The 115,343-nt window shown below is 32.0% G+C and carries 97 protein-coding genes and 2 tRNA genes (1 of these 99 cut by a window edge); 32 read left to right on the top strand and 67 right to left on the bottom strand.

Features of this window, described 5'->3' with window-relative positions; genetic code table 11:
- Nucleotides 1-584: the 5' portion of a LacI family DNA-binding transcriptional regulator gene (locus HSX10_RS00980; protein ID WP_173586331.1), read on the bottom strand. Its footprint begins 463 nt before the window's first position; only the first 584 of its 1,047 coding nucleotides appear in the window; its start codon is at nt 582-584; the stop codon falls past the left edge of the window.
- 270 nt (nt 585-854) lie between these two features.
- On the opposite strand from HSX10_RS00980, the gene HSX10_RS00975 reads away from it, so the two are divergent.
- The 4 genes from HSX10_RS00975 to HSX10_RS00960 all read left to right on the top strand — a co-directional run bounded on the left by HSX10_RS00975 (nt 855) and on the right by HSX10_RS00960 (nt 9,790).
- Nucleotides 855-3,785, top strand: a complete 2,931-nt coding sequence (locus HSX10_RS00975) for a SusC/RagA family TonB-linked outer membrane protein (RefSeq protein ID WP_173586330.1) — start codon at nt 855-857, stop codon at nt 3,783-3,785.
- A 13-nt stretch (nt 3,786-3,798) separates the two neighbouring features.
- On the top strand, nt 3,799-5,691 hold the full coding sequence (locus HSX10_RS00970) for a RagB/SusD family nutrient uptake outer membrane protein (protein WP_173586329.1): 1,893 nt from the start codon (nt 3,799-3,801) through the stop codon (nt 5,689-5,691).
- A 24-nt stretch (nt 5,692-5,715) separates the two neighbouring features.
- Nucleotides 5,716-6,843: a SusE domain-containing protein gene (locus HSX10_RS00965; protein ID WP_173586328.1), complete on the top strand. Its 1,128-nt coding sequence runs from the start codon at nt 5,716-5,718 to the stop codon at nt 6,841-6,843.
- A gap of 64 nt (nt 6,844-6,907) precedes the next feature.
- Nucleotides 6,908-9,790 carry an alpha-amylase family glycosyl hydrolase gene (locus HSX10_RS00960; RefSeq protein ID WP_173586327.1) on the top strand — a complete coding sequence of 961 codons (2,883 nt, stop codon included), beginning with the start codon at nt 6,908-6,910 and terminating at the stop codon, nt 9,788-9,790.
- A 232-nt stretch (nt 9,791-10,022) separates the two neighbouring features.
- Here the strand turns inward: HSX10_RS00960 and fbp are convergent, their stop codons facing one another.
- From fbp to rhaD, 6 genes are all read right to left on the bottom strand, one after another.
- The gene (gene fbp, locus HSX10_RS00955; RefSeq protein ID WP_173586326.1) at nt 10,023-11,027 is read right to left on the bottom strand and encodes a class 1 fructose-bisphosphatase; all 1,005 of its coding nucleotides are present in this window, start codon (nt 11,025-11,027) and stop codon (nt 10,023-10,025) included.
- 81 nt (nt 11,028-11,108) lie between these two features.
- Nucleotides 11,109-12,263 (bottom strand): iron-containing alcohol dehydrogenase, encoded by a 1,155-nt coding sequence (locus HSX10_RS00950; RefSeq protein ID WP_173586325.1) that lies wholly within the window; start codon nt 12,261-12,263, stop codon nt 11,109-11,111.
- A 6-nt stretch (nt 12,264-12,269) separates the two neighbouring features.
- Nucleotides 12,270-12,581: a hypothetical protein gene (locus HSX10_RS00945; RefSeq protein ID WP_173586324.1), complete on the bottom strand. Its 312-nt coding sequence runs from the start codon at nt 12,579-12,581 to the stop codon at nt 12,270-12,272.
- A gap of 25 nt (nt 12,582-12,606) precedes the next feature.
- A complete protein-coding gene (locus tag HSX10_RS00940) occupies nt 12,607-13,587 on the bottom strand; it encodes an FGGY family carbohydrate kinase (protein ID WP_173586323.1) in 981 nt (326 codons plus the stop codon).
- A 254-nt stretch (nt 13,588-13,841) separates the two neighbouring features.
- A complete protein-coding gene (locus HSX10_RS00935) occupies nt 13,842-15,629 on the bottom strand; it encodes an L-fucose isomerase (RefSeq protein ID WP_217363214.1) in 1,788 nt (595 codons plus the stop codon).
- A gap of 21 nt (nt 15,630-15,650) precedes the next feature.
- Entirely contained in the window at nt 15,651-16,445 is a 795-nt protein-coding gene (gene rhaD / locus HSX10_RS00930) for a rhamnulose-1-phosphate aldolase (protein WP_173586322.1), read from the bottom strand.
- A 101-nt stretch (nt 16,446-16,546) separates the two neighbouring features.
- Here rhaD and HSX10_RS00925 point away from each other — a divergent pair, with 101 nt between their 5' ends.
- Nucleotides 16,547-17,446, top strand: coding sequence for an AraC family transcriptional regulator (locus HSX10_RS00925; protein WP_173586321.1), 900 nt, complete (start codon nt 16,547-16,549; stop codon nt 17,444-17,446).
- Between the two features lie 217 nt (nt 17,447-17,663).
- On the opposite strand, the gene HSX10_RS00920 is transcribed toward HSX10_RS00925, so the two are convergent.
- From HSX10_RS00920 to HSX10_RS00910, 3 genes are all read right to left on the bottom strand, one after another.
- Nucleotides 17,664-18,845, bottom strand: a complete 1,182-nt coding sequence (locus tag HSX10_RS00920) for an MFS transporter (RefSeq protein ID WP_173586320.1) — start codon at nt 18,843-18,845, stop codon at nt 17,664-17,666.
- 143 nt (nt 18,846-18,988) lie between these two features.
- Complete coding sequence (locus tag HSX10_RS00915) at nt 18,989-19,306, bottom strand: hypothetical protein (protein WP_173586319.1); 318 nt, start codon at nt 19,304-19,306, stop codon at nt 18,989-18,991.
- Between the two features lie 348 nt (nt 19,307-19,654).
- Nucleotides 19,655-19,736: transfer RNA gene (locus tag HSX10_RS00910), tRNA-Leu, on the bottom strand.
- 244 nt (nt 19,737-19,980) lie between these two features.
- Between HSX10_RS00910 and HSX10_RS00905 the strand changes: the two genes are divergently transcribed.
- The 5 genes from HSX10_RS00905 to HSX10_RS00885 all read left to right on the top strand — a co-directional run bounded on the left by HSX10_RS00905 (nt 19,981) and on the right by HSX10_RS00885 (nt 26,325).
- Nucleotides 19,981-21,369, top strand: coding sequence for a dipeptidase (locus HSX10_RS00905; RefSeq protein WP_173586318.1), 1,389 nt, complete (start codon nt 19,981-19,983; stop codon nt 21,367-21,369).
- A gap of 165 nt (nt 21,370-21,534) precedes the next feature.
- Nucleotides 21,535-21,900 (top strand): BlaI/MecI/CopY family transcriptional regulator, encoded by a 366-nt coding sequence (locus tag HSX10_RS00900; protein WP_173586317.1) that lies wholly within the window; start codon nt 21,535-21,537, stop codon nt 21,898-21,900.
- A 1-nt stretch (nt 21,901) separates the two neighbouring features.
- Entirely contained in the window at nt 21,902-24,574 is a 2,673-nt protein-coding gene (locus tag HSX10_RS00895) for a M56 family metallopeptidase (RefSeq protein WP_173586316.1), read from the top strand.
- 138 nt (nt 24,575-24,712) lie between these two features.
- Nucleotides 24,713-25,813, top strand: a complete 1,101-nt coding sequence (locus HSX10_RS00890) for a DUF4407 domain-containing protein (protein ID WP_173586315.1) — start codon at nt 24,713-24,715, stop codon at nt 25,811-25,813.
- A 44-nt stretch (nt 25,814-25,857) separates the two neighbouring features.
- Nucleotides 25,858-26,325 carry a YybH family protein gene (locus tag HSX10_RS00885; RefSeq protein WP_173586314.1) on the top strand — a complete coding sequence of 156 codons (468 nt, stop codon included), beginning with the start codon at nt 25,858-25,860 and terminating at the stop codon, nt 26,323-26,325.
- Between the two features lie 333 nt (nt 26,326-26,658).
- Here HSX10_RS00885 and HSX10_RS00880 read toward each other — a convergent pair whose 3' ends face one another.
- The 4 genes from HSX10_RS00880 to HSX10_RS00865 all read right to left on the bottom strand — a co-directional run bounded on the left by HSX10_RS00880 (nt 26,659) and on the right by HSX10_RS00865 (nt 29,972).
- Complete coding sequence (locus HSX10_RS00880) at nt 26,659-27,234, bottom strand: PhnA domain-containing protein (protein WP_173586313.1); 576 nt, start codon at nt 27,232-27,234, stop codon at nt 26,659-26,661.
- 72 nt (nt 27,235-27,306) lie between these two features.
- Entirely contained in the window at nt 27,307-28,275 is a 969-nt protein-coding gene (locus HSX10_RS00875) for a type I phosphomannose isomerase catalytic subunit (RefSeq protein ID WP_173586312.1), read from the bottom strand.
- Nucleotides 28,276-28,294: 19 nt separating this feature from the next.
- Nucleotides 28,295-28,777, bottom strand: a complete 483-nt coding sequence (locus tag HSX10_RS00870) for a glycosyltransferase (RefSeq protein ID WP_173586311.1) — start codon at nt 28,775-28,777, stop codon at nt 28,295-28,297.
- Nucleotides 28,778-28,796: 19 nt separating this feature from the next.
- On the bottom strand, nt 28,797-29,972 hold the full coding sequence (locus HSX10_RS00865; RefSeq protein ID WP_173586310.1) for a response regulator: 1,176 nt from the start codon (nt 29,970-29,972) through the stop codon (nt 28,797-28,799).
- A gap of 181 nt (nt 29,973-30,153) precedes the next feature.
- On the opposite strand from HSX10_RS00865, the gene HSX10_RS00860 reads away from it, so the two are divergent.
- The 3 genes from HSX10_RS00860 to HSX10_RS00850 are packed head-to-tail and all read left to right on the top strand — an operon-like array spanning nt 30,154 to nt 35,965.
- Complete coding sequence (locus tag HSX10_RS00860; RefSeq protein ID WP_173586309.1) at nt 30,154-33,243, top strand: putative glycosyltransferase family protein; 3,090 nt, start codon at nt 30,154-30,156, stop codon at nt 33,241-33,243.
- Nucleotides 33,243-34,457, top strand: a complete 1,215-nt coding sequence (locus HSX10_RS00855; protein WP_173586308.1) for a hypothetical protein — start codon at nt 33,243-33,245, stop codon at nt 34,455-34,457. Before HSX10_RS00860 ends, HSX10_RS00855 begins: the two co-directional genes overlap by 1 nt.
- Nucleotides 34,451-35,965 carry a glycoside hydrolase family 2 TIM barrel-domain containing protein gene (locus HSX10_RS00850; RefSeq protein WP_173586307.1) on the top strand — a complete coding sequence of 505 codons (1,515 nt, stop codon included), beginning with the start codon at nt 34,451-34,453 and terminating at the stop codon, nt 35,963-35,965. Before HSX10_RS00855 ends, HSX10_RS00850 begins: the two co-directional genes overlap by 7 nt.
- A 45-nt stretch (nt 35,966-36,010) precedes the next feature.
- Here the strand turns inward: HSX10_RS00850 and HSX10_RS00845 are convergent, their stop codons facing one another.
- Nucleotides 36,011-37,228 (bottom strand): glycosyltransferase, encoded by a 1,218-nt coding sequence (locus HSX10_RS00845; protein ID WP_173586306.1) that lies wholly within the window; start codon nt 37,226-37,228, stop codon nt 36,011-36,013.
- Nucleotides 37,229-37,337: 109 nt separating this feature from the next.
- Nucleotides 37,338-38,603: an oligosaccharide flippase family protein gene (locus tag HSX10_RS00840; protein WP_173586305.1), complete on the bottom strand. Its 1,266-nt coding sequence runs from the start codon at nt 38,601-38,603 to the stop codon at nt 37,338-37,340.
- A 145-nt stretch (nt 38,604-38,748) separates the two neighbouring features.
- On the opposite strand from HSX10_RS00840, the gene HSX10_RS00835 reads away from it, so the two are divergent.
- The gene (locus HSX10_RS00835) at nt 38,749-40,812 is read left to right on the top strand and encodes a tetratricopeptide repeat protein (RefSeq protein WP_173586304.1); all 2,064 of its coding nucleotides are present in this window, start codon (nt 38,749-38,751) and stop codon (nt 40,810-40,812) included.
- A gap of 107 nt (nt 40,813-40,919) precedes the next feature.
- On the opposite strand, the gene HSX10_RS18855 is transcribed toward HSX10_RS00835, so the two are convergent.
- The 16 genes from HSX10_RS18855 to HSX10_RS00760 form a co-directional block, all read right to left on the bottom strand.
- Entirely contained in the window at nt 40,920-41,228 is a 309-nt protein-coding gene (locus tag HSX10_RS18855; protein WP_306456225.1) for a DapH/DapD/GlmU-related protein, read from the bottom strand.
- Between the two features lie 78 nt (nt 41,229-41,306).
- Complete coding sequence (locus HSX10_RS18850) at nt 41,307-41,474, bottom strand: maltose acetyltransferase domain-containing protein (protein WP_306456224.1); 168 nt, start codon at nt 41,472-41,474, stop codon at nt 41,307-41,309.
- A 250-nt stretch (nt 41,475-41,724) separates the two neighbouring features.
- Nucleotides 41,725-44,325, bottom strand: coding sequence for a DUF6923 family protein (locus HSX10_RS00825; protein ID WP_173586303.1), 2,601 nt, complete (start codon nt 44,323-44,325; stop codon nt 41,725-41,727).
- Between the two features lie 389 nt (nt 44,326-44,714).
- Complete coding sequence (locus tag HSX10_RS00820; RefSeq protein ID WP_173586302.1) at nt 44,715-45,431, bottom strand: LytR/AlgR family response regulator transcription factor; 717 nt, start codon at nt 45,429-45,431, stop codon at nt 44,715-44,717.
- Nucleotides 45,432-45,442: 11 nt separating this feature from the next.
- Entirely contained in the window at nt 45,443-45,760 is a 318-nt protein-coding gene (locus tag HSX10_RS00815; protein ID WP_173586301.1) for an Hpt domain-containing protein, read from the bottom strand.
- 1 nt (nt 45,761) lies between these two features.
- Nucleotides 45,762-46,811 carry a sensor histidine kinase gene (locus HSX10_RS00810; protein ID WP_173586300.1) on the bottom strand — a complete coding sequence of 350 codons (1,050 nt, stop codon included), beginning with the start codon at nt 46,809-46,811 and terminating at the stop codon, nt 45,762-45,764.
- Entirely contained in the window at nt 46,811-47,944 is a 1,134-nt protein-coding gene (locus HSX10_RS00805; RefSeq protein WP_173586299.1) for an FIST signal transduction protein, read from the bottom strand. Before HSX10_RS00805 ends, HSX10_RS00810 begins: the two co-directional genes overlap by 1 nt.
- A 2-nt stretch (nt 47,945-47,946) precedes the next feature.
- On the bottom strand, nt 47,947-50,289 hold the full coding sequence (locus HSX10_RS00800) for a PAS domain-containing sensor histidine kinase (RefSeq protein WP_173586298.1): 2,343 nt from the start codon (nt 50,287-50,289) through the stop codon (nt 47,947-47,949).
- Nucleotides 50,286-50,828 (bottom strand): heme NO-binding domain-containing protein, encoded by a 543-nt coding sequence (locus HSX10_RS00795; protein ID WP_173586297.1) that lies wholly within the window; start codon nt 50,826-50,828, stop codon nt 50,286-50,288. Before HSX10_RS00795 ends, HSX10_RS00800 begins: the two co-directional genes overlap by 4 nt.
- Entirely contained in the window at nt 50,828-51,238 is a 411-nt protein-coding gene (locus HSX10_RS00790) for a response regulator (protein ID WP_173586294.1), read from the bottom strand. The genes HSX10_RS00795 and HSX10_RS00790 overlap by 1 nt, the downstream gene beginning before the upstream one ends.
- 204 nt (nt 51,239-51,442) lie before the next feature.
- Entirely contained in the window at nt 51,443-51,805 is a 363-nt protein-coding gene (locus HSX10_RS00785) for an MmcQ/YjbR family DNA-binding protein (RefSeq protein ID WP_173586293.1), read from the bottom strand.
- Nucleotides 51,806-51,817: 12 nt separating this feature from the next.
- Entirely contained in the window at nt 51,818-52,426 is a 609-nt protein-coding gene (locus HSX10_RS00780; RefSeq protein WP_173586292.1) for a DUF4230 domain-containing protein, read from the bottom strand.
- Nucleotides 52,427-52,474: 48 nt separating this feature from the next.
- A complete protein-coding gene (locus tag HSX10_RS00775; protein WP_173586291.1) occupies nt 52,475-53,224 on the bottom strand; it encodes a cyclase family protein in 750 nt (249 codons plus the stop codon).
- Between the two features lie 104 nt (nt 53,225-53,328).
- Nucleotides 53,329-54,456, bottom strand: coding sequence for a radical SAM family heme chaperone HemW (hemW, locus tag HSX10_RS00770; protein ID WP_173586290.1), 1,128 nt, complete (start codon nt 54,454-54,456; stop codon nt 53,329-53,331).
- 107 nt (nt 54,457-54,563) lie between these two features.
- The gene (gene ruvC, locus HSX10_RS00765) at nt 54,564-55,118 is read right to left on the bottom strand and encodes a crossover junction endodeoxyribonuclease RuvC (protein WP_173586289.1); all 555 of its coding nucleotides are present in this window, start codon (nt 55,116-55,118) and stop codon (nt 54,564-54,566) included.
- A gap of 3 nt (nt 55,119-55,121) precedes the next feature.
- Nucleotides 55,122-55,760, bottom strand: a complete 639-nt coding sequence (locus tag HSX10_RS00760) for a cell envelope biogenesis protein OmpA (protein ID WP_173586288.1) — start codon at nt 55,758-55,760, stop codon at nt 55,122-55,124.
- 27 nt (nt 55,761-55,787) lie between these two features.
- Here HSX10_RS00760 and HSX10_RS00755 point away from each other — a divergent pair, with 27 nt between their 5' ends.
- Together HSX10_RS00755 and HSX10_RS00750 are read left to right on the top strand one after the other, a co-directional pair.
- Nucleotides 55,788-56,756, top strand: a complete 969-nt coding sequence (locus tag HSX10_RS00755) for a lysylphosphatidylglycerol synthase domain-containing protein (protein ID WP_173586287.1) — start codon at nt 55,788-55,790, stop codon at nt 56,754-56,756.
- Nucleotides 56,756-57,889, top strand: a complete 1,134-nt coding sequence (locus HSX10_RS00750; RefSeq protein WP_173586286.1) for a glycosyltransferase family 2 protein — start codon at nt 56,756-56,758, stop codon at nt 57,887-57,889. The genes HSX10_RS00755 and HSX10_RS00750 overlap by 1 nt, the downstream gene beginning before the upstream one ends.
- Before the next feature lie 2 nt (nt 57,890-57,891).
- Here HSX10_RS00750 and HSX10_RS00745 read toward each other — a convergent pair whose 3' ends face one another.
- The 4 genes from HSX10_RS00745 to HSX10_RS00730 all read right to left on the bottom strand — a co-directional run bounded on the left by HSX10_RS00745 (nt 57,892) and on the right by HSX10_RS00730 (nt 61,804).
- On the bottom strand, nt 57,892-58,371 hold the full coding sequence (locus HSX10_RS00745) for a hypothetical protein (protein WP_173586285.1): 480 nt from the start codon (nt 58,369-58,371) through the stop codon (nt 57,892-57,894).
- A 110-nt stretch (nt 58,372-58,481) separates the two neighbouring features.
- Nucleotides 58,482-59,612 carry a tetratricopeptide repeat protein gene (locus HSX10_RS00740; protein ID WP_173586284.1) on the bottom strand — a complete coding sequence of 377 codons (1,131 nt, stop codon included), beginning with the start codon at nt 59,610-59,612 and terminating at the stop codon, nt 58,482-58,484.
- 9 nt (nt 59,613-59,621) lie between these two features.
- Nucleotides 59,622-61,442 carry a M56 family metallopeptidase gene (locus HSX10_RS00735; RefSeq protein ID WP_173586283.1) on the bottom strand — a complete coding sequence of 607 codons (1,821 nt, stop codon included), beginning with the start codon at nt 61,440-61,442 and terminating at the stop codon, nt 59,622-59,624.
- A gap of 2 nt (nt 61,443-61,444) precedes the next feature.
- The gene (locus HSX10_RS00730; protein WP_173586282.1) at nt 61,445-61,804 is read right to left on the bottom strand and encodes a BlaI/MecI/CopY family transcriptional regulator; all 360 of its coding nucleotides are present in this window, start codon (nt 61,802-61,804) and stop codon (nt 61,445-61,447) included.
- A 127-nt stretch (nt 61,805-61,931) separates the two neighbouring features.
- Here HSX10_RS00730 and HSX10_RS00725 point away from each other — a divergent pair, with 127 nt between their 5' ends.
- Complete coding sequence (locus HSX10_RS00725) at nt 61,932-62,429, top strand: DUF456 domain-containing protein (protein ID WP_173586281.1); 498 nt, start codon at nt 61,932-61,934, stop codon at nt 62,427-62,429.
- Between the two features lie 223 nt (nt 62,430-62,652).
- On the opposite strand, the gene HSX10_RS00720 is transcribed toward HSX10_RS00725, so the two are convergent.
- From HSX10_RS00720 to HSX10_RS00660, 13 genes are all read right to left on the bottom strand, one after another.
- Nucleotides 62,653-63,321 carry a response regulator gene (locus HSX10_RS00720; protein WP_173586280.1) on the bottom strand — a complete coding sequence of 223 codons (669 nt, stop codon included), beginning with the start codon at nt 63,319-63,321 and terminating at the stop codon, nt 62,653-62,655.
- Nucleotides 63,322-63,327: 6 nt separating this feature from the next.
- Nucleotides 63,328-65,349 (bottom strand): tetratricopeptide repeat-containing sensor histidine kinase, encoded by a 2,022-nt coding sequence (locus HSX10_RS00715; protein WP_173586279.1) that lies wholly within the window; start codon nt 65,347-65,349, stop codon nt 63,328-63,330.
- Nucleotides 65,350-65,461: 112 nt separating this feature from the next.
- Nucleotides 65,462-65,635 (bottom strand): hypothetical protein, encoded by a 174-nt coding sequence (locus HSX10_RS00710; RefSeq protein WP_173586278.1) that lies wholly within the window; start codon nt 65,633-65,635, stop codon nt 65,462-65,464.
- Nucleotides 65,636-66,629: 994 nt separating this feature from the next.
- Nucleotides 66,630-66,703: transfer RNA gene (locus tag HSX10_RS00705), tRNA-Asp, on the bottom strand.
- A gap of 66 nt (nt 66,704-66,769) precedes the next feature.
- The gene (locus HSX10_RS00700) at nt 66,770-67,699 is read right to left on the bottom strand and encodes a DUF58 domain-containing protein (RefSeq protein WP_173586277.1); all 930 of its coding nucleotides are present in this window, start codon (nt 67,697-67,699) and stop codon (nt 66,770-66,772) included.
- A 157-nt stretch (nt 67,700-67,856) separates the two neighbouring features.
- On the bottom strand, nt 67,857-68,174 hold the full coding sequence (gene trxA / locus HSX10_RS00695) for a thioredoxin (RefSeq protein WP_173586276.1): 318 nt from the start codon (nt 68,172-68,174) through the stop codon (nt 67,857-67,859).
- A gap of 291 nt (nt 68,175-68,465) precedes the next feature.
- Entirely contained in the window at nt 68,466-69,431 is a 966-nt protein-coding gene (locus HSX10_RS00690) for an alpha/beta fold hydrolase (RefSeq protein ID WP_173586275.1), read from the bottom strand.
- Between the two features lie 9 nt (nt 69,432-69,440).
- On the bottom strand, nt 69,441-70,421 hold the full coding sequence (locus HSX10_RS00685; protein WP_173586274.1) for an alpha/beta fold hydrolase: 981 nt from the start codon (nt 70,419-70,421) through the stop codon (nt 69,441-69,443).
- Between the two features lie 90 nt (nt 70,422-70,511).
- Complete coding sequence (locus tag HSX10_RS00680) at nt 70,512-71,258, bottom strand: SDR family NAD(P)-dependent oxidoreductase (protein WP_173586273.1); 747 nt, start codon at nt 71,256-71,258, stop codon at nt 70,512-70,514.
- Between the two features lie 23 nt (nt 71,259-71,281).
- A complete protein-coding gene (locus tag HSX10_RS00675; RefSeq protein ID WP_173586272.1) occupies nt 71,282-71,725 on the bottom strand; it encodes a cupin domain-containing protein in 444 nt (147 codons plus the stop codon).
- A gap of 53 nt (nt 71,726-71,778) precedes the next feature.
- Nucleotides 71,779-72,342: a TetR/AcrR family transcriptional regulator gene (locus HSX10_RS00670; RefSeq protein ID WP_173586271.1), complete on the bottom strand. Its 564-nt coding sequence runs from the start codon at nt 72,340-72,342 to the stop codon at nt 71,779-71,781.
- 128 nt (nt 72,343-72,470) lie between these two features.
- Complete coding sequence (gene dnaE / locus HSX10_RS00665; protein ID WP_173586270.1) at nt 72,471-76,856, bottom strand: DNA polymerase III subunit alpha; 4,386 nt, start codon at nt 76,854-76,856, stop codon at nt 72,471-72,473.
- Nucleotides 76,857-77,189: 333 nt separating this feature from the next.
- The gene (locus tag HSX10_RS00660; protein ID WP_173586269.1) at nt 77,190-78,425 is read right to left on the bottom strand and encodes a DUF6252 domain-containing protein; all 1,236 of its coding nucleotides are present in this window, start codon (nt 78,423-78,425) and stop codon (nt 77,190-77,192) included.
- Nucleotides 78,426-78,622: 197 nt separating this feature from the next.
- Between HSX10_RS00660 and HSX10_RS00655 the strand changes: the two genes are divergently transcribed.
- From HSX10_RS00655 to HSX10_RS00630, 6 genes are all read left to right on the top strand, one after another.
- Nucleotides 78,623-79,123 carry a 30S ribosomal protein S16 gene (locus HSX10_RS00655; protein ID WP_173586268.1) on the top strand — a complete coding sequence of 167 codons (501 nt, stop codon included), beginning with the start codon at nt 78,623-78,625 and terminating at the stop codon, nt 79,121-79,123.
- 177 nt (nt 79,124-79,300) lie between these two features.
- Nucleotides 79,301-79,831 carry a ribosome maturation factor RimM gene (rimM, locus tag HSX10_RS00650; RefSeq protein WP_173586267.1) on the top strand — a complete coding sequence of 177 codons (531 nt, stop codon included), beginning with the start codon at nt 79,301-79,303 and terminating at the stop codon, nt 79,829-79,831.
- A 56-nt stretch (nt 79,832-79,887) separates the two neighbouring features.
- Nucleotides 79,888-80,547, top strand: coding sequence for a tRNA1(Val) (adenine(37)-N6)-methyltransferase (locus HSX10_RS00645; protein WP_254453181.1), 660 nt, complete (start codon nt 79,888-79,890; stop codon nt 80,545-80,547).
- Between the two features lie 118 nt (nt 80,548-80,665).
- The gene (locus tag HSX10_RS00640) at nt 80,666-81,844 is read left to right on the top strand and encodes an acyl-CoA dehydrogenase family protein (protein ID WP_173586265.1); all 1,179 of its coding nucleotides are present in this window, start codon (nt 80,666-80,668) and stop codon (nt 81,842-81,844) included.
- A gap of 143 nt (nt 81,845-81,987) precedes the next feature.
- Nucleotides 81,988-85,434 carry a PPi-type phosphoenolpyruvate carboxykinase family protein gene (locus tag HSX10_RS00635; protein ID WP_173586264.1) on the top strand — a complete coding sequence of 1,149 codons (3,447 nt, stop codon included), beginning with the start codon at nt 81,988-81,990 and terminating at the stop codon, nt 85,432-85,434.
- 74 nt (nt 85,435-85,508) lie between these two features.
- Nucleotides 85,509-86,405, top strand: coding sequence for a metallophosphoesterase family protein (locus HSX10_RS00630; protein WP_173586263.1), 897 nt, complete (start codon nt 85,509-85,511; stop codon nt 86,403-86,405).
- A 98-nt stretch (nt 86,406-86,503) separates the two neighbouring features.
- On the opposite strand, the gene HSX10_RS00625 is transcribed toward HSX10_RS00630, so the two are convergent.
- From HSX10_RS00625 to trmB, 7 genes are all read right to left on the bottom strand, one after another.
- Complete coding sequence (locus HSX10_RS00625) at nt 86,504-86,836, bottom strand: 2Fe-2S iron-sulfur cluster-binding family protein (protein WP_173586262.1); 333 nt, start codon at nt 86,834-86,836, stop codon at nt 86,504-86,506.
- 205 nt (nt 86,837-87,041) lie between these two features.
- Entirely contained in the window at nt 87,042-88,097 is a 1,056-nt protein-coding gene (locus HSX10_RS00620) for an NAD(P)/FAD-dependent oxidoreductase (protein WP_173586261.1), read from the bottom strand.
- A 150-nt stretch (nt 88,098-88,247) separates the two neighbouring features.
- Nucleotides 88,248-88,490: a NifU family protein gene (locus HSX10_RS00615; protein ID WP_173586260.1), complete on the bottom strand. Its 243-nt coding sequence runs from the start codon at nt 88,488-88,490 to the stop codon at nt 88,248-88,250.
- Nucleotides 88,491-88,545: 55 nt separating this feature from the next.
- Nucleotides 88,546-89,682, bottom strand: a complete 1,137-nt coding sequence (locus HSX10_RS00610) for an Mrp/NBP35 family ATP-binding protein (RefSeq protein ID WP_173586259.1) — start codon at nt 89,680-89,682, stop codon at nt 88,546-88,548.
- Nucleotides 89,683-89,922: 240 nt separating this feature from the next.
- Complete coding sequence (locus HSX10_RS00605; RefSeq protein ID WP_173586258.1) at nt 89,923-90,252, bottom strand: MGMT family protein; 330 nt, start codon at nt 90,250-90,252, stop codon at nt 89,923-89,925.
- Between the two features lie 57 nt (nt 90,253-90,309).
- Nucleotides 90,310-90,939 (bottom strand): LysE family transporter, encoded by a 630-nt coding sequence (locus tag HSX10_RS00600; protein ID WP_173586257.1) that lies wholly within the window; start codon nt 90,937-90,939, stop codon nt 90,310-90,312.
- Between the two features lie 2 nt (nt 90,940-90,941).
- Nucleotides 90,942-91,616 carry a tRNA (guanosine(46)-N7)-methyltransferase TrmB gene (gene trmB / locus HSX10_RS00595; protein ID WP_173586256.1) on the bottom strand — a complete coding sequence of 225 codons (675 nt, stop codon included), beginning with the start codon at nt 91,614-91,616 and terminating at the stop codon, nt 90,942-90,944.
- Nucleotides 91,617-91,719: 103 nt separating this feature from the next.
- On the opposite strand from trmB, the gene HSX10_RS00590 reads away from it, so the two are divergent.
- Entirely contained in the window at nt 91,720-92,787 is a 1,068-nt protein-coding gene (locus HSX10_RS00590) for a glycosyltransferase (RefSeq protein ID WP_217363213.1), read from the top strand.
- On the opposite strand, the gene HSX10_RS00585 is transcribed toward HSX10_RS00590, so the two are convergent.
- Both HSX10_RS00585 and HSX10_RS00580 read right to left on the bottom strand, forming a co-directional pair.
- Nucleotides 92,756-93,808 (bottom strand): sensor histidine kinase, encoded by a 1,053-nt coding sequence (locus tag HSX10_RS00585; RefSeq protein ID WP_173586255.1) that lies wholly within the window; start codon nt 93,806-93,808, stop codon nt 92,756-92,758. The genes HSX10_RS00590 and HSX10_RS00585 overlap by 32 nt on opposite strands.
- Nucleotides 93,808-94,494: a response regulator transcription factor gene (locus HSX10_RS00580; protein ID WP_173586254.1), complete on the bottom strand. Its 687-nt coding sequence runs from the start codon at nt 94,492-94,494 to the stop codon at nt 93,808-93,810. Before HSX10_RS00580 ends, HSX10_RS00585 begins: the two co-directional genes overlap by 1 nt.
- Before the next feature lie 230 nt (nt 94,495-94,724).
- Here HSX10_RS00580 and HSX10_RS00575 point away from each other — a divergent pair, with 230 nt between their 5' ends.
- Together HSX10_RS00575 and HSX10_RS00570 are read left to right on the top strand one after the other, a co-directional pair.
- A complete protein-coding gene (locus HSX10_RS00575; protein ID WP_173586253.1) occupies nt 94,725-96,515 on the top strand; it encodes a T9SS type A sorting domain-containing protein in 1,791 nt (596 codons plus the stop codon).
- 80 nt (nt 96,516-96,595) lie between these two features.
- A complete protein-coding gene (locus HSX10_RS00570) occupies nt 96,596-97,576 on the top strand; it encodes a LuxE/PaaK family acyltransferase (protein ID WP_173586252.1) in 981 nt (326 codons plus the stop codon).
- 173 nt (nt 97,577-97,749) lie between these two features.
- On the opposite strand, the gene tyrS is transcribed toward HSX10_RS00570, so the two are convergent.
- The gene (tyrS, locus tag HSX10_RS00565) at nt 97,750-99,060 is read right to left on the bottom strand and encodes a tyrosine--tRNA ligase (RefSeq protein WP_173586251.1); all 1,311 of its coding nucleotides are present in this window, start codon (nt 99,058-99,060) and stop codon (nt 97,750-97,752) included.
- Nucleotides 99,061-99,222: 162 nt separating this feature from the next.
- On the opposite strand from tyrS, the gene HSX10_RS00560 reads away from it, so the two are divergent.
- Nucleotides 99,223-100,245, top strand: a complete 1,023-nt coding sequence (locus HSX10_RS00560; protein ID WP_173586250.1) for an NAD-dependent epimerase/dehydratase family protein — start codon at nt 99,223-99,225, stop codon at nt 100,243-100,245.
- Here HSX10_RS00560 and HSX10_RS00555 read toward each other — a convergent pair.
- From HSX10_RS00555 to HSX10_RS00545, 3 genes are read right to left on the bottom strand one after another with little or no spacing between them, the layout of a single operon-like run.
- Entirely contained in the window at nt 100,242-100,760 is a 519-nt protein-coding gene (locus HSX10_RS00555; protein WP_173586249.1) for a DUF4296 domain-containing protein, read from the bottom strand. The genes HSX10_RS00560 and HSX10_RS00555 overlap by 4 nt on opposite strands.
- An 8-nt stretch (nt 100,761-100,768) precedes the next feature.
- A complete protein-coding gene (locus HSX10_RS00550) occupies nt 100,769-102,109 on the bottom strand; it encodes a dihydroorotase (RefSeq protein ID WP_437344037.1) in 1,341 nt (446 codons plus the stop codon).
- 9 nt (nt 102,110-102,118) lie between these two features.
- The gene (locus HSX10_RS00545; protein WP_173586247.1) at nt 102,119-102,841 is read right to left on the bottom strand and encodes a polyprenol monophosphomannose synthase; all 723 of its coding nucleotides are present in this window, start codon (nt 102,839-102,841) and stop codon (nt 102,119-102,121) included.
- Between the two features lie 146 nt (nt 102,842-102,987).
- Between HSX10_RS00545 and HSX10_RS00540 the strand changes: the two genes are divergently transcribed.
- Both HSX10_RS00540 and HSX10_RS00535 read left to right on the top strand, forming a co-directional pair.
- Complete coding sequence (locus HSX10_RS00540) at nt 102,988-103,638, top strand: DUF4271 domain-containing protein (protein WP_173586246.1); 651 nt, start codon at nt 102,988-102,990, stop codon at nt 103,636-103,638.
- Nucleotides 103,639-103,654: 16 nt separating this feature from the next.
- Nucleotides 103,655-104,404, top strand: a complete 750-nt coding sequence (locus HSX10_RS00535) for a uroporphyrinogen-III synthase (RefSeq protein WP_173586245.1) — start codon at nt 103,655-103,657, stop codon at nt 104,402-104,404.
- Nucleotides 104,405-104,477: 73 nt separating this feature from the next.
- Here HSX10_RS00535 and pckA read toward each other — a convergent pair whose 3' ends face one another.
- The gene (gene pckA / locus HSX10_RS00530; RefSeq protein ID WP_173586244.1) at nt 104,478-106,094 is read right to left on the bottom strand and encodes a phosphoenolpyruvate carboxykinase (ATP); all 1,617 of its coding nucleotides are present in this window, start codon (nt 106,092-106,094) and stop codon (nt 104,478-104,480) included.
- Nucleotides 106,095-106,159: 65 nt separating this feature from the next.
- Complete coding sequence (locus tag HSX10_RS00525) at nt 106,160-106,549, bottom strand: DUF423 domain-containing protein (protein WP_173586243.1); 390 nt, start codon at nt 106,547-106,549, stop codon at nt 106,160-106,162.
- 68 nt (nt 106,550-106,617) lie between these two features.
- Here HSX10_RS00525 and HSX10_RS00520 point away from each other — a divergent pair, with 68 nt between their 5' ends.
- Nucleotides 106,618-107,982: a saccharopine dehydrogenase family protein gene (locus HSX10_RS00520; RefSeq protein ID WP_173586242.1), complete on the top strand. Its 1,365-nt coding sequence runs from the start codon at nt 106,618-106,620 to the stop codon at nt 107,980-107,982.
- 90 nt (nt 107,983-108,072) lie between these two features.
- Nucleotides 108,073-108,543, top strand: a complete 471-nt coding sequence (locus HSX10_RS00515) for an Lrp/AsnC ligand binding domain-containing protein (RefSeq protein ID WP_173586241.1) — start codon at nt 108,073-108,075, stop codon at nt 108,541-108,543.
- 50 nt (nt 108,544-108,593) lie between these two features.
- On the opposite strand, the gene HSX10_RS00510 is transcribed toward HSX10_RS00515, so the two are convergent.
- From HSX10_RS00510 to HSX10_RS00500, 3 genes are all read right to left on the bottom strand, one after another.
- Nucleotides 108,594-109,631 carry an aldo/keto reductase gene (locus tag HSX10_RS00510; protein ID WP_173586240.1) on the bottom strand — a complete coding sequence of 346 codons (1,038 nt, stop codon included), beginning with the start codon at nt 109,629-109,631 and terminating at the stop codon, nt 108,594-108,596.
- Nucleotides 109,632-109,876: 245 nt separating this feature from the next.
- Nucleotides 109,877-110,836: an OmpA/MotB family protein gene (locus HSX10_RS00505; RefSeq protein WP_173586239.1), complete on the bottom strand. Its 960-nt coding sequence runs from the start codon at nt 110,834-110,836 to the stop codon at nt 109,877-109,879.
- A 55-nt stretch (nt 110,837-110,891) separates the two neighbouring features.
- Entirely contained in the window at nt 110,892-111,653 is a 762-nt protein-coding gene (locus HSX10_RS00500) for an exodeoxyribonuclease III (protein WP_173586238.1), read from the bottom strand.
- 202 nt (nt 111,654-111,855) lie between these two features.
- Here HSX10_RS00500 and HSX10_RS00495 point away from each other — a divergent pair, with 202 nt between their 5' ends.
- On the top strand, nt 111,856-115,299 hold the full coding sequence (locus HSX10_RS00495) for a DUF8818 domain-containing protein (protein WP_173586237.1): 3,444 nt from the start codon (nt 111,856-111,858) through the stop codon (nt 115,297-115,299).
- The last annotated feature ends 44 nt before the right edge of the window (nt 115,300-115,343 follow it).

Below are 115,343 nucleotides of genomic sequence, written 5' to 3'. Positions count from 1 at the left end.
TAATCTTTTGTTGTAATAAGAGCTATATGCTCACAATTATTAGATATCAATTTTTGCACTGCATTTTTCGCACCATTAAAATCATCAACTATAACTTTATCACATTTAATTTCAGATACTACTCTATCAAACATAACAATAGGCATTCCTTGATTCATGGTTTCATTGTAATGGTGATAATCTTGTTGCAGCAACGTTTCCTTAGACATTGAAAGGATAAACCCATCGATACTGCCATTAGCAAGCATTTCCATATTTATAACTTCCTTAGAAAAGGATTCATTAGATAAACCAATGATTACATTATAACCTCTTTTGTTAGCCACCAACTCCACACCTCTAATCACTTTAGAGAAAAAGTGATGTACAATTTCTGGAATAATAATTCCGATAGTATTAGTTTTTCTATTTTTAAGACTTAAGGCAATATTATTTGGTCTGTAATTATACAATTTAGCAAAAGCTTGCACTTTTTGAATCGTATCTGCACTAATTTCTTTACTATTTTTTAGAGCTTTCGATACTGTAGAGATTGAAACATCTAATTCTCTTGCTATTTGTTTTAAGGTGATTTTTTTTCTCATTTCTCACTATAAATTTGTCATTAATTCAGTTAAAAACCAAATTCAGAATATTATTAATATCCCAATATTAGTACTAAAAAGTAAAAATCCTTTATTTTTTACATAATATTCTTAATAATATCATTTTATTTTAAAAGTTTTTAACACGCAAACGTTTTCGTGACTTCTATCATCTTTTTTAATAGCCAATTCACGTTAAATTTACATAGTTTTAACCCGAGAAGTGAAAATATAAACTAATTAACTAAGCAATTAACTTAAACATATTGTATGAAAACAATCTTAAATGCTTTACTATTCTGTCTGATATTATTACCAGCAACCTTGATGGCACAATCTACTGCCACTGGTACAGTTACAGATAAAGCAAACGCCATGCCTCTACCTGGTGTTAATGTCATTATCAAAGGTACGTCCCGAGGAACATCGACAGATTTCGACGGTAACTACATGATAGAAATAAGTCAAGGTGAAACTTTAGTAATTTCTTATGTTGGTTACACCACACAAGAAGTTGTGTTTAACGGTCAATCTCCAATAGACATTATCTTATCTGAAGATGCAGCTCAATTAGACGAGGTGCTTCTTATAGGTTATGGTTCTGTAAAAAAGGATGATTTAACCGGTGCCGCAGATCTATTAAAGGCTGATGATTTTAATCAAGGCCCTCTAGTTTCTGCACAACAATTAATTTCAGGAAAAGTAGCGGGTGTCTCTGTAACTTCTGCAAGTGGTTCTCCTGGAGATGGTCAAAACATTGTAATAAGAGGTAATGGATCTTTAAGCCTATCTAGTAATCCTCTTATTGTATTAGACGGTATTCCTTTAGATCAAGGAGGTATTGGTGGATCTAGAAATCCTCTAAACCTTATTAACCCGAATGATATTGAAAGCATGACGGTATTAAAAGATGCCTCTGCAACATCAATTTATGGATCTAGAGCAGCGAATGGAGTTATTATGATTACCACTAAAAAAGGTAAAGACTCTGAGTTTAGATTTAGCGCATCAAGTTCTACAACAATTCATACTTCTGTAGATAGAGTTGATGTTTTAAACGCTGATCAATTTAGAAGTATTGTTAACAGCCATCCTAACGCAAATGCAGCTACTCTCGCACTTTTAGGCAACTCTAACACCGATTGGCAAGATGAAATTTACCAAACAGCTTTTGGACAAGATCATTCATTTAGTGCATTAGGTAGTTTATTTGGTGTACCAATGAGGGTTTCTTTAGGACATTCTGATCACGATGGGAATCTAAAACGCGATAATTTTCAAAGAACAACAGCGTCTTTAAATTTATCACCAAAATTATTTGATGACCATTTAAAACTTGATATTTCAGCAAGAGGAAACTATACAGAAAATTTCTTTGCAGATCGAGGCGCTATTGGTAGTGCTAATAATTTTGATCCAACACAATCTATATATGATTCTAGCTCACCTTACGCAGGTTATTTCTCATGGATTGATGCTTCAACAGGTAATCAACCTACATTAGCAGGCACAAATCCTGTTGCATTACAAAATTTAAAAGATGATAGTTCTGAAGTAAGACGTTTTGTATTAAATGCAAAAGCAGATTACAAACTACACTTCTTTCCTGATATAACAGCAACAATAAGTACTGGTATTGACCAATCTAACAGTCATGGCAGAACGCTTGTCTCTGAGTTAATTCCGACATCAGACCTTACTTGGAATGGATCGAGAAGCACTTACACTAATGAGTCTACAAATAAATTATTTGACGCGTATTTTACCTACAAAAAATCATTTCAAGATGTTCACAATATTACAGCAGTTGCTGGGTATTCTTACCAATCTTTTGAGTATGATAACTTTAGTTATGATAGTGAAGCAGAAGAAGATGGAAATGATTTTGAATTTATAGACAAATCTAAAAATGTATTGCTATCTTATTTTGGTCGTTTAAATTATGATTATGATAGTAAATATTTATTAACGGCTACTTTAAGAGCCGATGCATCTTCAAAATTAAACCCAGATGATCGTTGGGGTTACTTCCCTTCTGTTGCATTAGCTTGGAATTTACACAATGAAGATTTCTTAAACGATAGCAATAACGTAAATGAACTTAAATTACGTGTTGGTTATGGTGAAGTTGGTAACGTAAATGGTTTAGGTGACTATTTATTTTTAACACGATATACAGGAAGTCAATCTACGGCTAATTATCAATTTGGAAATTCTTTTTACCAAACCTACAGACCAGAACCTTTAAATGAAGATTTAAGATGGGAAATAGGTAACACTTTTAATGTCGGTTTAGACTATAGTTTCTTTGATAGAAGAGTTTCTGGTTCGGTCAACTTATACCAAAAAGAAACTAAAGACTTAATTGCTTTTGCTTCTGTAGATCCGTTTACAAATTTCGGTTCTAAAATTCAGAAAAACATTGGTGATATGCAAAACCGTGGTGTTGAGTTTGCCGTAAATTTAATACCTGTAAGAACTGATGATTTTGAATGGTCTGTTAATTACAATATTTCATTCAATGATAATGAGATCACAAATTTACCTTTTGATCAAGACGCAGGAGGAATTAGTGCAGGAACAGGTAACAACGTTCAGATACATACTGAAGGTGCAGCACCATACAGTTTTAATGTATACCAACAAGTTTATGATACTAATGGAAAACCAATAGAAGGTGCCTTTGTAGACAGAAACGGAGATAATGTAATAAATGATGAGGATAAATACTTATACAAAGATCCTTATGCAGATATTATTATGGGATTAAACACGAACCTAAGCTATAAAAAATGGGATTTAGCTGTTGTAACCAGAGCAAATATTGGAAATTATGCATACAATGATGTATCTGCAAGTAACTCTTACTTAGATGGTGTAATACCAACAACAAATAATTTCTTAACAAACTTACACTCAAGTTATTTAGAAAATGGATTTATAAATCAATCTAATGAAAACACTTTTTTAAGCAGCCATTATGTTCAAGATGCTTCATTCTTTAAAATTGATAACATTACTTTAGGTTACACCTTAGATAATGCAATTAAGAATATGACTTTAAGACTTTATGGCTCAGTTCAAAATGTGGCAACAATAACGGATTACAACGGTTTAGATCCAGAAATCTCTGGTGGTATAGATAGTAACTTCTACCCTAGACCTAGATCTTACGTTTTTGGAGTAAATGTAGATTTTTAAAAAAGTTTGAATTATGAAAAATAGAATGAAACAAATTATATTTATAGTAACTATCTCACTTTTTATGACTGCATGTCATGATGATTTAGATCAAAATCCTATTGATCCAGATAGTTTTACAGAACAAGATGTTTTTGCAAACACAGCAGAAGCAAAAGGAGCCCTTGCTAAGCTTTATGCAAGTTTAGCCTTAACAGGTCAACAAGGTCCTTCTGGACAAGCTGATATTGCAGATATTGACGAAGGATTTTCTCAATATACACGTATGTTATTCAACTTAAATGAATTAACAACAGATCACGCTGTAGTGGGTTGGGGAGACGCAGGTTTACCAGATTTACATGGTTTATATTGGTCTGCTGGAAACGATTTTACAGGAGCGATGTACGTGCGTTTAGCACAAGAAGTTTCTTTTACTAATGCGTTTATTAAAAATGCATCTGAATTACCAGAAGGAGAATCTCAAACATTTATTGCTGAAGCTCGCTTTTTAAGAGCATTTGCGTACTATAATCTTATAGATTTTTATGCTAATGTTCCTTTAGTAACACAAATTACTACAGACTTACCTTCTCAAAGCTCTAGAACTGAACTTTTTGATTTTGTTGAATCTGAATTATTAGAAATTCAAGATTTGTTATTAGATTCAAATGAATACGGTAGAGTTGATAAAGTAGCTGCATGGGCATTACTTTCTAAGTTATATTTAAATGCAGAAGTATGGACAGGAACACCTAGATATACCGATTGTATTACATATTCTGAAAACGTACTGAACTCTTCTTACACTATTAACACAACTGATGCCAACGGAAACGGGAATGCTTATGATGAATTATTCTTAGCAGATAACAACACTAACGGAGCTCAAAATGAATTTATTTTTGTAGCCAACTTTGATGGTATTCAATCTCAAACCTTTGGTGGCTCTACATTTTTAGTTCACGCTGCAACAGGTGGAAGTATGGATCCTTTAAGCTTAGGTATCAACGGTGGTTGGGGAGGCTTAAGAACAACCAAAGCTTTAGTTGAAAAATTTGAATCAGGGGGCATTAATATCCCTCAATTAAATAGTCAACTTAGCGGTACACTTTCTAACTGGGGACTTGTAGGTGATTTAAATGAATGGGGAGATGAAGATGTAAAATTATACGAAACTTCTACAGACTTATACAAATTATATGTTGAATTACCTGATGGAGAATTAAAATTCAGATTTGATGAAAACTGGGGTAATAATTATGGTGACACTGGCGCTGATGGTATATTAGAATTTGGTGGTGATAACATCGCAGTAACAGCAGGCACATACTTAGTGACTTTTAATTTAGCTAATCTAACTTATAGTTTTGATCCTGTTATTTCAGAAGGTGATAAAAGAGGTATGTTTTATACTGATGGACAGAGTTTAGAAATAGGAAGTATTCCTCCTTTTGCAGAAGGTTATGCTGTAACTAAATTTAAAAACATTGATTCTAACGGTGCCCAAGGAAGCGATACAAGTGGTGATTTTGTTGATACAGATTTACCTCTTATACGTTTAGCTGAAATTTATTTAAACTACGCGGAAGCTCATTTAAGAGGTGGAGGAGGAAGCTTAAGCACAGCTGTTGAAAAAATAAACGAATTAAGAACAAGAGGTTATGCTAGCGAAAGTGGAAATATTACTTCGGGAGATTTAAATTTAGATTTTGTACTAGACGAACGCTCTAGAGAGTTGTATTGGGAAGGCCAAAGACGTACCGATTTAATTCGTTACAACTATTTTACAACAAACTCTTACTTATGGCCATTTAAAGGAAACCAAGCTAATGGATCTTCTGTAGGTGCATTTAGAAACATATTTCCTATCCCTACAAATACAATTTCAACAAATCCTAACTTAATTCAAAACAACGGGTATTAATAAACTAATATAAACAACAACACTATGAAAACAATTAAATATCTAGCGCTACTGCTTATCACCGTAATCAGCTTCAATGCTTGTGAAAGTGACGATAGCATAACATATATAGCACAACCTACGGGAGAATTAACATTTACGAATGCTTTCTTAGAAGAATACATTCTCATACCTTCTGCTTCTAGCAACATAGGAGAGCGTTTTACTTGGAGTGATGCTGATTTTGATATACAGACAAATATTAATTATGAATTACAAAAATCTATAATTGGTGATTTTACAGATACAGAAGTTATTGGCACAACTACAGACAACTCTTACGCAGTAACAATCGGTGACTTATTAAGCTATGCAGAAGAAGCTGGTTTAGATAGTGATGATGCTACAGAAATGTCAGATACTGGTAATGTTTATTTTAGAGTGAGAGCCATTTTAGGAACGGATGCGACTTTAGAAATAATTTCTGAAACTCAAGCCTTAAACCTAAAACTTATCAATGGAGGAGAAACAGTAGAAGAAACTTTTAAAAATCTGTTTTTTGTTGGAGATGCTACAGCACCAGGTTGGAACGAAAACAATAATAACCCCGCTTTAATTAGACATTCTGATAACGAAAACTTATTTAGCTACAAAGGCTACTTTGTTAGTGGAGGAGAAGGTTTTAAATTATTAGAACAACTAGGACAATGGCAACCACAATGGGGTGCTGGTGCAGGTGAAAATGAAGCAGCAGTTAACGATGGTTCGGGAGAAGATCCAAGTGCTTTCACTATAGCTGCAGATGGGTATTATGAATTTACTATTAACACTGAAGAAATGACTTATGCTCTAGTAGATTACGATGCTTCTGCTGCATCAACTTATACTACTATAGGTATCCTTGGAGATGCTACCGCAGGTGGTTGGGATGCAGATGCAGACATGACTCAATCTACTTTTGATCAACATATATGGAACATAAACGGTGTAGAATTAGCTGATGGTGAACTAAAATTTAGAGCTGACGATGCATGGGATGTAAGTTGGGGTAGTGCAAATGCGCTTAGTGGTTTTGGTGAATTAGGAGGAGCTAATATTCCTGTAACTGCAGGAACTTACAACATCTGGTTTAATGACTTAGATGGTGGGTATATTCTTATCCCTGTAGAATAATATAATTTTAACAATGAAAAAGGCTATGAAAACTCATAGCCTTTTTTTAGATATCAAAAATATTATGAAAAAAATATTACTTAATATATTATTGCTATTACCCTTAATTGCAATAGCACAAGTAACAACAAATCCTAGTCCAATATTAATTGATGAGTCTGTAACTATAACTGTAGATATTAATAGTAGTGATACAAATTGTAACAGCATTAGTAACCCTTCAAAAGTATATGCTCATTTAGGGGTTGGTAATGATAGTGATGAATATGGCATTGGCGTTGTTGGAAACTGGGGAGAAGATGATGGTATTGGAGAAATGACCAACAATAATGATGGTACATGGAGCATTACTTTTACACCTAACACTTATTTTAGTCTAACAAGTGAAGAAGAAAGCCTTGTTACCAAAATGGGAATGGTTTTTAGAAGTCCTAATGGAGACCAAGAACTAAAGGCTACTGACTGTTCAAATTTCATATTTAATATTGGTGCTTTCCAAGTTAATATGATTAACCCTTCTTCTAGCTCAAACGGTATTATAGTTGTAGATAATGGCGCTAGCACTCAGATTTTAGCACAAAACACAGGAGGTAATGCTGATTATGAACTCTTTGTTGATGGCGTTAGCGTCCACACACAAAATAGTACAACCTTTTATAATGGGTATATCTTTACAAATTTAACTGAAAATAAATCTTGTGAATTAGTTATTACTCAAGATGGTGTAAACATCATAAAACCATTTTCAATTATTGTAAACAATACTATATCTGAAACATTACCAACAGGATTAAAAGATGGTATTAATTACAATTCTACTGACAATTCAAAGGCAACTTTAGTATTAACAGCACCAAATAAAGATTTTGTATATGTCTTAGGAAGCTTTAATAATTGGGAAGCGTCTAATGAATATGCTATGAAAAAAGATAACGCTACAGATCAGTTTTGGCTTGAGTTAACAGGTTTAACTTCTCAACAAGTTGAAACTTATCAATATTGGGTTGGAGACGCAAGTCCTATATCTGGTTCACCAGCATTGGTAAAAGTAGCAGATCCTTATTCTCCGCTAGTATTATCTCCTTTTGATGATCAATACATCCCAGAAACTTCATATCCTAATATGCCAATATATCCGGCAGGTCAAGAGTTTGAAGTAACTGTTTTACAAACCGGCCAAACATCATACGATTGGCAAGTCTCAGATTTCGATAAACCATCTAAGGAAGATTTAGTGATTTATGAAGTTTTAATTAGAGATTTTGACACGGATAGAAACTTTCAAGACCTAATAGATCGCATCGATTATTTTAAAAATCTAAACATCAATGCCATTGAGTTGATGCCAATTATGGAATTTGAAGGCAATGAAAGTTGGGGTTATAACACAGCATTTCATATGGCTATTGATAAATTTTATGGTAGTCAAGAAAAATTTAAAGAACTCGTAGACATTTGCCACCAAAACGGTATTGCAGTGATTTTAGATATTGCATTTAACCATGCTTACGGTAGAAATCCGATGGTTAGAATGTGGATGGATGATCCTGATGGTGATGGTTGGGGAGGACCTTCAACAGAAAACCCATACTTTAATGTTTTACCTACACACTCATATAGTGTTGGTAATGATTTTAACCACAGTTCTACATACACTAAAAACTATGTAAAACAAGTTGTAGATTTTTGGATTGAGGAGTATAATATTGATGGATTCCGTTGGGATTTAACCAAAGGATTTACTCAAAATTGTGGTAATGGTAGTGATGGTGGAGACGAAGGCTGTACGGGTAGTTACCAACAAGATCGTGTTGATGTTTTAAAAGAGTATGCAGATCATTCTTGGGATACAGACCCTGATCACTACGTTATTTTTGAACATTTAGGTTCTGATAACGAAGAAAAAGAATGGGCAAATTATCGTCTAGATGAAGGTAAAGGAATTATGATGTGGGGCATAATGAATTCACCCTACAGTGAGCTAACAATGGCAGAAACTGGTAATAAAAACATTAGCCGAATGGGATATAATGCCCATACTGGTTTTAATGGACCACGCGTCGTTGGTTATGCTGAAAGCCATGATGAAGAGCGCTTAATGTATAAAAACATTGCTTATGGTAACACTAGCAATTCATCTCATAATGTGCAAGATCTTAATACGGCTTTATCTAGAATGTCTGCTTTAGGTGCGGTTTCTGTAATGATTCCTGGTCCAAAAATGATTTGGCATTTTGGAGAACTTGGAATGGAGAATTCAATTTTTACTTGTAGCGATGGAAGTTACAGTAACGATGGTTGTAAACTTTCTACTAAACCACAACCACAATGGACAAACAATTGGATCACTGATGCTTTAAGAAGTGAAATTTATAACGATTGGTCTAAGTTACATAGGTTAAAAATTGAAGAACCTGTATTTGAAGGCGATTACACCATTACTTCTGGTGATTTAACACCTAGAATTGATGTATATGATAATTCTATACCGACTTCTCAGCTTAGAAACGTTATTATTTTAGCGAATTTTGATGTCGTTTCTCAAACGGTAAACACTAATTTTCCTAGTGAAGTAACAACAACATGGTTTGATTTAATGGATGCTACAGGCGGTACAACTATAAGTAATTCTACAAGTACAATAACAATACCTGCTGGGCAATTTAGAATCTTAGGAAATATAGCTTCAGTAGCATTAAGTGTTGATGATGAAGCATTATCTAGTTTTAGTATTTATCCTAATCCAACGCAAACATCTTTTAGTATTAATGCTAATGTTTCTAATCTTGAAGTATATGATTTAACAGGAAAATTAGTAAAATCATTTAAAGGTGAATTTACCAATACAGATAGCTTTGATATTTCATCTTTAAATTCAGGAATGTATATTGTTAGAATTGAAAATGAAACAAATCAAACATTAACAACAAAGTTAGTAAAACTCTAATTACTAACTCAATAAACAACATCCCTATATACTGTAAAGGTGCTCAATTGAGCACCTTTACTTATTTAAAATTAAATATGATTTGTTCTAAATGTCGAGAATTAAGATAAGATCTTAATAAGCTAATATTTTACTTAATTTATATTTAAAACAAAAAAAAGCTCATCAACTAATCAATTTAAAAAATTTAAATCGTCATAGCAGATAATCTTTTACTCAAAAAAAATAATTTTTATTTATCCAATAAAAAACTCTCTAATTTTTCAACCATAGCTGTATTACCACAATAAAATGGCACACGCTCATGTATCTCTTTAGGTTTTAACTCTAAAATTCTTTGATAACCATTACTTGCTTTGGCACCTGCTTGCTCAGCTATAAAAGCAACAGGATTACATTCGTATAGCAACCTTAATTTACCATCTTGATGTATAGTACTGTTTGGATAAATATAAATACCACCTTTAATCATATTTCTATGAAAATCGGATACTAAAGATCCAATATACCTTGAAGTATATGGACGATCTCCTTCATCCATCTGGCAGTATTTTATATATTTTTTAACCCCTATAGGAAAATGGGTATAATTACCTTCGTTAACCGAGTAGATGCTTCCTGTTTCAGGAAATTTCATATCAGGATGCGACAAGTAAAATGACCCTATGGCCGGATTTAATGTAAAACCATTTACACCATCTCCTGTAGTAAAAACAATCATTGTAGATGTACCGTAAATCACATAACCTGCAGCCACCTGATTGATACCTGGTTGTAGAAAATCTTCCATTTCTACAGGACTACCAATTGGTGTAATTCTTCTATAAATAGAAAAAACAGTTCCAACAGATACGTTAACATCTATATTTGAAGATCCATCTAAAGGATCCATTAAAACAACATATTTACTGCTATTGTTGTTATCAATACAATCTACTTTTATAAAATCGTCATCTTCTTCAGAAACTATTCCGCAGACAATATTTCTATTTTTTAAAGCTTGAATAAAGGTTGTATTAGCAAAAACATCTAACTTCTGTTGTTGTTCTCCTTGTACATTTACATCTCCAGAACTCCCAAATAAATCAACCAAACCAGCTTTATTAACCTCATGATTAACAACTTTAGCAGCAAGCCGAATTGCATTTAACAAACGGGACAATTCCCCACTTGAGTATGAAAACGAAGCTTGATTTTCAATTATAAATTCACCTAATGTTGGTTTTCTAGTATTCATGTATTTTGACTTTTAACAGAAATAATTATACTTAAAAAATGAAAGACCAACAAGGTAAAACATTTTTGCTTCTTTTATAAATTACATCGCAGCTTTATAAATCGCCATAGCATCTTCTACAGTTACCGTTCTAGGGTTACCACCTGTACACACATCATTAAGCGCATGTTCTGCCATAATTTTAAAATCATCTTCTTTAACACCTAATTCTTTAAGCCCTGAAGGAATCCCTACAGCTTTAGATAATTTTTCAATAGCTTTTATTGCTGCATTAGCACCTTCTAAATCATTTTTATCATTTACCTCTACACCCATTGCTCTCGCTACTTTTTTAAGTTTATGCGTACAATTTGGTAAATTAAAACGTTCTACATGTGGTAATAAAATAGCATTTGCTACTCCGTGTGGCATATCATACATACCACCTAATTGATGGGCAAGTGAGTGAACAAAACCTAAACCTGCATTAGAAAATGATTGTCCAGCGATAAACTGCCCCCAAGCCATTTTACTACGGGCTTCTAAGTTTCCACCATTATTTACAGCTTCTTCTAAACTAGACGCTATTAATTTAATCGCTTCTAAAGCTAAAGCATCAGACCAATGAAAAGCACCTGTACACACATAAGATTCAATGGCATGTGTTAGAGCATCCATTCCTGTTGCTGCTGTTAGAGATGCTGGTTTACCCAACATTAATTCAGGATCATTTACAGCAATAGAGACTAAACAGTTTTTATCTACCATCACCATTTTAATATGGCGTTCTACATCTGTTATCACATAATTTATTGTGACTTCACTTGCAGTTCCTGCAGTTGTGTTGATTGCTATGATTGGTAAAGAAACTTTTTTAGATTTATTAATACCATCATAATCATTAATTTCACCACCATTTGTGGCTAAAATACCGATGGCTTTACCACAATCTTGAGGCGAACCACCACCGAGTGTAATTATAACATCGCAATCATTTTCTTTTAATAACTTTAATCCGTTATTTACATTCTTAACTGTTGGATTAGGCTGCACATTATCAAAAACAACCATTTCTAAATCCGATTCACTAAAAGCATCCATTACTTTTTGCGCAATACCTATATCTACAAGTACTTTATCTGTTACAAAAAGTGCCTTTTTGTAAGGTAATTCCTTTAACTCTTCACCTAAATCTTTTAAAGACCCAGGCCCAATTAAACTTAATGGCGGTAAATAAATTCGTCTACTTTGTAACATACTTTTTTATTTTAGATAATCTTTCATTAGTAATGCTGCACCTAAGGCACTTTCATTTTTACAATCGGAAATTTTAATGGTAATGTTATCTTTCAAGCATTTTAAAAACTGAATAAAGACTTCATTTTTATTAAATCCTCCAGAGATATAAACATCTTTTATGTTTGAGTTTTCATCTGAAATTAAATCAATTCCAGAGATAACCTTTTTACTTATTTCATAAATTAATTGATAATAAGCGGTTTCATAAGACAAGAATTTTTGAAGATATTCTGAATGAGCTTCAAAATCAGTATCTATTCCTTCGGCTAGAAACACACGAGAATTCTGATCAATTAATTCTTTACAAAGTGTGGTATTTAAAACGAGATAGATCCATATGCGTATTAATATCTACTTTAAAATATTCGCTTAAAGCTTTTATGTAAACTTCATGGATACGCCCTAAAAACTGCATTGAAGATTTAACCTGCTGTTTTTCGGGGGTCATAAAACACAAACAATTATTTTTTAATTGGTGTTGTGTTAGGTTTTCTTTACTGAATGGATTCATGGTTATAATCCAAGTCCCAGTAGATAAAAGCACAAAATCCTTTCCTTCTTCATTTTCTAAAATAGGAATAATAGATGAAGAACTATCGTGTAAACCACGACCTACAGCAATGTTTTCGCCGTTAACATCTGTAATTACGGCTTCATTTCCTTTACAAGGTTTTGGTAGTGTTATATTTTCATCTTTAAGCCAATTGTGGTATTGCATGGTATCAAAATCCCACGTGGCCGTATGTGCACCAACCGATGTAAAATCGGCTGTAATTTTTTTAGTAAATAGATAACTTAAATATTGTGGATAATGTAAAATAGCATTGACTTGCTTCCACATTTCTGGCTTACTTTTCTTAACCCATAACATCTGAAGCCCCGTATTTAACATCCCGTAAGCTGGTGATGCTGTTTTTCTAGAAAACTCTTCTACACCTCCTTGTGACTCATAAAAATCACTAAAATCGTTAACATCTAATGGTTTTAAATAATTATACAAAGGAGCAATACGTTTCCCCTCTTTATTTAAATATATTAACGAAGCACCATGAGTTGAAAAATTAATGGCTTTTATTTGATAAGTTCCTAAATCTTGAATATTTTTTATTTCACTCTGAATCCAATTTTCTATGGCTTCAATATTATCGCAACAGAATCCATCCTCATCTTTTATCTCTTTAAACTGAATGGCATTTTGAAATACGACTTTAAAAGTTTTGTCAAATAAAAATATTTTTTTATTGGTTTTACCTATATCTATAACTGCTATAACTTTTTTCATGTGTGAAAGATTTGCTGTACCCACTTCTAATAGTAATAGAAACAAGTATTATTTAACATGAAGCTTCTTGATTTAGTGTCAAGAATAACTTATGAATCGTGATTTGATTTGGAAAATTAAAAATGATAACGAAGCTTCCCTTTTTAATAGTTCTCTTCTATTACAAGGGTAAGCTTCATTATCTAAATAGGGAAGGCTAAACAACTAATAACAAACTAAACGCATCCTTCCTATTTCTTTTTATGCTTGAATTTTTAATGCTTAAAACCGTATAAAGGTCCGTAATTATCACATGCTCTATAATCTGCACCTTCTAAGTTTTCACCGAAAGCAGACCATGCGCTTGGTCTAAATACATCATCTTCAGAAACATTGTGCATGTTTACAGGGATACGTAACATAGACGCTAATGAAATTAAATCTGCACCAATATGTCCGTGAGAAATAGCACCATGGTTTGCTCCCCATTTCGCCATTACTGTATACACATCTTTAAAGAATCCTGTACCAGTTGTTCTAGGTACAAACCAAGTTGTTGGCCAAGTTGGATCGGTTCTTTCATTTAGTACGGTATGTACGTCGTCTGGTAACACTACACTCCACCCTTCTGCAATCTGTAAAACTGGCCCAATTCCTTTAATTAGGTTAATTCTACACATTGTTAAAGGCATTTCTCCTTTTGTTAAGAATTGAGAAGAGAATCCTCCACCTCTAAAATATTCTGTAGTTGCTGGTGGCCAATTTGTGTTTTCTAAACATCTTGTAACATCCTCTTCTGTAATATCCCAGAAAGGTTTCATAGTTGGATTTCCGTCTGCATCTAATTGTTGTGCAGTAGCATCTAAAGTTGTAGAACCAGAATTGATTAAGTGAATAATTCCGTTTTCTGCTAAACCTGTTAATTTTTTACCTGTAACACGTTCTACAGATTCTGGGCTCCAATAGGTACGTACATCTGAGAACAACTGTGCTTTATTTGTCAATAAGTGACCAAATAGCATAGATATTGCATTTAAACAATCGTTTTCTGTTGCAAATGTATATGCCTGACGAATTCCGTTCCAGTCGAAAGAAGAGTTTAAGATAGACTCTGTAAAATCTGCGTTTGGTTGGTAATCTGTCCACTGACGTTGTCCTTGGAAGCCACCCATAATAGCATTTCTTCCCTTAGATTCTTCACCAAATCCCATCTCTTTCAATTTAGGATTTCCGTTCATTAAATCTTTACAGATTAAAGTCATTTTCACAACTTTTTCCCACTCAGCATCTTTTTGCTCACGCGTTTTTTGTGCTTCAGGATTGTTTCTATCTTCTCCTTCTTTACAGTTTTCTTTTGTCCAAGCTAATGCTTTTGCATATTCTTCTTGATCAAAAATACCTTCATCTATACGTCTTAACAACTCAACAGATTCTACAAATTCTGCTCTTACGCCTAAATAGTCTTGTAAAAAGTTTACATCAACCATAGAACCAGCAATACCCATAGAACTATATCCAATAGATAAATAAGATTTTCCTTTCATTTGAGCCACTGCTAAAGCACCTTTTGCAAAACGTATAATTTTTTCAGAAACATCTTGAGGAATGGTTTGATCTCCACCATCCTGAACTTCTTTACCATAGATACCAAAAGCTGGTAATCCTTTTTGAGAATATCCTGCTAAGGCAGCAGCTAAATATACCGCTCCTGGTCTTTCTGTTCCGTTAAATCCCCAAACTGCTTTAGGCAATAATGGGTCTGTATCCATAACTTCTGTTCCATAACACCAACAAGGAGTTACTGTTAATGAGACCTCAACCCCCTCTCTTTTAAATTTATCTGCACAAGCTGCTGCATCAGCAACACCACCAATTGTAGTATCTGCAATAACACATTCTACTTTTTCTCCACTAGGGAAACGTAATGTTTCTTCAATTAATTTTGCAGCCGCTTTGGCCATATCCATCGTTTGAACCTCTAAAGATTCTCTTACTCCTAATTCACGTCCGTCTATAACAGGGCGAATTCCTATTTTTGGTAATCTACCTATAAGTCTACTCATTATATATAAATTTTTTAAGTCCTATGTAAATTGTTCTAATTCTGTTAATTGCTCATTAGATAAACCAGCTGGTTTAAATCCTGCAGCCCAACACATCATTAACATTTTAGCACCTTTATTTGCTACGTCTAAAAAGTCCCACGCTTTCATTACATCTGGTGCTGTAGAAGTTGCTCCGTGCTTTTCCCAAAGAGAAACATTTCTTGTTTTAAAAGCTTCCATAGTTACTTCTGCCAAAGCAGCTGTACTAGATAAAGCATAAGGAGTACAGTGAATTCCTTTAGGTACAAATACTTTTACCTCAGGACACATCATCCAGATTTGTCTGTTTAATTCTTCTTCATTATCAAACAATTCATGATGACTCATACAGATTAACTCAAGTGGATGTGTATGCACAACCGCTAAGTTTTCTGGGTGATGAATAGAATTAAATAAATGGATACTTGCATGAGAAATTAATTCACAAGTTGGTCCAAAATTAGGTCTTTTTCCACCCCAAATAATAGAATAAGCTGTTGCAGTTTCGTTAATGTAAAGAATACAAGAAACTTCTTCTAACATGTCTACTAAATCTCTTAAATAACAACCAGTACCAGTAATATAAAGTACAAAACCAGCTGATTCTTTAGGAAAATCGAAAGGAACTTCTGTACCAATTCCTTCTACTTCTTCTTTTTTAAAGAATGAAGTTAAGTTCATTGATATGTTTCCTGCATTTCTTTCTGCCCATTCACGTTGCCATAAATAACCGGCAACGGTTGACACACTCTTTAGTTCTGTTTCTACCTCTAATGGAAGTTTTATTGTTTTCATATCTATTCAAATAAATTGTTGTAACAAAAATACCTACCTAATAGGCTTCATTAAATATTCAAAATCTGTATTTTTGTATCCAATTCAAACATTACAGATTTATGAAATTTGTAAAAGACATTCAATTAGGAGATCCTTCACAGAATCATCAAAATTTTATTGATGTTAAATTAAAACTATTATGTTGTAGATATTGGCTCCTCGATTTATGGGATTGCCATGAGATGGTCTTTCCTTTTTGGAGGATTTATTGGAATAAAAATGCTGGTGGACAATTAATTCATCAAGACAATATTTTTGATATGGATCCGGATTACATCTATATCATTCCGCCTTTTACTTCATTTTCTACACATTACACTAAACACAAAATCTATAACGAAGGCATCCATGTCTCCGGAAAACATTTAAACACCAATCATAATGAAATAGATTATGAAGATAAATTCCTCATTCATTTCTTTGCTCATTTTAATTTAGGTGTTCCTTTTGATAATGTTTACCCAGGAATTATAAAAATTGAACTCACCGATTATTTAAGAGATCGATTAGCATATTTAACTATGCGGTTAAAAATTGAAAATAGCGATTTTAAACTTACCTTCAATTTAAAACTACAAGCTTTTATTAAAGAAGCGCTTACTAATATAGGTCCAGAATTATGGAAAGCTATTAACATAGACGAGCGTGTTTTAAAAGTTATCCGCTACATCGAAGTTAATATTGCTAATAAATTAAGCAATACAGAAATGTCATCTCTTATAAATATGGCGCCTAATTCTTTTGCTCGTTTATTTAAAGATGAAATGAATACAACTCTTCACAAGTTTATTCAAAACAGAAAGATTGCTAAGTCTTGTGAATTATTTGAACACACCAATCAATCTATTGAAGATATCTCCTTTAATTTAGGTTTTTCTGACCGCTATCACTTCTCTCGAGTGTTTAAATCTGCTACAGGCTTAACTCCAGCAGCCTATAAATCTGGCAAATACACTTAATAGAGATTTTACTATTCACAATACCTATAATAAGATTTCACAGTCGTAATTTGATTATGATATTTTTATAATAGACACTTCAAAAACCTAAGACATAGAACAATCTTTAGTGATTGGTGCTCATGGTGCTTTAAGTTTAACTATTTTCTTAAAAGCATAAATCAGGTAAAAGCATTTTAAAAACAATTTTCGACTATAGATTAGAACAACTAATTGTCTATTTTTTTTTCTTAATTTTTTGTTGTCGATAAAGCAATATTGTAATTGCAATTACAGCACCAGAAAACGCAAGGGAAGAACCAACCAATGAAGATGACGTAACACTATAACCATAAGCAATTGGTAATCCAGCTAAATACGCACCCATAGCATTACCCATATTAAAGGCACTCTGATTCATTGAAGAACCTAACATTTCTGCACCTTTAGCTGTATTTATAATAACCATTTGTATAGGAGTCGATATACTAAAAGAAATTAATCCAATTAAAAACGTAAATATTAGAGCCATAACAGAACTTGAAGCAAAAAATGAGTTGGCTATTAAAACAACAGCCATTGCCAAAAGACTAATCATAACAGAGCGTAAAGGCGTAAACGCTTCAGCCATTTTTGCTCCTAAAAAATTACCAAAAAACATCCCTAATCCTGCAAGAATCATCACATAACTAACTACATTCTCAGAAAAATGAGCCACATCAGTTAATAAAGGAGCTATATAACTGTACCACGCAAAAAATCCACCTGTACCAATAGTCGTAAGTGCAATTACACCCCATAATTCAGGATTTTTAAGTCCTTTATGATCTTCATCTTTAGGCTGATTTCCTTCTTTTTCAAAATGTGGCATCCAATAAAATATACTTCCTAGAGTAATAACACCAACAACACCTACCATTAAAAAAGAAGCACTCCAATGGTATTGATTCCCTAAATAAGTCCCAATAGGAACACCTATAACATTAGCAACTGTTAGTCCAGAAAACATAATAGCAATAGCCTGACCTGACTTCCCTTTTTTGGCTAGTTTGCCTGCAATTACAGCTCCAACACCAAAGAACGCTCCATGAGGGAGACCGGATAGAAAACGCATTATAAGTAACATGTTATAGCTTGTAGAAAAAGCAGAAAGCGTATTAAAAACAGTAAACCAAACCATAAGAAATAAAAGCATACGATTGGCAGGAAACTTATAACTAAAACTAGTTAGTAAAGGAGCCCCTACAACAACTCCTAGAGCATAAGCCGAAATAAAATGACCCGCTTCTGGAATCGTAATTCCTAATGAATTTGCCACATTGGGTAAAATCCCCATAATTACAAACTCTGTAAGACCTATTCCAAAACCACCAATTGCCAAAGACAACAAAGCTTTTTTATTAGAAAATCCCTCTTTCATAATACGTTCTTTACTTTCTAAATTTAGAATGCAAATTTCCGTACAAAAATTTGATATAATTACTTATTACATATATACTTTAATTAAATATAATATTCTGTAAAAATTAGGAGCTTTTTTTAAAGAAAATCATTTATTTTAATTTAATATGACTCAATTTTATTAATCTGATAGTCCGCCATAAGTTTAGATAATTCAATAATTTTTAATTGAATTTCTTTTTTTAATTTCAAATACTCCTGTAATCGCTCTATACAACTATCGTTAGAAGCGACCTTCATAAAAGACTCTTCAATTCCTGTGATAAGATCTAAGTGATTTAAATTCCTTTTAAGTTCTTTACTTGCCTCTTTTATTTTATTATCTATATAAAGAGTATCTTTCTGAGAACTAACCCTTATTGGATTACTAGTCTTAACGACTACATCACTATGATTAGAAATAACATGATACAAATTCATAAAATAATATAAATAATTAGCATATTTATATTCTAATAAAGAAAGAATACAACTTATTAAAAGTATTGAGAAAAATATTAAAATTAACATAACGCTACATTTAGATTACAGAATAAATTCACTTATCAGGAATTCTCTTGCTACAAATGTAGTTGGAAGACAAAGGAAGAAAGTTAGAAAATCGATGGACCAAAGCACTCTGTAGACGAATGGTATTTTTGGTAAGCTAAGTCGATTATTAAAACTAAAAAACACTATTAACCTCTTATAATGATCAGCATAACAACCTAATAAGATTTATTAACACAAAAAAAAGCTAACTCGTTAAAGTTAGCTTTTCTTACTCTGTACAGGCGGGGAGACTCGAACTCCCACACCTCGCGGCACTAGATCCTAAGTCTAGCGTGTCTACCAATTCCACCACGCCTGCAGGATCTCCAATTATTATTGGGATGCAAATATAAACAATAGTTTTAATATACAAATATTAAATATTCAAGTTTTAACAATGAATTTGATTTTTTTCACATATAAAAGATAAACAATTGATTACCAGAACTATTTTACACAATAAAAACTTAAATAAATTCCATTTAAATAAAACTTAAAATTGAGAGCAGTCACCCTTATCCATCTTATAATTCTTACTTTTGTTACAAACCGAATTCTTAATTATGCAAACCATTCAATCTTATATCGAAGAGAATAAAGATCGTTTTCTAAGCGAACTTATCGATTTATTAAAAATACCGTCAATCAGTGCTGACTCTGCTTATAAAGGAGATGTTTTAAAAACTGCAGATGTAGTAAAAGCTAGTCTTGAAAAAGCAGGTTGCGACCATGTTGAAATCTGTGAAACAGAAGGCTACCCTATTGTTTACGGTGAAAAAATTATAGACAAAAATTTACCAACTATTTTGGTTTATGGTCACTACGATGTGCAACCACCAGATCCTTTAGATTTATGGAATTCACCACCATTTGAACCTGTAATTAAGGCTACAGAATTACATCCAGAAGGTGCGATTTTTGCTCGTGGTGCTTGTGATGATAAAGGACAAATGTATATGCATGTGAAAGCCATGGAATACATGACTACGAATAACGAATTACCTTGTAACGTGAAATTTATGATTGAAGGTGAAGAGGAAGTTGGCAGCGTTAATCTTGCAAAATTTGTTGCCGAAAACAGAGAGAAGTTAACCAATGATGTGATTCTTATTTCTGATACCGGAATGATTTCTAAAGAAGTGCCTTCTATTACTACAGGACTTAGAGGTTTAAGTTATGTAGAAGTTGAAGTTACGGGACCAAACAGAGATTTACATTCAGGGTTATATGGAGGTGCAGTTGCAAACCCTATAAATGTATTAACAAAGATGATTGCTTCACTTCATGATGAAAATAATCATATTACTGTTCCTGGATTTTATGATAAGGTTGAAAACTTATCGGATGCAGAACGTGCTGAAATGGCAAAAGCGCCATTTTCTCTTGATGCTTACAAAAAATCATTAGATATTGATGCTGTTTACGGGGAAGAAGGGTACACTACTAACGAGCGTAATTCTATCCGTCCAACACTAGATGTTAATGGAATTTGGGGAGGTTATACAGGTGAAGGTGCAAAAACAGTAATCGCAAGTAAAGCTTATGCTAAAATTTCTATGCGTTTAGTGCCTAACCAAGAATGGGAAGAGATTACAGAATTGTTTAAAACACATTTTGAAAATATAGCTCCAAAAGGTGTAACCGTAAAAGTGACGCCTCATCATGGTGGACAAGGTTATGTGACTCCTATTGACAGTTTAGGTTATAAAGCAGCTTCAAAAGCTTATGAAGAAACTTTTGGAAAAACACCAATTCCACAACGTAGCGGAGGAAGTATTCCTATTGTTTCGCTTTTTGAAAAAGAATTAAATAGTAAAACAATTTTAATGGGATTTGGTTTAGATAGCGATGCGATTCACTCACCAAACGAACATTTTGGAGTATGGAATTACCTCAAAGGAATTCAAACTATTCCTTGGTTTTACAAATATTTCACCGAATTATCAAAATAAATAAGTGACTTAAAAACAGCTTATCCAATTTAAAAAAGCCCTGTGATTATTACTAATCATGGGGCTTTTTCATTTTAAAACATCCAATACTAATCACTTAATAAAACTATTCACACACTTAATTCCAACTCTACACTTGTAGAGTTAATTCTAAAAACGTAGAGCATGCAACTATCAAAAACCGAAGAACAACTAATGCAACACCTCTGGAAGCTCGATAAAGCTTTTATGAAAGATTTGCTAGAGAGTTACCCGGAACCAAAACCTGCCACTACAACCGTTGCCACTTTACTAAAACGAATGATTGGTAAAGGTTTTATTGATTATAAAACCTTTGGTAAATCGAGAGAATACTTTCCGCTCGTTAAAAAAGAAGATTATTTTTCAAAGCATGTTAACGGGCTTATTAAAACTTTCTTTAATGATAGTGCTTCACAGTTTGCATCCTTCTTTACACGTAAAACAAATTTAACAAAAGAAGAGTTAGAAGCGCTTAAAAAGATTATTGATACAGAAATAAAAAACAAGTAATATGGCAATCTATATCTTAAAATTTTCGGCTTGCTTATTCGTGTTTTGGATAGTATACTTTCTATTTTTAGAACGTCAACAAATGCATCACTTTAAACGCTTTTATTTGTTAAGTGTATTTGTTTTGGCCATAGTAATACCAACATTAACTATAATAGAATATGTAGAACCCGTTGTAACTACTTTTGAAACTGTACCTACATTCATAAATATAGAACCTGATTTTGTTGAAGCACCAATTGAAGCGGCTCCTTTCCTTAATTTAGAAACCACACTTTGGTTAATTTATGGATTTGGAGTTTTAGTGTTTACATCACGGTTTATTATAAATCTTATAAAAATGCAGCGGCGTATTTCTAAGAATGAAAACATCAAAAAGCGTTCATTTATTTATGTTTTGCTTCAAGAAAATACAATTCCACATTCCTTCTTTAGATATATCTTTTTTAATAAAACTAGATATGAATCGCTTAACATACCAGAGGAAGTTATACTGCATGAAGAAACGCATGCTAAACAATTACACAGTATTGATATTATATTCTTAGAAGTCTTACAGATTGTATTTTGGTTTCACCCTCTAATTTACATATTGAAACATCATATAAAACTCAATCATGAGTTTTTAGCAGACCAAGCGGTTTTAAAACAAGGAGCCGACACAAAAACGTATCAAAATATTTTATTACAATTTTCATCAAACACTCAAGATTATCAATTAACGAGTGCCATCAATTATTCATCAATCAAAAAACGATTTACAGTTATGAAAACACAAACCTCAAAAACCAGAATTTGGCTAAGTACTTTATTGGTACTTCCCATTATTGCGATTCTTTTTTACAGTTTTGCTGAAAAGGAATATGTTGAAAAAGAAGAATCATCCACTATTGACCATGTTGAACACATTAAAGATGAATTAAAAAAAGCGAAGGAGTTGCAAATTAATTATGTAGACCAAAACGTTGTTGAAATCTATTTAAAAAAATACGATATCTATGAAGCGCTTAGAACTACTGAACCACATTACATTAACAAATCAAAGCAACAACAAGAAGGGTTAGATGATATGTTTTCAGATTTAGGAGGCCTATATTTTAGAATGTCTAAAGAAAATAAAGCAAAAGTAAAAAGACCTATTTCACCAATAAAACCTTATGTGCAAATTACCCTTAATGGTAAAACATATTACAAAAAACGTAATGAGTTAACAGCAGAAGAAATAGCGACTTTTCCTCCACCTCCTCCACCTCCTGCAAAACAAAAAACATCTAAAGGAGGCCCCAACCCAAATGACACTCAAAGTATATACAATCCTTCCTTTTTAGAATTTATAATAGAGATGGAAAACGAAGGTGCTTCTTTCTATTTAAATGATGAAGAAATTTCTGCTAAAGAAGCAAAAGCTATTGCAGCAAATAATAAAGGTAAGCGTACAGATATCCTAACACAATTAGATGTTAATGAAAAGTATGTTGTAAAGCTATCTAATCGTAGAAATAATGTATCACCTGATAAAAAAGTAGGCGAAGACAAAGAAATCCAAGAAAAACCAACACTAAAGGAAGTGGCAGAATACAATGATTGGGCTAAACAACTAAAAAAAGAAACGCTAGCTGCTCAAGAAGACGAACGCAACGGTAAAACAGCGAATTATCCTATCGTAAAACAAAAAGACTTAATTAAATATGTTGGAATCTATAAACGTATGACTTCAACACAGAAAGAAAATTCTGTAGAATTACCAATTGCAGATGATGAATTAAAAAATACAGGTTTAAAATTTCCACCACCACCTCCTCCTGCAAAACAAAAAACATCTAATGGTGGACCAAATGCTAATAGCATAGAAGATTATTATTTTAATGATTCAGAAATCAAAAAAGAATATCTTAAGAAGTTTAAGCAATACGAAACTTTTAGACATACAAAACCCCATTTTCTTCATAAAACAAAAGCTGAGAAGAGTAAAATGAACAACTTATGGTTAGAGCTAAGAAAACACTATATCTATAAATTATCAGAAAAAGATCAAAAATCCGTAGAATTGCCTATAACTCCTTTTGCTCCTTACGTTAAAATAAATAAAGATGGAAAATCCTATTACAAAGTTTACAATCAACTAACACCAGAAGAAGAAAAAACCGAAATGTTTACACTAAAATCTTCACCTAAAATGATCAAAACTTTAGAACTTTTAGATAAGAATGATCCAATAATCATACCAATCGAAACCTACACATTAGAAAAACCAATTAAAGAAACAGCAACAAAACGTTTGGTTTACATTACTATTTCTGAAGATGGTACTTATTCCATAAGTAAGGATAATACTTTTAAAAACTTTGAAGCTGTTTCATTAAAAACTTTAGAATCTGTAATAGCAAACCTATCACCAATTGAAATTAAGAATACTTTTGTTTTCTCAAAAAATAAAGATTCAAAGAAATTTAGGTCTAAGCCAGCCAAATCACCAGAATATCAAGATGATATCGAGGTATATCTTGTTAAAAACGATATTAGATATACTACAATTGAGTATAATGGAAAATATAGAGAGCATCCATCTTTTCAGTTAGCCTTAGATAATAGACCTTCAGAGAAATTAAAATCTCATGTTTCTAAACTAGCAAAATTATTTAAAAAGTATGGTATTACAAATCTAACTTTATAAAAATACAGATTACTTTTTTATCTAAAGCCTCAATTTATGAGGCATTTTTCATCTAAACATGTAACAAAAAGTATGTTTTAGCGTTCTAATAGTCAATCAATCAGCCTAATTTTTAGGTCAATCAAAAAACAAACACTTATGTTAAAGCAATTCTTTATCCTTTGCTCTGGCGCTGACACCGACATTTTAAACGACTGCTCCATTGGTGAACAGAACAAATATGCTGGTATTGGAGCTACCGTTTTCTTTACCGCTGTTATGGCAACCATTGCAGCTAGTTATGCCCTTTTTACCGTATTTGACAATCTCTATACTTCAATTTTCTTTGGACTCATTTGGGGTTTACTCATTTTTAATTTAGACCGCTATATTGTTTCAACGATTAAAAAGCGCGACAATATTTTAGATGAAATCCTTCAAGCGACTCCACGACTTTTTTTAGCACTTATTATTGCTGTAGTCATTTCAAAACCATTAGAATTAAAGATTTTTGAAAAAGAAATTAATCAAGTTTTATTAGAACAAAAAAATGATTTAACCTTAGCGAACCAGAATCAAATTGCGGAACAGTTTAGTCCTAAAATTGCTACGCTTGAAAGTGAAATTTTAAGCTTAAATGCTCAAATTGATGTCAAAGAAGCGGAAGTCAATGGCTTATATAATACTTATATTTCAGAAGCTGAAGGCACAGCAGGTTCTAAACTTTTGGGCAAAGGTCCTGTGTATAAGGAAAAGCGCGACAAGCATGATGCTGGATTAGCCGAGTTACAAGAATTAAAATCTGATACTAAAACTAAAATCGAAGCGCTTGAAACCCAAATAGCAACGCTTGAAGCAGATTATACTATTAATATTGAAACATCACAACCTATTATTGATAATTTTGATGGTTTAATGGCACGTATTACCGCTTTAGGCGAATTACTTTGGTTACCATCCTTCTTTATTTTTCTATTGTTTTTAGCGATTGAAACCTCTCCAATCATAGCCAAACTATTAGCTTCAAAAGGTGAATTCGATTATAAATTACAAGATCAAGAAACCACGATTCAAACCTGGACCATGCAAAAGGTTGCTGAACGCCAACTCCTTTTAAAAACCGATAATGAAATTAATAACAAAGTCTACAAAGAAATTGCAGATGAAGAAGCGCTGATGAACTACAAACGAAAGCAGGCAAGGATTCTAATACAAAATCAAGCCGATGCGTTTTTAAAACAACAAAAGGGTATTCTTTAGAAAATTAGTTGTTATTTTTAGATGATAAACAACAACCAATTCTTATGAAATATATTCTCGTCTTTGCCATAGCCTTATCGTGTTTTAGCTGTATTAGTATTAAGGCAGACGTTACCACAGAAACAACGCACAAAAGCGAATCTAACGAACTTGCTGAGGCAGGCATACGCTTAGTAATGGAAGCACAAGAGATTGCTTGGAACAACCACGATTTAGAAGGATTTATGCAAGGCTACTGGAAAAGCGATTCGCTTAAGTTTTATGGTAGCAATGGACTTACTAAAGGCTGGCATCAAACCTTAGCGAATTACAAGAAAGGCTATCCGACAAAAGCAGAAAGCGGCACCTTAAAATTTTTGATTAATGATATTTCAAAAATTGAAGGTGATAATTATTGGGTGATGGGTGAATACCATCTAAAACGTGAAGTTGGAAATGCCAATGGTGTTTTTATGATCATCTTCAAAAAAATAAATGGTGAATGGAAGATAATTGCAGATATGTCTTGTTAAAACTCCCCTTTAAAAGCTACAATCAACAAATACTAAATCAATAAATAATGAGATTAATTTAATAATCTTATATCAATACTAAGAGGTATCAGAACTCTAAATAAAATTATGAAAACCTGTATATTATTTCATTTAAACCTGTGCAATTTCATTTCGGAATAAAAAAAGGAATTGTAAAAATTCATATTTTTACAAAATGAAATATAAGTACAAAATAATACTAATGGTGTTACTAGCAGCTTTAACTATTTACGGTTTAGTAACCAAAAAATACTTATTTATGGTGTTTTTAATACCTCTTAGTTTCGATTTTTTTAATAAAAAAAATAACGATTAAGTTTTCTTAACGTATTCTGTTATGATTACAATTTGCTGAGCACCAACACGGCCTTCAATGTAAGTTTCGTTTTCGTGATCTAGCCTAATGTTTCTAACAGCTGTACCTTGCTTAGCAATCATACTAGAGCCTTTTACCTTTAAATCTTTAATTAATACTACAGAATCACCGTGTTCTAAAATAACACCGTTAACATCTCTGTGTACTAATTTATTTTCATCATCCTCACCATCACCAGAAGCTTGTGCTAATTCTAACAAATCTTCTTCCATATACATCATACCCAATAAATCTTGAGTCCAATCTGCTTTAATACGATTAAGCATTCTCCACGCCATAATTTTCACAGCGTCGTGCTCGCTCCACATACTATCGTTAAGACACCTCCAATGGTTGGCATCAATAGTATCTGCATCATTCATCTGCTCTATACAGGTTTTAGATACGTATAATGCTGTTTTTAATCCGTTCTCTTTTACATCTGGAACGATAAAAACTGATAAGTTTTCTTCGCTTCCACTTAGCTCACACTTTGAGCCACTTCGTTGTTGTAGTTCTCTTTCTAATGACATAATATATTCTTCTATTCTGCAAATGTATCATTAATTAAGACTTTCTCGTAATTTTACAACCATATCATAAGACTAAGCAATAAAGATCTCTAGTAGTTTAGATTGTTGAGCACTAAAAACCACCTCTTTTGTATTAGCAGGAATTAAAATGGTTTCTCCCATTTTAATCAGTTCATTACTATCTTCTACTTTAATTTCTACAACACCTTCTACACACATAAAAATCACAAAACTATCAAGGTTTTTATAACTTTTATATTCTGTGCCTTTTACTTCAAAAATATTAGTTGTAAAGAAATCACAATTCACTAAATTACAAGTTTCATTTTGGGTTAATTGGTAATCACTTTTTCCGTTTGAGGAAAACGATTTGGTAGCCTCTTGGGCTAATTCGGTATGTAATTCTCTTTGTACTCCGTTAGCATCTTTACGATCCCAATCGTAAACACGGTATGTAATATCGCTTGTTTGCTGAATTTCGGCTGCCAAAATACCTGCTCCAATAGCATGAATTTTTCCTGCTGGAATAAAATAGCTATCCCCTTGTTTTACTCTTTCGGTATTAAAAATTGTATTTACATTAGAAGCATTAATATCTGCTAACACACTTTTATCGACATCATTATTCTTTAAACCTAAAACAATTTCAGCATCATCATCACTATCCATTATGTACCACATTTCTGTTTTACCGAAAGATTTATGATGTGCCTTTGCTATTTTATCATCTGGGTGTACTTGTACTGATAAATTAGTTTTAGCATCTAAAAACTTTATTAATAATGGAAATTTTTCTCCGAAAGTAACAATATTAGACTTCCCTAAGAATTCATTTTTATATCTCTTTATTAAGTCGTTTAATGATAACCCTTTATAAACACCATTAGACACAGTAGAAATATCACCTTCTACCCCTGATATTTCCCAACTCTCACCGACATTTTTAGAATTTGAAGATTTATTTAAAAGTGTAGAAAGTTTTTGCCCTCCCCATATTTTTTCTTTTAAAATGGGTTTAAATCTTATAGGATAAGTTTGCATGGTTTAGTAAGATTATAAATTAAGTAGTTGGGATTACTAGAGAAGATTTTTCAATATGTTGCAAATATTCTACAACAGAAAAAACACTTTTAAATAATGTTTTTTTGATCTCTTGATCTTTTATTATTTTTAAATTAAAGTCAATAATGACATCTTTATGTGTACAAAAACGTTTAATTAATGTACTCAAAATAAGTCCATTTCGTTTTAAAGCATTCGCATTAACATATCCTATATGTTTTAAATTAAACTCATTAAACATATATCTAGCTCCTGCTTTGGTTGCAGCAATCTCTGATACATTTCTTTTAATTTCTATAACAGAAACCTTATCAGGGCAGACTTCTTTTATATCGTCTAAATGATTTAATGTCTCATCTTTACTTTCGTTATCTACAAAACATATTTCAATATGTTCTGAGCTCTTAATCTGGTCTATAAAGAACGATTTATCTATATCTGTTTCATTATTATGAAATATTATTATAATTCCAATCTTCATTAGTTCTCTGTTAACTAGATTATGCTACTTCTATTTTAGCTGGTTTTCCATCTGATTTTTTAGATCTATAAACCCAAGCTATTTGTGCTAATTGCCCAACTATTTTTACAGAATCTTTCATTGATAGTTTTGAACCATCGGCATGAATCCAGCGTTTTAAAGGTTGTTCGCATAGCATAGCTTTAGCCTTTTTTAAACCAAAATGGATACTCATTCTTTTAAAAATTTCTACATCAAAAATCCATTGTGTTACAAATTTTTCACCAAATGCAATCTCAATAACATCTTTACTAAATATTTTGGCACCACATTGCGTGTCTTTAAAGTCCATTTTTAAAATCTTTCTGATAATAAAATTAATTGTAAGACTTATAATTTTTCGTGCAGACTCTTTAGTTATATCTGCTCCCATCCTAGAAATCCTAGAACCACTCACAATTTTAAAATCAGAGGTTTCAATCGTCTTTACTAAATCATCAAAATCTGCTAAATCTGTAGATAAATCGGCATCTAAAAAGCCTATATAATCTAAATCTGCTTTTTTAGACATATGCAACATACCTAAACGTACAGCTTCAGCTTTTCCTCCATTTTTTTCACAATCATAAACCGTAATAAAATCTTCTCTTCCCTTTTGTAAATCTTTTAAAAGTTCTAGAGTTTTATCCGTACTTCCATCGTTTACAAAACACAAATGATAGCCTGAATTTTTATCTATATAACTAATAAATTCATCTCTAAATAAACGTTCTTCTTCATTATAACAAGGTATGACAACACCAACACAACGCTCTTGGATCATTACATCACTATTTGCGACAGAGTTTCGCATTTCTGGAGCACCAATTAAACGCTTTACACGTGCACTGATTTCATTTAGGCTTAAAGGTTTTTTCATGTAATCATTAATACCTAACTCAAATCCTTCTGTAATAGTTTCGTCTTTCGTGTTTCCAGACAAAACCATGATTGGTATTTGAGAATTCTTAGTCTCTCTAATATATCTTACAAAGTCTAACCCAGATAAACCTGGCATGTTAATATCTACAATCACTAAATCTGGATTAAACGATTCATATAATTTTAATCCTTCAGTAGCATCAGTTTCTATTTTTACCTCATAACCTAATTCAACTAACCTTTTTTGTAAAGGAAGTAATACTAGCTGTTGATCATCTATAGCTAAAACTTTCATAATAAGTTGGTTTTTTATATTATTGATGATTCAAAAGTAGTCTAGAAGACGTTTATAAAATTCTTATTTAGTTTAACTTATAGACAAGTGTAGATGAATGGTAGATTACTATAGATAATTAAAAATAGAACCCCTATTTAAATTATATATCTTTACCATGTTGTTACAGCTTAGGCTTTAAATGAAGGAAACCTCAAATAAATACTTAATATCTGCGCTTCTCTTAGGATTAGCTTTTCATGGTAGTGCCATTTTTTTTACTTTGGAAACAACTTATGATGCTTTAATACATCTGTTTTTTGCAGATCATTATGCACATAGTTGGTTTGAACCATGGAATTATGAATGGTATACTGGTTTTACAGTACAAAGCTATCCGCCATTAGTTCACCAATCTATAGGTTTACTCTCACTAATTGGCGGCTTAAAATTTGGCATGTTTAGTGTCGCATTAATAGCTATTGTATTATTTATTACAGGTACATATCGTTTTTCTCTAATGATGACAGGTAATAAAACTGTTGCTGGTTATGCTTCTATCTTAGCTGTCTTTTCATCCTCTTTTGTAGAAACGCTTCACATATTTGGGCAATTACCAAGCATTATAGGTGTTTCTGTATTAATGCATGCCTTACCAGAAATCTATTTATGGTTAAAAACAGGTAAAAAATGGTATTTAGCAACTAGTTTATCACTTATTGCTGTAACCGTTACCTCTCATCATGTGACTCCTATTTTTGGAATGATCTTTTTTATTTTCCCGTTAATAGGAATGGTTATAATGGATGTTTCTAGAGGTCAAGTCAACACAATGAAAGAGGTAACTTTTAAGTTATTTTGGAGTAGCTTTTTAAAGCTCTTTAAACGTATTGTAAGCTTTGGGATGTTATCTTTAGTATTAATTGTTGGTTGTATTTTTCCGTATTGGTTAAACTCTAAAGCCAACCCAATTACACAAGTACCAATACCGCATGGCTCTCGCGATAATTTTTTAGAAATCACATCTTCTGGTTTAGTCTTCTTTCTAATTCCTTGGGGAATTTTGTTAGTCCTATTACCTTACATATTTTACAGGTATTACAGCAAACGCTATTTGTTTTTTGGGTTATCTGTAACCATTTGTACTATTTTAGGAACTGGTGGCACAACCCCTATTCCTCTTAAAATGTTAGGCGAAACTGCTTTTAATATTTTAACCTTAGACCGCTTTACACTTTGGGCCTCTATTTTATCCATCCCTTTAATGGGTGAATTTGCCTATCGTTTAGTTGAAGGTGATTTAAAGACATTAATTCAAGAAAAGTTTGGTGCCGTTTACCATCGTATTATTGGAGGATTACTAGCAGGACTTGCTGTTTTTATGGTCGTTTTCACCATGAGTCTCAACTATTTTAGACCCTCGCAACCACAGAAAATAAAGATGTTACCCATTGTGAATTTCTTAAATCAAGACGATCATGATAAATGGCGGTTTTTAACCCTTGGTTTTGGCGACCAAATGGCTTGGTTAAGTGCACAAACCAATGCTTTAACCGTAGATGGAAACTACCACTCTGCAAGACGTTTACCCGAATTAACCACAAGACCAATAGAACGCTTAGAAAACTCTAAATTTAAAGGCGTTGCTGGTATTGGATCGTTACAACAATTTTTAACTACACCAGAAAAATACAACCTCAAATACATATTTTCTAACGATAAATTTTACGACCCTATTCTTTATTTCTGTGGTTGGCAACGTTTACGACAGTTAGAAAATGGCATTATGGTTTGGGAACGCCTTAATATTCCACCTGTATCTTCTATTTTACCAAAAGAAGATGTTGCTACTTGGTTAAAAATAATGTGGGGTGTTATTCCTTTTCTAACCGTATTAATCGCCTTTGCTTTAAACATACAAATGCTTTGGGTTAATATGCTAAAAACACGCATAAAACCTATTCCTGATTTTTTAAAGTATTCGGCTTCTTACTCTAAATTTAATAGAAATGTATTAAGAATCACTCATGTTTGGTCATTGTTTTTGGCTGTCATAGTATTTTATGGCATCTATTTATTCTATTTAAAAAACGACTCGCAACGCAGTCCAGAAAATGCCATAATAGCCTATTATGATGCTTTAGATTTTAAAGAATTTGAAAAAGCTCACAGCTTAATCGACCCACAAAGCAAACTACCTATTGCTCAGTATATGTTAGAAATTTCGGTAACTGATGGTTTACTGAGTAGTTATGCCAAAATGGATGCAATTGAAACTGAAATCACAGCCTATAATGACAGCACTGTCTCTGCAAAGGTGACGAGTCAGTGGATTACACCTTTAGAAAAGATTGAAAAGGTAGATTACAAAACCTTATCTAAACGAAATCAAAAATGGTATTTACAACCCGACGAATTAAATAACGATTTACCACCAGACCAATTGTATTCTGCCAATGCTACCAAATATTTTAATCAAGGTAGACGTCGTATTACCACAGAACAAACCCATCATGAAGACATTTTAAAACAACCCGTTTTAGAAGTTGTATCTGCAAAACTGGTCCAATACAATGGTCATTATGCAATTATAGGTGAAGTACAAAACATCGATAATGTCCCTGCAGATGTTATTTTAAAAGGAACATTGTACAACGATGCAAATAAACAACTTGCTACGTACAACGCCAAATACCATATGAAGCATAAATTGATGCCTAAAGAATCGAGCAGTTTTAGAATTAATTTTGAAGGTATTGCCTGGTCTAAAACGCAAGACTCTATTCCTGACACCTTTAATCCTGATGAATTTACACCCGTTGAATTTGAAGAACAACCCACCAAATTCAATTTACAAGCTGCAGGAAATGTTTCTGGATCAGACTTATATAAAAGTGTTGTTTTAAGCGCTATTGATATTAAAGACGAAACCATTACTGGAAATTTATTTAATAGTGGAATTCAAGAAATTACAATACCTCAACTATTAATTACGTATTATGATGCAGATAAAAACATGGTTTGGGTAGATCATTTATTTGTAAAAGCAGGTGTAAGACAACAACGAAAACAAGATTTTGAATATGAAATTTTAAAAAATGGAAAAGTAAAAATCATTAGTGATGACATGAAAAATATTTTTATTAACGGTCTACCAAACGATGCTATTGCTAGTAAAATAGTACCTAACAGAATTGAAAACCATTCAGAAGCACAATTACAAAAAATTGACCATCCAGATTTTAGTTATATTAAAATAGAAATAAACACCTATATAGGAAACCCTAATTAATGCCAATCAAACACACATATCTATTCCTTTTAGGATTAATTTTATTATCCTCTTTTGCTGTGAAACAACAAAACGAAGGCAGTAGGATTAAACTAATTACAACCCAAACACAATATGAGGTTGGAAATCCTATTGTTTTAAAATTTTCTACTTCAAATGGAGAGCAACCTTTACTTTATTGCTCTAACAGTTTTGGTTCGACGTTAATTTCTGGTGTTTTAAATTCAAAAACCTTAGAATATACATTTCCAGAACACATAACTAAAAAAACAGGTGTTGTAAATTGGATATTAACAGACAAAACAACTTCTATAAAAGGAAGCTTCAACATTAAACCAAAAGCTGAAGTTGCTACTATGGAAACCTATATTGGACCGCCAAGTATTGAAGCTGGTGGTACAGACTACACCATGCTAGTCATTATTCCAACGGATTCATTAGACAATCCCGTTCCTACAAATACTTTAGTCACAGAAAAGCATCAATTTTTAGATTCCGAAGAAACAAACGCTATTTACACCAACAATTTAATCGCCTTTAGGAATATTTATTCAAAAAAAGAAAGTGGTCGTATGTTAGTGTCTTCAGAAAGCTTAGGTATTAACTCAAAAGAATTTACCATAAATGTAGCTTCTGCTATCCCTACAGATTTCAACATTTCAGCAACGCGACCTCATCAATATGCTGATGGCAATCAGGTGACCACTTTTACAACGTCCATTATTACGGACAAGCAAAAAAATGTAGTAAGCGATGGGACGTTTGTCACCTTTTACATTACCAATAAGAATCAGAATATTTTAAAAACTACAGGGACAACTATAGATGGTATTGCACAAGCAAAAATAATCCATCCAGATTACGAAGACACTTGGCGTATTAAAGCTTACGTAGATGGCATGTCTGAAAGCGATAACATTACACTAACTTATAAACAAGTTATTGAAGATTTTGACATCTTATTTTCAAATAAAAATAGAACAATAACCGTTGGTCCTTTACATAGTTTTATGGGGCAAATGATTCCTGATGGCTTACATGTAACATTAAACATCTATAGAGACCAAGTTTTAATTGATAGCATTATAAAAACATCTTTTAATGGTTATGTTAATTTCAATTTAAAACACGCAATGTATCAAAATGGCGATTATAATTTCAGCATAAAAACGGCGGGAAAAACAAAAAAAATAAATACCAAAACACTATGGTAGGTCTTAACAAGAACATACTACGTACCATATTAATTATCTCATATATTATGGTTATTGCCTTTATTATTTCTGGTGTTAGTGCCTTATTTAGTTACTTAAATACAGGTGCAGACCGAAGTAGTATGTTACATACTGAAATACAAAAAGTAGAACAATACACACCAAAATTAACTTGGGAACCTTTACAAAACGAAGGGCGACCAATGGATAACGAAAATTTAAATGCCTTACAAAATGATTATTTGGATGCTTGGTATGTAAAACAAATAGCTTACAAGAGCAACAAAACAGCCGGTATAAAAGATTATTACACCGATAGTGCGAGAAAAAACCTGTATGATTTTATTAGCCTAAACAAATCTAAAAACATTAGCATAGAAGCCACAACCTTAAACCATAATCCTACTTTAGAATTTTTTAGTGAAGATGGACAATTAGCAGTCGTTACCGATAGAAATGTGGTAGAATACAAACGTATTTTTAAAGCTGAAAAACTGATACTTGAAACTACCGAAACCTCCACCTATAAAATGGTGTTTTTACTGGAAGATGGATTTTGGCGGATTCGGCATTTGGTAAAAGAAGAAAGTAAGCCATACCATTTTGAAGCTAAAACCATTGCAACCGATAATATTAATATTAAAGGCATCAACTATTATCCGCAAGCTAATCCTTGGGATATGTTTGGCGATGATTTTTCTACTAAAACTATTGCTAAAGACTTTAAAATCATAAAAGACGCTGGATTAAATTCCGTTCGTATTTTTGTGCAATATGAAGACTTCGGAAAAGCTAATGTAAAACCAGAAAAGCTAGAAAAACTTAAACAAACTTTAGATTTAGCTGAAGCTGTACACTTAAAAGTGGTGTTAACGCTTTTCGATTTTTACGGGGATTATTCGGTGATGGACTGGACCTTAAACCAACGTCATGCTGAAATCATTGTCTCTACATTTAAAGACCACAACGCTATTATTGCTTGGGATATTAAAAATGAGCCCAATTTAGATTTTGAATCTCGAGGTAAAGCAAATGTGGTTGCATGGCTAGACCACATGATAGACATCGTAAAATCTATAGACAGCCATCATCCGGTCACTATAGGTTGGTCTAATACACAAAGTGCACCTATTTTAAAAGACAAAGTAGATATAGTATCCTTTCATTACTATGAAGATTTAGAGCAATTAGACACAGCTATAAAAACCTTAAAAACAGAAATCCCAAACAAACCCTTAGTGTTACAAGAATTTGGAATCTCTTCCTATTCTGGCTTTTGGAAACCGCATGGATCTTCAGAAGAAGACCAAGCTAATTATCACAAAAAAATCCAAGAACTTATTGCAGCAAATAACTTACAATTTATGTCTTGGACTTTATATGACTTTACATATATACCAAAGGAAGTTGTAGGAAGGCTTCCTTGGCGTAAAAATGCTCAAAAGCATTTTGGGTTTATTGATAAAAATGGGGCAAAAAAGGAATCGTTTAAATATATTTCTAATTAATATTTATCATTTAACATGAAGTATTTCTATTTTAGGAAGTATAAGTTACTTAATCACAGTTGTGTTAACAGCCATTGAACTATGCTCTTTTTTAGCAATAATGTCTGAAAAAGTTTCTAAATACATATCTGCTATTTGCGACATTGGATGTGCTGTTGCAGCTTCATAATTAATTTTAGAAAGTTGTAACCTATAAACTTCATCGGTTACAATAGCCTCTATGGCAGATGCTAAACTTTCAATACTCGTTGGTTCAAAAAACTCACCTCTATAACCTTCATCTTGTACTAGCAAAGCTAAGTCCCCTAAATCTGGCATTACAACAGCTTTTCCGTAACTTCCGGCTTGGTGTAAAACACCCGAGCTTCCTGTAGTCGATGTGTAAGGAAATACAACTACCGCACTTTCGTTAAATAAGGTTGGTACCTCGTGTTCTTCAACATAACCTGTAAATCTTACCTGAGGAACATGTTTATAAACCTCTTGTACTTTAGCTAAATATCCTGGAACATTTGGATTATCTGTTCCTGCAATAACAACTTCTAAATCTAATCCTGTTTTAGCTCTAACTAATTCTACTGCTTCGATCATTCCTTCCACTTTTTTATAAGTCCCAAACTTCCCGAAGGTCATAATTTGCATCGGCCCTTTTGGTAAATTATAGCTTGGTTCTTCCGCAATTTCAAAAGTACCATGAGGTATCAATTTTATATTAGGTGATAAATATTTTATCTCTAAAACATTTACATATTTCTGCATTGTTACCGCTACTGTATCGGCTTGTAAAATAAGCCTTGTTAAACTAGTTCCGATAAATCCGTAAATTTTCTGCATTAACTTATTTGATGTAAAACCAGCACTTCCTAAATCTACTTCTTCAAGAATATTATGTAATAAAACGATATTAGGAATCTTTTTTAACTTACAAACCCATGGCAACATTAATCCTAAAGCTGCTGCTACTTTTTTATCGCCAAATTTCATAAACTGTAAGTTGAATAATACAGCATCTGGTTTTGTAACATTAATAGCTTTAGTTACTGAAAATATATTTTTATAACTGTTAAAAGACCAACATTCTTTGACTGTTATTTTACAGCCTTGCTCAGTAAATTCGATATCCTTAGCACCTTCAGTTTTATCTGTTAATAAAATTAGTTCTGTAACCGCTTCCTTTTGTCTAAACTGCTTTACTAAATGGTAAGCATACTCGTTTAGAGTGACTTTACTAGGTGGATATGCGGTAACAATAGCTAATTTCATAATGAGGTAAGTTTTAAATGTTTTGATTAATTACAATGCAAATTTCATGTTTTATTTCTCTAAAAATCATCACTTTCGTTGGGACGACTTTTACTATAGACGAATGGAATTATTCTTTAGACAAAACCTTTTGCTGTGTTGCTATTTCAATCTTAAAAAACACTAACTGTATGATTAACAATGAAATCATTGCTATAATTTGCATGTGCACTACCTGTTCTAAACTATCATGAAAAAAGACTACTAATAGCATTTGGAGCATCCCAAAGACTCCAGAAATGATTACTGGCACGTATTTATCTAAAGACAGATAGTAATAAGCGAAGATGTTAGAAATAGCAAACATCGAGGTAGCAATGGCATATTTCCATAATAAAGGAGCCATAGAAATATATTGTTCTCCAAAAAGTATATTTATAATTAACTCTGGAAAACTTAAACATGTTAAAACGATAATAATTGAAATAACACCAATATAACCTACATATTTAAATAATACAGAAGCCGTTTCTTTACCTTCTTTCTTCAACTCTACTACTGCAGGTAACAATAACATTACAAACATCCAAGCTATGAAATATACAATTCTACCTATTAAGGCTAATGAGGCGTATAAACCAGCTTCGTAAGATTCAAAATAATGTTTTACCAGTAAGATATCACTATTATTGATTATGATTTGTGTAAGCTCGTAAAATGCCGTTAACAAAAAGAAGTTTTTAATCTGTTTGCTATCATCTAAAGCTAGAGCTTGCGACTTTTTAAAATTGATATTTTTAGTTTTGAAAGGAAACATTCCGAACACAAAAGACAACACAATGCCAATAGCAATGACCGCTGATGATTGTATATTGAATAAAAAGATTAAACCCAATGTAATTAACAATCGGCTTAACATTTCACTTTGATAGGTTATAGATAAAGACTTGTAAGCTTTTTTACCCTGAAACGCTCCTCTATTAACACTCATTAAAAAATATAAAGGCACACCGCAACCAAAAATAACAAACATCATAGAAGAAGATGTGTTAAAAACTGTTTTTAACTGCGACGAAAAAATAATGATTAAAACTCCTAATATAACTCCTACTAAAAATGCTTGCTGATAAGTTTTAGCAATGAAGTTTTTAAAGACATTATTTTCAAATAACACAGAGAATTTTGCGGTAACCAATTGAAACGTCATCGCCATAAAAGACAGCACCAATAAAAAAGTTATTAATACGGCAGCATCAGCAAATTCGGTTGGTCCAAGCACCCTTCCTAATATAAGATTATATAAATAATTACCTCCATTTACAGCTAAAACACTTACCATAAACAGTTGCTCTGGTGTTATCTTTCTTGATTTGATTGCTGCTAATAATTGCTTCATTTTTAACTAGTATTCGTTTAAATCTGACACAAATATCTCACGTATTTCCGTGTATGTTCTGTATATTTCGACGGATGGCAAGTTGCTGTAGGTGAATGACAAACTATAACACCGTAACTTGCAATTAGAAAATTACACAGAGATTATGACATTAAAATCACTTATTAATATCAGCTTATTTTTCATCGTTTTTAGCGCCACTGCTCAAGATATGAAAGAAGGTTTTACTTACCTAGAAACAGGAAAATATAATAAAGCTGAATCTTTCTTTAGTACAATATTAGAAGACTTTCCAAACAATAAAACGGCACGTTTATGTTATGGTCGTGCTATTGGACTTAACGGACAAGCAGCAGAGGCTAATTTATTATTTACAGCGTTACTCGCAGATTACCCAAATGATTTTGAAGTAAAACTAAATTACGGAGAGTCTTTATTATGGAATAGCAATTTTACTGATGCTAAAGTTTACTATAAAGGTTTAGTTACTGAAGATCCAAAGAGTTTTGCTGCACTATTAGGTTTTGCAAATACACTTTCTAACTTAAAGGAATATGAAGATGCTTTAACTATGGTAAATAAAGCCTTAGACGTTTCACCAGGAAACCCAAATGCTTTAGTCTCTAAAAAGTATATCTATTTAGGTTATGCTTACCAAAACCAACAAGCACAAAATTATGATAAAGCCGAAATTCTTTTAACCAAAAACCTTGAGTTATATGGAGATGATAAAGACACCTTATTAAACTTAGCTAATCTCTATTTAATATGGAATAAGCTAGAGAGTGCAAAAATCATGTACAATCGATTAGCAGAACAACCAGAACACAAAATCATAGCATTAAATGGTTTAGCTTTGGTAGAACATTTAAATGGCAAAGAAAAGAAAGCACTTAGTATTAGTACTGAAGCTTTTAATAGTTTAAATGACAACACAGATCAAAATATTATTAAACAAACCACAGAGCGTTATGGACAGGCTTTAATCTGGAACAAGAAGTTTAAAGCAGCAACAAATTTAATTGACACATTAATTATTGAGAACCCAAACAAAAACTGGGTTTTAGCCCTACGTGCGACTTTAAATATATATAAGAGTAATTTTAAAAAGAGTTTAACCGATTACAACCAAATATTAGAAAACGACAGTACGTCTTTTGATGGTAACCTAGGAAAAGCCAATGTACTAAAGGCATTAGGCTACATAGATGAAGCTTATACCTCAGCAGAGAACACCTTAAAATTTTACGACAACCAAAAAGATGCTACAAACTTTATAAATAAATTAAACAATAGCTTTGCTCCTACTTTAGAATCTAAAGCAGCACATACTTTTGATAATGGAGACAACAAAGCTTATTCATTTAATAGTAACGTGGTCTTTCCTTTATCTACAAAAGTAGCTATACTCGGTAATTATAACTACAGAACTACCAATAACACCATTACAGACAATAGCGCAACCTCTAATAATATTTCTTTAGGATTATCTTATAAATTTATACCAAGCATCACATTTAAAGGTACAGCAGGTATGACTTCTGCAAACACAGAATCTGATGATTACACACAGCTTTTAACAGATCTTTCTTTTAATATTAAATCCTTTAAACTACAAACCTTAGATGTTGGTTACAAAAGACAAATTGAAAGTTTTAATGCCGACTTATTAGACCGTGAATTGGTGCAAAATAATTATTATGCTAACTATAATTTAGGTACTAATTTTAACTTAGGTTGGTTTACACAATTAATGTACACCTCTCAAAATGATGGCAACAAAAGAAACTTGTTATTTACTTCATTATATTATAATTTATTACCAAAACCCTCTCTTAAAGTTGGCTTTAACTACCAATATATTACGTTTAAAGATCAGTTACCAACCGTATATTTTAGTCCTGAGAAATTTCATAATTACGAAATATTTATAAACCTCATTAAAGATGAAGCAGCTGCAAAACCTAAAGAATGGTTTTACAATGCAACGGCAGCTTTTGGTTACCAATATATTGAAGATGATGCTAAAATAACGGCTTACAGAATACAAGGTGCTTTTGGTTATAAATTCTCTGAGCGTAGTTTATTAAATCTATACGGAACCCGAAGTAACATTGCTTCTGCAACTGCTGCTGGTTTTACATTTACTGAAATTGGTTTACGTTTTAAATGGTTATTTTTGAAGAAGGCGGTTTTTAAGAGAAACTAAAACTTTCTATTTATATTAGGCTAGATTAGGTTTTAGAACAACTTATTTAGCAGAATAATATTGAACATAAAATTCCAAAAAAAACCTCATAATTAACTTATAAGCAATTAATTATATATGTTTTCACATGTATTCTGCTCTGATTTTCTTAAAACCTTACAAGGATTTCCTGCTGCAAAAACACTTGAAGGAATATCTTTAGTCACCACACTTCCGGCTCCTATAATTGTTCTATTTTCAATTGTAACTCCTGGACAAATTACAACAGCACCACCAATCCAAACATCTTCTCCAATACTAATAGCTTTTCCAAATTCAAGCCCAGAAGAACGTTCTTTATAATTCATTGGATGCGTTGCTGTATATATTTGAACATTAGGGCCAATTAATGTTCTTGAACCTATAACAACTTTCATTACATCGAGAACAACACAATTAAAATAGACATCTTCTCCTAGCTCAATGTTAGTTCCGTAATCACAATAAAAAGGCGTTTATATAAATAAATTCTTTCCTTTATGAGGCAATAATTCTTCTAAAAGATAGCTATTTTTTTCTTCTTGGTTTTCTACAAGATCATTTTTTTTAATAACAACCTTGCATTTAACCTTTCTTTTGGTTAATTTTTTATCTGAAGCATCATATAATTCTCCTGAAAGCATTTTCTATTTTTCAGTTTTCATAAATCAATTTATTCAATAATTTTAATTTAGTTGGTGTAATATCAAAAATCATATATAACATCTGAATGCAAATATTAATAATACCCATATTATTTACTTAGTTTATCTAATTATATTTTTAACATCAAAGCAAACACCTCATGAAAATATGATTAAAATCCTAACCAATAAAAAAGGCAAAAGCTTTCGCTTTTGCCTTACATAGGGGGAAATTAAAATTAGTTTAGGGTTATTTCACTATTAATTTAAAGGTTTCAAAATCAAACTGATTACTAATAATTTTACAGAAATATAAGCCTGAACTTAAGTTATCTCTGTTAACATTAATACTGTTTGCTCCTGATGTCACTTTATGCTCTGCTGTGTAAACTACTTTACCAGTTTGGTCATAGATTACAAACTGCACTAATTCGCTATAATTAGCAGAGAAAGTAACTGTTGCATGGGTTGTCATAGGGTTTGGGGACACTTTTAATAAATTTTTATCTGTACTATAATCTATTACAGATAAGGCACTAGTTTCTGAGAATCGTAGGTTACTCAAGTGCATCTCTTTAGATACTGTTATTCCATTCTCTGCAACCATTGTAAACACGATGGTTACAACATCATTTAATTCTACTTCATTATCACTATTATTTTGTAGGTCTTCTATATTAATTGTATATTCTTGAAACTCGTTTGTTAATACTATTGTTGCTTTATATTGTTCTTCCCAATTGGTAATACTTTCTTTTACAAAAGTGATTTCTAAATTACCAGTACCTTTTGCACTTAATTGAAAACTACTGTAATCCGTAACATCTACAGCTTTAAATCGTGGAGTTAATGCTCTATAAGCGGCAACGTATGTACTGATCGTTGCATTTAACTCTACATTACGTTCTATTGGAAAACTTGTAGAATCAAAGCTATAATCATTAGTTGTTACGTTATAAAGCCCCACTACTGTTCCTTCTTGTGAGGCATCAATTCCCCAAGGACCATCAGACATAAATAAATCGTCTGGTGTAGCAATACCGTCACCGATTCTAAACCCTATATCAAAAAGATTCCCTGTATCTACAGATACATTAGTAATATAATTACCATTAAGATTTATTGTAGAATTAAGGTTTCCGAAGTCTTCTGTTTCTGTAACTCTATAGCCCGCATCTAAAGTTACACTCTCTGTACCATTAGTATTCACAATTTGTAAATCTAATGCCCCATTAGTATAACTTCCTTTTCTAACAAACACAGTTGGTGGTGTAGAATTATTATAACTTGTAATTGGTTTTTCTATATCTAATAAATTTAGAACCTCTTGCCCTAAGATGTACAAATCATCAATTGTATTAGACCATATTTGAAAATTATAGAATGTTACGTTTTCTTCATATTGACCTAAATTCCAATGGCTTTCTATAGCAAAATTTGCTTCATCATTTACTACTTTGGCAGACAAACTTAATACAAACTCATAAGTACCATCTTCATTTTTAATGATAGATTTTATAAATTGTTGCTCATTTATCTCTATAGTATTTACGGTTATTAACTCCCCCCCTAATAAACGATCACAGATATATTTGGTATGCTCATAAACACCATTTTCTGTTTTTAAAGCTAAAACTGAAGCTACAGAACTATTATTCTTCATATAATCTACGGCATAGATTTCCGTTGCATTTGTAATACCTATTAAGTCTGATGGTGATGCTTCTATAGCTTCATCTTCATTAATGCTTGTTAATGGCACAAAATCTTGCAATGTAAAACCAGAATCTAAATTACTCTTAGCATAACTTGTTGTTTTAGAAACACGTTTAGCTCTCGCTGCATTAAATTTATATCCTGTTTTTGCTCTTTTAAAGTTACGTGCATTAATTTGCTCAGATAACCTACTATTACTCTCTAATCCGCCTGAATTAGAACTAGAAATTGATGTTTCAATGACATCGCATAATCCAAAACCAGAACAAGAAGGATCTTCACAATCAATAAGTCCATCACCATCATCATCAATACCATTATCACAAATTTCTTGTAAAACTGGTGCTGTTGGGCAACGTGCACCATCATTACTTGAGCTAGATGGCCCAAAAGCAAATAAGTTAGACTCTATAACATTAATACCATTTAAATCTTGTACTGCCTGAATAGCATATATAGTTCCTGTTTGATTTGCTGAAATATAAAAACGTCCTTCATTATCAAAATAAACTGCACCATAAGTATAAGTTAAACCAGATATAATTGGCACAACACCTAAAGCACTTACTACACCTGTCTCTGGATTAATACGATATAAGATATTTGTATTTTTCTCTACAGCATATAATTGACCATCTACTGAATTAAAAGCCCAATCATGAATACTTATATTTTGAGACAATGTTTCTGTTGACTGATATTGTGTATAATTCTCTGACTCTGGGTTGAGATCTATTTTATAATATGAAGTTCCACCACCTTTTAAATAATAGACACCCGCCGAACTAATATCACCAACATAACGATTGCTTGAAGGTAACTCATCTATATAATATGTTGTTGTACTAAAATCTTTACCTATTTTAACAATAGATTTAGTTGGTGACGATAATGATCCCCAAATAAATCCATCAGCAGGATTGTATGCTGTTGCATTAATATTACCAGGTGTAACATCTTCTGCCACTTGATAAGAATTACCTGAAGCTAAATCAATCGCATAAACATCATTGTATTGAAATAAATATGCGTTAAAATCACAATTAAAAGGCACATCTTGTGCTTTTACAGCGAAGCTCATTAAAGCTATTCCAATAGCAAGTAATTGATTTTTAAAAGTGTAAATTGGTTTCATAGTCTGGGCATTATTAGATTATGACGCAAAATTAACCTCTTAACACGTGTTTTCTTTTAATATTCGATTGACACAATCGATTGAACGCCAAAACACTATTTACTGTCGACGAATGGTTTTTCGTACCCTTTGCATATTGAAAAATAAGGGAATAAAAAAAGGCAAAAGATTTCTCTTTTGCCTCAAAACTCAATTAACTAACTATACTTAATCATCAACCAAACGATCATGGGTCAAAAGTAAGAGATAGTTTAATTCTATATATTTTATTTCGTTAAGCCTAAGTCTTAGCACGTTGACTGACCACATTACATAGATTAATGGTATTTTCTAAAATGAATTAAATTTCTATGAAACGTTTAGTATTGTCACAGACAACTTTATAATACTTATAATAAATTAAGACGTTTCATCAATTCTGGCCTATTAGAACGGCTAACTGGAATAACATCTTTTTTTATAAGCACGCTATTATCCTCAATATCGATAATTTTATCAATATTAATAATGTATGATCTGTGTACTTTTAAAAATAAATCATCGGGTAATTTATCTGCTATTTTTTTTAATGTAGAATGCACAGTGTAATTCTTACCTTCTGTTTTTACATTAATATAATCTCCTTTTGCTTCTACGAGATAAATACTTGGGATATCTATTTTAATTAAGCGCCTGTCTATATTAACATAAAGATCGTTACCAGAACTAACTTCTACTTTTTCTGTACCTAAATCAGCAGTTAGTTTTGGCTTATGATTTTTAATCTCTGCTTTCTGAATTGCTTTCTGAAACCTTTGTGGTGTTATAGGCTTAACCAAGTAATCTACTATACAATCATATTCAAAAGCTTGAATGGCAAAGTTTGGATCTGAAGTTGTTAAGACTATTTTAGGTGGATTTTTTAATGTTTCGATAAAATCGAAGCCAGTGAAATCTGGCATATGAATGTCTAAAAATATTAAATCTATTTCATTCTGATTTAAATATTTTATAGCCAACATTGCATTAGGAAAATCCTCTAAAACATTTAAACCGTTCTCATTAGAGCATAGCTGCCCAATAATTGCTCTTGCTGTAGCTTCATCATCGATAATAATACAATTCATCTTCTCCCTAATTATAACTTTTGTAAATAATTAGTTATGGTTTTAAGAATAGATTCGAATTGGTCTTGAAGCTTAGTACTTCCTTCTAATAAATTATTTTCGAACGCTATTGCAATCTCATAACTTTTCTCGAGGCCTAAAATACTAATTTTATGCTTAAGCTTGTGAACGTTACCTGCTACAAGCTTATAATTATTAGCTTTTAAATTATTATAATATTCAGCTTTCTCTTCAGGAAATTCACTTTTAATGATACCAATAAGCTTTTCTTCAAAAGCTTTATCTCCTCCTGACATACTATAAATATAGGATAAATTGGGTTCCTCCATCTTATTGTTTTTTTATAGTGAAATAAAATGTAGTACCCTCATTTATTTTGGAATGCAACCATATTTCACCTTCATATAAATCTACAATTTTTTTAACAATTGAGAGTCCAATTCCTGTAGATTCTGGTCTATTTTCTAATTTTTCAAAAGTTTTAAAAATTTTATTGAAATAAATTTCATCAATACCTTTACCATTATCTTCAACATAAAACTCCCAAAAATCACCTCTATCTGTTGCTCCTATTTTAATTATGCCATTTTCCTTATCATTATAGACTATAGCATTTACTATTAAATTTTGAAATAACTGTTGTAATCTATATTTATCACCTTTAATAGTTGGTAGGTTAGATTTTGTAATCTTAATATGCTCCGGAACTTCTATTACACTTAATATATTAAATAATAATTTATTGAGATTTACATCGTACACCTCTATTTGATCTTTACCAATGGTTGAATACTCTAAAATACCATTTATTAGTGTATCCATTTTTTGAACATTAGTTCTAATAAGATTTAAACTCTTCTCTCCATTAGCATCAAAAGCACCTTGGTAATCTTCTTTTAACCAAGTTGTTAAAGTATCTATACTACGTAATGGCGATTTTAAATCGTGAGATACCATATGAGCGTAATCATTTAACTCTTGGTTTTGATAAGCTAATTCGTTTAAAAGGGCTTCTTTTTGTTTATTCATTTCAATAATCTCTTTGGTTTGATCATCAATAAAATCAACCAAATCAGAACCCGACAATTCTACAGCATCAGCTTTTTCTTCTTCTTTTATATTATAAAATTTTAGGGTATTAATAACGTCTTTCAACTTGTCTATTAATTCTTTTTGCTCTCTTGCCTCTTCTTGTAATTTTCTATTGGCTGTAAATAATTCATCCGAGCTAATAGACATCGCCCTTTGAATCATGGTAGATTGCTCATCAAAATTATTGTAGGAGTTATCTATAGCATCAAGAAACACCGCTAAGTCTTTATTGTTACTTAAATCCTTACTTAAATATTTTCGTATTTGTCTTTTAAGTAGTGAATTCATTATTCACTCATTAAAGTTATAGTCATGGTCTGATTGTGTAACTGACATGCTGTTTCGCCATGAAAAGGTGCAATTTCTCCATAGGAGTAAAAACCGCTTACTGTAGCCCCTTCTCCTAAAACTTCTATAACCTCTTCTACCTCTTCTTCTACACGTTGATCTAGCACTAATTTTCTACCAATACAACTTACTAAAAAGGCTAGTTCAGGTTTGTTTTTTCTATTGGTCAAAGCTTGTTTTGCTGCACGTTCTGATGCATTTGCAATATTATCAACGTTAGTCATCATTAATTGCACTTTAGAGTTTTCTTTAATATCTCCTGCTAAAACAACCGAGTGTTCTTCTTCATTGATATTAAGAATTGATCGTACTATAGACTGCTCCTCTTCATCAGATTTTACATTCATAGGATACAACAATGCTGCTCCTGGTAGATCTTTGGCTTTATCGCCTAAATAATTTTTATACAAATCTAATGCTGGCAAATCGTCTAATTCATAAAGTATGTTTCCTTTAGCTTTTGTAACTATTCGTTCTGGACCAAAAGGTGTCCAACCTCCATGAATAGAAAAAGAAACCTCTAATGTTTCTCCATAAAAACCGATAGCTACTATTTCTCCTTCTTTTGGGTTTTCGTTATACGATGCTAATGTTTTTTCAAAACGAGTATCATCCCCACATAAGCCTCCTGTAATTAACAGATTATCTTTATTAGAAGCACTCATACCTTTAGTTAACTCACTGCCATTAATAAAACTACCGTCAGATACAACAAATACATACTTTAACCCTTCTGATGGTAATTGTTTAATAAGATCTCTCCCGGTCTTAAAACTATCTAAATCTGTATTAAGTACATTACTAGTCTTAATTAAAAATTGGCTTTTTTCAAATTCTATGGCCGTAATCGTAATACTATCTTCATTTACTGTATTAGATGAAATTTCAGCACAAGAAGATCCAAAAACAATATGTCCATCAGGAAATAAAGCTTGTATTTCTTGATAAATAGTAGAACCTTCTAATAAATAGCGATCTCCAAACACTAAAACTAAAGGTTTTATCAATGTTTTATTTTCACCAATATAAATCCAATCTTTATTTTTTTGCTTTACTAACTGTATTGTCTTCATCTTTATTTTTTTAAAGTAAAATAAAAGGTAGTCCCCACATTTAACTGACTATCTAACCATATTTGACCTTCGTGTAGATCTACAATTTTTTTAACAATAGATAATCCTATACCTGTAGAATCTTTACTTTTATTTAAAGCGTGAAAAATTTTAAATATTTTATCATGAAATTGTTTGTCAATCCCCATGCCATTATCTTGAATTGAGAACTTGTAGTGACTTTTAAAATCTTCAACGTTTATCGTTATAAACCCTTTTTCTTTGTCAATAAATTTAATAGCATTACTAATTAAATTCTGAAATAACTGCTGTAATTTAGTAGCATCTCCTTTTATAGCAGGTAATTTATTTAAAACCTTTATTGATATGTGTTCTGGCACATAAAGTATGGTAATAAGATCATCTAACATTTTATTAAGATCAACCTCTACCGAAGAATTTCTTTCTGTTCCAATACTAGAGTAATCTAGCACATCAGAAATTAATTGCTCCATTTTTTCTAAGGTAGTTTCAATGAGGTTAAAATTTCTTAAACTCATCTCATCTAGTTTCCCTTTATTATCTTCTTTAAGCCAGCTTACTAATGCATCTATACTTCGTAATGGCGATTTTAAATCATGAGAAACAATATGAGCATATTCTTGAAGCTCATCATTACTTTTCTCTAGTTTAGAAAGCAACTTCTCTTTCTGAAGTTCAAGATTTTTTAAATCTGTAATATCTATATGAACTCCTATAGAACCAACAACATGACCGTTAATATCATAATTTGGAGCACCACTTATAAGCCAATATCTAATGTCTCCGTTTTTAATTTCTACTTTTACTTCGTATGAATTAGACTCTCCTTTTTTTCTTTTATCACTTTCTATTGCAATAATATCTATGGCTTCTCTGGTCTTAAAAATTTTGCCAGCATGTTTACCAATCAACTCATCTTCAGCATAACCAGACATTTCTGAGAAACTCTGATTTACCATTAATATTTCTTCTTTATTATTAACTTCAACTAATCCTAAATTCATATTAGCGATTATGCTGTAGTACTTTTGCTTTTGTGCCTCTAAACTTTTACTATAAGATCTTTTTAAAGTTACATCTGTAAAAGTCCATAAAAATCCTTTAGATTTTTCTCCTATGATAATTGGTAAATAATTACGTTCTAAAATCTTACCATCTAACATCTCTAGCTCATCACCAATCACCTCTACTTCAGCTTCATCTATATCATTCATCCGTTGTACAAATGCCTCTGGATCTTTAAATAAAACTTTATTTTGTTCTGCTGCTATAGAACAATCCATGCCATATAAATCTTGTATTGGTATATTTATATTTAACAACTCACAGAATTTATTGTTTGTCAATACAACTTTTCTATTTTCGTCTTCTAAAATAATACCACTATCTAAGTTTAATACCAATGTGGCTAATCTATTTTCGGACTCAATTAGTTTTTCTTTTGCTTCTCGTTCTTTAGAAACATCTTCAATTGTTACAACTTGGTAATCAATTTCACCAACTTTATTTCTAACAGCTGTAACGTTTGTTTTTGCCCAAAAAATATTACCGTCTTTTTTTATGTATTTTTTTTCTACATTAAATTTATCAATCTTACCGTTTAAAAGTTGATCTCTTAGTTCTTTTGAAAATTCTTCATCATCAGGATGCGTAATATCCTGAACCTTCATTGACATTAATTCTTCTGCCGTATAACCTAGCATATCAATTAGTGCCTGATTTATTTGTAAAATACCTGAATAATCGGCTTTGGTAAGAGAAATTCCAATTGGTGAATTATTTATAATAATACTCAATTGGTTTTTTTGATCTTTAAATTCTTGTTTTAACAGCCTCTCTTGTGTAATATCTCTAACAATACCCTGAGCAGCAACTGGTTTATTGTTTTTATCAAAAACTAAACTCGCATTGATATGCACCCATTTAATCTCTTTAGATTTTGTGTATACTCTTGCTTCATAATTTTTAAAAAAACCTTTAGTTCTTAATTCTTCAAAAGACAACATCGCATATTGTAAATCGTCTTTATGAACTAAATTTGAAACATTTATAGACTCTCTGGATACATCATAACCAAATAATCGAGTAGCAGCATCGTTAAATTTTAAAATATCTCCTTTGATATTCATCACGACAAAAGCATCAATAATATTTTCGAAAACACCTTGTAGTTGTGATGATTTTTCGTCTAATAGACTCTCTAATCTATTTGAGGTAAGATAGAGTTCTCTTGATTTTTCTTCAAGAATTTTTTCAGCGGCTTTGCGAGCTTTCTTTTCTCGTTCTAAGGCACGCTGTAGCAATTCGATTTGGTCTTGGCTCATTTATTTTTATTGATAATAAATCTTACCTGAGTACCGTCTTCTTTAATTTTTTTTAATTCTATAGTTGCTGTGGCATTGAAATGCTCGAACGTTTTGTTCATCAGTCCAAGTCCAAAATGATGCATTGCTCTACTAGAGCTGTAATCCATTACCAGTGAATTCTCTGTTTTTTCTATAACTTCGAATGTTGGTAATTCTGCATCTGGATAAATTTTTCGCACCTCAATATGAATATGGTTTTCTATAGAAGACAGCATTTCAATAGGATCTTTGTAGGTTTCTAAAAGTCCAGGGTAGCTTTGTTTTATTACACTAAAAAAATGTTCAGCATACACTAAAAGGAGGTTATCAATAGATACCCCTGTGTTTTCACTTAAATGTTGAAGTAATTGCAACATTTCTGAAAAACTGTATGTACCAACAGAGGTGTAAACACCTTCCGATTCTAATTCTGAACTTGAAATGATTCGATCTACCATTTCTAATCCAAACTTATCTTCAACAAGATCTAAAAACTCAGTAAAAACAATTCCTTTCATTAAACTGTTATTAACTCATTAATACTCCAGTAGGATAATAATTTCTCTATTTTAGAAACATAATCCTCATATTTCAAAGGCTTTAAAACATAACCAGCAATCCCTATTTTATAGCATTCTAATAAATCTTTCTGATTGTTTGACGTTGTTAAAATAACTGTAGGAATATATTTTAACCTATTATCAGCTTTCAGAATTTTTAAGAATTCTATACCATTGATTTTTGGCATGTTTAAATCTAATAAAATAATATCAGGTAAACTATCTTTATCTTCAAGTAATTTTAATGCATCTTCTCCATTATTAGCTTCCGTAATTTTATGATTTAATTGAAGTGAACTTGAAGCTCTGTTTAGCTTCATAATTTCAATCATATCGTCTTCTATAAGTAAAATATTGAGGGTTTTCATTAACATTAAATTTTAAAATATAGAGCAAAACTACTTTATTTAATGGTATTAAAATGTATAAATCAGTTAAGGAGCATTTACTGTCGACGGATAGAAAAAAAGTATCGACGAACGGTAATTTGAATTTCTAAAACACACCAAAACCCTCTACAACACTGAAATTCAAGTCTTTTTAGTTGTTTTTGGAATTATTTAAAAAGTTAATTATTTAATACTTTCTCTTAACTTTTTTGATAATCCACTCACAACCATATCATAAGAGTGATCTATTAAACCTTTAATAAGTTGTATTGAAAGTTCGCCCTCTTGAATATAAATGCTATTCCATTGCTTTTTATGCATGTGATAACCAGGCCTTATGGTATCGTATTCTGCTCTAAGTTCTTGTGCATATTCTGGATCGCATTTTAAATTAATAAATGCTTCTCCGTTTTCCCAGCGTTTTAAAGATGTTAAGGCAAACATTTTTCCCAAAACTTTAAATACAAGCGCATCATCATTAAAAGGAAAATGTTCAGTAACTTCTTTTTTCTTTAGGCAGTAATTTCTATAATCTTCTATATTCATGATTTGAAGATTTTAGTTAAGTTTCTTCTTCTCTTCAGCTTCAATTTTAAGTGCAGAATAATCTACCTTCCACCCAATTGTTTCAACTAAATTTTCAATAAGATGAATGGCCTCTAAGGCTTCTTGCTTTGCCACATTAAAGAGTCCACTTTCTGGCACTTTAGCCATAATATGAGCCTTTGCCTTAACATGTAGATCTGTTAAATCGGCAGCTTCAAACCGATTAAACATACCATCACTTTTATCGTAATAATTAATATTACTTTCTATAGATAATACTTCGGGTTGCGGAAAATGAGACAAAACAACTGTTTTTGTTTTAGCATTAGAACTCATTTCAATTTTACTTAAATCAAATCCAACATAAGCTTTAGCATTAATAACAACTAAAGCCTTTTTACGACTAGATATTAGTTTTAAAAACTTAGCTTTTACGTCTTCATAATGGTAAATTTCAGCAAAATCACCTTCTACCGTAACAAATTTACAAACACGCTTTATTTTATCTAAAAGTAAAACTGATTGCTCATTAGTTTCTTTTTTAGTTTTCCATGCTTTATAGATTGTAACCAATCCTAAAGTGACAAGAACACTGATGATGATTATAAAAAAAGTTTCCATAATTTATTTAAATATATGACACTAAATAAACGAATATGTCACAAGTTATTATTCTATAACTTTATACAAAACAGGCTTACTAGGACTGGCATCATTCTCAAATGGTGCAATTTGCAAATTAAGCATATACTCACCATCTTCTATTTTATTAGACACATAAATGAGTTCTGTAATTGTAGCATCTAAACGCAATTTACCACTCGTATTCCAAAATGCATTATGCGCTAAAAGCTCTCCTCCATCTTGCTCCTTATCTACACTTGGTAAATCTATTAAAAGGTGTTTAATGTCTTTAGATTTTAAATAATTAGCAGATTCTTCCAATAAATAAGTAGGGTTAGTATTAGAATATTGTCTCGATAATTTATCGCGCATATTTGGCATTGTTCTAATCACTATAGCCTCTCGTTTTTTATTACCTAACGCAAACTGTAATTGCTTTTTAGAAATCACATAATCATCTCCTAATTTTTCAGGAGCAACAGTTATCACTTCAGCTAAAAAGAAAAACTGTTTTAAATGTTTATTAATGGAGTAAAACTTTTCTGTGATATGCCCAACAGTTTCCGTATGTGTTCCGTGAGAATGCGGATTAAAAGTGATGGTATTAAAATTCACTACAGCACCGTTAGCAACACTAATTATGTCACCATCTATAACTGCTGGTTCAATTTTAGGAGGAGCTAAATACCAAGCATTAACGTTGGTATCTTCACTTGTTAAAGGTATTGAGATATCTAAAGGTTGTTTTAAATCTACTTTTAATTTCCTTGAGTTGTATTGTATTGTTGCTATCATTTTTGCTTAATTTATACCAATATTTCAGGAACTTTTTTAATATAATTTGAATTGTATTACCACAAAATTACTTCAATTTAATCTTAAATTAAAAGATTCTGAGACTAGTTAAGGTTAAACAACTCAGATGCAATACCATCGCATAAAAATTGACCTTTTTTTGTGACACGGATATAGCCTTCATCTATGTATAATAACTCTTGCTTTATAAAAATATCTGCTTGTTTAAGTAAATAATTTTTAGAGTCTAAACCAAAATCTTCAGTTACTTTCTCAATAGACACACCCCAAATTGTTCTAAGACCCGTCATAACATATTCGTTATACTGATCTGTTTTAGTAAGGGTTTCTATCTCAATTGGTAATTGGTTAGCCTCTATAGATTTAATGTATTTTGAATTGTTTTTCACGTTCCAACCACGCTGTTTTCCATTAAAAGAATGTGCAGAAGGTCCTATTCCTAAATAAGATTTACCTTGCCAATAAGCTGAATTATTTTTACTGAAATAGCCTTCTTTTCCAAAATTAGAAAGTTCGTAATGAACAAATCCTGATGCTTCCAATTTATCTTTTAAAATATGAAACTGCTCATGCGCTTGCTCATCATCTACATTGTCAATAATTCCTTTTTTTATGAAGGAAGCCAATGCCGTTTTAGGCTCTACAGTTAAAGCATAACTAGAAATATGCGGCACATTAAAACCAAGAGCCATCTCTATATTTGCTAACCATTGCGCGTTTGAAGCATTAGGGATTCCGTAAATTAAATCTAGAGATATATTGTCAAAATGTTTTGTTGCTTCTTCTAAACACGCTTTAGCTTCTTCTGCATTATGTGCACGATTCATCAGTTTTAAATCGGCTTCAAAGAAGGATTGAATTCCTATAGATAAGCGATTAATTTGGCTTTTAGAAAGTGCAATAATGCGTTCTTTAGATAAATCATCTGGGTTAGCTTCTAGGGTTATTTCTGGGTTTTCAGAAACCGTGTAATGTTGGTAAACGGCATCAATAACAAACTGTATTTCACTATTTGATAAGACAGAAGGGGTTCCGCCTCCAAAATAAATAGTTTCAACGGTTATCGCTTCAAATTCCGATTTTCGAAGTTCTAATTCTTTAGCTAATGCAGCTATCAATTCATCTTTTTTCTTCATAGAAGTAGAAAAATGAAAGTCGCAATAATGACATGCTTGCTTGCAGAATGGTATGTGAATGTATATGCCTGCCATTTCGTTTTTGTATTATAAATCGACCAAGCTGTTAACTTAGCACATCTTATAAATTAGAGGAATTATTTTAACTTGAAGATTCTTGCCTTCGCTGTAATAACAAACAGTTATTTCTTTACACGATCTTCATTCTGTTTTACAAAAGCACCCCATCCAGAATAACTTTTACCAACTTCTACACGTCCTTCATTATAAAAATGACAAACCGCAGCTGCTAATCCATCCATTGAATCTAGATTTTTAGGTATGGTTTTTAAACCCAGCATACTTTGCAACATTTTAGCCACTTGCTCCTTACTTGCATTTCCGTTTCCGGTAATTGCCATTTTAATCTTTTTTGGGGCGTACTCCGTAATAGAAACTTCGCGTGACAAACCTGCAGCCATAGCCACACCTTGTGCCCTTCCTAACTTCAACATACTTTGTACATTTTTCCCAAAGAAAGGGGCTTCAATCGCTATTTCATCTGGATGATACGTATCTATGAGTTCTACGGTGCGCTCAAAAATAAGCTTGAGTTTTAAATAATGATCGTCATACTTTTTAAGCATCAGTTCATTTAATTGTAAAAACTCCATTTTTTTACCCACAACTTTTATGAGTCCAAAACCCATAATTGTAGTCCCAGGATCAATTCCTAAAATAATTTTTTCTTTACTCATGCTTTAGTTACAGTATCGGCAGCCATCTAAAGAAACCGCCAAGCCAAAGGTAAGGTTAAAAACACTACCGTTAAAAGCACCTAGACCTGTTGAGGCCGGATTATAATCATCTAAAGATGTTAAGCCATAGATATAAGCAACATCGGTGTAAACAGAAACTTTTTCGTTAATAGCATAATGCAACTCTAAACCACCTAAAAGATTAGCATAGGTCTGCTTATTATCTCCTAAAGTTCCTAATGGCTTCACAAAACTTATACCAGGACCTGCATGCAAAATAGTACGCATGCGCATGGGCACAAACCCAATATATTCCGTTGGGTCAAATACAAATTGTGCGTTGATCCTAGAGTAGTTAATCTTAAAATCTGGTGTATCACTCGAGTTTTTAAAACGATTAAATCCGTAATCTAATTTTACACCATAGCGATTAGTAAGCATATGTTGAATTCCTAAATTTACAGTTGGAAAATTCACCGATTTGGCATAAGACCCATTTACAAAACCATCTGTTGTAGGATAGTTGAGGCCAACTGCAAAAAGAGCTTTCCATTTAGCCGTGTTGCCATATTGTGCCTGACTACTGAATGTTATAAAAACAATACCAAAAAAGAAAATGTATTTTTTAAAAGCGTGTTGCATCTGTAAGTTTTTGATTTTATTTGCAATATGAATCTCATTAAACACTACAAAACTAAGCAATTATTGCTTTTACTCTTTAAATTGAGTATTGTAGTTGCTGCTTTTTATTTTATCTACATTAAACTGACTGAAAACAAAAACTTACAATTTAGTGCATTTATTACTTTTTTAGACAAATACGAATCATTTTCATTCAAAACCATCACTTTTTTAATCCTTTTAAGCTTTTTTAATTGGTTTTTTGAAATTCTAAAATGGAAAAACCTTGTAAAGTCAATAAAACCAATTTCTATACACCAAGCTACCGAACAAAGTTTAGGTGGACTCACAGCATCGTTAATTACTCCAAACCGAATTGGCGAATATGGTGCAAAAGCGATGTACTACACAAAACCGTTTAGAACAAAAATTGTACTATTAAACCTTCTTGGGAATTTAGCACAAATGATCATAACAACACTATTAGGTTGTATTGGCTTATTGTTTTTTATCAATCGGTATTCAATAAAAATCAATTATTATACAGTCTTACAATATAGTGTGATTGTATTATTGATTGGTTTACTTTTACTTTTTTTAACAAAGCAGAACCATTTTAAAATTAAAGGATTTTCTTTCCGCTCTGTTATTATTTTCTTAAAATCGATTAGCTTAAAAACACATCTAACAAATATTTTATACTCGCTACTTAGATATATTTTATTTTCATCTCAATTTTATTATTTATTGATTGTTTTTAGGATTGAAATTAGCTATTTTGAAGCCATGACTGTAATTACAAGCATGTATTTATTAACTTCAATAATACCAGCCATTTCTATTTTCGACTTTGTAATAAAAGGTAGTATAGCTGTCTTTTTATTTAGTTTCTTAAATGTAAATGAACTTACAATTTTAACCATCACAACACTTATGTGGTTATTCAATTTTGTACTACCAAGTATTTCAGGAAGTTACTTTGTTATTAATTTTAAGCTCCCTAAACCAGTAGAATAATGCTGCTATTAATCGCCATATTTATTACGATAACTTATCTTATTATTATAGGGTTATTGACTTACGGCTTTGATAAAGTAAAAGATTTTAAACTTCAAAATTTAGAATCTAAAACTAAATTCTCTGTTGTTATTCCTTTTAGAAATGAGGCTGAGAATCTTCCCGATTTATTAACCTCTATTTCAAACCTGAATTATCCTAAATCATTATTTGAAATTATTTTGGTAAATGATGACTCTAATGATGAATCGGTGTTAATTATTGAAAAAATTCTAGCTTCAAATTCTACCATTGATAATATTAGGATTATTAAAAACGAACGAACATCAAATTCCCCTAAAAAAGATGCTATAACCTCAGCGATTAAAGTTTCTAATTATAATTGGATTGTTACAACGGATGCTGATTGTGTATTACCACAATATTGGCTTGATACTTTTGATGAAAGTATTCAAACAGAAAAACCAAATTGTATTGTTGCCCCTGTAACTTATCACGGTGAGAATTCGTTTTTAAATCGTTTTCAAACTTTAGATTTTTTGAGTTTACAAGGTGCTACAATTGGTGGTTTTGGTATTGATAAGGCCTTTATGTGTAATGGTGCGAATTTCGCTTATAAAAAATCGGAATTTAAATCCGTTAAAGGTTTTGAAGGTAATGATGGAATTGCGAGTGGTGACGATATGTTTCTACTTGAAAAATTTATTAAACACGACTCAAAAAAAGTAAGTTATTTAAAAGCAAAAACAGCTATAGTAACTACAAATCCGGCTGAAAATCTTAAAAACCTAGTGCATCAACGTATCCGTTGGGCCTCTAAAGCTAGTCGTTATAATTTTTGGTTTTCAAAATTAGTTGGATTGATTGTCTTACTTGGTAATCTTGTTTTTTTAGGATTAATTATTTCGCTTATTTTCAACTATTCATCATCACAAACAATAATCGCTTTATTAGTTATAAAATTTAGCATCGATTTTTTATTACTATTTAAAACAACACGTTTTTTTAGGCAAGATAACTTATTACTTTCTTATCTATTTTCTATTATACTATATCCCATTTTTAATGTGAGTGTTGCCTTTTTATCTTTCTTTAAAACTTATGAATGGAAAGGCAGGAACTTTAAAAAGTAAACTTAATTAATATTTACATTAACAGGAAACTCAAAAGCCGTAGTCACTTGTTGACCTCTTTTTATTGCTGGATAAATTTTTGGAATAGTTTTTAAACTCTGACGTAATAAACTATCAATTTCAGGGATTTCACTAACCGTCTCAGGTTTTATAGCTATCGATTCTACTTCTAATTTACCATTATAATCTATAATTATTTTAAGTACTATAGTATCGCTAACATCTTTAGATACAACAAGATTTTGATGCGCTAAATATTGATTAACATTGGTTATTAAAGTATTTTGAAAACAGATTTTACGATCTTCTTTTGCAGACATAGAATCGCAACTTGTAAATGTTGGGTAAGCATCAACCTCATTCCAATTAAAGGTTTGCAATTCTTCCTCTAGCAAATCTTCGGTATAGACTTTCTTCTTGTCGAAATAATCACAAGAGATCATTGTGAAAAATAAGAGTAAAAGACAAACAATTTGTTTCATTAATACAGTTCTAACACCGAAAAGTACAAATATTTTCTAGAATATACCGCATAGACCACAACGCATTTAAAATCAACTATGAAGACACCTTCTACTTCATAATTACAATATTAATTTTCAGCTAAAAACTTTTCTTGCTTTAATTCTTTTAATCTAGATTCTGAAAACCTAACAAACGGATTTTCTTTATGTTTTTCTACAAACTTCTCATACGCTCTAATTTTTGCATCAATATCAGCGTAATATTCGTCTTTGGTTCTTAACAGATAGAATTCCGTAACCATATTAGAAGGATCTTCTTTTAAGGATTTTTGAAATGTTTTAATGGCTGCTTCGTACTTTTTCTGACGATTTAAAATTGTGCCTAATCGTTGATATTCATCTGAAAGCGGAAGATCTTTTAATTGTAAAGATTTAGTCATAAATTCTTCTGCCTTTTCAAAATTGTTTAATTTTTCATAATAACCAGCAATTACAAACATTGCATTGGCATCATTCGGACTATATTTTAAAGCTTTTTTTCGGTAATTAATAGCTTCTATATAATCCGAATTTTGCGCAAAAGACAAACTCAATTTTTCATAAATAAATTCAGATTTCTCACCTAAATCAAGTAATTTTTGAAACCATACAACAGCTTGTGAATAATATTCTTGATGATAATAAGCTTGTGCTTTTAAACTTATTAGTTTTACGTTATTTTTATAACTTTCTAATCCGCGATCTATATAACCATGAGTTTCTATAAAGTTCCGTTTTATTAAATGATGTTTCGCAATTTTAAAAATAGCTTTTTGGTGCGTTTCATCAAGTTCAAATGTTTTTATAAATTGCTCTAAAGCCGCAGTGTCTTTTTGCTTTTCTAAAACAATACCCAACTCGTAATGGTAATTAGGGTTTAGAATGTCTGACGTAATTAAATTAGCGAATAACAAATTGGCTTCCTTATACTTTTTAGTACGTGCTAAAAGTTTTGCAAATTCATACTTTATTAAAAGATTATCTTCATTAGCTGTCACAGCTTTATCATAATAATCTAAGGCTTCATCATAGTTACCAATAGCAATATAAGCCTTAGCTATATCATCATAAACAACATCTAAATTTTTAAGAGATTTATAGGTCTCAATGGCTTTGGAAAAATTACCATTCACATAAAGATGATCTGCTTCCGCTTTTATATTTTGAGCATTTAAATGGATCACAAAAACACAACACAAGAACCCTAAAATTAATTTCATAAGCAGTAATTAGTCTTTTTTAGAATCATGAATTTGAAAAACAATGGGCACAGAAAAAGGCACTACAACCAATTTCCCTTTTTGTTTTCCAGGAATAAACTGAGGTAACATCTCTAAAACACGTTTGGCTTCTTCCTCTAATTCTGGACTTGGACCTCTAGCAACAATATGTTTAACAGTCCCATTGGTATCAATTTTAAACTGAACAAAAACACGTTTTCTCCCTTGACTTAGACTATCACCTATACTTGTATTAAAGTTTTTAGCAATGTGCTTATTCACAAAATTATTAAAACAGTTTTTTCGATCTTCATTGCTTTCTAAATCTTCACAATCTACAGTTGTTGGGCTTTCATCGACTACTGAAAATGGGACTTCTGCTATTTCGTACTTAATTACCTCTTCTCCCTCTTGTGAAATATAAGAATCTAACACTAAAGTTGACCTACCATCTGTAACCACTAATTTATTAAATGAATCATCGTTTTCTAATTGCTTCAAATAAGCATTATAGCGTTTAGTTTCTTCTTTTGTTTTATCCGCAACATCTTCAACAAATAATTTTAAAACTCCTTCTTGTCCATATAACTCCCAACGTTCTTTTTGTTCTTTTGTGTTTTTAAAAGCTTTAAATTCTTCATAAGTTTTGAATTTATCCATACTCATAAATTTTGATCCATCAATATCAACCTGAGTTAAAGTACCCCCTTCATATTTGTTTCTAATATCATCTTCTGAAAGATAAATCAAAAATGCTTTCATTTTCAAAAACTCTTTTTTTGACATTAAATATTTGATTGTCTTACCCTTACTAAATCCTGCATAATCTGAAATTTCAAAAAAGCTAGAGCCATTTTTTTTCATTGCTCCAAATTCATCATAATACTTTTTCACCAACTCTGCTTCAGTCAATTCTTGGTCAACAACTTGTTCCGTTGTTTTCTCCTGCGCTCTAACTTCAGTAGAGGTATAAATTAACATTCCAAATAACATAGGAATTAATAAGGCATACTTAATAAGATGAAGTTGTTTTGATTTTGATTTTTGTAACATAGCGATTCGTTTTTTGATTAATGATGTATTGAAAAATGCATTGGTAAAAGACGCCTGATTAACATCTAAAACCTGATTGAGTAAACTTTTATAATATTCCGATTTCCCGCTTTGTTTTACAGCTTTGGCATCAGCAATATATTCGTGTAATTCTTTAATTCTATTTTGGTAGATATATACTAGTGGATTAAACCAAAAAATGATGCGTAGCAATTCAAAAAATAATAAATCTAAAGAGTGTAGTTCTTTAATATGTACCATTTCATGTTCGTAAATGGTTGATTTTTCACTTTCAGAAATACGTTCTCCTAAAAATATGGTATTGAAAAACGAATAAGCCTCATTACTCTTTATTAAATTAACAATAAGAACATTACCTTTCCAACGTTTTGGATTTTTATATTTTACCCAGTATAATTTGGTTATTTTAATAAGAAAAATGAGTGTTGCAATTCCAATTCCAGAAAGTGCTACAATTTGCCAAATTGGGGTTTTTGGTTGCTCTAAAATGATACCGACTTGTTCTGCTATTTGAATATCATAAGCCGTTGGTGTTTTAGCCCCTATAAAAACTTCGGGTAAATGAATTACCATATCTTTAGTGGCCAGTTTTTTCAATGTCGGGAACTTTACAAAAGGCAAAATGAGTGACAAAACGGAAGTCAACATTAAATACGCTCTATTATAATTAAAGAAGGTTTCTCGTTTTAAAAACAAATCGTAAACCAATAAAAACAAGGCTTGAAATGCAATAATTTGAAGTATTGTATAAAGCATAATTAGTTCTTTTTATTAATTTCATCTAATAAGACTTCTATATCTTTTATATCCACATCATTTTTCTGAACAAAGAAAGACACCATACTTTTAAATGAACCTTGAAAATAATTATCGACTAATTTATTAATGGATTGATTACTGTAAGATTCTTTAGCCACAACAGGAAAATACACATGCCCTTTTCCTTTTTTCTCATAGCTTACAAAACCTTTAGATTCTAAAATTCTAATTATGGTAGAAACAGTATTATAAGCAGGTTTAGGTTCTGGCAAAGTTTCTATAACCGATTTTACATTCGCTTTTTTAAGCAACCATAAGGCTTGCATAATCTCTTCTTCTGCTTTTGTTAACTGCTTCATATAACTAAGTTTTTAGTTTAAACCCATTACAAATATAACTAATTATTTAGTTTGAACTAATTTCATAGTTAATAATTGTAACAAATGCTTGTTTACAGCGTCTTATAAATAAATTGAACTTAATTTTATGGAACTATTTTTAGTCGTCATTGCTTTTCTATTAATGATTATTGGAATCTTAGGTAGTTTTCTACCCGTAATACCTGGACCATTGACAAGTTGGGCAGGTTTATTAGTCCTTCATTTTACGAAAGGTGTAGAAATGAGTCAGACTTTTTTAATAATAACCTTAATTGTTGCCATAGTTATTTATGTACTAGATTATATAATACCCGCTATAGGAACCAAACGTTTTGGAGGAAGTAAAGCCGGAATGATTGGCACAACGTTAGGTTTAATAATAGGATTAATTGCTCCTATTCCGTTTGGTATCATCATTGGCCCATTTTTTGGGGCACTTATTGGAGAAATGATGAACAAAAATGATTTTAATAAAGCCTTAAAAGCAGCATTTGGATCGTTTTTAGGTTTTATAGCTTCTACCTTTTTAAAATTTATCGTTGCTATAATTTACTTTGGCTTTTTTATTGCAAAATTGTTAGAACACAATGCCAATTGGTATTAAATAGACTGAATTAAAAAAGCCTAGCTACATTAAATGAAACTAGGCTAAATTTTCTTGCTATTAATTCAACAAAAACTTAATAAGGGATTAATTAACTCTTGCTGATGTTGCAAATATATATATCACCTTTTACATTTTGCTGCGGAAAAACCGTAATTCTTATACTATATAGTAGATTCAAGCTTATTTAAAAACTGAGAAAATATTTTTTATATGACTTTGTTTACAAATAACCTTTTTCTCTAGCTTCTTTTAACAAAGATTCATCCTTACTATCGTCAATACCAAATAAAATTTTAAGTTGTTTTTTTCGTTTCTCAATGGCACTTGTTGAAATATCTATATACTCATTTAAACTTTTTGTTTTGACACCCTGAGATAACAAGTGTAAGATTTTTCGATTGATATCATCTACATAAATATCGCTAGAAATAGTTTTTTTAATATAATTTTTTACGGTACTACTATAATAGGGTGGTGATTTCATAATTTGTTGAAAACCATCAGCCAATTCCATAGAAGTTAAATCACTTTTAATAAGAAACCCATCTGGATTGATCTCTTTAATTATATTATGGATTCTGAAACTTTCATTAAACATCGTTAAAATTACAATCTTAGCCCTAGGCATTAACTTCTTTGCTAAAAGTGCTAGATCTTCACCCGAAAGATATTTACCATCCTCAGAACCAGGTAAACTAATATCAAAAAAACAGATATTATAGGGATACTTTTTTGAAGCTCGCTCTATCATTGTAACTGCAGTATCACAATTATTAGCAGTATCTATATATAAAGTTTCATCTTCTTTCTTAGTTGCCATTAACACATTTTGATAGCCTTCAATAATAATAGGATGATCATCTACCATTAAAATTTTTATGTGTTCCATGTGTAATTAATTTGAATAAGGAATTTTAACATTAACGCTTGTACCATTGCCTAATTTAGAAGTAAAAACAATATGACCTTGAATATCATCTACTCTAGAATTCATATTTTTTAATCCAATACCCTTCTTATTTTTTAAAATATCAAAACCTCCTCCATCGTCAATGATATTCAAGCAAATTAAGTTTTTTTCCAGTAAAATACTAATTTGAATATGTTTTGCTTTAGCATGTTTATAAATATTCTGCATAGACTCTTGAATGATTCTATATATATTTATTTTGATTTTATTTGATACTAAATCCCAACTTATATCATCGGTATAATCAAATTCAGATTCTAGACCATATGCCGTAGATTGCACTTCTATAAGTTCTGAAACAATATCTACAAAACTAGAACCAGAAATAAAATCGATATTTAATTCATGAGAGATTTTACGAATATCTTGCTCTACAACTTGAAGTTGACTTATATATTTTGATCTAGATAACATAGCCTCTTTACCCTCTTTAAAGTTGATACTATCTAAGCTTAACCTCACACCAAAAAGTCGACCCAAAACACCATCGTGTAATTCTTTAGAGATTCTTAATTTTTCTTTAGCTCTAGCTTCATCAACTTTATCTTGCTGACCAAGCATTAAATTATAGATGTCTTCGTTTGCCGTCTGTTGAATTTGCATCAGCTCTAACTTTCTATTTTTTGCACGTTGAGAAATAACAATATAAACCAAGACAGCTGTTAGTAATATACCTACTGACAAGATCAGTAAATAAAGGTTTTCTTTTGATATTTGTTTGTTTTCGGCTTCGATTTGTTCTGTATCAAATTTTATTCTCGCAAATTTATTTCTAACTTTTCTATCTTCTGATCTAAGACTATCTGAGAGTTGGATATGTTCTAATAACAATGCTCTTGCCTTATAACCATTAACAGCCTTAGACATATTAAGTAAAGCCTGTAACCTAGTTTGATTTGAGCCCACTTTTCTTGCCATATTTAAAGCATTCTCACTGTATTTCACAACCGAATCGTTATACTGATTTTTCAAGTAAAACTCAGACAGGTCTAATGATAAGTGCATTAAAGTAATTTCATCATCTAAACTTTCTACAATTTCATAAGCCTCTTTGTAATCACTTTCAAGATCCTCAAAATCATACTTATCGGATTCAAATTTAGTTTTTATTATATTACTAAGAAGAACCGCATAAAACGTAGGATCTTCGTCTTCGTATTTTAATTTTAAAGGCAAGAGACTCTCGTATAAATCAATAGCCTCTTTATATTTTCCTATTTTACGATAAACATTTGCTTTGTTATTGATAGAATATATTTCATTAATAAATCCATTTTGCATCACTTTTGCATACTTAATCGATTCATCATAATACTCTATAGCTTTATTATAGTTTTCTAACTCATTAGAGTTCATAGCCAATAAGTTATAGAGACTCCAGTACATATCTAAGCGATATTCTGTTTTTGGTAATCTATTTAAAATTGAAAGTGCTTTTACAGCATCATCTTCAGCAGCGGTATAAATTTTTGCCATTTGCTGAAGGTCTGCCGAATAAAAGAGCGCATTTGCTTTTTTTTCTGAGACCTCTTTACTGCTATAAAATTTTAGTGCTCTAGAATAAAAAAAATAGGAACTATCGTTCTGTTGTGTATATCTATAGTACGACCCAAGATTAGAACCAGCCACTGTTACAGCTGAAGAATCATTAATTTTTTTCGCTAAATCTAAATTAGCTCTGTTTAAACTTACATATTTATCATATTCTTGTAAATAAAAATATTGGGTAGATAAACTCCTGTTTGCTTTTAAGACCATAGAGTCTATTTTAGCCTTCTTCGCTAGTTCAGATGCAGTACTCGCATATTTAAATCGTTCACCTAATGAATATGTATCGTCCTTAGATTTCAATATTAACGCATTCACCGAATCTACGACTTTACTTTGAGCATAAATGACATCAGTTGCAATCTGAATAATAAAAAATATAAAGAATATATGCTTCAACAAAGTTTAATGATTTGCATCAAAAATAGACTAAAATTAGAAATTACATAAAAATTAAAGCCCTCATAGTTATATGAGAGCTTATATTCAGTATTTGAAGAACAATATAATATTATCCTTGTGTTTGTAATTTCAATTTCTTTTTGTCAATAGCTAGTAAATCATTTGGACTATATTCTTTGTAAGTTGGTGCATCACTGCTTTTTTCAACACGGTCTGTTTTTACAACAGAAACTGTTAATAATAAAACTGCAACTAGAGATAAAGTAATTTTTAGGGTTTTCATAAAATATTTATTTAGGGTTAAAATTAGTCAATATCAAAATAGGTAAAGCTTACGCGATACACTGAGGGAGGGAAATGGATAATTAACTATTTTAGGGGTTACCCTAAAATGATACTAAAAATAAAACGAGGGATATTTTTAAAACATTAATTACATGCTTAAAGCACAATGATTAAATTGATCTTATTAAGCGTTACACAGCACTCATAAGAAGTACAAATATATTATTTAAAATGAATAAAACAAACAAAAGTACGACAAAGAGAAACTTTTTACCGACAAAAAGAAAAAACACAGTTAATAACTCAGTTAACAACTTTAAAGCACCGTTTGATTTTAGATAAATATAATTATAGTATCAGTAATAATAAACAAAAAAAAAGCTACGATTTCTCGTAGCTTAAATTTTCAATGATTAATAGCATTTATAAGACCCTATCTTTTTAAAAAAGTCACATTATTTTTTATTAAAAACTCCATAATAATAATAATAATAATAATAATAATAAAGCACTAACCCTATTGATTGTTCACTTCTTCAATATTTTCAAAAAATCGAACATCAAGACCGCTAAAACGATTAGAAAACAAATAACGAGTAAACATTATTGAACTACATGAAGACATAGATATTGAGTTATATTCTCCAAATACTATCATCCTCTCTAAAATTTAGCTTTAAGCTCTTAAATTACCCCAATAAACCTTAGAGACGTAATTTTTGATATTTAAATTAGGCAAGCAACAAAAGTCTTAGAAAGAAAATAAAGCAATACTCTTTACAGGATACCGTTTTTTAGAACAAAAAGGCCTAAAAACAAAAAAGCATCCCGATCTTCTTATTCAGAAAAAAGGAAAGCCTTTCATCGGTAAGTTCCTAAACCTAGTTAGGACTCTTACAACTACTCTAGGATATCTCCTAGAACAACACAACATCTTTATAGTCGCCAAAAAAAAGCCTCAATTTCTTGAAGCTTTAGATTTGCAATTTTAGCGGTCTGGACGGGACTCGAACCCGCGACCTTCGCCGTGACAGGGCGACATTCTAACCAGCTGAACTACCAGACCGTTGCGTTATTGCGAGTGCAAATATACAACCCTTTTTCAAACCCACAAGAAAAAAACGAAAAAACTTTAAATAAATTTTTGTCGCTCTATCATATAGGTCGTCAAAACACTATCAAAACCCGCATTAACATTAGCTTCTACGTACTTAATTCGGTATTGACCACATTTTATTTTAAGATCTGTAAAGTATTTATTTACAGCCTTTTCATAGCTATTTTTTATGTTATCTGCATATAAATTAATGTAATCTCCTGTCTCAACATCAATAAAACGCTTAGGTCTATTATCAAAATTAAAAGAAAGTTCTTTTTCTTTATCAAAAACATGAAATAAAACAACTTCATGTTTATTATGCTTTAAATGCCGTAATGCTTCAAATAATTTTTCATCATCTTCTGACGTTTGAAACATATCTGTAAATACAAAAATTAAAGATCTACGGTGAATCTTTTCTGCTATCTGATGCAAGTATTGGTAAGTTTCTGTTGTTTTGGTATCCGTTTTAGAAATCACAGCTTCACTTAATTTATGCAATAACATCTGATGGTGACGCTCGCTCCCCTTTTCTGGAGAATAAAAATCATATTTATCACTATAAATACTTAAGCCTACAGCATCGCGCTGTTTTTTAAAAATATGCATTAATGAAGCACTTGCTAAAGCCGAAAACGCCACTTTATTAAGATTACCTAGAGTTGTTCCTGCCGTTTCAGGATAATGCATAGAACTACTATTATCTAAAATAATATGGCAACGCAAATTGGTTTCCTCATCGTAACGTTTGGTATACAAACGATCTGTTTTAGCATAGAGTTTCCAATCTATATGTTTTGTACTTTCACCTTGATTGTAAATTTTGTGTTCAGCAAACTCTGCCGAAAATCCATGAAATGGACTTTTATGCATTCCTGCAATAAACCCTTCAACAACCTGTTTGGCTAAAAATTCTAGATTTTTAAATCCTCCAGTTTTATTCAGTTCTTTTTGTAAATCCATATGCTATTTTAACTTTCCGTACTAACAGATTTAATAATTTTTCAGTCTAAGCACATCCTCTTCATTAAATTCAGGAAGCAAAAGACACAAAACATGTACAAACTAAAAAAGGTTTGCCATTTAGGCAAACCTTTTTTAATATCTTTTAGAATACAAACTATAAAAGTGCGTCGATAGCGTCTGAATAAGCATTCTTAGGAGCTACACCAACTTGGCGACCTACTACTTCTCCGTTTTGAAAAACTAATACTGTTGGTATGTTTCTTACACCATATTTCGCTGCAAATTCTTGGTTTGCATCAACGTCTACTTTACCAACAACAGCTTTACCTTCGTATTCTGTACTAATCTCATCAATGATTGGTCCAACCATACGACAAGGTCCACACCAAGCAGCCCAAAAATCAACTACCACAGGCTTATCACTCTTTAATACTGTTTCTTCAAAATTTGCATCTGTTATCTCTAATGCCATAATATTTATTTTTTAAATGTATTGTACTTATCTTTCTTTTTCCATGTTTATATGGAATTACAAAATTAGTCAAAATATTCCGCAAACCTTACAAAGCCTGTATATGTTTTGATTATAGCGATATAGAGGCGTTATATGCTTACTGTTTTGGGCGCATAAACCAGGCTGTCCATTATATCTTTTTTGCATTTAATGACAAAAAAGGATGCCACTTCCATCCTTTGCGCAAATTTGGTATAACAATAAACCTTTTCCTTTAATATAAATAGGCCACAACTATTTAACTCACTATCATATCTCATTCTTAGACAAAAACTCTAGAATAAGTTTTGCTATCTCTCTCGTTTTTTCTTCAGCTGCAAAATGACCTGCATCTAATAAATGTAACTCAGCATTGGGTAAATCTTTTAAATAAGCCTTCGCTCCATTAGCATTAAATTTCAAATCCTTTTTACCCCAAGTAATTAATGTTTTGGGTTGATTGTCTCTCAACATCTTTTGCCATTTAGGGTATCGAATCAAATTGGTGTTGTAATCTTTAAATAGCTGCACTTGGATTTCTCTGTCTTTTTGAGATTTTAGAAATGCTAAATCGTGTGTCCAAGCATCCGGACTTTGAATATTGATACTAGCAGGGTCTAAATCAAATAAATACTGCTTATTTATTATGGCATCTTCGCCTGTTAAGCTATATAAAAAATCATGCTTAGTTTGAGACGTATCTGTTTGTGCGGTTCTAAAAAAATCTTGTCGTTTAGGCGTTAAACCTTCCAAATAAGCATTGGCGTTCTGAACAATTAAAGCTTCTATTCGTTTTGGGTTTTTCATCATCATTCGATATCCTACAGGAGCACCAAAATCTTGCATGTACATCACATAGTTTTCAATTTGAAGTGTATCGATAAGCTTTTCTGTATAAGTTGCCAACAAATCAAACGTATACGTTGTAGTTTCAGGATCTAAATGTGTGCTATAACCCGAGCCTAAATTATCTGGAGCAATAACATGGTAATGCGTCTCCAACATAGGAATTAGGTTTCTATATGAATGTGAAGACGATGGGTAACCATGTAGCAATACAATCGTCGGCTTACTTTTATCTCCTGCTTCTCTATAAAACAGTTTTATACTATCTATTACTGCATAATTATACGTTGTAGCTGGCGGTAAAAAAAACTGTTTTTCATTCTTTTCAGTTGTATCCTGACAACCAAATAAAGAGGCTATAATAATTAATGTTAGTGCAAATTGTTTCATTCGGTATGTCTATTTATTCAGGTTTCTCATGAAAACTCGCATGTTTTCAATAATAGCGTCACCATCTTCTTCTAAAGCAAAATGACCGGTATCGTAAATGTTGTAATCTATGTTTTTTACGTCTTTTTTAAACGCTTCGGCACCACTTTCAGGAAAAAAGGCATCATTTTTACCCCAAACGATTAATAATGGTGGTTGATAGTCTCTTAAATATTGTTGCCATTTTGGATATAGTTTTACATTATTCTGATAATCATAAAACAAATCTAAATTTACGGCATGTGCATTTGGTCTAGACAATCTTAAGAAATCTAAATTATAAGTATCCGGATCTACAGTTTCTATATCTCTAACACCATGTGTGTATTGCCATTTTAAACCTTCTAATGAAAAAGCAGGTAATAACGCATCTTCGGTTTCTTTAGTTCTATTTTTCCAAAGTGCTCTTATTCCAGACCAAGCTTCACCTAAACCTTCTTCATAAGCATTTCCGTTTTGGTTTATGATTGCTGTAATTCTTTCAGGATGAGCTGTTGCTAATCTAAAACCAATAGGAGCACCATAATCTTGAATCATTATCGCATAAGAATTAATCCCTTTTTGTTCTAAAAATGAATCAATAGTAACTGCAATATTATCAAATGTATAGGTAAACGTTTCCGCATCTGGAAAATCACTATTACCAAAACCAGGATAATCAGGTGCAATTAAATGAAACTCGTTAGAGAGTTGTGCTAACACTTTTCGGTATTGATACGATGATGCCGGAAAACCATGTAGTAAAACGATGGTTGGATTTTTAGGATTACCAGCTTCTCTATAAGCTATGTTTATTCCGTTTACAGCTAATGTTTTATATTTTAAAGTTGATTTTTGATTTTCACTAATCGCCAGTGAAGTGTTAGAACCTTTTTCCGTTTCTGATATTACCTGCTCTTTACAAGAGCTAAAAAGCAAAACGATACTTAAGGTTAGGACTACGTATTTCATAATTTAAATTTAAATCTCAAATTAATTTGAGAAAAGTTGAAAAGTCATAACCTGCATTCAAACAGCTTATGACTTATTTCTTTGTGTTTTTTAGTTTCTACCAGCCATAACACCACCATCGGTATCCCAAATAGCACCTGTTACCCAAGCAGCTTTATCTGATAATAAGAAGACGATACTATTGGCAATATCTTCCGATTCTCCAAAACGACCTATGGGATGAAAATCATTAAAGCCAACCAATGCTTCTTTCGCAGCTTCTTCACCACCAAAAACACCATGATACACAGGCGTATTTACTAATGCTGGCGATACGGCATTTACACGAATGTTATCGTCTGCTAATTCCATTGCTAAATGTTGAGTTAACGAATGTAAACCGGCTTTTTGCATAGAATAAGCCGTAGAAGGAGTTGCTTTTACCGCTTGTTTTGCCCACATAGAGCCCACATTTACGATAGAGCCACCTTGAGTCGCTTTCATTTTTTTAGCAGCACTTTGTGTGATAAAAAAGAAGCCTCTGTTTAAATCTAAATACGAATTATAGTCTTCCATAGTATGATCTAAAAATGGTTTGGGGCCAAAAATCCCTGAAGCATTTACTAAATAATCTAAGTTATCTAAACCATCAATTTTAGCTATTAAAGCATCAACTTCTGTGGTGTTAGATATGTTTGCTGTGTGTTTAATTAAGTTTGTTGCATCGGCAATTTTATCTATGTTTCTTCCTACAACATGTACGGTTGCACCGCCTTCTAACAACGCATTTGTTGTTGCGTTACCAATACCACTTGTTCCGCCAATGACTAAGGCTACTTTGTTTGCAAATTCTTTCATTTTATTTTTTATTTAAGTATTAATTAATTCCAATTTGGTTTTTTCTCTATTAAGTACCCGTCAGAAACAGTGCTTCCTTCGAGTGAATTTTCTTTGGCTTGTATTACAATAAAAGAGAAAAGTGAATCCGAGTTATTTCTGATTGCTCTTTCTGTATCTGTTGCAACTCTTACAACCGTTCCTTCTTTTAGATCTACATAATTATCATTGAGAAGTAATTGTCCTTTTCCTTTAACGGCGATATAGATTTCTTCGTTCTCTTTGTGTTTATGAAGTAGAGGAATTGCCGTATTCGATGCCATTGTATTAAACGATATTTCTGAGCTGGTTAATCCGAGCTCATCTTTTACAAACTTTTTTCCATCTAATTTAAAATCGGGACTTGGCTGAAATACACTTTTAGTCAAATTTGAGAATTCCCCTAATTCTAGTTTTGAGTAATCGCTTGATGTGTTATTTTCTTTCATAAATAATCTTTATTTAAAGACAGACAGGTCTGTCTTTATTTGTTTAAATTTTTTTAAGTTATTATTTTTTCACATAAATTTTTAGACTCAAGAATAGGCCAATCTTCTTGATGTAAGTAGCTTTCGCCTACAGCACTTTCGTATAGTAAATAGATTTGTCTTGCTAGTGAACTGACTTGCGCGCTTTTTATATGTTCTAGATTATTTGTAATGAGTTTGGTGATAAGTGCAATGAATTCGTTTTTTTGAGACTGAATTTCATGTCTAATAATGGCATTATCTTTTGGTATTTCTGAAACCGTTTTTATACACCAACACCCATTAAAATCTTTATCTTGATAAAATAATTGAAGGAAATCGAATATGGCTAGGATCTGATCTGTCCCTTTTGGTTTTGATGTGGTGAACTTTTCAAAATTTTCAATAAAATTGATATTCTTGTATTGAAGATAGGCCAAACAAATCTCTTCTTTAGATTTAAAATGACTGTAAAGCGTAGCCTTAGCAATGCCTGCTTCAGCTATTATTTGGTTTATACCCGTAGAATTATACCCGTTTTTATAAAATAAAAAAGAGGCTGTCTCCGTAATTCTATTTTTTACTTCACTATGTTTCATACTGCAAATATATAATAAAATATTAAAAACAGACAAGTCTGTCTGTTTTTAATATAAAATCAAGAATACTTAAGTTACAACTCGTGTTTATATATTATAATTAATAAGGCTAATTATCTAAGAGGTATTTAATTCAATTTATACTTCAAATCATGATCTCTAAGAGATTTTAATAACTCTTGAGAAATATTCACTTTATTTTTTCGGCTTGGCATTTGTACTTTGATCTTTTCGGCATTATCGTAAATCAAAAAACTTAAAGGTTTTGTGCCTTCATGTAACATAATTAAATCATGTAAAACATTAACTGTTTCGCTATCTAATTCTTTAATATTAAGCTGAATTGATAGTTTCTTTGCATAAGCATCCATGACATCATGTAACAACTGAAAACTATTAAACTGAATTCTAGGATCACCTTTTTTACCTGTATCTCTATTCACCCAACCTTCACGAACAAAAGCTCTTACATAAACAAAAGAATTTATAACAAAAAAGTGTCTGAATTTTAGGTAATCTTCTCCGAAAATTCTAAACTCGAAACTATCGGTGTAATCTTCAATTGTAAAAATAGCCCAACCTTTTCCTTGTTTACTTACACGATGTTGCACATCGGTAACCACACCCCCAAAGGTAATTTCACTATTTACAACGCTTTCTAAATTATTAAAATGAGCAACGACACCGTTACAAAACGATTTCATTTCAATTGAAAAATCATCGAGCGGATGACCAGAAATATAAATACCAACTACCTCTCTTTCTCGTGATAATTTCTCCATCGTTCCCCAATCTTCACATGGCGGCACTAAAGGTTCGGCAATTTGAACATCACTAGCCGCACCAAATAAACTCACTTGAGCAGAATTTTCATTTTCTTGATGTTTGGCACCATATTTAACAGCTTTCTCTAAAAAACTAATACCATCACCAACATCTGCAAAATATTGTGCTCTGTGAGTATTTGTCCAACAATCAAATCCTCCTGCATTTGCTAAGCCTTCAAAGGCTCTTTTATTGGCCGCACGTAAATCTATACGTTTTGCGAAATCGAAAATAGACTTATAATGACCTCCTTCTTTTCTGTTTTCTACAATCGTTTTAACCGCACCATGACCAACACCTTTTATAGCTCCCATTCCGAAACGCACAGCATTATCTTGGTTTACTGAAAACTTGTAAAAACTCTCATTTACATCTGGCCCTAAAACAGGTAATCGCATCCGTTTACACTCTTCCATAAAGAAGGTTACGGACTTAATATCATTCATGTTATTAGACAATACCGCAGCCATATATTCTGCTGGGTAATGTGCTTTTAAATAAGCAGTTTGGTAAGCAATCCAAGCATAACACGTTGAGTGAGACTTATTAAAGGCGTAACTTGCAAAGGCTTCCCAATCCTTCCAAATTTTTTCGAGTTTAGTTTTATCTAAACCTTTAGCTCCAGCTTGCTCAATAAATTTTGGTTTCATCTTATCCAAAACCGCAATCTGCTTTTTACCCATCGCTTTTCTCAAAACATCGGCTTCACCTTTTGTAAAATCGGCCAATTTTTGTGAAAGTAACATTACTTGCTCTTGATAAACTGTAATTCCGTAAGTCTCCTTAAGGTATTCTTCCATTTCTGGTAAATCGTAAACAATCTCTTCATCACCATGTTTACGCGCAATAAAACTTGGTATATACTCCATTGGACCCGGACGATACAAGGCGTTCATGGCAATTAAATCATCAAAAACCGTAGGCTTAAGATTCTTCATGTGCTTCTGCATCCCTGGTGATTCATACTGAAACACTCCAACTGTTTCTCCACGTTGGAATAACTCATACGTTGGCACATCATCTAATGGAAAATTCTCTGGATCTAGAGTAATATCATGTTTTGCCTTTACAAGTTTTACTGTGTCTTTAATTAACGTTAAGGTTTTTAATCCCAAGAAATCCATCTTCAATAACCCAGCACTTTCCACAACAGAGTTATCAAATTGTGTGACATACAAATCAGAATCCTTTGCTAATGCAACTGGTACGTAATTGGTAATATCCCCTGGTGTTATAATTACACCACAAGCGTGAATCCCTGTATTACGAACCGAACCTTCTAATATTCTAGCCTGGTTTAAGGTTTCGGCTTGTAAATCGTCACCATCAGAGATATTAAGTAATTCATTAATTTTCTCTAAATCCTCAGCTCTAAATTTACTTGCAAGTTCTTTTTCTGAAAGTCCAAAAATCTTACCTAGCTTAGACATTAAAGGAATCAACTTTGCAAGGTGATCCGCTTCATTTAATGGTAAATCTAATACTCTGGCTGTATCTCTAATTGAAGATTTTGCCGCCATTGTACCATAAGTAATAATCTGAGCTACCTGGTTAGCACCGTATTTTTCGATTACATAATCCATAACACGACTTCGACCTTCATCATCAAAATCAATATCAATATCGGGCATACTTACACGATCTGGGTTTAAGAAACGCTCAAAAAGTAAATCGTACTTAATGGGATCTATATTTGTAATCCACAAACAATAAGCAACCACAGATCCTGCTGCAGATCCACGACCAGGACCAACAGAAACATCCATTTTTCTGGCTTCACGAATAAAATCTTCAACAATTAAGAAGTATCCAGGATATCCTGTTTTTTCAATAACGCTCAGCTCAAAATCAAGACGTTCTTTAACTTCTGGAGTAATTTCACCGTAACGGATTTCAGCCCCCTTAAATGTTAGATGTTTTAGAAAAGCATTCTCTCCTCTCTTACCATTATCAACCTCATCTTCTTCAAATTTAAATTCATCAGGAATATCAAAGGCAGGTAATAATACATCTCTAGCTAACTCATAAGGCTCAATTTTATCTAAGACTTCTTGAATATTTACAATAGCTTCAGGAACATCTTTAAATAAAGCCTTCATTTCTGAAGTAGATTTAAAGTAATACTCCTGATTAGGCAAACCGTAACGATAACCACGACCACGACCTATTGGTGTCGCTTGCTTTTCTCCATCTTTAACACATAGCAAAATATCGTGAGCATTCGCGTTTTCCTGATCTACATAATAGGTGTTATTTGTTGCAACTAGCTTAACATCGTGCTTCTTTGCAAACTGAATTAACACAGGATTTACACGATTTTCATCTTCCTGATTATGACGCATTAACTCTAAATACAAATCATCACCAAAAGTATCTTTCCACCATAACAAAGCTTCTTCTGCTTGGTTCTCACCAACATTTAAAACTTTACTTGGCACTTCTCCATAAAGGTTACCTGTTAAGCAAATAAGATCTCCTTTATATTGTTCAATTAATTTTTTATCAATTCTAGGCACATAATAAAATCCATCTGTAAAAGCGGCAGATGATAATTTAGCCAAATTATGATACCCTACTTTATTTTTAGCCATCAATACTATTTGATAACCATTATCTTTTCGGGTTTTGTCTTTATGATCTTCACAGACAAAAAATTCGCAACCAATAATAGGTTTTATAATTTTACCTTTCTTTTCTAATCCAGCTTCTTCTGCTGCTTTATGTTGCGCTTTTACACCTTTATTATGACTAGAAACCGCAGTTACAAAGTGAAATGCCCCCATCATATTTCCATGATCGGTTAATGCAACACCAGGCATACCTTGTTTGGCAGCTGCAGCAACTAAATCCTTAATACTGATGGTAGATTGAAGAATAGAATACTGTGAATGGTTATGCAAATGCATAAACTCCGCATCTTCTATTTGAGACGCTGCCTCTTTATCAATTGTAGTTGTCGTAGAAGCTGCTTGCTCTTTTTGTAAACGCGCATTAATCTTAGCACTTTCACGTTTTAGATTAATATGTTTAAGACCTATAAGCTGAATTTCAGCAGGATTTACTTCTGTAAAATTCTGAAAATAATCGGGCTGAACATCTAATTGCTCTACTGTATATTGTTCCTTTCTAATTAACTCGAAAAAACAACGTGTTGTTGCCTCAACATCGGCCGTTGCGTTGTGTGCCTCACCAAATGGCTTATTGAATAAAAACTGGTGTAATTCCGTTAATGTTGGTAATTTAAATTTACCATAGCGTCCACCAGGAATCTGACACAAACTCGCTGTTTGCTCCGTACAAGTATCTAAAACAGGTAATTCTTGAAGTTGATTTGCAAGATCTTCTCTTACAAATTCTGCTCCCATAATATTTAAATCGAACTTAACATTCTGTCCGACTACAAACTTGGTTTTTGAAAGTGCAATATTAAATTTCTCTAAAACTTCAGATAATGGAATACCTTGCTCTTCTGCTAATCCTGTAGAAATACCGTGAATTTTTTCAGCATCATAAGGAATATTGAAACCCTCAGGTTTTACTAAATAATCTTCATGCTCAATACAGTTTCCCATAGCATCATGCAATTGCCAAGCAATCTGAATACACCTTGGCCAATTATCCGTATCCGTAATTGGTGCATCCCAACGTTTTGGTAATCCTGTGGTTTCAGTATCAAATATTAAGTACATATTGCTGTTGAGTTGTTTTATTATTGAATTGTTTCTCTTGCAATCCTATTTAATGTAGAACGCAAAGATAAACACTGTAATATAATTGTTTTGAATTCAAATTGTTTTACAATGAGACGCTAAGTGTAACGAAAATCATTATAAATATCGACTGAACAGTCTTTTACCTGCACACGAAGCAGCAAATAACACAATCAAAATCACCAAAATAATTAGCGTATAAAATTACATAGAATTTGAATTCATTTGAAAAGAAAACCTAAAGAGTTTTTAACACATAAAAAAAGCGTCAATCCTAAAGGAATGACGCTTTTAATATAAAATATTTTTATGTTATGCTTGTAAATAATCTGGAACACCATCGTTATCGGTATCTACTGCATCATCAGGATTACCATCTCCATTTGGATCCGAACTTTCGTTTATCGTTAAAATTAAATCTCCATCATCATCTGCATCTAAATAATCAAAATCACCATCGCCATCAGTATCTATAGGGTTTCCATCTGCATCTTTTGCTTCAAAAATGGTTAAAACACCATCTCCATCATCATCATCGTCTAAATAATTAGGAATACCATCTCCGTCCGTATCATCATCATCTAAATTACCATCGGTATCTCCATTAAAATTCTCAAAAACATTAGGAACGCCATCAACATCATTATCACTACAATCTAAACCATCTATTAGCAGTTGAAGACTTCCATCGTTATCACCACAAATATCAATTTGCTGTTGTAAATAAAATGCATACTGTGTACATTTTTCAATATAATTACCAATAGTTGCAGTGCTATATTGCAATTCTGCTTCAACTACATTTTCCATGGCCATTTCACAAGAAATCTCACAATCTCCAAAAGATTCAATGAATTCAAGAGATTCAATTAATTCTTGTAAAGTCCCATCTGGATCTCCACAAATTGCAAATTGCAGTGTCAAAGCTTCTGAATACGCATTACAAGCAGCAGCAAAAACATCACTATTTATAAAACCTAAATCATCTTCTACAGATGCAGCTTCATAAGCTAAAAATGCAGTTTGCACTGACATCTCTACATCAGTACATGTTATAGGATCTGTTGGTAATGTCCCAGAAATCAATGGAACTTTATAAAAAATACCATTTGTAAATCCAACCGAATTCATTCCTGAAGCATCAAAAGCTAAAAACCTATAAGTTCCTGTAAAGGTTTTATTAACGACATCTATTTCTTCAATAATAATTTTCCCTAGCTCAGGATAAACTGAAACACTTTCATCAGGAGTATTCGTTGTCGAAAATTCAGTTCCGAAACCATCAGTATATTTAGCTTCTACAACATCAATTTCACCAACATTAAATTCAGATTCAATTACAGAAGGCACTATAAGTTCAACTGTTTCATAATTACTTGTTCCGGTAATCGTTAAGTATCCATTTGCTTCGATACTTGCAGAAAATGCTTTTGCTCTCCAAAGTGCATTTTCACGATCTCCTTGAAAAGCGGGAGTATTAAACTTTACTTCATCACCACAGCTGAATACGGTAAAAAAAACGAGAGATAGGAGGATTAGTTTTTTCATCATTTAATAAAGAATAGTTAACCTTTGCTTCAAATATAATGAAACAAGAGTCCCAAAAGTATAATAATTTTTCAGAAAGTAGCAAACTCGACATTTTCTTTTAGCAAAAATGTATTATCTAATTGAAAATTAAAAAATTATATTATATTTGTCGCCTCATTAATAACAGAGGTCGAGAACCTCATTAATTAATTATTATGCCTGTAAAAATTAGATTACAAAGACACGGTAAAAAAGGAAAACCTTATTACTGGATCGTAGCAGCGGATTCTCGCTCTAAAAGAGATGGTAAATACCTAGAAAAATTAGGTGCTTACAATCCAAACACAAATCCTGCAACTATTGAATTAAATGTTGACGGAGCTGTACAATGGTTACAAAATGGAGCACAACCAACTGACACTGCAAAAGCAATTTTATCTTATAAAGGTGCTATGCTAAAAAATCATTTAGCTGGTGGTGTAAGAAAAGGAGCTTTAACTGAAGAGCAAGCTGAAGAAAAATTCAATGCTTGGGTAGAAGAAAAAGCAATTAAAGTACAAGCTAAATCTGACGGTTTATCTCAAGCAGATGCAGAAGCTAAGGCTAAAGCACATGCAGCAGAAAAAGCGGTAAATGAAGCACGTATCGCAGCAGCAACACCAGTTGTTGAAGAAGTAGCGACTGAAGAAACAGAAGCTTCTAGCGAAGAAGAATAAAAAATTATTTTTTATACTTTTGAACCCAGACTATTTTATGGTCTGGGTTTTTCATTTTATATAACCACAGAATAGTTTTACAAAATGATTCTCATTAAGATGAGAATCTATTAAACATTTAAAATTAGCATTAATAAGATTTCCGTTTTAACGGAAACCATAAATACGAGATTTATTTTGAAAAAAGAAGACTGTTTTTATTTAGGTAAAATTGTATCCAAATACAGTTTTAAAGGAGAACTTTTAATAAAATTAGATACTGACGAACCTGATTTATACGATAACCTTGATGCTATTTTTATAGATCTGAGAGGGAATTTAGTTCCTTTCTTTGCTGAATCTTCTCAATTACATAAATCTAATTTATTACGTATAAAGTTTGAAGATGTAGATACTGAAGAAGATGCTGATGCTTTAATTAAAACAGATTTATACTTACCCATGGACTTACTTCCAAAACTAGAGGGTAATAAATTTTATTTTCATGAAGTCATTGGTTTCGCTATTATAGATTCAAATTATGGTGATGTAGGAATTTTAAAAGGTATTAATGATTCTACAGCTCAAGCTTTATTTGAAATAGATAAAGACGGAATTGAAATTTTAATTCCAATGAATGATGAATTTATTGTTAAGGTTGATAGAAAAAACAAGACGATAGAGGTTAACACTCCAGAAGGGCTGATTGATTTATATCTTGAAGAATAATGAGCTCACTTCCTTTTAAATTTAAACAATTTACAGTTGCACAAGATAAATGTGCAATGAAAATAGGCACAGATGGCGTATTACTTGGCGCTTGGGCCTCTGTTGACAACAATCCATTTTCTGTTTTAGATATTGGATCTGGTACCGGAGTACTTTCTTTAATGATAGCACAACGTAGTTTTGCAGAAAATATAGAAGCTGTAGAAATCGATGATGATGCATACGAACAATGTTCTGAGAATTTTGAAAGCTCACCTTGGGCTGATCGCTTATTTTGCTATCATGCTTCATTATTAGAATTTGTTGAAGAAGTAGAAGACAAATTTGACCTTATTATATGTAATCCTCCATTTTACTCTGAAGATTATAAAACCACAGACAAATCAAGAGATTTAGCACGATTTAACGATGCCATGCCTTTTGAGCACCTTATTTATGCCATGGTAAATTTACTTTCAGAAAATGGTATTTTTTCAGTTGTAATTCCACATAAAGAAGAATCAAACTTTGTGGGTTTAGCTCATAATGCAGGCCTATTTCCTCATAAAATTCTTCATGTAAAAGGGAACCCTGATTCGGATATTAAACGAAGTCTCATAGAGTTTCGTTTTAAAGAAGAAAAGACAGAAACAACAGAATTAATCATAGAAACTGCTCGCCATCAATACACTAAAGACTACATAAATCTTACCAAAGATTTTTATTTGAAAATGTAACATTGCCTTTGTAAGCTGAAAACGAATTCGTTACTTTTGTTTGGAACTAAATAAACAACTATAAAACTTGAGCAATAGCGACAGTATTTAACAAGTTTATAACAAACAGAATTCTCAGATGAAACCAGATTTATTCGAAGCACCAGATTATTATAACCTTGATGAGTTACTTACAGAAGAGCACAAATTAATACGTGATGCCGCAAGAGAATGGGTAAAACGTGATGTCTCTCCTATTATAGAAGAATATGCTCAAAAAGCAGAATTCCCAACACAGATTGTTAAAGGCCTTGCTGAAATTGGCGCTTTTGGACCTTACATCCCCGAAGAATATGGAGGAGCAGGATTAGACCAAATCTCTTATGGTTTAATAATGCAAGAAATTGAACGTGGAGATTCTGGCGTACGCAGTACAGCTTCGGTACAATCCTCTTTAGTAATGTATCCGATATGGAAATACGGTAACGAAGAACAACGCAATAAATACTTACCTAAATTAGCTTCTGGAGAATGGATTGGATCATTTGGATTAACCGAACCAGATCATGGTTCTAATCCAGGTGGTATGGTTACCAACTTTAAAGATATGGGCGATCATTATCTTTTAAATGGTGCAAAAATGTGGATTAGTAATTCACCGTTTTGCAACATCGCTGTCGTTTGGGCAAAAGATGAAAGCGGACGTATTCACGGTTTAATCGTAGAGCGTGGCATGGAAGGTTTTTCCACACCAGAAACACATAACAAATGGTCACTTAGAGCATCTGCTACAGGTGAGCTTATTTTTGATAACGTAAAAGTTCCTAAAGAGAATTTACTACCAAACAAATCTGGATTAGGAGCACCATTAGGCTGCTTAGATTCGGCAAGGTTTGGTATTGCTTGGGGTGCAATTGGAGCTGCAATGGATTGTTACGACACTGCTTTACGCTATAGTAAACAACGTATGCAATTTGATAAACCAATCGGACAATTTCAACTGCAACAAAAGAAACTCGCAGAAATGATTACCGAAATTACCAAAGCACAATTATTAGCTTGGAGACTTGGTGTAATGCGAGAAAATGGCACAGCAACTTCAGCACAAATATCAATGGCAAAGCGTAATAATGTAGACATGGCATTAACTATAGCTAGAGATGCTAGGCAAATGTTAGGAGGCATGGGAATTAGTGGCGAATACAGCATAATGAGACATATGATGAACTTAGAAAGTGTTATAACTTATGAAGGCACACACGATATTCACTTACTAATTACGGGTCTAGATATTACAGGATTAAACGCTTTTAAATAATCATATATTAAGTTTTCATTTACCATAGGCCTTATTATTTATATAATAACTGACATTTGACATATTTTAAACTTCTTATGAAAGCTAAATTTGTTTTAAGACTAAAACGCATTAAAAACACTAAATCAATAGATTAAACGATTATGGATGAGGTAAGAAATGAACTAATTCAATTTATTAATTTACAATTAGCTTCTATAGGGCAACCTGTTTTTAGAGATAATGAAAACAGTAAAGAGAAGTTTTGTGATCCTAAATTTGAAGCACTAACCAAAGGATTAATAACAAGTATTCAAGAAAAATCAAGACTTCTCGGTAGCCACCATAGTCCTGCTGATTCTAGAATTCAAAATTTTATTGATGATTATTTAAAAGACGTAAACATCGATAAAGCTTGCGTAATTCCAAACAACACATTAATTCTATCAAGAAAAGGCCAAGCAAGAGAAGCTAGTTTACCACCTGACGGAAATGAATTTAAGAGCGATTTAATCACTACAAACAGAATAAAACAAGGGATTTTAAACAATCCTTTAAATGATAAACGAACCACAAAAGGAACTTTTCATATTGTAGAAGGCCCATTACCGGTTCCATTAGACAAAAAAGAAGTTCCAAAAATTGTTTTTGCGCATTTCTTAAATGCAGCTTTTAACCCATCAGATGATTTAAATATTTTACCATTTACATCAACTCAAAAGAACAAAGCAAAAACTATGGTTTCAATGCTTTTAAGACCTATAGTTTCTCCAGAAGTAAGAGGTGTTATTACCGAAAAATCATTAGATGTTCGCTTTTTCGCACCTGGTAATTTAGTGAGTAATTTAGATTTTGTTGAGTCTATCTTCGGCAATGCAGGAGATCCAAATTTAGCACACAATGATGCTGCATTAGATACGCAACATTGGACAGGTCACACAGGCTGTGTCGTTCTTGCTCCGCAATTAAAGTCATTAAAGAAAAAGGATTTAGGTCTACCACATTTTGATGAAGCTACTGAGCGTCAAAAAAATGATGAGATGTGTTGGAAAGACGAAAACGAATTATACAACGAAGGAAGTCCATTTAAAATTACATGTAGAGACGACAGAGGTGTTGTAATTACTCTTATCGCTGATAATTATTTTGGCTATTCTAAAAAAGAAATTAAAACACAGATTAGTTACTCTGCAAATCTACTAGGCTTAGCTGAAGAAGAACATTCTGGCGGTGCAATTGCTTTTGCCAGAAGAGTTATGGGAAATTCTCTAAATGGTAAAGATTATACAGAATTTCAAGGTAATAAGCACAGTTTTGAGCTAGTAAAAGAACTATTAGGAGACAGAATTGAGGTTCAGCCAGAAAATTATGCCATCGATAAAAAATACCCTAACCTTATTTACATTCCGGAGTTTGCTTATATAGACACAAATACAAATAGCATAACTTGGGAATATAATAACCAAACACAAAAACTTATCTTATCACCATATAAAACTTACATACACCCGACAGGAAGTAAGTTTAATTTAGAAAAGCATAACGCTATTGATTTATGGCGAATCATAGATACTTTTGCAGAAGGCGTTTACTGTCATAAACCCTGTACGGTATCTGGAGGTGGTAAATCTGAAATCTCTAAATCAATGCAAAATGCAATTACTTATAGTGCATTTAACATTCATGATATTGATGAAGACTTCAAAAAAGCAGACGAAATCATTGAATTTAATTATTCTACACGTTGGAAAGTAAAGGATCCAAATCGTCCAAAGTCTAGACATTTTTTAAGTGATAAACGAACCTTAAGTTCTGCTGTAAAACTATTAACACCTTCATCTCACAATTCTAATGAATTTAATGAGTTTTTAGCAAACATCCCTGTTCATATCCGTTCTCTTGTACTCTTTGTAAAACGTTTATACAGACAGGCACATGGAGATATTAACTGGAAAGACACCATGTCTGTAGAAATTATTAATGGTGAAAACGGAACAAGTTTATTGTATAATAACACCCCTGTTGTAGGTAGTTATGTTCGTATTGGTTTTAATCAAAAAGGAAATTGGATGCTCAATAAATTGCGTTCGGACTTTTCTGCTTGTGAAAAAATACAAATGGAAGATGATATTACGGCATCAATTACTTTATCTAGAAATCAGCTTAATGACTTAAATCCTGAATTTGACAATAAAAGTTTAAAAATCACAGCCAATTGTGAGGCTCATTTATTTCAAAGACCAGACGAAGCTATTGTAAGAGGTTACGATAAAAATGCCGAATTAGATATTGTTACTAACGGACGTTTCTTAACCAATTATGAGTTATTAAAAAAGGCAGATGCAATTGCCATTTACGAAGACACTATTAACTTTGACAAATATACACAACCCGTTAAAGATTTTATTAAAAGCATTGTAAATAGTGATAAAGAAGAAGAGTTTTTTGTATTACCATCTCACACCAGAATTGTAAATGGAGAGCCTACAAAAAACCCACGTTATTTAGAGCCTTACAAAAATGTTACAGAAACAGAAGCTAGTTATCTTGCAGAAGTTGGTGTACGTTTAATAAGACGAATAAAATCTGAATCGCCTGTAATTAACGTTGTAAATGCCGTTTTACCAGGACGAAGAAATAATCCGGTAGATAAAGCTGCAGGGATACGCCCGTTAGCCGTTTACAATCCTATTCACTACCAAGAAGCTCCAGAATTATTTATGGACTTTATTTGTAGTTTAACAGGTAAATCACCATCAACAACTGGTGCTGGATCTGAAGGTGCATTAACAAAAGCACCATTTAATATGCTAACGCCGACAACGGATTTAAACAATGCTTTATTATCTCACATCCTTACAGAATCTAACGGCTTTAGTACAGCTGCTGGTTATATCGGTGCAGAAAATAAAATAGACCACGATGTTAGTTTACTAATTCCTGAAATATGGGCACGTTTAGAACCAAAAGACAGAGATCCAAAACATTTAATAGAGAATGGTTCTTTAGAGAAAATTGAAGATTTTGAGTTTCAAGGTGAAAAAATTCTTGCTAGTCGTTTAGGTTACAGAATTACTAACATATTTTCTTTAAGATGTTTAAACCGTTTATTTGATGAACCAACAGCGGTCTTTAATGAACGTATGTTAAAACCCGAATTACAAGGCTTAGACGATTATGTAGATGGTATAAAAAATATTGTAGAAGCACAACAAAAAGTAGCTTTACGTTATTTTGAAGATGGAAGCATTAACGCTACCATACCACCTTTAAAAATATTGTTACATATTATGGCTTATGGAACTTATGAAGGTAAAGACATTAGCAATCCAGAATTGCGTAAATACTTCACTAGAGATTACGTTATAAATAGTGATTGGTACAAAGAACGATTGATTTTAAAACAACAAAAAGATATTCGTTTCTATGAGTCACAAATCACTTATTTAGAAACATTTATTTCTAACCCTAACAACAGTAATATTGTTTTAGAAATGAATTTAAATGAACGTTTAAAAGACGTGAAAGTGAATTCTGAAAAAGTGAATTCCGATGCTTATTTAGAAAGTCTTTATGGCACAATTGGTGCAGATCCGTTATATAAAAAATAGATTAAAAGACTTAAATATTATAATTATAAAATGCTTCTCCTAACCGAGAGGCATTTTTTATTTAAATTTACAGCATGTCATCAAAAACAAGATTAGATCGCGCTTATAAAAATGCCAAACGGTTAAAGTTTAACGACGCTTCTAAACTTATATTATTTAGTGATTGTCATCGCGGCGACAACAGTTTTGCAGATGATTTTGCTAACAATAGAAACATCTATTTTCATGCGTTGAGGCATTATTATCTTGAAGGATTTAGCTACTGTGAAATAGGAGATGGCGATGAACTTTGGGAAAATATATCGTTCGAGTCTATATTTAATGCTCATAAGAATGTATACATGCTTATGAAACAATTTCATGATGAAAACCGTTTGCATATGATATGGGGAAATCATGATATGGTTTATCGTGATCCGAAATATGTCGAAAAATATTTGTTTTCATTTTTCGATCCAAAAACAGGAAAAGACGAAGATTTATTTTGTGATATTAAATATCATGAAGGTATCGTTTTAGAACATTCTGAAACCAATCAAGAATTATTTCTTACGCACGGACACCAAGCCGATTGGTGGAATTATACTTTTTGGAAATGGAGTCGTTTTTTAGTTCGTGTCCTTTGGAAACCTCTAAATGTTATGGGTATTGCCGACCCAACAACGCCTGCAAAAAACTATACAGAGCTTATAAAAATAGAAAAGCGCACCAAACAATGGATCACAGATAACAATAACTTAATCACTATTGTTGGCCACACACACAGACCACGTTTTCCTGAACCAGGAGATATTGCTTATTTCAACGATGGTAGTTGCGTTCACCCAAGAAGTATTACCGGTTTAGAAATTGAAAATGGAATGATTTCATTAATTAAATGGCAGGTGATAACCTCTGAAGATGGTAACTTAAAAATTGACCGTTTTTTATTGGAAGGACCAACAAAGCTTGCTGATTATAGAACAGAATAAACTATTATACAATAAAAACCTCGAAGATTTAAAAAGTCTACGAGGCTTAAATTGTTCTTTATTGTAAAAAATATCCCTGCTATTATTGCAAGAATTTGTTAAGATTCCGGAGCTAATTCAATCTCTAAACCTTCCATTTCTTGCGTCATTTGTATTTGGCAACCTAAACGAGAATTATCTTTAACATCAAAAGCTTCAGAAAGCATTGCTTCTTCATCGTCTTGCATTTCGGGTAATAGAGTATCGCTTAAAACATAGCATTGACAAGATGCGCACATAGCCATACCACCACAAATCCCAATGGTTCCTTCTGGAGCTAACTCGTATGAACGAACTACTTCCATTAAATTCATTGCCATATCTGTTGGAGCTTCAATTTGATGCTTAACTCCTTCTCTATCGATAATTGTAATATTAATATCTTGTTCCATTAGTATTTCCTGTGAAACCAGGATTTTGTATTTATTACTCTGAATTTCTCAGAGCGAGATTATTTATTTCTATAAAAAGACCTCATAAGTTTCAGAAACCTATGAGGTCTAATGATATGCTAATTTATATAAAAGCTATAAAATATTTGTGAGCATAAAGAAAAATATACTTTTGATTATTTATAGTTCAAAAATATTAAGCCTGTTAATCAATTGCTTTTACAACTGCTTTTGGCGCTTCTTTACGAGTTCCATCAAAACCATCAACACCAGCAACTGTAGTATATTTTAAAACGTAACGTTTACCTGGATTAATAATTTTATATGCTGATTGACACATTAAAGTCGCTTCATGAAAACCACAAAGAATTAATTTTAACTTCCCTGGATAAATATTAACATCTCCAATAGCATAGATCCCAGGAATATTTGTCTGATAATCTAATGCATTATTAACTTTAATAGCATTCTTTTCTATTTCTAATCCCCAATTTGCAATAGGACCTAATTTTGGTGACAAACCAAAAAGCGGAATAAAATGATCTGTTTCTAATAAAATTGGCTCTTCACCCTTTTTAGTGACTTCAACATTTTCAACTTTACCATTTCCGTTGATCCCTGTAATTTCAGCAGGAGTAATAAGGTTAATTTTTCCTTGATTCTTTAATTCTTGTACTTTTTCAACAGAATCTAAATGTCCTCTAAATTCATTTCTTCGGTGAATTAATGTAACACTAGAAGCAATATCACTTAAAAAGATACTCCAATCTAAAGCAGAATCGCCACCACCTGCTATCACAACTTTTTTATCGCGATAAAGTTCTGGCTCTTTAATCATGTATTCTACTCCACAATCTTCAAAATCTGTAATATTATCTAACTGAGGTTTTCTTGGCTCAAAGCTCCCTAAACCACCAGCAATAGCAATGACAGGCGCTTGGTGTTTTGTTCCTTTGTTTGTAGTTACAATAAAACTTCCGTCTTCTTGTTTTTCAATAGTTTCAGCTCTTTCACCTAATGTAAAACCAGGTTCAAACTGTTTACATTGTTCCATTAATTTATGCGTTAAATCACCTGCTAAAATCTCTGGATAAGCAGGAATATCATAAATTGGTTTTTTAGGGTAAAGCTCAGAACATTGACCTCCTTGTTGTGGTAATGCATCTATTAAATGGCAATTTAATTTTAAAAGTCCTGCTTCGAAAACTGCAAAAAGCCCCGTTGGGCCTGCTCCTATAATAAGTATATCTGTTGTAATCATTTGACTCCTGCAAAGGCAGCACTATAAATTTCTACCTTATTTTTTTGGTTAAAAAACCTACAAGGTTTTAAAACCTCGTAGGTTATTATATTTTTAATTAGAGAACAAAATTACTAATGTCATTTTAATCAGAATGTGATAAATGTCACATTATTTTTCTACATTAATAACTTTTTCAATTTGTGGAGCATACTTTTTAATTGTCATTTCCACACCAGACTTTAATGTCATCTGATTAACACTACATGAGGTACAAGCCCCTACAAGTTGTACTTTTACAAATTTACCTTCATCAATAGATAATAAATTAATATCTCCGCCGTCATTTTGTAAAAACGGACGAATTTCTTCTAATGCCTTTTCAACATTTACTCTAAGTTCTTCTGAGTTCATTTGCTTATTTTCTTTATACAATCTTATACAAAACACTAATAAAATTGATAGACTATTATTTTTTAACTGCAGAACAACCTGCCATTGTTGTAATTTTAATTGCTTCAGTCGCTGGCAAAGCATCATTTCTATCTACAACTTGCTGCACAACATCTCTGGTTATAGCTTCAAAAGCTGCTTCAGTTGGTGTAGCTGTTTGTAATGCTGCTGGTCTACCGATATCTCCGGCTTCTCTAATACTTTGTACGATAGGAATTTCACCTAAAAATGGAACTTTTAAATCTTCAGCTAAGTTTTTAGCACCTTCTTGACCAAAAATATAATATTTATTATCAGGAAGTTCTGCTGGAGTAAAGTAAGCCATGTTTTCTATAATACCCAAAACAGGTACGTTAATACTATCTTGCTGAAACATTGCAACCCCTTTTTTAGCATCTGCTAAAGCTACATTTTGTGGTGTGCTTACCACAACGGCTCCTGTGATTGGGAGTGCTTGCATAATACTTAAATGAATATCACCTGTTCCTGGAGGTAGATCGAGTAATAAGAAATCTAATTCTCCCCAAGCGGCATCAAAAATCATTTGATTTAATGCTTTAGCTGCCATTGGTCCTCTCCAAATTACAGCTTGATCTGGTTTTGTAAAAAAGCCAATAGATAATATTTTAACGCCGTAATTCTCTACAGGTTTCATCTTAGATTTACCATCAACATTTACTGATAGTGGACGTTCGTTAGCAACATCGAACATAATTGGAATAGAAGGTCCGTAAATATCAGCATCTAAAACACCAACTTTAAAACCCATCTTAGATAATGTTACTGCTAAATTTGCAGTTACAGTAGATTTACCAACACCACCTTTACCTGATGCTACAGCTATTATATTTTGAATACCAGGAATCGCTTTTCCTTTAATTTCATTTTTAGATTCTGCCGCAGGTGCTTCAACTTTTATATTCACCTTTATTTTTGCTTTTTCATACACTTCTTTATGTATGGTTTGCAAAATTTCAACTTCGGTCTTTTTACGAGCCTGAAGACTTGGATTTTTTATAGTAATATCTACAATAACTTCGTCTGCAAAAGTTACCACATTGGTAACCGCTCCACTATCTACCATATTTTCACCTTCACCAGGTGCTGTAATGGTTTTTAGTGCATTTAATATATCTTGTTTAACTAGTTTCATACAATGTTAAAATTGAATAAGATAGAGCAACAAATTGACGCCCCGATTCTTTCCTTATTAAGATTAATTCTAAAAGCAAAGATACTCAGAAAATGTTAGAATGTAAACTACATAAATTGAATTGTACAATTGTAAGATTGGGTTTAACAATCGTTCTAAAAAAGATATTAAGAACCGATTAATCCATAAATAAATGCGTTTATATAAGATGAAGTAATTCTAACGTCTTAAAAAAGAATCTTAAAGCTCTTTTGCTGGATCCCAATAAATAGATTCTAAATTTTGAATCTGATTTTCGATAACCTCAACACCTTCATTTTCTAAAAGCTGCTGCATTAGATTAGTCCCTTCAAAATGATGTTTACCCGTTAAAAGCCCTTTTCTATTTACAACACGGTGCGCTGGTACATCTTTATTATGAGAAGCATTCATAGCATAACCAACAATCCTGGCACTTTTAGCAGCACCTAAATACTTTGCTATTGCTCCGTAACTCGTTACTTTTCCGTAAGGAATTTTCTGAGCAACTTTATAAACTTTTTCAAAAAAACTAAGGGCTTCTGGTCTCATTTGTTCTTATGGATTCAATTCAAAATAACCTCAACAAAAATCATAATAAATACTGCTTTAAAAATCTTTTAAAATATTAAAAAGCGTTACTAATGCAATAAGTCCTGTGATGATACCAATACTTAAATTCATACTTTTTTGAGACGTGAATTTTCGATCTTTAATTTTATCAAAAAAGAAAATATAGAAGTATAACATAACAAAAGTCCCTGTTGCGGCACCTGTGACATAGGTAAGGATACATGTTTTTTCAAAACTCATCCAGCCAAAAGACACCAAAGTGATGGTCATATATGCTTGGTAAGGAATAGGAAACACATTAAGGCTAGACAATAACATACCATGTAATAATCTACCATGTTTACTCTTTCTTTCTTTCTTCTTTTTAGGCTCTCCCTCTTTTGAAGCTAAAAGCAAAAAATAAATAGTAATTAGAACAAATATTACAAAAGCGACCCGCTTAAGAATAGCAATGATATCTGGGTGATTAGACAAATATCGAGCAAAAATAGAAGCTGCATAAGTTTGAATAAAAACAACTATACAAACCCCTGTAGAAAACATAATACCACGACTTGCACCTTCCTTTAGGCTAATTCTAGCAGCTGTCATGTTTAACAATCCTGGCGGAACAATCCCTATGAGCGCCACAAAGAATCCAAGAAAAAAAATGAAGGTTATATCCAAATTTATTTGATTTTGAATCTAATATATGTAATCGCTTTGTCTTTCTCTAAATACTGATTTTCGTAAAATGTTTGAATTTCAGTAACTTCCTCAGGACTTCCTTCTTGTCTATACACATCATGATTAGCATATAAAACTTCGTGATTAGCACCATGCAATAAACCAAGTGTATAACCATGCATAAATTCACTATCTGTTTTAAGATGCATTAAACCATCTTCTTTTAGAACTTTTTTGTAGCGTTCTAGAAAACTCAAGTTAGTCATTCTATGCTTGGTTCGCTTATATTTTATTTGTGGATCTGGAAAAGTAATCCAAATTTCATCGACTTCATTTTCTTCAAAAACATATTCAACAAGTTCTATCTGTGTTCTAATAAAAGCAACATTAGAAATATCTTCTTCAATAGCCGTTTTTGCACCACGCCAAAAACGAGCTCCCTTTATATCTATACCAATAAAGTTTTTATTTGGGTATCGTTTTGCTAAACCAACAGTATATTCTCCTTTACCACAACCTAATTCTAAAACTAAAGGATTATCATTTTTAAAGACCTCTGATCTCCATTTACCTTTTAATTTATAAGTAGCATCAACTAACTCTTCTCTAGAAGGTTGATATACATTATGAAAGGTTTCATTTTCTCTAAAGCGTTTAAGTTTATTTTTACTTCCCACAGCTATTTTGGTTTGTCTTCAATATTAATAATTTGGTAAAATTAAGGAAACATTTTAGGTTTATCTTTGTTTAACACATTGATCTGTAAAAATAATATAACATTTGGAATCGATAACCCACAGAAAACGCATTTTAGTCGCTCCGTTAAATTGGGGTTTAGGCCACGCTACCAGATGTATTCCTATTATAAATAAACTAATAGCTCATAATTTTGAACCTATTATAGCTAGTGATGGTTTTGCTTTAGAATTATTAAAAAAAGAATTCCCTAATCTAAAAGCGATAGAATTACCTTCTTACAACATCACCTACGCCAAGAAAGCAAATAGTTTTAAATTAAAACTGATAAAAGATTCTCCACACCTTTTAAAAACTATAAAAAAAGAGAAAAAAGCTATAGAGACAATAGTCGAAAAAGAACACATTGCTGGGATCATCTCTGACAATCGTTTTGGTGCAAGACATAAAAACATTCCATCAATCTTTATAACCCATCAACTGCGCGTCTTAAGCGGGAACACAACATGGCTGAGTAGTAAATTACATCAAAAAATAATATCTAAATTTGATGAGTGCTGGGTTCCTGACCATAGCGGAGTAAACAACTTAAGTGGAAACTTAGGGCATGCAGAATCTTATAAAACGCCTGTAAAATACTTAGGGCCTTTAACACGATTTAAAAAATTAGATTTAGATATAAAATACCGACTCCTTGTATTATTATCTGGACCAGAACCGCAACGCACCTATCTTGAAGAAAAATTATTAAAACAATTAAAATCTTATAAAGGGCAAGTCTTATTTATTAAAGGACAGGTTGAGACAAAGCAGCAGATAGCAATTGAAGACAACATAACAATCTGTAATTTCATGACAAGTAAAGCGCTTGAAATTGCTATAAACGAAAGCGAACTGATACTAAGTAGATCTGGTTACACCACCATTATGGATTTAGCTAAACTTGAAAAGAAAGCCTTCTTTATACCAACACCTGGACAGTTTGAACAAATGTATTTAGCTAAAAAACTAGACTCTGAAGGCATTGTTCCGTGTTGTAAACAAGATAAATTTAAAATTGAAATGTTAGATAAAGCTAAAGATTACTGTGGTTTTAACTCTATAGAATCTGAAGTGGATTTTAATGAACTGTTTGAGATTTTTCGAGCGTAAAAGAAAATTCACTTCCCACACCAAGTTCACTTTCTATATAGATTTTCTCTTCATGTGCTTCAATAATATGCTTCACAATAGCGAGACCTAAACCAGAACCTCCTTCTTTACGAGAACCACTTTTATCTACACGATAGAAACGTTCAAATAAACGTGGAATATTTTGTTTAGAAATCCCTTCACCATTATCCGTTACTCTGATAATAGCTTTGTTTTTAATAAGATTTTCTATACTAACTTCAGTCGTTCCTTTATCTCTTCCGTATTTAATAGAGTTTACGATTAGGTTTGTAAGAACTTGTTGAATACGCTCTACATCTCCATAAACCATAATAGGTTCTTTATAATCTATATCGAAAGTTAGTGTAATTTTCTTTTTTGAAGCTTTCATCTCAAAAAGATCAAATACACTTTTTATCAACTCTACAATATCAAAATCTTCTTTGTTAAGACTTAGATCTCCTACTTCTAGCTTACTAATCATATCTAAATCTTTTATGATATAAATAAGACGCTCAACACCTGCGCTTGCTCTAGCTAAATACTTGTCTCTAATTTTCTCATCGTCTTTAGCTCCATCTAAAAGCGTAAGAATATAACCCTGAACGGTAAATAATGGTGTTTTAAGTTCATGAGAAACATTACCCATGTACTCCTTTCTGTATTCTTCTCTAACTTTTAGAGTTTCAATTTCAATCTTTTTGCTCCTTGCGTATTTATCAATTTCTCGTGTTAAGGTTCCCATATCTGTGGTTATGGGTTGTTGCCTTAAATTGGTAGATTCTAAAAGTGTAATATCGTCATATATTTTTTTTACGCGACGATAAATAAAATGTTCTACACGATATTGAATAATTGAAAAGCAAAGCGGAAAACAAATCAGTGGAAAAAATATAACTTCCCAACTAAATGTATGGTTGTAATACAAAAACATAACCACAAGACATGTAGTGAACATCGTTACGTATAACGATGTTCTAAAAGCAAATTTATAAGTTTTTTTTATGTTATTTTTCCGCATTAGTCCACAAACTTGTAGCCTACACCTTTTACGGTTTTGAAGGATTTATCACCAATTTTCTCACGAAGTTTCCTTATGTGTACATCAATTGTTCTACCCCCTACAACAACTTCATTTCCCCAAACTCTGTCTAAAATTTCATCGCGTTTAAATACTTTACCTGGCTTAGTTGCCAACAAAGATAATAATTCAAACTCTTTTCTCGGTAAAGTAATTTCTTTACCCTTATTAGTAATTTTATATTCTTCTTTATAAATTACTAAATCACCTATCGTAACTATAGCATCTGTTGCAGCATCAACATCTTTAAGTCGTCTTAATAATGCTTTTACCTTACTCACTAAAACTTTTGGCTTAATAGGTTTAGCTATATAATCATCAGCTCCAGCATCAAAACCAGCAACTTGAGAATAATCTTCCCCTCTTGCTGTTAAAAATGTAATTATTGTTTCGCTTAAATCAGATTGTTCTCTAATACGCTCACAAGCTTCAATACCATCCATTTCTGGCATCATCACATCTAAAATAATTAAGTGTGGTTTATATTTTTTGGCTTTTTCAACAGCTTCAATACCATTTTCACCAGTAAAAACTTGATAACCTTCAGCAGATAAATTATAACCTACTATTTCTAAAATATCTGGCTCATCATCAACCAATAATATTTTAATATCTTTTTTTTTCAAAATTCAAGAGCTTTTTAGTTGGACAAATATATAGCATAACTACATTAAGATAATAAATATACAAAATTGATAACAATTCGCTAACATTAGATTTATAAGTCATTGACGTTAAGAAGCACCTGATTTTAATGATGTTAAGTAATTGTAAAATGACAACTATTAATGACTCTGATTCTTAAAACTCACTATTTGTTATTATATTTGTTGTCTAACTTTTATACAATTAAATTATGAAAAAAATTTACTTTTTATTATTTACTCTTCTATTTACAGCGGCGAGCTCTTTTGCGCAAGTTGTTATAAATGAAATTGATGTAGATACACCAGGTTCAGATACTGCTGAATTTGTAGAATTAAAGGCGGCACCTAACACATCGTTAGACGGCTATATTGTTGTTTTTTTTAATGGAGGAAATGATTCTAGTTATGGCGCTTGGAGTTTAGATGGAAAAACTACTGATGCTAATGGCTTTTTTATTTTAGCAAACACGAGTCTTGTTTCTGGAAGTGATATTGACTTACCTCCTGGAGGATCTGGATACATCCAAAATGGTGCAGATGCTATTGCAATTTATCAAGATGATATTGCTAACTTTCCTAATGGAACAGCACCAACAATGACTAACCTTATCGATGCTATCGTTTACGGAACAAGTGATGGTGATGACGCTGAGTTGTTAACAGGTTTAGGCGAAACAGTACAATATGACGAAGACCTTAACGGTGCTAAAGATACTGAATCTCTTCAGCTGAATGCTGCAGGAACTGCTTTCAATACTAAAGCTGTTACTTTTAGAGACTTTAACGATGCTGCGGTTTGTGCATTAAGTTTAAGTTCTACTTCTGCCGTATGTGACGCGTTCACTCCTGGTACAGATACTTACACTGCTACCGTTGATTTTTCTGGTGGTGGAACAGCATCTTACACTGTAACTGCTAATTCTGGTACGGTTGATTTTTCTGCTGGAGATCCTTCTACTGATGCAACAGGAACAATAACAGTAACTGGTGTTGCTGAAGGAACTGATGTAATGATTTCTGTTGTAGATGGTGCACTTTGTGATTTAAGTAGCACAGTAACTAGTCCTGAATGTTTACCTTCAAATACATTACCACTTTATGAAGGTTTTGATTACACCGTTGGAAATGACCTTGGAACTGAAGCAAATTGGAATAATTTTAGCGGATCAACAAATCCTATAGACGTTGTTTCTGGTAGCTTATCTTACACTGGTTTAGTAGCCTCTACTGGTGAATCTGTTTTCTTAGAAGGAGGTGCTATTGATTCTGAGCTTACATTTACACCTGTAACTTCAGGAGATGTATTTGCTTCATTTATTATCAATGTTAGCGATTTATCTAACATCACTGACACTACAGATGGTGGTTATGTTGTTATATTAGGTGATTTTGATGCTAGACTTTGGATTCACCCAGATACTGATCCTGTTGGAACTACTTATGACATTGCTCTAACAAATAGCAGTACTGGAGAAAACTTTTCTACAACTAAATACAATGTTGGTGATGATGTTTTAATCGTTATGAGCTATAATATTCAAACTGGTGCTATTAATGGATGGATCAATCCTGCTAGTACTGATTTCGGTGGTTCTGCACCAACAGCAACATTAACAGATACAGATACTTCACCAAGTTCAATTATAGATACTTTTGCTTTAAGACAAGATTCTACGGGTGAAACACCAGCTATGATTTTTGATGAATTACGTATTGGAACATCTTGGGCAGATGTTACACCAAGCACATTATCATTAACTAACGTTAATAGAAACGCATTTTCAGTTTACCCTAACCCTATAACTTCTGGGATAGTAAATATTTCTTCTACTAACAGTGAGGCAATTTCTGTTCAAGTATTTGATGTCTTAGGTAAGCAAGTTAAAAACGAAACTTTAACAAACAACACGTTAAATGTTTCTAACTTAAAATCTGGTATTTACATCGTAAAAATCAGTCAGAACAATGCGACTACAACTAAGAAATTAGTAATTAAGTAAGCATAATTCTTAATACATTTTTATTAAAGCGTAGCTCAAAAATTTGAGCTACGCTTTTTTATTTTCCATACTTTTGCAATATGATATCTAAAGACGACATTTTTAATATAAAATCTGATGCTGAGTTTGAAACTATAGCTTTAGAAGTTTTTAAATTTCAGTTTCAAAACAATAAAGTATACCGTTCGTTTTGCGACTTACTATACAAGCATCCTGCAGATGTAAAAAAAATTACTGATATTCCTTTTTTACCGATTGAGTTTTTTAAATCTCGAGAGGTTGTAAGTTCTTCAGAACCTATAGAAAAAACATTTTCAAGCTCGGGAACAACAGGAAGTATAACAAGTAAACATTTGGTAACAGACATAAAACTCTATGAAGAGAGTTACCTCAATGCTTTTAAACACTTTTATGGCAATATAGAAGATTATGTGGTTTTAGCTTTATTACCATCTTATTTAGAACGTGACGGATCTTCTTTGATTTATATGGTGAATGATTTAATAGAGAAATCTAAACAACCAGAAAGTGGATTTTACCTCAACAATCTTGAAGAATTAGCCGAAACATTAAAAACATTAGAAGCCAAGAAACAAAAAACATTATTAATTGGTGTTTCTTTTGCTCTACTCGATTTAGTTGAGCAATACCAACTGAATCTAAAACACACCACTATAATGGAAACAGGTGGTATGAAAGGCAGACGAAAAGAAATTATTAGACAAGAACTCCATCAGATTCTACAAACAGGATTTGGAGTATCTGAAATACATAGTGAATATGGAATGACTGAATTATTGAGTCAGGCATATTCTAAAGGTAATGGTGTTTTTGAATGTCCGCCGTGGATGAAAATATTAACACGAGATACTGAAGATGCATTAACTATACAAACCCCAAATAAAACGGGAGGTATTAATGTTATTGACCTCGCAAATAAAAATTCTTGTTCTTTTATTGCCACTCAAGATTTAGGCAAAACCTTTGATAATGAACAGTTTGAAATCATTGGTCGCTTTGATAATTCAGATATTAGAGGTTGTAACTTAATGGCCTTGTAAGGAATTAAATTTGGCTACGACTTAAGTATAGCTATGAAAAAGTAAGATTTTCATGAATTGATTGATTGATTGATTAAAATGCTCAATAGAAATATTGAGCATTTTTTATATAAAAAAAATCTCATTGATTATGAAACCAATGAGATCTTATATAATGTTGAATTTATTTTTTCTTAAATCACTTCTAAAATAAAGTTCGTTTTCTTACCTCTACTCAAGATAATATATTTATCGTGAATTAAATCTTCAGACGATAACATATAATCTTCTTTTACTTTAACTTTATTAACTGCTACTGCATTTTCTTTTAAAGCACGTCTAGCATCTCCATTAGAACTTAAAAACTCAGTTTTTGCTGCCAAAGCACCAATCATATCTAGTCCTTCATTAAATTCAGCAATAGAAATCTGAGCATGTTTTACACCTTCAAAAACATCTAAAAATAAAGATTCAGACAATTGTTTAATTTCATTTTTAAAATCTTTACTAAACAATATTTTAGAAGCTTTTACTGCATTATCATAATCCTCTCTACTGTGTACAAAAACAGTAACTTCTTCTGCCAAACGTTTCTGCAATGCTCTAAACCCAGGATCTTCATTGTGTTCTGCAATTAAATTTTCAATAGTTTCTTTATCTAAGAATGTAAAAATCTTAATATATTTTTCAGCGTCTGCATCTGTAGTATTCAACCAAAATTGGTAAAATTTATATACGCTAGTTTTATCGGTATCTAACCAAACATTTCCACCTTCACTTTTACCAAATTTAGAACCATCTGCCTTTGTAATTAAAGGACAAGTCATAGCATATGCCTTTGCCTGGTCTTCACCATCATGCATACGTCTCACTAATTCAGTACCTGTAGTTATGTTTCCCCATTGGTCACTTCCTCCCATTTGTAATTTACAACCCATGGTTTTGTACAAATGATGAAAATCGTAACCCTGAATTAATTGGTAGGTAAACTCTGTAAAAGACATTCCAACATTACCTTCGTCACCACTTAAACGTTTCTTTACAGAATCTTTAGCCATCATGTAGTTTACTGTGATACGTTTACCAACATCACGAGCAAAATCAATGAAACTAAAGTTTTTCATCCAATCGTAGTTATTTACTAAAACCGGAGCATTATCATTTGTTGAATTAAAATCTAAAAAACGAGATAATACACTTTTTATTCCTGCTACATTGTGAGCTAAAGCTACTTCATCTAACAAGTTTCTTTCGTCACTTTTCCCTGAAGGATCACCAATCATACCCGTAGCACCTCCTACTAAAGCCACAGGTTTGTGACCTGCTTTTTCTAAATGAACCAACAAAATTATTGGCACTAAACTTCCGATATGTAACGAATCTGATGTCGGATCAAAACCAATATAAGCCGTGGTCATTTCTTTATCTAATTGCTCTTCCGTTCCTGGCATCATATCATGTACCATTCCTCTCCAACGTAACTCTTCTACAAATTTATTTGCCATTGCTTTTTTCTTTCAAAATTGATTTGCACAAAGATAAGTTTCCACACTTAAAGACAAAAGACAATTTTAACCCAATTTACTTCTTCATATTTATTAGAAGTAAAATCTTTAAAACAAAAAATGCCTCATAATAAAAGTCTGAAATTAATGTAACTTTGCCTTATGGTTTTAGTCACAGGAGGTACAGGTTTGGTTGGTTCGCATTTACTTTTTCAACTTTTGAAAAGTGATCAACCGATACGTGCAACTTATAGAAATGAAAAAACTTTAGAACGTGTAAAACATGTTTTCTCTTATTTTTCGGATAATGGTGAAGCTCTATTTAATAAAATTGAATGGATAGAGGCTGATATAAACAATATTCCTCAACTTCAAGATGCGTTTAAAAACATTACATACGTATATCATTGTGCTGCTATTGTATCGTTTGAACCTCATCAATATAAATTATTAAGAACAATAAATATAAAAGGCACTGCAAACATTGTTAATCTGTGTATAACTCATAAAGTAAAAAAACTATGCTACGTCAGTTCTATTGCTGCTGTTGGACAGCATAACAATCCCGAAAAACTTATTGATGAAAAAACCGAATGGAACCCAGAAGACGACAACTCCATTTATGCCATTACAAAATATGGTGCAGAACTAGAAGTATGGCGTGGTACACAAGAAGGTTTAAATGCTGTAATTATTAACCCAGGAATTGTATTAGGAGCTGGTTATTGGAATGGTGGCAGTAGTGGTAATTTATTTAAACGTATTTATAAAGGCATGCCTTTTTATACTAAAGGAGTTACCGGTTATGTTGATGTTTGGGATGTTGTTAATGCAATGAAGAAACTTATGGAGAGTCCCATAAAAAATGAGAGTTTTATTTTAGTCTCAGAAAGCTTAAGTTTTAAATCATTTTTTACAAAAACGGCAAATGCCTTAAAAGTTAAACCACCAAGTAAGGAAGCTAAACCTTGGTTATTAGCAATTGTCTGGCGATTAGATTGGTTAACCCACGCTCTTTTAGGCAGACCTAGAACGCTTTCTAAGCAAACTTCAAAATCTGCTGTAAGTATTACTAATTATAATGCTTCAAAAATAAAAGACACTTTGGGTTTTGAATTCAAATCAATAGATAAAAGTATTGAAGAGGTCAGCGAATTATTTATTAAAGATACAAACAGTCATTAATTTTTAGTAATAACTGTTGTATCTAACACCTTTTTAATAGTATCCATTTTAAGTAAACTTTTCTTCATCACTTTTGGAACTTTATTAATTGAATCTTTTATGTTCTTTATAGAGTCTTTACGATTCTTTATAGAATCTCTTCGATTTTTAATAGAATCTGTTTCTAATTGTCTTAAATCATCAAAAACCTTCTTTTCTGCTTCTAATCGCTCTTTTGTTTTATCTACAATAGATTTATATACCTCTAGGTCAAAAGCGTAATAGTTATTGCTTTCGGCAAATCTTGTACTATCTAAATTATATTTTTCGAGTATATAGGTTTCTGGATTAAAATTTTTCTCTTCTAGAAGTTTCCTATTTACACCTTTTGCTGCACTAACAACATATAGGTCATAAAGCAGATCAGACATTTGCGCTTTAGATATTAAATTATCTGGTTTTTTTGGTCGCTTAATATCATTACAAGCTAAAACCAAAACTCCTAAAATTATTATAATACTAATTTGCTTCAACATCTTAAATTCTATCTATCAAAAGTTAATCGTTCGCCTGCTTTTACGTCTAAAATATTAAAATTGTTATAAACTAATTTTCCATTAACAAACGTATGCGTAATTCTACTTTTAAACGTATTACCTTCAAAAGGAGACCAACCACATTTGTATAGAATATTACTTTTATTAACCGTCCAAGGACTTTGTGGGTTTATAATAACCAAATCAGCAAAATATCCTTCTCTAATATAACCGCGTTTTTCCACGTTGAATAATATAGCGGGGTTATGACATGCTTTTTCTACAATTTTTTCTACAGAAATCTTACCTTGATGATGTGCTTCCATTAATGCCATTAACGCATGTTGCACTAAAGGTCCACCAGAAGGTGCTTTGGTGTATGGATTTGTTTTTTCTTCTAAAGTATGAGGCGCATGGTCTGTAGCAATAACATCAATTCTGTCATCTAACAAAGCTTTCCATAACTGCTCTCTATCTTTTGCTGTTTTTACAGCAGGGTTCCATTTAATATGACTCCCTTTTTTTGCATAATCTTCATCTGAAAACCACAAGTGATGAACACAAACCTCAGCCGTAATCTTTTTGTCCTTTAATGGAATTTTATTAGAAAACAATTTGGTTTCTTTTCCTGTTGAAAGGTGAAATACATGTAATCTTGCTCCTGTCTTCTTAGCCAATTCAATTGCTTTTGAAGAAGAAATATAACACGCTTCCTCACTTCTGATTACAGGATGTAATTCCATAGGAATATCATCACCATATTGCGCTTCGTATTTTGCTAAATTCTCTTTAATTGTTGCTTCATCTTCACAATGTACAGAAATTACCATGTCTGTACTAGAAAATATTTTTTCGATCACCTTTGGGTCATCAACCAACATATTTCCTGTAGAAGATCCTAAAAACAACTTTAAACCCGCAACTGTTTTGGGATCAACTTTTAAAATTTCGTCTAAATTATCATTTGTACCACCAAACATAAATGAATAGTTAGCGTAAGATGATTTTGCTGCAATCGCAAATTTTTCTTCTAACTTCTCTATTGTTGTAGTTTGTGGATTGGTATTAGGCATCTCTATAAAAGAAGTAATTCCTCCTGCAATAGCCGCTTTAGATTCTGACTCTATATTTGCTTTATGAGTTAATCCAGGCTCTCTAAAATGCACTTGATCATCAATCATTCCCGGAAAAACGTAATTCCCTTCTGCATCAATTACTAATATATCCGCAGATTTAACACTAATAGAACTGTCAATTTTTTTTATAATATTGTTTTCAATATAAATATCTCCTTCAACAATTTTTCCTTCGTTGACGATTCTTGCATTTTTAATAAGGGTATTCTGTATCATGTTCTTTTACTTCGTAAATAAACTTTTAATTTTTAAACTAATCACACCAAAAATAGCTTCAGTTATAATACCTCCACTCATTTTTGATTTTCCTTTTGTTCTATCTTTAAATATAACAGGTATTTCTACAATTTTAAAGCCTTTTTTATGCGCTTTAAATTTCATTTCAATTTGAAAAGCGTAACCAACAAATTTTATCTTTTTAAGGTTGATGGCTTCTAAAACAGTTCTATGATAACAAATGAATCCTGCTGTAGAATCCTTAACTTTCATTCTTGTTATTAATCTCACGTAACGCGATGCTCCATAAGATAAAAGAATACGAGACAAAGGCCAATTTACAACTGTAATTCCTTTTACATAACGAGATCCGACGGCTACATCTGCACCATCAACAGCACATGCTTTGTATAATCTTGGAAGATCATCTGGATTGTGTGAAAAATCAGCATCCATTTCAAAAACATACTGATAAGATCTTTCTAAAGCCCATTCAAATCCGGCGATATAAGCCGTACCTAAACCACTTTTTTCTTTACGCTCTAACAAAAACAATTGATCTTTAAATTCTTGCTGTAACTTTTTAACGGTCTCAGCTGTATGATCGGGTGAATTATCATCAACAATTAAAACGTGAAAATCCTTCTGTTCAGAAAACACAGTTCTAATGATTGATTCAACATTTTCAATCTCATTATAGGTTGGTATGATGACAATCGCGTCTGACATTAACTCACTTTTAAATCTACTTGTTCGTGGCCTTTTAAAATTTTAACAAAAATAAAGTTTTTAATATAAAAAATGTCGGAATTAACTTTTTTGATAGATATGAATTGGACACCTTAAATTAAGCGCATTTTTTATAATTTAGCGCCATGCGAAATTATATAACACATGAGTGGTTTACCATTTTTACAATCATTGGATTGTTTACCATTGCTGTTGCTAAATACCTAAATTCACTTCGCTTTAAAGACTTTATGTATGTTATAGGAAACTCTAAATACCTTAAAATATACTCAAAAGAGCGAAAAAAAATTGATCTATTTGATAGTTTTCTATTTATAAATCTTTCATTATCATTAAGTGTTTTTATTTATTTCGCCTATTCTACATTTATAGAACCTCTAAATTTTGAATTAATTTCGTTCTTAAAATTAGTGTTTTTAGTCTTTTCTATTATCATTACAAAAATAGTATTAGAGCGTTTAATTGGAAGCCTTTTTGAAATAGACAGTCTAATAACCAACTATTTATTTCAGAAAACAACATTTAAAAATTTTTCCGGAATCCTGTTTTTAGTAGCAAATTTGTTTTTATTATATACAGATATCAACATTAGTATCGTCTTGATATCAGCATTCATAACTGTTTGCCTTGTAAACGTCATTGGTTTTATATCTTCATTCAAAACTCATCAAAAAACAATTAATCCTAATTTTTTGTATTTTTTATTGTACCTTTGCGCTCTCGAAATTAGCCCTTATATTCTTTTATATAAGCTAATTAGAGAATATAACGCTTAAAACACAAGCATTCCGTATGAAAGTGAAAACAATTTTAGTATCGCAACCAGAGCCTAAAATAGAAAACTCACCATACTTTGATCTGCAAGAAAAGCAAAAAGTTAAAGTAGACTTTAGACCCTTTATCCATGTTGAAGGTGTATGTTCTAAAGACGTGAGACAACAAAAAGTTGACTTAAGTAAATTCACAGCTATTATCCTTACAAGTAGAAATTCCGTAGACCATTTCTTTAGAGTCGCAGACGAATTGCGTTTTAAAGTTCCTGATTCATTGAAATACTTCTGCCAGTCTGAAGCTGTTGCTTATTATTTACAAAAATATGTGGTGTATAGAAAACGTAAAATCTATGTTGGGAAACGTACATTTGAAGATCTTATACCTTTAATTAAAAAATATAAAGACGAATCGTTTTTATTACCAACTACTGACAAAGTAAAACCTATTATTCCAGAATTATTAGATGGTTTAAAAGTCAATTGGAAACAAGCTACTTTTTACAGAACCGTAATTAGTGATTTATCTGATTTATCTAATGTAACTTATGATATATTAGTATTCTTTAGCCCCTCTGGCATTGAATCCTTATTTCATAACTTTCCAGACTTTAAGCAAAATGAAACTCGTATTGCTGTTTTTGGAAACACCACAGTTCAGGCAGTAAAAGAAAAAGGATTGCGTGTAGATATTTCTGCACCAACACCAGAAACACCTTCTATGACTATGGCATTACAGAAATATATTGATTCTGTAAACAAAGGAAAATAGTTTAATTACTATAAAACATAAAAAAAGCGATTCTAAATTTAGAATCGCTTTTTTAGTTCATATAAGTTATTTTTTAAAACGAGTAACGTTGTGGGCCACCACGTCTTACTTCTTCTGATGCATAAGACTCAAATTCTTTAAAGTTTTCTCTAAATGCATTTGATAATTTAAATGCCATAGTGTAATATGCTTTATCATCGTTCCATGTTGTTCTAGGACTCAACACTTCTGTTGGTACTCCAGGACAACTTCTTGGTTGTGCTACACCAAAAACAGAATGGATATGGTAATCCTCATAAGTGTAATCACCCAAATCACCATTTAAAGCTGCATTAATCATCGCTCGTGTATATTTTAATTTCATACGTGTTCCTACTCCGTAAGGACCACCTATCCAACCCGTATTTACCAACCAAACATTTACACCTGCTTCTTTCATTTTTTCACTTAACATCTTAGCATATTCCGTTGGATGCAAAGGCATAAAAGGCGCTCCAAAACAAGCTGAAAAACTTGGTACTGGTTCTACAACACCTGCTTCTGTACCTGCAACCTTAGCGGTATAACCAGAAATAAAATGATAAGCTGCTTGACTTGGTGTTAGTTTAGATATCGGAGGTAATACACCAAAAGCATCTGCTGTTAAGAAAAATATATTTTTAGGGTTCTCTCCTACTGATGGTTTTCTAATATTATCTATATGGTAAATTGGGTAACTTACTCTTGTGTTTTGTGTAATGGATGTATCTTCAAAATCAACATGACCTTTGTCATCCATAATCACATTTTCGAGAATAGCTCCTTTTTTAATCGCAGCAAAAATCTCAGGTTCTTGTTCTTGAGATAGGTTAATCACTTTTGCATAACAGCCACCTTCAAAATTAAAAACAGAGTTTTCAGCTGTCCAACCATGCTCATCATCTCCAATTAAACTACGATTAGGATCTGTAGAAAGTGTGGTTTTTCCTGTTCCAGATAGACCAAAGAAAATAGCCGTATCATCTTCCTTACCAACATTTGCACTACAATGCATTGGTAAAGTATTTTTAAACACAGGAAGAATAAAGTTTAAGGCAGAGAAAATTCCTTTTTTAATTTCACCTGTATAACCAGTTCCTCCAATTAAGGCAATCTTACGTGTAAAATCTAAAATGGCAAAGTTATGCTGACGTGTTCCATCAACTTCTGGATCTGCCATAAAACCTGGTGCATTAACAACAGTCCATTCGGGTGAAAAATCTTTTAATTCATCTTCCGTAGGACGGAGAAACATATTATAAGCAAACATATTACTCCAAGGATATTCATTGATAACTCTAATGTTTAGCTTGTAGTTTTCGTCTGCACATGCATAACTATCTCTCACATAAATCTCCTTATCAGATAAATAAGCAACCACTTTATCATATAACTTTTGAAACTTAGTACTCTCGAAAGGAATATTGATATCTCCCCACCAAATTTTGTCCTTGGTAATATCATCTTTCACAATAAATCGATCCATTGGTGAACGACCTGTAAACTCGCCAGTATTAACTGCTAGAGCTCCCGAAGACGACTCAACACCCTGACCTTTAGAGATAGTTTCAGCATGAAGTTCTTCTGACGATAATTGATAATTAACTTTTGCGTTTTTAATTCCATATTGATTTAACGAAATCGTTTTCGTAAACTGAGAATGGTTTGTCATAATATTAGTGTTATTTAGTTATGTAAAACTAATATTATATTTTGAAACACCATATTTGGAGGCCATTAATTCCCTTTATTTCTAATTATACCAACTAATAAAAATACCCAGCCAGTAATAAGTAATAAGCCTCCCAAAGGAGTAATGAGTGCAATAGATTTAAAATCGAAAGCTGAAAGTGTATTTGTTGCCAAACCATAAATAGACCCAGAAAAGAATATAACTCCGAAAAGTGTGAAATAAAAAATTAATTTTTTCATTTTTAAACTCACCATAGTTGTACTTCCTACTATGAGCAGAAAAAAAGCATGATAAAGCTGATAACGCACACCTGTTTCAAAAGTTTGAATAGCCGCTGTATCTACTAATTTTTGTAAACCATGAGCTGCAAATGCTCCTAAAATTATACCTAAAATTCCAAAAATGGTTCCCGTAATCAATAGTATCTTGTTCATAATAAGTATGCTTTACGTTTTTATTACTCTTCGATTCCTTATTTTCGTAGAACACAAATTTAGTCATTATGAGAAACATTTTAATTGTCGGAGCGGGTAAATCTTGTTCATACCTTATAAAGTATTTACTTGACCATTCTGAAACAGAAAAACTACACCTCACCATAGGAGATCTTAATGTAGAAAATGCTAAAAAACTCGTTGGCTCCCATCCTAACACAGAGGTTATTCACTTAGATGTTTTTAATACCGAATCGAGAACTGCTGCTGTAAAAAAAGCAGATATTGTAATTTCAATGCTTCCTGCTCGTTTTCATATCGAGGTTGCTAAAGATTGTATTACTTATAAAAAGAATTTGGTTACAGCCTCTTATGTAAGTCCAGAAATGCAAGCCTTAGATGAAGAAGCCAAAGCCAACAATCTTATTTTTATGAATGAGATTGGTGTAGATCCTGGTATAGATCATATGAGTGCTATGCATGTTATTGACCGCATTAGAGATGAAGGCGGAAAAATGATCTTATTTGAATCTTTCACTGGTGGTTTAGTAGCACCTGAAAGCGATAATAATCTATGGAACTATAAATTTACATGGAATCCTAGAAATGTTGTACTGGCCGGACAAGGTGGTGCTGCTAAGTTTTTACAGGAAGATAAATTTAAATACATTCCTTATAATCGCTTATTTAGACGTACGGAATTTTTAGATGTTGAAGAATATGGTCGTTTTGAAGGGTATGCCAATAGAGACTCTTTAAAATATCAACAAGTTTACGGTTTAGAACATGTAAAAACCTTATATCGTGGAACTATTAGACGTGTTGGTTTCAGTAGAGCTTGGAATGTTTTTGTACAATTAGGAATGACTGATGATAGCTACACTGTTGATGATAGTAATAATATGAGCTATCGCGATTTTGTAAATTCTTTTTTACCCTACAGCCCTACAGATTCAGTAGAACTAAAATTTAGACATGCGCTTAAAATTGACCAAGACGATATGGTTTGGGACAAGTTTTTAGAGCTCGATATTTTTAATCCTGAAAAAATGGTAGAATTAGATAAGGCAACTCCTGCTCAAATTCTTCAGAAAATTTTAATGGATAGCTGGACGCTTAGTGAAGCCGATAAAGATATGATTGTTATGTACCATAAATTTGGTTACGAGCTCAATGGAGAAAAACATCAAATTGATGCGACCATGGTAACACTTGGTAAAGACCAAACCTATACTGCTATGTCTAAAACCGTAGGTTTACCTGTCGCAATTGCAACGCTAGCTATATTAAATGGAAAAATAAAAACTCCAGGTGTTCAAATTCCGATTACAAAAGAAGTTTACACACCTATCTTAAAAGAACTAGAAGCTTACGATATTGTCTTTAAAGAATATAAAGTTCCTTATTTAGGTTATAATCCTTTAAATGTATAATATCAATATTTACACTATTAATTTAAAAAAGTGTTTCAATATGAAACGCTTTTTTTATCTTTCGATTTCAAATTAATAGTTTATATATTCATGAAAATTAACGATGGTGGTATTTACATAGATGGTATTGATAAAAAAATACTAAGAGCATTAATGGAAGATGCCAGAACTCCAATTCTCGAAATTGCTCGTAACGTAGGGATTTCTGGTGCTGCAATACATCAGCGTCTAAAGAAACTTGAAAAATCTGGACTTATTGCTGGATCTAAATTTATCATTAACCCTAAAGCCTTAGGATATACCACCATGGCTTTTGTTGGTGTGTATCTTGATAAAGCGATTAGTAATCCTGAAGCAGTAAAGCAATTACAAAAAATACCAGAAGTTATTGAATGTCACTACACCACAGGTAACTGGTCTATTTTCATTAAAATACTTTCTAGAGATAATGAGCATTTAATGCATGTCCTTAATTCTGAAATACAAAGTATCAAAGGGGTTTCTAGAACAGAAACATTTATCTCCTTACAAGAACAAATAAATCGTCAGATTAAGATCTAAAAAAAGCACGTATTTTCATACGTGCTTTTTTAATTTTGTTTATTTCAATATTATGGTGCTGGATTAGGAATCTCTGCATGCACCGCATTAATCGCTTTCATAACCTCATTCGATAACGAAATATTAATACTCTCAATATTTTCTGTTAACTGACTAAGATTGGTTGCTCCAATAATATTACTGGTAATAAATGGCCTTTCATTCACAAAGGCTAAAGCCATTTGTGCTAACGATAAATTATTATCTTCCGCAATTTTTAAATAGCGCTTAGTGGCCTCTGTAGCTTGCACACTATTATAACGTGAAAATCTTGGAAATAATTTTAAACGCGCATCATCTGCAGCAGTCCCTTTAATGTATTTACCAGATAATACACCAAATGCCATTGGCGAATATGCTAAGAGTCCAATATTCTCGCGATGGGCAACCTCTGCCATATCACCTTCAAAAACCCTATTTATTAAAGAGTAGGCATTTTGAATGGTAATCATTCGAGGTAAACTATGCTGCTTAGATTCTTCTAAATAACGCATGGTTCCCCAAGCTTTTTCATTAGAAATACCAACTTGTCTAATTTTACCCGATTTTACAATGGCATCTAAACTGTGAAGAATTTCATTAAAATTATCTTCCCACTGATCGTCAGTATCAGGTGTATAATCGCGTGTCCCAAACGTGTTTGTATTACGTTCTGGCCAATGTAACTGGTATAAATCTATGTAATCTGTTTTAAGACGTTTTAGACTGTTTTCTACCGCTTCATTAAGTGCTTCTTTACTAAAACCATTGGCTCTAATATGTGCTGTATAATCTCCTGTTCCTGCAATTTTTGTAGCTAAAATAACCTTATCTCTATTTCCTGATTTTGCAAACCAATTACCGATAATGCGTTCCGTTTCGGCATACGTTTTTTCTTCTGCTGGAACTGGATAAAGTTCTGCACAATCAAAGAAATTAACACCTTTATCTAATGCTAAATCCATTTGAGAAAATCCTTCTTCTTGGGTATTTTGGTTTCCCCAAGTCATGGTTCCCAAACAAATTTTACTAACTTTTATATCTGTATTTGGTAATGTTGTGTATTTCATCTTCTATTCCTACAAAAGCAGGAATCTCTTTTTAGTTAAACTTAATTTCAAAAAGCACTTCGACAAACTACGTTTGCATAACTTCTAAATGAAAATTATTTTGTTTATCGCTAATGCTTAAAGTAACATTTGATATTTAAAATATATCGCAAAAATAAGAAGACCTCACAGGTTTTTGAATACTGTGAGGTCTAAATGTATGTTAAGATTTTGAATCCTGAGATTCCTGCTTCCGCAGAAATTTATTAGATATCATTTAAAAGTTTAGAAATCTCATCTAACTTAGGCGTTAAAACTACTTCTATTCTTCTATTTTTAGCTCGACCATCTAAAGTATCATTGGTTGCAATTGGCGCATATTCACCGCGACCAGCTGCAGTTAAATTTTCAGGATTAATAGCATCATTCTCTCTAAGAATATTTACAATTGCCGTAGCACGTTTTGCAGATAGATCCCAATTACCACTTAATTGTGCATTTCCTTTATAAGGTACATTATCAGTATGTCCTTCAATCAACACAGAGATTTCTGGATTCTCTGCTAAAACACTTCCTAATTGTTTAACGGCTTGTTTTCCTTGTGACCCAACGTACCAACTTCCAGATTCAAACAATAATTTGTTTTCCATTGAAATATAAACTTTCCCGTTGCGTTGCTCAACCGTTAATCCCTTACCTTCAAAATTAGTTAAGGCTTTAGAAATTGCATCTTTTAATTTACGCATAGCTGCATCTTTACTTGCTATTACATTTTCTAATTCTGCAACACGTTGCGAACGACTTTCTAATTCTTTTTTCAATGTATTTAATCGCTCAATTTCTGATGCTAATGCTTGTTCTTTTGCCTCTAATTCTGCTAAAAGCTCTCTGTTTTTTTGTGAATTTTTAGCTATAGAAGCTGAACTATTTTCTTCTAAAGCTTTATATGATGCTTTTAAAGTTTCTAAGTTAGACTGAGCAGCAGCATAATCTGATTGCAATTTATCGCGCTCAGCAACAGCTTCGTCATAAGACTTCTGTAGATCATTTAAATCGTTAGTCAAATGTGTTTTATCTGTAGATAATGTTTCTAACTCATCAGATAAACCTCTATTTTCTTGTTTTAAATCGGCATATTTATCTTCAAGTTCTGTATATATTTTTTTAGACACACACGATGTGAATAAAGTGATGGTTAAGGCTAGGATTGAAAGTCTTTTAATCATGATGCTTCTGTTAAATGATGTTATATAAATTATTGTTTAGGGTCTAATTTAATTTTTAAAGATCGAGTTCTAATAAAATTGGACAATGGTCACTATGCACGGCCTCGGTTAATATAACGCTGCGTTTTATTTTTTCTTGTAACGGTGCGCTTACCATGGCATAATCTAATCGCCAACCTTTATTATTTGCTCTAGAATTTGCTCTGTAACTCCACCAAGAATATTCTTGACGTTCCGGATGCAAGAATCTAAAACTATCTACAAATCCACTTTTCACAAATTCTCCTAACCATTCGCGTTCTTCTGGTAAAAACCCAGAAACACCTTTCATTTTAGGGTTATGAATATCAATTTCTTCATGACAAATATTATAATCTCCACAAACCACCAAATTTTGTTTTTCCTTTTGAAGCTCTATTAAATACTGTTGAATAAGGTTCATATATTCAAACTTATGAGATAATCTAGCAGCATTTGTTCCCGAAGGCAAATACATACTCATTACAGAAACCTCATCATAATCTACTCTAATATTTCGACCTTCAAAATCCATAGATTCTATTCCGGTTCCAAATTCAATATGCTTAGGTTCTTTTTTACATAAAACCGCTACACCACTGTAACCTTTTTTCTGAGCGCTAAACCAATAATTAAAATTATAACCTGCTTCAGTAAACAAATCTAAATCGAGTTGCTCTTCCATCGCTTTAATTTCTTGCAGACAAATAACATCGGGACCTGTGGCTTTTAACCACTCTATAAATCCTTTATTTATTGCTGCTCTGATACCGTTTACGTTATAAGAAACTATTTTCATGTATTTAAATTTATTGTTTATTAATGCTTACAAACTGTTTACTATTCATCACTCTTTTAGGTGATCAAACCTTAAACATGCTCGTTTCATTTCGTCATTTTCAGATTAACTGCTAAATTAAATAATACTGTACTTTTACCCTATAATTTTATACTGCATTTAACGATAAAATATTTTTAGCTTTAAACAGTTATTATTCCACATGAAGTCTGCTCTACTTTTTATATTCATTCTATCTACGACCTTGGGGTTTTCCCAGGATCAGGATGGTAATTTTAGACAAAAAAAAGTCGCAGTAAATGATTCTATTCAAATTGACTCTGTAAGTATTAATCCTTCTCGTTTTAAAGTATTAACCACAGATAATAAAGTTATAGATTCTACTTTATATGAAGTAGACTTTGCTAAATCACTATTACGTTTTAAACTTCCAACCGAAATAGACAGCATTAAAATTGAATATTTACGCTACCCAAAATTCTTAACTAAAGTATATAAACAATTAGACGATGCCGTTGTTATAGACCGCTCTTCTACTGGGTATCGACAATTATATAGTTTACAAAATAACACAACAAACAACACGCTTACACCTTTTGATGGACTTACAACTTCTGGAAGTATTTCTCGTGGAATTACAATAGGAAATAATCAGAATTCAGTTTTAAATAGCGAACTCGACCTACAGATTTCAGGAAAACTGAATGACAAAGTTACACTTAGAGCATCCATACAAGATGCTAATATTCCGCTGCAAGAAAGCGGTTATTCTCAGAGTTTAGATCAATTTGATCAAGTGTTTATTGAATTATTTAGTGACGATTGGAATATTAGAGCAGGAGATATAGATTTAGAAAACACGAAAAGTTATTTTGCTAATTTTTCAAAACGTGTACAAGGACTTCTTGTAAACGCAAATTTAAGTGATAAAACCTCTGTTTTTGCTTCGGGAGCTTTGGTACGTGGGCAGTTTACATCCACACAATTTACAGCCGAAGAAGGTAACCAAGGCCCATACAAATTAACGGGCTCTAATAATGAACTTTATGTTCTTGTAGTTTCTGGAAGCGAAACCGTTTACGTTAACGGAGTACCTTTAGAGCGCGGCGAAAACAACGATTATGTTATAGATTATAATGCTGGTGAAATAATTTTTAACTCTACATTTCCGATGACTTCAGAAATGCGAATTACAGTTGATTATCAGTTTAGCGAACGTAATTATTCTAGATTCACCGTTTTTGGTGGAGCTAATTTTGAAACAGAAACCTTAAAATTAAATGTTTCCGTTTATTCTGAAAGTGATGCTAAAAACCAACCACTACAGCAAAACCTGTCTACAGAGCAAACCCAAATTTTATCCAATGCTGGTGATGATATAGATTTAATGTCGGCATCTTCTGCATCACTCACAACGTATTCTGAAAATCGAATTTTATATCGAAAAGAATTTATTGGAACAGAAGAAATCTATGTCTATTCTAATGATTCTGAAGACGAATTGTACAGTCTAACCTTTACTTCTGTAGGTGCAAATGAAGGTAATTACATATTAAGCAACACAAACGCTATCAATAACATTTATGAATATGTAGCACCAATTTCTGGTGTTCCACAAGGAAGTTATGAACCTATTACACAATTAATTCCTCCAGAACGTTTGCAAATCGCAACAATTAACGGGCAATACAACCCTAGTAAAAAAACGAATCTGTTTTTTGAATTTGCTGGGAGTAAAAAAGATGATAATTTATTTTCAATTTTAGATGATGATAACAATGATGGTTATGCTGGGAAATTTACTTTAAATCAAAATCTTATAAAATCGGATAGTCTTTGGAATCTTTCTGCTCTTGTTGATGCCGATTTTATTCAAAAAAACTTTAATACCATAGAGCGTTTATACAGAGCCGAATTTGCGCGCGATTGGAATTTAGACACCTCTGAAACTACAGACGAAACTTTAGATTATGGAAATCAGCTATTATTTACATCTGGATTAAGTTTATCACACGCAAAAAAAGGTAGTATTACTTATAGTTTTGAACATTTAAACTATTCTGAAAACTTCAACGGAAACCGACATAATGTAACTGCTAATTTAAGGTTGGGTGATTTCAAGGTTTATTCAAGCTCAAGTCTTTTAAATAGTAAAAATACTATTAATCGTTCTACATTTCTAAGATCATTCAATAGTGTTACTTATGGTAAAAACAATAAATGGACAGGTGTAAAATTTTCAACAGAAGATAATGAACAACGCGCTATAGAAACAGATTTACTAACAGAATTAAGTCAGAAATTTAAATCTTACGAAGCTTTTGTTGGTATTGGAGATAGCACCAAAGTTTATGCAGAAGTAGGCTACATTAAACGTTTTAACGACAGTTTACGCAGCAATAATCTAAAACGTGTAAATATTTCTAGTACTTATTATCTAAATTCTCGATTGATTCAAAATCAAAACACAAGTCTTCAATTATTTTTAAATTATAGAGATTTAAAATCGGAAGATAGCAGCACTGAAGACGAGCAAAGTTTAAATAGTAGATTGACTTTTAATCAGAAATTATGGAAAAACTTAGTTATTTCAAATACCAGTTTTGAAACAAACTCAGGAACTTTAGCACAGCAAGATTTTACGTATGTTGAAGTTGAAGCAGGACAAGGAGCTTACACTTGGATTGATTATAACGACAATGGCATTCAAGAATTAGACGAATTTGAAATTGCACAATTTACAGATCAAGGCAGTTATATTAGAGTCTTGTTACCGAACCAAGTTTATGTGCAAACCCATCAAAATAGATTCGGACAAACCGTTACAATTAACCCACAATCCTGGAGTGTTTCAGAAGAAAAATCGAAACAATTTTGGTCGCATTTCTACGAGCAAGCTTCCTTTATTGTAGACAGTAAAAAGTTTAAGGAAGATAATTCTTTTAATTTAGATCCGTTTGAAGCTTTAAAAGATGATTTAGATACGGAAGATTTTGTTGCCTTAAATTACAGCGTTAGAAATGTATTGTTTTTTAATAGAGGAAAACAACACTACACCACATCTTACACCTACTTAACTAATAAAAGCAGAAACTTATTGACTACAGGAATTCAACAAAATAAAACGGATAGTCATCAGCTAAATTTTAATCATAAAATTGACGTTAATTGGTTGTTTAACACCTTAGCGAGTTTAAGTAATAATGATAGTAAAAGTGAGAATTTTACGAGTAAGAATTATAACTTAGATGAATATCAATTTCAACCTAAATTAAGTTATTTATTTAGTGAAAATGCTCAGTTTGACATCTTCTATCAATATACTTCCAAAGAAAATACCATAGATAGTTTTGAAACTTTAATACAGAATAACTACGGGCTATCCTTTACTTATAATAACGCACAAAAAATAGCATTAACAGGAGAGTTCAACTTTTTTGAAAATGATTTTGAAGGCGATTCAAACACACCAGTTGCCTACCAAATGCTTGAAGGTTTACAAGCTGGAAAAAACTTTACATGGAGTTTATTAGCACAAAAAAAACTGACTAAATATTTAGATTTAAATTTGAATTATTTTGGACGAAAATCAGAAACTTCAAAAATGATTCATACTGGAACAATTCAGTTAAAAGCTTACTTTTAGATAAAAACATCTATTTTATATTCCGTTATAACTTGTATAAAACC

The sequence above is a fragment of the Winogradskyella undariae genome (assembly GCF_013285155.1).
In the GTDB taxonomy this organism is placed as follows: domain Bacteria; phylum Bacteroidota; class Bacteroidia; order Flavobacteriales; family Flavobacteriaceae; genus Winogradskyella; species Winogradskyella undariae.
This window is presented reverse-complemented; position numbering and strand designations above follow the sequence as displayed.

Bases quoted from the DNA above. Each gene is read 5' to 3' on its own strand.
- HSX10_RS00975 (WP_173586330.1), top strand. From the start codon at position 855: ATGAAAACAATCTTAAATGCTTTACTATTCTGTCTGATATTATTACCA.
- HSX10_RS00970 (WP_173586329.1), top strand. From the start codon at position 3,799: ATGAAAAATAGAATGAAACAAATTATATTTATAGTAACTATCTCACTT.
- HSX10_RS00965 (WP_173586328.1), top strand. From the start codon at position 5,716: ATGAAAACAATTAAATATCTAGCGCTACTGCTTATCACCGTAATCAGC.
- HSX10_RS00960 (WP_173586327.1), top strand. From the start codon at position 6,908: ATGAAAAAAATATTACTTAATATATTATTGCTATTACCCTTAATTGCA.
- fbp (WP_173586326.1), bottom strand. From the start codon at position 11,027: ATGAATACTAGAAAACCAACATTAGGTGAATTTATAATTGAAAATCAA.
- HSX10_RS00950 (WP_173586325.1), bottom strand. From the start codon at position 12,263: ATGTTACAAAGTAGACGAATTTATTTACCGCCATTAAGTTTAATTGGG.
- HSX10_RS00940 (WP_173586323.1), bottom strand. From the start codon at position 13,587: ATGAAAAAAGTTATAGCAGTTATAGATATAGGTAAAACCAATAAAAAA.
- HSX10_RS00935 (WP_217363214.1), bottom strand. From the start codon at position 15,629: ATGAGTAGACTTATAGGTAGATTACCAAAAATAGGAATTCGCCCTGTT.
- rhaD (WP_173586322.1), bottom strand. From the start codon at position 16,445: ATGAAAACAATAAAACTTCCATTAGAGGTAGAAACAGAACTAAAGAGT.
- HSX10_RS00925 (WP_173586321.1), top strand. From the start codon at position 16,547: ATGAAATTTGTAAAAGACATTCAATTAGGAGATCCTTCACAGAATCAT.
- HSX10_RS00920 (WP_173586320.1), bottom strand. From the start codon at position 18,845: ATGAAAGAGGGATTTTCTAATAAAAAAGCTTTGTTGTCTTTGGCAATT.
- HSX10_RS00915 (WP_173586319.1), bottom strand. From the start codon at position 19,306: ATGAATTTGTATCATGTTATTTCTAATCATAGTGATGTAGTCGTTAAG.
- HSX10_RS00905 (WP_173586318.1), top strand. From the start codon at position 19,981: ATGCAAACCATTCAATCTTATATCGAAGAGAATAAAGATCGTTTTCTA.
- HSX10_RS00900 (WP_173586317.1), top strand. From the start codon at position 21,535: ATGCAACTATCAAAAACCGAAGAACAACTAATGCAACACCTCTGGAAG.
- HSX10_RS00895 (WP_173586316.1), top strand. From the start codon at position 21,902: ATGGCAATCTATATCTTAAAATTTTCGGCTTGCTTATTCGTGTTTTGG.
- HSX10_RS00890 (WP_173586315.1), top strand. From the start codon at position 24,713: ATGTTAAAGCAATTCTTTATCCTTTGCTCTGGCGCTGACACCGACATT.
- HSX10_RS00885 (WP_173586314.1), top strand. From the start codon at position 25,858: ATGAAATATATTCTCGTCTTTGCCATAGCCTTATCGTGTTTTAGCTGT.
- HSX10_RS00880 (WP_173586313.1), bottom strand. From the start codon at position 27,234: ATGTCATTAGAAAGAGAACTACAACAACGAAGTGGCTCAAAGTGTGAG.
- HSX10_RS00875 (WP_173586312.1), bottom strand. From the start codon at position 28,275: ATGCAAACTTATCCTATAAGATTTAAACCCATTTTAAAAGAAAAAATA.
- HSX10_RS00870 (WP_173586311.1), bottom strand. From the start codon at position 28,777: ATGAAGATTGGAATTATAATAATATTTCATAATAATGAAACAGATATA.
- HSX10_RS00865 (WP_173586310.1), bottom strand. From the start codon at position 29,972: ATGAAAGTTTTAGCTATAGATGATCAACAGCTAGTATTACTTCCTTTA.
- HSX10_RS00860 (WP_173586309.1), top strand. From the start codon at position 30,154: ATGAAGGAAACCTCAAATAAATACTTAATATCTGCGCTTCTCTTAGGA.
- HSX10_RS00855 (WP_173586308.1), top strand. From the start codon at position 33,243: ATGCCAATCAAACACACATATCTATTCCTTTTAGGATTAATTTTATTA.
- HSX10_RS00850 (WP_173586307.1), top strand. From the start codon at position 34,451: ATGGTAGGTCTTAACAAGAACATACTACGTACCATATTAATTATCTCA.
- HSX10_RS00845 (WP_173586306.1), bottom strand. From the start codon at position 37,228: ATGAAATTAGCTATTGTTACCGCATATCCACCTAGTAAAGTCACTCTA.
- HSX10_RS00840 (WP_173586305.1), bottom strand. From the start codon at position 38,603: ATGAAGCAATTATTAGCAGCAATCAAATCAAGAAAGATAACACCAGAG.
- HSX10_RS00835 (WP_173586304.1), top strand. From the start codon at position 38,749: ATGACATTAAAATCACTTATTAATATCAGCTTATTTTTCATCGTTTTT.
- HSX10_RS18855 (WP_306456225.1), bottom strand. From the start codon at position 41,228: ATGAAAGTTGTTATAGGTTCAAGAACATTAATTGGCCCTAATGTTCAA.
- HSX10_RS18850 (WP_306456224.1), bottom strand. From the start codon at position 41,474: ATGCTTTCAGGAGAATTATATGATGCTTCAGATAAAAAATTAACCAAA.
- HSX10_RS00825 (WP_173586303.1), bottom strand. From the start codon at position 44,325: ATGAAACCAATTTACACTTTTAAAAATCAATTACTTGCTATTGGAATA.
- HSX10_RS00820 (WP_173586302.1), bottom strand. From the start codon at position 45,431: ATGAATTGTATTATTATCGATGATGAAGCTACAGCAAGAGCAATTATT.
- HSX10_RS00815 (WP_173586301.1), bottom strand. From the start codon at position 45,760: ATGGAGGAACCCAATTTATCCTATATTTATAGTATGTCAGGAGGAGAT.
- HSX10_RS00810 (WP_173586300.1), bottom strand. From the start codon at position 46,811: ATGAATTCACTACTTAAAAGACAAATACGAAAATATTTAAGTAAGGAT.
- HSX10_RS00805 (WP_173586299.1), bottom strand. From the start codon at position 47,944: ATGAAGACAATACAGTTAGTAAAGCAAAAAAATAAAGATTGGATTTAT.
- HSX10_RS00800 (WP_173586298.1), bottom strand. From the start codon at position 50,289: ATGAGCCAAGACCAAATCGAATTGCTACAGCGTGCCTTAGAACGAGAA.
- HSX10_RS00795 (WP_173586297.1), bottom strand. From the start codon at position 50,828: ATGAAAGGAATTGTTTTTACTGAGTTTTTAGATCTTGTTGAAGATAAG.
- HSX10_RS00790 (WP_173586294.1), bottom strand. From the start codon at position 51,238: ATGAAAACCCTCAATATTTTACTTATAGAAGACGATATGATTGAAATT.
- HSX10_RS00785 (WP_173586293.1), bottom strand. From the start codon at position 51,805: ATGAATATAGAAGATTATAGAAATTACTGCCTAAAGAAAAAAGAAGTT.
- HSX10_RS00780 (WP_173586292.1), bottom strand. From the start codon at position 52,426: ATGGAAACTTTTTTTATAATCATCATCAGTGTTCTTGTCACTTTAGGA.
- HSX10_RS00775 (WP_173586291.1), bottom strand. From the start codon at position 53,224: ATGATAGCAACAATACAATACAACTCAAGGAAATTAAAAGTAGATTTA.
- hemW (WP_173586290.1), bottom strand. From the start codon at position 54,456: ATGGCAGGCATATACATTCACATACCATTCTGCAAGCAAGCATGTCAT.
- ruvC (WP_173586289.1), bottom strand. From the start codon at position 55,118: ATGAGTAAAGAAAAAATTATTTTAGGAATTGATCCTGGGACTACAATT.
- HSX10_RS00760 (WP_173586288.1), bottom strand. From the start codon at position 55,760: ATGCAACACGCTTTTAAAAAATACATTTTCTTTTTTGGTATTGTTTTT.
- HSX10_RS00755 (WP_173586287.1), top strand. From the start codon at position 55,788: ATGAATCTCATTAAACACTACAAAACTAAGCAATTATTGCTTTTACTC.
- HSX10_RS00750 (WP_173586286.1), top strand. From the start codon at position 56,756: ATGCTGCTATTAATCGCCATATTTATTACGATAACTTATCTTATTATT.
- HSX10_RS00745 (WP_173586285.1), bottom strand. From the start codon at position 58,371: ATGAAACAAATTGTTTGTCTTTTACTCTTATTTTTCACAATGATCTCT.
- HSX10_RS00740 (WP_173586284.1), bottom strand. From the start codon at position 59,612: ATGAAATTAATTTTAGGGTTCTTGTGTTGTGTTTTTGTGATCCATTTA.
- HSX10_RS00735 (WP_173586283.1), bottom strand. From the start codon at position 61,442: ATGCTTTATACAATACTTCAAATTATTGCATTTCAAGCCTTGTTTTTA.
- HSX10_RS00730 (WP_173586282.1), bottom strand. From the start codon at position 61,804: ATGAAGCAGTTAACAAAAGCAGAAGAAGAGATTATGCAAGCCTTATGG.
- HSX10_RS00725 (WP_173586281.1), top strand. From the start codon at position 61,932: ATGGAACTATTTTTAGTCGTCATTGCTTTTCTATTAATGATTATTGGA.
- HSX10_RS00720 (WP_173586280.1), bottom strand. From the start codon at position 63,321: ATGGAACACATAAAAATTTTAATGGTAGATGATCATCCTATTATTATT.
- HSX10_RS00710 (WP_173586278.1), bottom strand. From the start codon at position 65,635: ATGAAAACCCTAAAAATTACTTTATCTCTAGTTGCAGTTTTATTATTA.
- HSX10_RS00700 (WP_173586277.1), bottom strand. From the start codon at position 67,699: ATGGATTTACAAAAAGAACTGAATAAAACTGGAGGATTTAAAAATCTA.
- trxA (WP_173586276.1), bottom strand. From the start codon at position 68,174: ATGGCATTAGAGATAACAGATGCAAATTTTGAAGAAACAGTATTAAAG.
- HSX10_RS00690 (WP_173586275.1), bottom strand. From the start codon at position 69,431: ATGAAACAATTTGCACTAACATTAATTATTATAGCCTCTTTATTTGGT.
- HSX10_RS00685 (WP_173586274.1), bottom strand. From the start codon at position 70,421: ATGAAATACGTAGTCCTAACCTTAAGTATCGTTTTGCTTTTTAGCTCT.
- HSX10_RS00680 (WP_173586273.1), bottom strand. From the start codon at position 71,258: ATGAAAGAATTTGCAAACAAAGTAGCCTTAGTCATTGGCGGAACAAGT.
- HSX10_RS00675 (WP_173586272.1), bottom strand. From the start codon at position 71,725: ATGAAAGAAAATAACACATCAAGCGATTACTCAAAACTAGAATTAGGG.
- HSX10_RS00670 (WP_173586271.1), bottom strand. From the start codon at position 72,342: ATGAAACATAGTGAAGTAAAAAATAGAATTACGGAGACAGCCTCTTTT.
- dnaE (WP_173586270.1), bottom strand. From the start codon at position 76,856: ATGTACTTAATATTTGATACTGAAACCACAGGATTACCAAAACGTTGG.
- HSX10_RS00660 (WP_173586269.1), bottom strand. From the start codon at position 78,425: ATGAAAAAACTAATCCTCCTATCTCTCGTTTTTTTTACCGTATTCAGC.
- HSX10_RS00655 (WP_173586268.1), top strand. From the start codon at position 78,623: ATGCCTGTAAAAATTAGATTACAAAGACACGGTAAAAAAGGAAAACCT.
- HSX10_RS00645 (WP_254453181.1), top strand. From the start codon at position 79,888: ATGAAAATAGGCACAGATGGCGTATTACTTGGCGCTTGGGCCTCTGTT.
- HSX10_RS00640 (WP_173586265.1), top strand. From the start codon at position 80,666: ATGAAACCAGATTTATTCGAAGCACCAGATTATTATAACCTTGATGAG.
- HSX10_RS00635 (WP_173586264.1), top strand. From the start codon at position 81,988: ATGGATGAGGTAAGAAATGAACTAATTCAATTTATTAATTTACAATTA.
- HSX10_RS00630 (WP_173586263.1), top strand. From the start codon at position 85,509: ATGTCATCAAAAACAAGATTAGATCGCGCTTATAAAAATGCCAAACGG.
- HSX10_RS00625 (WP_173586262.1), bottom strand. From the start codon at position 86,836: ATGGAACAAGATATTAATATTACAATTATCGATAGAGAAGGAGTTAAG.
- HSX10_RS00620 (WP_173586261.1), bottom strand. From the start codon at position 88,097: ATGATTACAACAGATATACTTATTATAGGAGCAGGCCCAACGGGGCTT.
- HSX10_RS00615 (WP_173586260.1), bottom strand. From the start codon at position 88,490: ATGAACTCAGAAGAACTTAGAGTAAATGTTGAAAAGGCATTAGAAGAA.
- HSX10_RS00610 (WP_173586259.1), bottom strand. From the start codon at position 89,682: ATGAAACTAGTTAAACAAGATATATTAAATGCACTAAAAACCATTACA.
- HSX10_RS00605 (WP_173586258.1), bottom strand. From the start codon at position 90,252: ATGAGACCAGAAGCCCTTAGTTTTTTTGAAAAAGTTTATAAAGTTGCT.
- HSX10_RS00585 (WP_173586255.1), bottom strand. From the start codon at position 93,808: ATGCGGAAAAATAACATAAAAAAAACTTATAAATTTGCTTTTAGAACA.
- HSX10_RS00575 (WP_173586253.1), top strand. From the start codon at position 94,725: ATGAAAAAAATTTACTTTTTATTATTTACTCTTCTATTTACAGCGGCG.
- HSX10_RS00570 (WP_173586252.1), top strand. From the start codon at position 96,596: ATGATATCTAAAGACGACATTTTTAATATAAAATCTGATGCTGAGTTT.
- tyrS (WP_173586251.1), bottom strand. From the start codon at position 99,060: ATGGCAAATAAATTTGTAGAAGAGTTACGTTGGAGAGGAATGGTACAT.
- HSX10_RS00560 (WP_173586250.1), top strand. From the start codon at position 99,223: ATGGTTTTAGTCACAGGAGGTACAGGTTTGGTTGGTTCGCATTTACTT.
- HSX10_RS00555 (WP_173586249.1), bottom strand. From the start codon at position 100,760: ATGTTGAAGCAAATTAGTATTATAATAATTTTAGGAGTTTTGGTTTTA.
- HSX10_RS00545 (WP_173586247.1), bottom strand. From the start codon at position 102,841: ATGTCAGACGCGATTGTCATCATACCAACCTATAATGAGATTGAAAAT.
- HSX10_RS00540 (WP_173586246.1), top strand. From the start codon at position 102,988: ATGCGAAATTATATAACACATGAGTGGTTTACCATTTTTACAATCATT.
- HSX10_RS00535 (WP_173586245.1), top strand. From the start codon at position 103,655: ATGAAAGTGAAAACAATTTTAGTATCGCAACCAGAGCCTAAAATAGAA.
- pckA (WP_173586244.1), bottom strand. From the start codon at position 106,094: ATGACAAACCATTCTCAGTTTACGAAAACGATTTCGTTAAATCAATAT.
- HSX10_RS00525 (WP_173586243.1), bottom strand. From the start codon at position 106,549: ATGAACAAGATACTATTGATTACGGGAACCATTTTTGGAATTTTAGGT.
- HSX10_RS00520 (WP_173586242.1), top strand. From the start codon at position 106,618: ATGAGAAACATTTTAATTGTCGGAGCGGGTAAATCTTGTTCATACCTT.
- HSX10_RS00515 (WP_173586241.1), top strand. From the start codon at position 108,073: ATGAAAATTAACGATGGTGGTATTTACATAGATGGTATTGATAAAAAA.
- HSX10_RS00510 (WP_173586240.1), bottom strand. From the start codon at position 109,631: ATGAAATACACAACATTACCAAATACAGATATAAAAGTTAGTAAAATT.
- HSX10_RS00505 (WP_173586239.1), bottom strand. From the start codon at position 110,836: ATGATTAAAAGACTTTCAATCCTAGCCTTAACCATCACTTTATTCACA.
- HSX10_RS00500 (WP_173586238.1), bottom strand. From the start codon at position 111,653: ATGAAAATAGTTTCTTATAACGTAAACGGTATCAGAGCAGCAATAAAT.
- HSX10_RS00495 (WP_173586237.1), top strand. From the start codon at position 111,856: ATGAAGTCTGCTCTACTTTTTATATTCATTCTATCTACGACCTTGGGG.